The organism is Massilia sp. AB1 (genome assembly GCF_018119385.1).
Lineage (GTDB): Bacteria > Pseudomonadota > Gammaproteobacteria > Burkholderiales > Burkholderiaceae_D > Telluria.
In genome coordinates, this window is sequence record NZ_JAGKSG010000005.1 from 57672 (window position 1) to 169863 (window position 112192).

Below are 112192 nucleotides of genomic sequence, written 5' to 3' on the forward strand. Positions count from 1 at the left end.
AACTGGCGCGCGCCCCGACGCGCTGCACGCTGGCGTTCTGGCACCACCCGCTGTATTCATCCGGCGGGCACCGCGAGCCGGGAAGACTACAGGATGCGTGGCAGATTCTGTTCGACGCCGGGGCAGAGCTGGTCCTGTCCGGCCACGACCACGATTACGAACGCTTCGCGCCGCAGGATGCGCAGGGAGGGCTGGACCGGGCGCGCGGGATCCGGCAGTTCGTGGTCGGCACCGGGGGGGCGTATGCGACGCCCTTCCTGCGATTCCCGCCCAACAGCGAGGTGCGCGAGGCGAGTTTCGACGGGGTGCTGCAGCTGCGGCTGCTCGACGGGGCGTATGAGTGGACATTCCTGCCTGCGGCGCCGGAGAAGGTGCCGGCGGGGGCGGTGATGGATCATGGGCGAACCGAATGCCATTGATCTCTCACCACCAGCCCCAGCCCGTCGTTCCCGCGAAGGCGGGAACCCAAGTTCGTCGAGCCGCCGTCCGGGTTAAACTTGAACGTTACGCGCGCAAACTTGGATCCCCGCCTTCGCGGGGAGTCGGAGCCGCCAATGGCGGGTACGACGGTTTTACGGCCGCGTGCTTTGGAAATTCAGCCGTAGCGCCGCTTCCAAATCTACCAGCCGCCTCCTTTTGAATTATCATGGCGGCCCCGCGCCGCACGGAGATCCGCATGAGAGTGCTCGTCATCCTGGCCGCACTGCTGCTGGCCTCCCTATCCGCCCCCGCCATGTCCCAACCCCCTATTCCTCTGCCCGTGGTCGCCTACGATAAATACGTTCTCCCCAATGGCTTGCAGGTGATCCTGGTCGAAGACCGGCGCCTGCCCATCGTCGCCGTCAACCTGTGGTACCACGTGGGCCCGGCCAATGAAGTCCCGGGCCTGACCGGTTTCGCCCACCTGTTCGAGCACATGATGTTCGCCGCCACCCGCCACATCCCGCGCGGCCTGGCCGACCGCCTGCTCGAAGGCGCGGGCGCCACCGACAGCAACGGCAGCACGGACCTCGACCGCACCAACTACTACGACACCGTGCCCGCCAACCAGCTGGAGCTGGCGCTGTGGGTGCACGCCGACCGCATGGGCTACCTGCTCGACGTGCTCGACCAGAAGGCCTTGACCAACCAACAGGACGTGGTGCGCAACGAGCGCCGCGAGAGCGTCGAGAGCGAACCCTACGGCATCGTCGAGGAAGCCCTGTCGCACGCCCTCTTCCCCAAGGGCCACCCCTACTACGCCTCGGTCATCGGCTCGCACGCCGACATCCAGAACGCGCGCCTGGAAGACGTGCGCCAGTTCTTCGCGAGCTACTACGGCCCCAACAACGCCAGCCTGGTGATCGCCGGCGACATCGACAAGGCCAAGACGCGCGCGCTGGTCGAGCGCTACTTCGGCAGCTTCCGGCGCAGCCCGCCGGTGGCGCGCCCGAACGTGGCGACGCCGCCGATCACCAGCGAGCGGCGCGTGGTCGTGCCCGACCGCGTGGAGCTGCCGCGCGTGTTCATGGGCTGGCTCACGCCCCCGGCCTACCAGCCGGGCGACATCGAGCTGGCCGTGGCCGCCCACATCCTGGGCGGCGGCAAGTCGAGCCGGCTGTATAAATCGCTGGTCTACGAGCGCCAGATCGCGCAGGACGTCGACGCCACCCAGAATTCCTATGGCCTCACCTCGACCTTCGTGATCGACGTCACCGCGCGCGCCGGCCACACGGCGCGCGAACTGGAAGAAGCGATCGACGCCGAACTGGCCCAGCTGCGCGACACGGGTCCGTCCGAGCGCGAAGTCGAGCGCGCCCGCAACAGCATCGAGACCGCCCTGCTGTCTTCGATCGAAAAGCTCGGCGGCGACGGCCTGGCAGACCAGCTCAACCACTACAACCAGTACACCGGCGATCCGGGCTACCTGCCCAAGGACCTCGAACGCCTGCGCAGCGTGGACGCCGCCGCCGTGCGGCGCGCCGTGCAGGCCTGGCTCAAGCAGGACGCACGCGCGGTGGTCACCGGCATCCCGGGCACGCCCGTGATCGACGACCCGCGCGCACCCAAGAAGAAAGCCGCTCCCAAGCCGGCGGCCCAGCAGCACATCAACGCCGATGAACCCTGGCGCGCCAAGCCGCCCAAGGCCGGGCCCGCCCCCGCCTTCACGCTGCCGAAAGGCGAGTCCTTCAAGCTGGCCAACGGCCTGACCGTGATCCACCACCACAACCCGGCCCTGCCCCTGGTCTCGGCCCAGCTGGTGGTGCGCAGCGGCAGCGCGGCCAATCCGGTGCGCCTGCCCGGCCTGGCCGGCTTCACGGCCCAGATGCTGGAGGAAGGCACGGCCACCCGCAGCGCGCCCCAGATCGCCGACGAGCTGGCTCAGCTGGGCGCCTTCATGGACAGCGGCACCAGCGCCGACGCCTCCAGCGTCTCGCTGCTGGCGCTGCGCTCCACCTTCGCCCAGGCCCTCGAGATCATGGCCGACGTGGTGCAGCGACCGGCCTTCCCGAATGCCGAAGTCGAGCGCCAGCGCGCCGACCGGCTGGGTGAACTGATCCAGCAGCGCGACGAGCCGGACATGGTGGCCGCGGTCGCCGCCGCCGGCGCGCTGTACGGCGCGCGCCACGCCAAGGGCTACGGCCAGCTCGGCACCGAGCCGGCGATCCGCGCCACCACCCGCGACGATATCCATGCGTTCTGGCGCCGCCACTACGTGCCCTCGAACGCGGCCCTGGTAGTCACCGGCCACATCACCTTGGACGAGCTGCGCGCGCTGGCCGAGGCGCGCTTCGGCGCCTGGCAGGGCGAAGCCGCGCCGCCGGCCGCGGCGGGCGATGCCTCCACCACCCGCGCGCGCCTGGTGCTGGTCGACCAGCCCGGCGCCGGCCAGACGGCGCTGCGCGTCACCAGCATCGGCGCCGCGCGCGACACGCCGGACTACGCGGCCCTGCAAGTCATGAACGGCGCGCTGGGCGGCATGTTCTCCAGCAGGCTCAACAACAACCTGCGCGAGACCAAGGGCTATACCTACGGCGTCTATTCGGCCTTCCGCCTCGACCGCACGCCCGGCCCCTTCATCATCGCGGGCAACGTGGAGCGCGCCGCCACCGACGCCTCGGTGCGCGAGATCTTCCGCGAAGTGCGCGCCATGCGCGAGCAACCGCTGCCTCCTGACGAGCTGGCGGCGGCGCGCGACGCCCAGCTGCTGTCGCTGCCCGGCCAGTTCGAGACCAGCGGCGAAGTCGGCGCCAGCCTGGCCGAGCTGTTCGTGTACGGGCTGCCGCTGGACTGGTACGCCGGCCTGCCGCGCCGCTTCGCGCAGGTCGATGCGGCCCAGGTGCAGCAGGCCGCGCGCACCTGGCTCGCGCCGGAGAAGATGATCGTGGTCGCCGTCGGCGACCGCAAGAAAGTCATGCCGCAGCTGCAGCCGCTCGAACTGGGCGCGCCGGAAGTGCGCGACGACGACGGACAGCTCATCCTCAAGAAGGAGGGAAAATAGCAGACCGTTGCGCCGATGCCTAAGGCTTACAAAGGATTACAAATGCCCTCGCTTTCTGCTTGCAAGGCCGCGTCTTTGGCAGGATGATGAATTCACCGGCGCGCATTGACGCCGCCGGTGTCAGGGGGCACCTCATGCAAAGCTTCTTGTTCGCGACCGGGATCGAAGGCAGCTACCCGGTCGTCACCGGGCGCAACGGCGGCTCCTTGCGCATCGACGAAATGGAAAAGACCGGGCATTACCGGCACTGGAAGGAAGACCTTACCCTGGTCAGCACCCTGGGCATCGACGCCCTGCGCTACGGACCTCCCTACTACAAGGTGCACCAGGGCCCCGGGAGCTACGACTGGGATTTCACCGACGAGGTCTTCGCCGAAATCCGCCAGCGCGGCATCAAGCCCATCGTCGACCTCTGCCATTTCGGCTTGCCCGACTGGCTGGGCAACTTCCAGAATCCCGAGTTCCCCCAGTTCTTCACGGAGTACGCCGAGGCCTTCGCCAGACGCTATCCCTGGGTGGAGCTGTACACGCCGATCAACGAGATCTACATCACCGCCAAGTTCTCGGCCCACGAAGGCCTGTGGAACGAGCGCATGAAGACCGACCGCGCTTTCGTGAACGCGATCCGCAACCTGGCCAGGGCGAACATCCTGGCCACCGAGGCGATCATGCACGTCCAGCCCAACGCCAAGTTCATCCAGAGCGAATCGTCGGAGTACTTCCACCCCAGCGGCCCCGAAGCCATGGAAATGGCGCGCCACATGAACGAACTGCGCTTCCTGGCCCTGGACCTCACCTACGGCCACGACGTCTCCGGACGGATGTACGAATACCTGTTCGACAACGGCATGAAGCGCGAGGACTATCACTTCTTCCTCAACCGCAACGTCAAGCCCGTCTGCATCATGGGCAACGACTACTACGCCACCAATGAACACGTGATCCACCCGGACGGCAGCACCGGTTCCTGCGAACTGTTCGGCTACTACGTGATCACCCAGCAGTATTACCACCGCTACCGCATCCCCGTGATGCACACCGAGACCAACAACCGCGACGCGGGCACGGGCGAGAAGGATGCCTGCGCCTGGCTCGAGAAGCAGTGGTCGAACCTGGTGCGGCTCAAGACAGACGGCGTGCCCATCCTCGGATTCACCTGGTACAGCCTGGTCGACCAGGTGGACTGGGACAGCGCCCTCACCATCGACGCAGGGACCGTCAACCAGTACGGCCTGTGCGACCTGGAGCGGCGTGTGCGCCCGATCGGCGAGGCCTACCGCGACCTGATCCATACCTGGCGGCACCGGGTGCGCAACGATTTCATCTGCCTGCATTAAATTTGCTGAGCTCAGGCGGCGCTTGCAAGGAGGCCTGTTTGGCGGGATGATGAACGCCTGCCGGCAGGATCGGCATCGGAAGGAGGCGGACGATGCAGAGGTTCTTGTTTGCGACGGGAATCGAAGGCAGCTATCCGGTCATCGCGGGGCGCGACGGCGCCGACCAGCGCATCGACGAGATGGAAAAGACCGGCCACTACCTGCGCTGGAAGGACGACCTGTGCCTGGTGCGCGCGCTCGGGATCGACGCGCTGCGCTGCGGCCCGCCCTACTACAAGGTGCACCTGGGTCCGGGCCGCTACGACTGGGAATTCCCGGACGCCTTCTTCGCCGAAGTCCAGCGCCTGCGCATCAAGCCCATCGTCGACCTCTGCCATTTCGGCCTGCCCGACTGGCTCGGCAATTTCCAGAATCCCGAGTTCGCGCACTTCTTCGCCGAATACGCGGGCGCCTTCGCCCAGCGTTTTCCCTGGGTCGAGCTGTACACGCCGATCAACGAGATCTACGTCACCGCCAAGTTCTCGGCCCACGAAGGCCTGTGGAACGAGCGCCTGCGTTCCGACCGCGCCTTCGTCACCGCCATCAAACACCTGGCCAAGGCCAATATCCTGGCGACCGAAGCGATCCTGAAGGTCCAGCCCACGGCGAGGTTCATCCAGAGCGAATCCTCGGAATACTTCCACCCCTGCGGGCCGGATGCCGTAAACGTGGCGCGGCACATGAACGACATGCGCTTCCTGGCCCTGGACCTGACCTACGGCCACGATGTCTACGCCAGGATGTACGAGTTCCTGCTCGACAATGGCATGACCCGCGACGAATACCATTTCTTCCTCGACCGCAGCGTCAAGCCGGTCTGCATCATGGGCAACGACTACTACGCCACCAACGAGCACATCGTCTACCCGGACGGCAGCACCTTCGTGTGCGAGATGTTCGGCTATTACGTCATCACCCAGCAGTACTACGACCGCTACCGCATCCCCGTGATGCACACCGAGACCAACAACCGCGACGCGGGCAACGGCGAGAAGGACGCCCGCTCCTGGCTCGAAAAGCAGTGGTCGAACCTGCTGCGCCTGAAGTCCGACGGCGTGCCCATCCTCGGCTTCACCTGGTACAGCCTGGTCGACCAGGTCGACTGGGACAGCTCGCTCGCTGTCGATGCCGGCAACGTCAACCGCTACGGCCTGTGCGACCTGGAACGCCGCGTGCGACCGGTGGGCGAGGCCTACCGCGACCTGATCCACACCTGGAAGCACCGGATCAGCAACGATTTCATCTGCCTGCGCTAGCCATGGAGATGCCGGGCAAGGTCGTCATCGTCAGCGGCGCCACCTCTGGCATCGGCCGCGAGGTGGCCTTGCGCTTCGCCCGCGAAGGCGCGCGCGTCGTGATCCTCGGGCTGGACGACACCCGCGGCCAGGAGGTGCAGACCGCCCTGCAGCTGCAGGGCGCGGCGGACTGCTTCTACCGGCGCACCGACGTGAGCGACGGCGGTGCGGTCCAGGCCGCCGTGGCCGAAGCGGCCGCGCGCTGGGGCCGGGTGGATGTGCTGGTCAACAACGCCGCGATCATGTATACCGGCGCCCTGGCCGACATGAGCGAGGCCGACTGGGACAAGACGATGGCGGTCAACCTGAAGGGGCCCTTCCTGCTGGCGAAGCACGCGCTGCCGGCCATGCCGCCGGGCTCCAGCATCGTCAACATCTCCTCGGTGCATGCGATCGCCACCGATGCGCACAGCACCGCCTACTCGGCCAGCAAGGGTGGGCTCGAAGCCTTCACGCGTGCGTTCGCGCTCGAATGCCATGCGCGCAAGATACGGGTGAATGCGCTGCGTCTGGGCGCGGTCGATACGCCCATGCTGTGGAATAACCCGGATGTGCGCTCGGGCGAGGAGAAGCTCGACCCGAGCGAGGTGGCGTCATCCGGCGAGGTGGCGGAACTGGTGCTGTTCCTGGCGAGTGCGCGTTCGCAGCCGGTGACCGGCGCAGTGCTCACTGCCGACGGCGGGCGCCTGCCTATCCTCGGCAGCCACGCGCACTAGGCGCAGGTGCGGAAACCCACGAACATGTCGCTGCGCTGCGGCGAGTAGAAATTGCGGAAGGCGGTCGAACGCAGGCGTTCCGGCGTCGCGAAGGAGGCGCCGCGCAGCACCTGGTGGGTGCCGAAGTAAGGCGCCGAATACTCGCGGTAGGCATCCGGCGCGAATCCCGGGAAGGCGGTGAAGGGCGATGCCGTCCACTCCCACAGATCGCCCCAGCGCATGCCCGGATGGGCCGCCGCGCGCACCCATTCGGCCTCGCTGGGCAGGCGACGTCCGGCCCAGGCGCAATACGCTTGCGCCTCGTACAGGCTGACATGGCGCACCGGCTCGGACTCCAGGAGCGGACAAGGCCGGCCGAAGCGCAAGGCATACCAGGCGTCGCCCTCGCGCCGCCAGCCGCGCGGCGCGTCCGCTTGCTGCTGCGCCAGCCAGGTCCGGCCCGCTTCGCTCCAGAAGCGCGGCTCGCGATAGCCGCCGGCGGCAATGAAGCGGCTGTAGTCGGCATTGCTCACCAGCGTGGCATCGATGCGGAAGGGCGCCAGCTCGCAAGGCTGCGCCCACTTTTCATTGTCGAAGACGAAGCCGCTGCCGGGCCGGCTGCCCAGTTCGACCATGCCTCCGTCGAGGCGCAGCTCGGCCGCCGCGGCGGACGGCACGGCAGGCTCGCTGCCCGGCCAGGGCAGGCCCAGGGTCTGCAAGGTGTAGGCGAAGGCTTCGCCATGCATGTCTTCGTGCGCCAGGACCAGGCGGTAAAAATAGAGGGCGTCGTCGCTGTGCGCTTCGCTGTCCAATCTTGCCAGCACACCGTCGAGCACGGCGCGGCAATACGCCTTGATCTCGCTGGCCGGCGGCAGGTCCAGCGACCAGCGGGTGTCGTGCGCGACAGTGTTGGAATCGAACCAGGCGTCGCTCCCGGCCAGCAGCGAGGGCCGCAAGGCCGCTTCAGGCGCGCTCGAGCTTGCGCCGCGCAAGAGGTACCACTCGGCGAACCAGGCGATGTGCCCGAGTTCCCACAAAGGCGGGTTCACGATGGGCAGCAAGGGCACATTGAAAGGGTCGTCCATGCCGGCCCCGGCAAATTGCTCGAAGAAGGCCAGGCTGCGCACGCGGGCGTCTTGCAGCGCCAGGGCCAGCGCATCCGGTGCGGCGGTTCGAAACGAGGCGTTCATGGCAGGCTTTCAGGCGGGGTCGTGGCGCCCCAGGGACTCCCATTATCGGCCGGGGTCCGGCAAATTCCAAGCACGCCCTTGCCGCTTCTCACGGCTTGATCTAACATGTGAACAATTCTTCACATGTTGAATATGAACTCACTCCTCGAACCCGGCCATCCGGGCCTGGCGGAAGCGCCGTCGCCGGAAGCCGTCGACCAGCTGGCGGACCTGTTCCACCTGCTGGGCGACCCCACCCGCCTGCGCATCGTGCTGGCCTGCCTGGCCCAGCCGACCGCGGTGGGCGACATCGCCGGCCTGCTCGCCTTGTCCAGCTCCCTGGTCAGCCACCACCTGCGCCTGCTGCGCGCCGCCCGCATCGTCAAGGCCGAGCGCCAGGGCAAGCAGGTGTTTTACTCCGCCGCCGACGCTCACATCAGCGGCCTGCTCACCAACATGTTCGAGCACATCGCCGAACCCGCAAACGGAATCGATCCATGAAGCACCAGCATAGCCACGACCATGACCACGACCACGATCACGGTCATGAGCACCACGGCCACCATCACGGCCTCGGCCACCATCATCACCACATGCCCGATCCCAACAGCAATGGCCGCGCCTTCGCGCTGGCGATCGGCGTCAACACGCTGTTCGTGGCGATCGAATTCATCTACGGCTTCATCGCGCACTCGACGGCGCTGATGGCCGACGCTGGCCACAACCTGTCCGACGTGCTGGGCCTGCTGCTGGCCTGGGGCGCGGCGGTGCTCACCAGGAGCAAGCCGCACGGCCGCTACACCTACGGCCTGCGCGGCTCGACCATCCTGGCGGCGCTGGCCAATGCGGTGCTGCTGCTGGTAGCTTGCGGCGCCATCGCCTGGGAAGCGGTGCAGCGCTTCGCCGAACCGGCGCCGGTGGCCGGTTCGACGGTGTCGATCATCGCGGCCATCGGCGTGGCGATCAACGGCTTCTCGGCCTGGCTGTTCATGAAGGGCGCCAAGGACGACCTCAATGTGCGCGGCGCCTACCTGCACATGGCGGCCGATGCCGCGCTCTCGCTGGGCGTGGTGGTGTCGGGGCTGGTGATCATGTCGACCGGCTGGACCTGGATCGACCCGGCGGTGAGCCTGGTGATCGTGGTCGTGATCGTGGCCGGCACCTGGTCGCTGCTGCGCGAGTCGGTGCAGCTGTCGATGGCGGCGGTGCCGCCCTCGGTGGACGCGGTCAAGGTGAAGGGCTTCCTGGCCAAGTGGCCGGGGGTGAGCGAGGTGCACGACCTGCACATCTGGGCGATGAGCACCACCGAGACGGCGCTCACGGCGCACGTGGTGATGCCTGGGGGGTATCCGGGGGATGCGGTGCTCGACGATATCGTCGAGCATTTACGGGAAGATTTCGGGATTCACCACTGCACGCTGCAGGTGGAGGAAGGGACTACCCACCATCATTGTGCGTTGAGGGTGCATGCGCATTGAGCGCTAGCGGGACGCTACGGACTTGGATCCCCGCCTTCGCGGGGATGACGTTGGTGGAAGGTGCGTGAGAGTCGATATAACGGCTTCGGACTCGTACGTTAAAACGTCATCCCCGCGAAGGCGGGGACCCAAGTTTGCCAACAGACCTTCGGCCCTCAACCCGCCAGATTCGCATACAAAGCCGTACTCAAATACCTCTCCCCAAACGAAGGAATGATCGTCACGATCATCTTCCCCGCATTCTCCGGCCTGCGCGCCACCTGGATGGCCACCCACAGCGCCGCCCCCGACGAAATCCCCACCAGCAGCCCCTCTTCCCTGGCCGCCGCGCGCGCCGTCTCGAAGGCGTCGTCGTTCTTCACCGTGATGACTTCGTCATAGGCATGGGTATTCAGCACCTGCGGTACGAAACCCGCGCCGATGCCCTGGATCGGGTGCGGCCCCTTGGTTCCCTTGGACAGCATGGGCGAAGCCTCCGGCTCCACCGCGATCGCCTGGAAGCCCGGCTTGCGCCCCTTGATCACCTCGCTCACGCCGGTGATCGTCCCGCCCGTGCCCACGCCCGCGACCAAGATGTCGACCTTGCCGTCGGTATCGCGCCAGATCTCCTCGGCGGTGGTGCGGCGGTGCACCTCGGGGTTGGCGGGATTGTTGAACTGCTGGGGCATGAAGTTGCGCGGATCGGCCGCCACGAGTTCCTCGGCGCGCCGGATCGCGCCCAGCATGCCTTCGCTGCCGGGAGTGAGCACCAGCTCGGCCCCGTAGGCGCGCAGCAGCATGCGGCGCTCGTTGCTCATGGTCTCGGGCATCACCAGCTTGCAGCGGTAGCCGCGCGCGGCGCACACCATCGCGAGCGCGATGCCGGTGTTGCCGCTGGTGGGTTCGACGATGGTGGTGTCGGGGCCGATCAGCCCCGCCGCCTCGGCCGCCTCGATCATGGCCAGGCCGATGCGGTCCTTGACGCTGTGCGCGGGATTATGGAACTCGAGCTTGCCGAGGATCTCGGCGCCGCTGCCGGCGGCCAGCTTGCGAATACGTACCAACGGGGTGTTGCCAATCAGCTCAGTCACGTCGTTTGCAATTCTCATGCACGGCCTCCGGTTGTCGAGTCACATATGAGTTACTTCACATCCATCAGTTCCACGTCGAAGATCAGGTCCGCATCCGGCGGGATCACGCCGCCCGCGCCGCGCTTGCCGTAGGCCAGGGCGCTCGGGATGATCAGGGTGCGCTTGCCGCCCACCTTCATGCCGGCCACGCCCTGCTCCCAGCCCTTGATGACGCGGCCCGCGCCCAGCTGGAATTCGATCGGCGTACGGCCGGCGTCGAGCGAGGAATCGAACTTGCGGCCGCGCTGCTTGGGCGCCAGCGGCTTGTGCAGCCAGCCGGTGTAGTTGACGGCGACGTTGCTGCCGAGCGTGGCTTCCTTGCCCTTGCCGACCACGCGGTCGACGATCTCGACCTGGGGTGCGGGGGTTGCAGGGACGACGGGCTCGGTCGGCTGGACCGGCTGGGCCGGCTGCGCCTCGGTTGCCGTGGTGGCTGGCGTGGCCGGCGTTGCCGGCGGGGATGCCGGCTGCTGCTGCTCCGGCGGCGGCTGGGTGGCCGGCTTGCCGGCCTCCTGCTGCTGCTGAGCGCTCTGCTGAGCGTGGACGCTGGCGGCGGCGAGCAGCAGCGCGATGAAGGCGGATCGACGAATCATGGGCTCTTCCATCAAAAGGATTCAAACTGATCCTATGATAGCAAGGCCTCCTCGGGTTGCACAGTTTGCACTACAACAGCTTCCGCCTCCGTTTGCGGCCGCGCATTGGCGGCGTCGGCCAGCTTGCGCAGCAGGTGGCCGGCGGCCACCATGCCGAAGGTGGCCGTGACCACCATGCTGGAGCCGAAGCCCGCGCAGTTCAGCCCGGTGACGCTGTTGGGATCGATGGCGCAGGCGTCGCCCGCTTCCGGGTAGCGCAGCGGCTCCATCGAGAACACCGCGTCGATGTGGTACTTGTTCTTCTCGCCACGCGCGAAGCCGTATTGCGCGCGCAGGATCTTGCGCACTTTCTTGAGCAGCGGTTCCTGCTCGGTGCGCGCCAGGTCGCGGATCTCGACCTTGGTCGGATCGAGCTGGCCGCCGGCGCCGCCGATGACCACCAGCGGCATCTTGTTGGCGCTGCACCAGGCGATCAGGGCCGCCTTCGGCTTGACGCTGTCGATGGCGTCGACCACGTAATCAAAACCCTTGCCGGCGACCATGCTCTCGATATTCTCCGGATCGATGAAATCCTCGACCAGGGTCACCTTGCAGAACGGATTGATCTCGGCGATGCGGCGCTGCAGGGCCTCGATCTTGGGCAGGCCCACGGTCGAGGACAGCGCCTGGATCTGGCGGTTGATGTTCGACTCGGCGACGTTGTCGAGGTCGATCAGGGTCAGGTGGCCGATCGCGCTGCGCGCCAGCGCCTCGACGATCCAGGAGCCGACGCCGCCCACGCCGATCACGCAAACGTGCGCCGCGCGGAAACGTTCCAGTGCACGCTCGCCGTACAGGCGAGCTATGCCTCCGAAGCGGCGCGCAAAGTCGACTTCTTCTTCCAGTGCTGCCGCGAACTCATGGGGTTTGATCGTGTTCATCCTCCCATTTTAACGGACGGAACTTTCACAACTGCACTAAAATAACTCTCAGTCAATTAAATTCTTTTCGCGTGTCAACAAAAAGCCATATGACCACCCTCCTGCACGACACCGCTCCCGATTTCGACCAGCCGATCGCCGTGCTCAAGCATTGCCATGGCCGCATCCGCAAGCAGCTGGCGACCCTGGACAAGCTGCTGGCCCACCTGCCGGAACACGGCGCCGACGAGCAGGCGCGCCAGGCCGCGAGCGCGGTGCTGAAGTATTTCGACAAGGCCGCCCACCTGCACCACGAGGACGAGGAGCAGGACCTGATCCCGATGCTGCGCGCCGTGGCCCAGGGCGAAGACGCCGCCACCCTGCAGGCGCTGGCGCCGGTGATTCTGCAGGACCACAAGGACATGGACGCGCTGTGGCAGGACCTGCACGAGCAGCTCAACCTGGTCGCCGAAGGCGGCGCCGCCGCCCTGTCGGCCAGCGCCGTGCAGCGCTTCGTGCAGCGCTACACCGCGCACATGGAACGCGAGGAAAGCGTGATCGCGCCGATGGCCATGCGCCTGTTCTCGTCCGAGCAGATGGCGCGCCTGGGCGCCGCCATGCAGCGCCGCCGCGGCCTGGGCGGAGAAACGGACAAGCCTTCGGTCGGCCAGTCGGTGGCCGACCTGCGCAAGGATTACGGCCAGGCAAGCCTTACGGAAGAGGACGTGCTGGACGACCCGATGCTGCAATTCACCCAGTGGTTCGAGCAGGCGCTCAAGGCCGAAGTCAACGAGCCGAACGCGATGTCGGTGGCGACCGTATCAAGCGAAGGCCGCCCGAGTTCGCGTATCGTGCTGGTGAAGCAGTTCGACGAGCGCGGGTTCACCTGGTACACCAATTACGACAGCAAAAAAGCCCAGGATTTGCGCGATAATAAATTTGCAGCATTGTTATTCTTTTGGAGTGAACTGGAACGCCAGGTGCGCATCGAAGGACGAGTGGAGCGCACCTTGGACGAAGAAAGCGACCGGTATTTCCGCAGCCGTCCTCTCAAGAGCCGGCTGTCGGCCATCGCTTCGCACCAAAGCGCCCCGATCGCCAGCCGCGCCGCGCTCGAGGAGAACTACGAAACGGTGGCTCGGCAGGCAGGCGAGGATCCGCCACGCCCCGCGAACTGGGGCGGTTTCCGGCTGATCCCCGACCGCATCGAATTCTGGCAAGGCCGGCGCTCGCGCTTCCATGACCGCATCGTGTACGAGCGGCAGGCGGACGGCAGCTGGACGCGCCAGCGTTTGCAACCGTAGGCCGGCAGCAGTCGGGGCCGGCCGCCACTTCGGAGGTGACCGTGTTCGACCAGATCAAGCTTTCTGCCTGGAGCGCAGGCCTGCGCAACAAGCTCTCCGTTCCGCTGCGCGTGGAACTGTGGAATGGCGAGCACATCGAGCTGTCCTCCGAAGTCCCGCGCGTCACCATCCGCGTGCCGGACAAATCGGCGCTGCGCTACCTCACCTCCCCTTCCCTGTACAAGCTCGGACGCGCCTACGTGGAAGGCGCGATCGAGGTGAAGGGCCGGGCCGCCGACATCATCGACGTCGGCAATGCCCTGGCCGCCTCCGGCGCCATGCCCGACAAGCCGCGCAGCCGCCTGGGCGGCTTCAAGATCGGCTCCCAGCACACACGCGAGAAGGACGCCGAGGCGATCCGCTACCACTACGACGTCTCCAACGAGTTCTACGCCGCCTGGCTCGACCCGAACATGGTGTATTCCTGCGCCTATTTCGAAAACGGCGACGAGGACCTGGCCACGGCGCAGACCAAGAAAGTCGACCACATCCTGCGCAAGCTCGGCGTGCAGCCGGGCCAGACCCTGCTCGACATCGGCTGCGGCTGGGGCGCGCTGGCGCTGCGCGCGGCCGGGCAGTTCGGCGCGCGCTGCGTGGGCATCACCCTGTCCGAGAACCAGGCGCGGCTGGCGCGCGAGCGTGTCCGCCAGGCCGGCCTGCAGGACCGCATCGAGATCCGGCTGCAGGACTACCGCGACGTCGAGGGCACGTTTGACCGCATCACCAGCGTCGGCATGTTCGAGCACGTGGGGGTGCAGCACCTGCCGGAATATTTTGCGCGCGTGTGCCGGCTGCTGGCGCCGGGGGGCGTGATCATGAACCACGGCATCACCACCACCAATGTCGACAATGGCGCCACACCCTATGGCGGCGGCCAGTTCATCGACGAATACGTGTTCCCGCACGGCGAGCTGGCTCATTTGTCGACGGTGATCCGGGCCATGCAGGAAGGCGGACTGGAAGTGCGCGACGTGGAAAACCTGCGCCGCCACTACGCGCGCACCTGCGCCATCTGGACCGAGAACTTCGAAGGGAATGCGGAAGCGATCCGCAAGCTGACAGATCCCAGGCGCTTCCGCATCTGGCACGTCTACCTGGCCGGCTGCGCCTACGCCTTCGCGCACGACCGCATCAGTCTCTACCAGATCGTATGCGGGAAGGCGGGAGGGAAACCGGGGGATATTCCCTGGTCGCGGCGGTATATGTACGTGTAGGACTCCGCGGGGGGCAGCACCGAAGCCGCAGCGCTATTTTAGCCGCCGTCCCATACCAACGTCGTCCCGGCGAAGGCCGGGAGTCGTTACCGGCTAGCGCTCAGGCCTTCAGCCGCTCCGCAAACGTCTTGCGAAACTTCTGCACCTTGGGCGCCACCACAAACGCGCAATACCCCTGCAGCGGATGCTGGGCAAAATAATTCTGGTGGTACCCCTCGGCCTTGTACCAGGTCTCCTGCGGCACGATCTGGGTCACGATGGGCGCATCCCACACCGCGGCCATCTCGGCCATCACCTGGCGCGCGGTCGCCTCCTGCTCGGGCGAGGTGAAGAAGATCGCCGACCGGTACTGCGTGCCGACGTCATTCCCCTGCCGGTCCGGCGTGGTCGGATCGTGGATCGTGAAGAAGATTTCCAGGATGTCACGGTAGGAAATCACCGACGGGTCGAATTCCAGGCGCACCACTTCGGCATGGCCGGTCTGGCCGGTGCACACCTGCTCGTAGGTCGGATTTTGCACCTGGCCGCCCATGTAGCCCGATTCCACGCGGGTGACGCCGCGCACCTCGAGATAAACCGCTTCCAGGCACCAGAAGCAGCCGCCGCCCAGGATGGCGACCTCGGTTCCCGTTTGCTCGTTCATAGCTCACCTTTGCGCTTGACGTTATCGACAGCGCCTAATGTAACGCAAAGCCGCGGACCCTGCAGAGTGCCTCTCGCGCGCAACAGGCGGGGACTGCCGGCCTTACCCAAAACCATGGCTTGGGGCATTTTGTTGTCCCGAAACGGGCTTGCGCGGCAAGAGATGCCCCGGCAATGGCATAATGGCGCCAACATCCAAGGCTCCAATGAACACACGCTCTCCCCGCGCCACCGCGCGCGGCTTCGATTCGACGCATTTTCGTCACGCACTGTCGCAATTCGCAACCGGCGTCACCGTCATCACGACGCGCCTGGAAGACGGCAGTTTCCGTGGCCTGACCGCCAGCTCCTTCAATTCGGTCTCGCTGGAGCCGCCGCTCGTCCTGTGGAGCCTGGGCGCAGGCGCCAACAGCCTGCCCATCTTCAGCGGCAATTCCCACTACGTCATCAATGTGCTCTCGGCCGGCCAGGAAGAGCTGGCGATGCGTTTCTCGCGCCGCCGCGACAATCCCTTCGAAGGCGTCGAGTACGAGCTGTCGCGCACCGGCCAGCCTATCCTGAAGGGTGTGTCGGCCTGGTTCGAATGCCACAACCGCAGCCGCTATCCGGAAGGCGACCACGTCATCTTCGTGGGCGAGGTCGAGGAATGCCAGGTCCATCCCCAGCCTTCGCTAATCTTTCACGGCGGCAAATTCGGCGTCACGCCGCACCGCTGAGCCCTACCCGGCCGGGGTTGCCGGTCGGACAAATCTAAAAAATCCTGTCGCACTTTCAAAAGATGCGATCGCGCCGACTTCCCTATAATGGGCAGCTTAGGCGCGACTCATCCCGCATTCGACCAAGAAACCAGAGACAGGATTTTGCAATGAACCATTCCGATTCGCCCAAAAAAGCCAAGGCCCAATTTCACTGGGATGATCCGCTCCTCCTGAACAGCCAGCTGACCGACGACGAGCGCATGGTGCGCGACGCCGCCGCGGCCTACTGCCAGGACAAGCTGCAGCCGCGCGTCCTGGAAGCCTTCCGCCACGAGCAGATGGACACCTCGATCTTCCGCGAGATGGGCGAACTCGGCCTGCTCGGCCCGACGATTCCGGAACAGTACGGCGGCCCGGGCCTGAACTACGTGGCCTACGGCCTGATCGCGCGCGAAGTCGAGCGCGTCGACTCCGGCTACCGTTCGATGATGAGCGTGCAGTCCTCGCTGGTCATGGTGCCGATCTACGAGTTCGGCAACGAGGAAACCAAGCAGAAATACCTGCCCAAGCTGGCCACCGGCGAATGGATCGGCTGCTTCGGCCTGACCGAGCCGAACCACGGTTCCGACCCGGCCTCGATGGTCACCCGCGCCCGCAAGGTCGAGGGCGGCTACTCGCTGAGCGGCTCCAAGATGTGGATCACCAACTCGCCGGTCGCCGACGTGTTCGTGGTCTGGGCCAAGGACGACGAAGGCGCGATCCGCGGCTTCGTGCTGGAAAAGGGCTGGAAAGGCCTGTCGGCTCCGGCCATCCACGGCAAGTTCGGCCTGCGCGCCTCGATCACCGGCGAAATCGTCATGGACGAAGTGTTCTGCCCGGAAGAGAACGCCTTCCCGGAAGTGCGCGGCCTCAAGGGTCCGTTCACCTGCCTGAACTCGGCCCGCTACGGCATCGCCTGGGGCGCGCTGGGCGCGGCAGAAGCCTGCTGGCACACCGCGCGCCAATACACCATGGACCGCAAGCAGTTCGGCAAGCCGCTCGCGGCCAACCAGCTGGTGCAGAAGAAGCTGGCCGACATGCAGACCGAGATCACCCTCGGCCTGCAGGGCTGCCTGCGCCTGGGACGCATGAAGGACGAAGGCACTGCTGCCGTCGAGATCACCTCGATCATGAAGCGCAATTCCTGCGGCAAGTCGCTGGATATCGCCCGCGTCGCGCGCGACATGCTGGGCGGTAACGGTATCTCGGACGAGTTCGGCATCATCCGCCACATGGTCAACCTCGAGGTGGTCAACACCTACGAAGGCACGCACGACATCCACGCGCTGATCCTCGGACGCGCACAGACCGGCATCGCCGCGTTCTGATTTTCCCCCGGCGCAACCGGCTGCCGAGGCGGCCGGTTGTGACCGATCACCGTCTGCGGCGCCGGGCGCCGGATTGTTTTCACGATCCAGGTGCCACCATGATCCCGCACGACAAACAGCAAGAAATCCGCAGCCGCCTTCGCACGGCCGAGCAAGAGCACGAAGTCCGCGTCCTCCTGGCCGTCGAGTCGGGCAGCCGCGCCTGGGGCTTCGCTTCGCCCAACAGCGACTACGACGGGCGCTTCATCTATGTACACCGCCCGGACTGGTACCTGTCGGTCAGCCTGGAAGAACAGCGCGACGTCATCGAGTACCCGATCGTGGACGACATGGACGTCAATGGCTGGGACCTGCGCAAGGCCCTGCGCCTGTTCTGGAAATCCAATCCCGGCTTCGTCGAGTGGATCCAGTCGCCGCTGGTCTACGAGTCGGCCGGCAGCTTTCATGCGCGCGCACGCGAACTCCTGCCGCAGGTGTATTCCCTCGAGCGCGGCGTGCACCACTACCGCAGCATGGCCAAGACCAACTACCGGGGCTACCTCCAGGCGGACATGGTGCCGCTGAAGAAGTACTTCTACGTGTTGCGTCCCCTGCTGTCGGTACGCTGGCTGCTCGAGACACAGCGTCCGGCGCCGATCGAGTTCTCCCGGCTGCTGCCCACCATCGAGGGCGAACCGGGCCTGCGCGAGGCCATCGACGAGCTGCTCGAGCGCAAGCGCCGCTCGCCCGAGATGGGCCTGGCGCCCCAGGTCGCGCCCATCCAGCGCTTCATCGAAGTGGAGCTGGCGCGCCAGGAGTCGCTGCGGATCGACCGCGCGCACCGTGACGCCGTGGCGCCGCTGCTGTCGCAGCTGTTCCGCGACGTGCTGCGCGAAACCTGGGGCTGAGGGACCAGTCGGGGACGCGCCGGGAGACGCCTCAGATCTCCCACTGCAGCTGCACTGTAAGCGCCCTGGTGCTGCTGCGCTCCAGCGGCATCCGGTCATCGACATAGCCGGCCGAGATGGTCCGTCCGTGCTTCCAGCGGTAGCGGTACAGTACCGAACGGTGGACCTGGCGCTCGTTCCAGGCCGGCAGCCGGGTGATGCCGTCGTCGCGGCGTGCGGCCCAGGTGTTCTGGGCCAGCACGCGCAGGGAATCGCGCGGGCTGAAATGCAGCATCGCCAGCCAGCGCCAGGCGGTGTCCGTAAAGGCATCGTGGCCGAGCGTGCCCCGTACCCAGGCGCGGTTGACATGGTGGTCGAGTTCCAGCGCCCAACCCCGCCTGAGGGGAAAACGCAGGCCGACGTCGAGAATGACATTGCCGCCGCGCCCGACCCGGTCGGCATCCGCGTCGAGCTGGCGCCCGAGCGAGACTTCGGCGGCGAGCTTCGGCGCCCATGCCGCCGGCACCGTCTCGAGGCCGACGTGCAGCGCCGGCGTGCGGTGCAGCCGCCCACCCTGCCGGGCGCGCTGGCGGTCGAGCCCAAGCTGGGTCCAGAAGCGCGTCTGCCCCGGCGCCGACAGCCAGAAGCCGGGACGGATCTTGCGCTCGACCACTTCGTTGCCGGGCTGCCCGCTGGCGCGGTCGCGCAGGGTGCGGATCTCGTGCAGGCCCAGATGGGCCTCGAATTCATGGAGCGCCAGCGCTTCCTGCCGGCCGAGGATCCGGTTGATGTCCAGGTCGAGCTTGGCGATGCCCGCTTGCGGCAGGAAGCCGTTGTCGTTCACGAAGCCGGGGCCGATCGCCTCGACCTCCGCTTCGTTCCACCAGTCGCCCGAGCTGTGCACGAACTTGCCCCACAGGTAGCCGCCATCGCGGGACGGCGTGCGCACCGGCGCCAGCGCCTCGTCGAAGCCGGCGCTGGTCCGCGAATGCATGGCCAGCAGCGCGGCTTGCCGCTGCGCGCCGCCGGCACTGGCACCGCGCCACTGGGCATCGAGGCCGAGCACGTCATTCCTGCCGAAGGCATGGTAGTCGCGCTGCGACACGAAGGCCCCCAGCAGCAATCCCTCGCCATGCCAGCGCGCGCGCCACAGGTTCGCCGTGGAACGGTGGGCTTGCTCGTATTCCAGGGTAGCGTAGGGACGGCCGCGCAGCACCACCCCGCCGGGTTCGTCGCGCAGGCTCATCGCGGTGGCGTCCAGGTGCGCCGCACGCCAGGTGGCGCGCGCCCCCCACTTCGGATCGAACACGGTGCGCGAATAGAAGGCCGGCAGCGGCAGGCCGAGCACGTCGGAGCTTTCGAGGAAGAAGCCGCGCTTCTCCGGCAGGCTGAGGGCGATGTTGCTGGCGCCCGCGGACACCGGCTGGTCGACCTCGGTCTGCGAGTAATCGGGATGGAGGATGCCGTTGAATACCCAGTCGGCGCGCGGGCGGACGTTGACTTCCAGCCCGGCATCCAGGCGCAGGCCACGTTCGCGCCGGCCCTCCGTGCCGTCGCGCGCGGCGCGCAGCGTGAGTTCCGGACGGAGTTCGACGAAGCGGCGGTCGCGCACCGACTCCACCGTGCTGCCCATGCCCTCGATCTCGCGCAGCGAGACCAGGTAATTCAGCGCATCGGTCTTCAGGGGCGCGGTCAGCAGCAGCGTGCCGTCCGCATGCGGCACGCTGCGCTCGACCATCATCTGCCAGGTGCGGCCGCCGGCATACGGGAAGCGCAGGTTCGACAAGGGCCAGCGCACTTCCATGCTGTAGCCATCCGGCAGCAGCTTGACCGCCGCCTCGAGCGGGAAGTCCGGGCCCAGGTCGGATTCGTCATCGTCGGCCCGGTGTATGCCGTCGCTGACCACGCCCGCCGTGTTGATGCGCACGAACTGGGCGGCGCGTCCATGCCCGACCGGGTCGATCCAGAGGCCGATGAAATCCTGGTCCAGGTCGACCTTGTCGCGCCGCGCCAGCGAGCCGCGCAGCTTGGCGGCCGGCGTGTCCCAGGCGCGGACCGCGAACACCAGCGCGTGCTCGTCGATCAGGAGCTGCACCGTGGTGCGCAAGGCGGGTGGCAGCGGATGGCCGTCGCGCGGCTCGTGCTTGTGGAAGCTGTCGTAGACGGGAGCACGCTGCCAGGCCGGGTCATCCAGGACGCCATCGATGCGCGGCGCGTCGGCCTGGGCGATGCGTACTGCGCGCAGGCCGCCCTGCGTGGCCGGATCACCCTGCCCGTGCGCAGCGGGGGCAAGTACCGGCAGCGCGATGGCGAGCAACAGATGGGGGAGTAGTCGGGCTGAACAGGTATGCACGGATCAAGCGGGCCAAGACGAAGGAAAGAAGGCGGCTTCGGTCCAGGGGACCGCACAGTGCACCCTGATATTGCAATAGAAGCAATATTATAGCTTGAGCATTTGCTATCGCAATCAGGATGGCCCGCTTTCATGCACAGAGCATGGAGCTCCTGTTCAACGAACCCAACTGCTGCGCTCACCCGACATTTCTTAACAATTTTCAATCGCGTGCGTTGCATTGTCTGTCTTTTGAGCTACCATCGGTTATTCGTTCTCCATAACCCGGCTGTTTCAATTTTTCACTGTCCGCGACACATGATGAACGCTCTTTCGGCTCTGGATCAGACCGCTTCAGATAGTGCGCACTCACTGTCGCTCGAACTGCTGTTGAGTAATCTTCCCGGCGCCGCCTACCGTTGCCGCAACGACGGCGAGTGGACCATGGAGTTCATCAGCGACGGCATCGAGAAGCTCACCGGCTACACGGCCGCCGCCTTCATGGCCAAGCCCGGCCTGTCTTTCGCCAGCATCATCCATCCCGACGACCGCGCCGGGGTACAGCGCACCATCGCCGCCGCCCTCGCCGAGGACCGGCATTTCCAGCTGACCTACCGGATCCGCTGCGCCTGCGGCGCCGAAAAATGGATCTGCGAACAGGGTGCGCTCGGTCCGGACGGCGACGGCAGTTATCTGGAAGGCTTCATGACCGACTTCACGCGCATCAAGGAAGCGGACATGATGGTGATGGAACAGGCCTCCTTCCTGCAGCGGGCGCGCGATGCGATCATCGCCATCGACATGCATTCGCGCATCACCTACTGGAACCACGGCGCCGAGCGCCTGTACGGCTGGAGCGCGCACGAGGCGCGCGGCAAGCGCTTCTGCGAGCTGCTGTGCGACGACATGGCGGCCTACCAGAGCGCCTACGAACACACCCTGGGCGAGGGCGAATGGGCCGGCGAGCTGACCCACGTGCGCAGCGACGGCTCGCAGGTCGAAACCGACACCCGCTGGACCCTGCTGGCACCCGACGACGCCTTCGGCGCCAGCCAGAAGATCCTGGTGATTGGCACCGACATCAGCGAGCGCAAGCACAACGAAGCCAAGATCTTCCGCCTCGCCTTCTTCGACCCGCTGACCGACCTGCCGAACCGCGCCAACCTGCTCGACCACCTGCGCCGCGCCCTGCTCGGCAGCGCGCGTACGCGCAAGTGCGGGGCGCTGATGTTCTGCGACCTGGACAATTTCAAGTTCCTCAACGACACCCAGGGCCACGCGGCCGGCGACATGCTGCTGCAGGCGGTGGCGCGGCGCCTGGAGCACTGCGTGCGCGAAGCCGACATGGTGGCGCGCCTGGGTGGCGACGAATTCGTGATCCTGATCCAGCCGCTCGAAGACACGCGCGAAGCCGCGGCGGCCCAGGCCGAGACGGTGGCGGCCAAGGTGGTGGCGGCGATGGCCGCGCCCTTCCAGCTCGGCGAGCTGAACTACACGCTCTCGGTCAGCGTCGGCGTGGCCACCCTGTGCGGCACCACCGACACGGTGGAATCGACCCTGCGCCAGGCGGACGCGGCGATGTACCAGGCCAAGGCCTCGGGACGCAACACGTTCCGCTTCCACGATCCGGCCGTGCAGGCGGCCTGGTCGGCGCGGGCCCAGCTCGAGAACGGGCTGCGCCGGGCGCTGCGCAACAACGAATTCATGCTGCACTACCAGCCCCAGCTCGACCGGGCCGGCCACGTGATCGGGGCCGAAGCCCTGTTGCGCTGGCGCCTGCCGAACGGCAAGATCCTCTTCCCCGCCGAGTTCATCCGCGCCGCCGAGGAAAGCGGCCTGATCGTCGACATCGGCCGCTGGACCCTGCGCACCGCCTGCGCCGAGCTGGCGAGCTGGCAAAGCACGCCGGAGACAGCGGGGCTGACGATGTCGGTCAACGTCAGCGCGCGCCAGTTCACCGAGCCGGATTTCGTGCCGATGCTGCAGCGGATCTTCGAGCACACCGGGGTGCAGCCTTCGAGCCTGAAGCTGGAGCTGACCGAGAGCCTGGTGGTGAGCGACTTCACCCAGACCGCCCACACCATGGCCACGCTCAAGCGGCGCGGGCTGTCGTTCTCGCTGGACGATTTCGGCACCGGCTATTCCTCGCTGGCCTACCTGCGCAAGCTGCCGCTGGACCAGCTCAAGATCGACCACAGCTTCATGCGCGACGTGCTGACCGACCAGAACGACGCCTCGATCGTGCGCTCGATCATTGCGCTCGGGGACAGCCTGGGGCTGCAGGTGATTGCGGAAGGGGTGGAGACGCCGGGGCAGCGGCAGTTCCTGTCGGATGCGGGGTGCTATATCTACCAGGGGCACTTGTATCAGCAGGCGTTGAGTGCGGAGCAGTTTACGCAGTATGCGAGGAGTTTGCACTGAACGTGCTGTAACACTACGCATGCAAACTTGGGTTCCCGCCTTCGCGGGAATGACGGTCTCCAGGCCGGTGGCGATGTTACGAGCTACCACCACTTTTAGCACGTCATCCCCCCGAAGGCGGGAACCTAAGTTCGTCGATCAGCCCCGAAAATAAAAAAACCCGCCGAAGCGGGTTTTTCTTTAAGCACCTGCAGCGATCAGAACTTGTAACCCACCGCCAGCACCACCGACACCGGATCCAGCTTCATCGCCTGGGTCTGGCCCGTCGAGAAGCTGACATTGGTGCGCAGGCGCGCCTTGTTGACGGTGACGTCCGCGAACCAGCGTTCGTTGAAGTTCATCGCCACGCCAGCCTGCACGGTGTAGGTGAACTTGTTGTCGATGCTGAAGGTCGTCGGCGTGGTGCTGCCCGGGTTGGTGACCGCGGTCATCTTGAACGAGCCGCGCTCCTTCATGAAGTAAGCGTAGGTCGCGCCGACGCCCACGAAGGGACGGAAGGTCGCGCTCGGCTCGAAGAAGCGGTACTGCAGGAACAGGGTCGGCGGCAGCGCCTCGACCGTGCCCAGCTCGCCGGTGCCGGCGATCGCGCCCGCACCGAAGATCTTGTGCTTGTATGGGGTGCCCAGCGCCAGCTCGGTCGAGATGTTGTCGGTCAGGCCGTAGGCGAAGATCAGCACCGGCTGGGTGTCGCGGCCGACGTCGGCCTTGGTGCCCGGCAGGGCCGGCGCGCTGATGTCGCCGCTTTCGACCTTCGGGGTCAGCTGGTTGATGCCGAACTTGGCGGTCAGCTGGCCTTTCGACTGGGCCGACGCGGTCGAAGCGCATGCCAGCGCGGCAGCCACACCCAGCATCGTCACGACGCTCTTGAAACGTACTTTCATTTTTTCTCCTGGTTCTTGTGTGATGGCCCGCCCTCTTCCGGGACGGGCCTGCCGCAGCCTTACAGCCAGCCCTTCACGGCCATGTCTTTCAGGACGTAGCGTGCGATCAGGTTGTTCTCGAACGGGGTCGGGTGGACAGTGTCGGCAAACATGTAGTGGCTCACATCACCGCCCGAGGTATTGCTGGCGGTGCAGACCAGCGAGGTCGAGCCCAGCGCATTCGCGCCGCAGGCCGGAGTGCTGGTGTTGGTCAGGCCGTACGGGGCCGGGTTCTTCACCTGGTCGTTGCTGACCCAGTACAGGTCGACGTACAGGATGCGCGGATCGTCGGCGCCCAGGCCGTTCTTCAGCTGGGTGTTGAAGGCGTTGATCATCGCGGTCACCAGTTGCTGGATCTCGGCCGGGCGCGACTTGGCGGCCGGGGTGCTGGCGACGTCCGGCAGGTTGGCCACGACCACGTACTTCGCGCCCTTGCCGACCAGCTCGTTGCGCACCAGGGCGGCCATTTTCGCGCCTTCGACGCCGAGCTCGGTCACCATGCGGGTGGCGTTGGCGGTCGCGTAGTCGCCGGCGGCCTTGGTGCCGGCGGCGGTGCCGTCGGCCTGGGCCTTGACGACCATCGGACCGTACACGGCCTGCGAAGCGACAGCCGCATTGCCCGGCTGGATGGCGGCGGCCATGACGGCGGCCTGCACCACGCTGGCGTCGGTCTTGCCCGGGCGTGCGTTTTCGGTGGCGATCGCCGTGCCGATGGCCACGGCGGCGGTCTGCGGATTGGTGGCGCCTGCCGCCAGCTGCATGGTCAGCGAGGTGGCGAAAGCCTGCGCGCCGGCGGTGGTGCCCGCGGTCTGGATCGCGGCCATCTGCATCAGGACGTCGTTACCGCCGGACAAGACGGTCACCAGTTCGGTGCCGCTGAACTTGCCGCCGGTCTTGGCCAGGTGGTTGGCGATCTGGTTGGTCATCGGCAGGGTCATTTCGCCGATCGGCGAGCCAGTGGCCTTGTTGCCCGGGCCGACCGGGTTGCTCACGCGCGAGCCGCCCTGGGCGTAGTTGAAGCAATTCGCATGGTTGGTGATCGGCACGTTGAGACCCAGGCTCGCGTCGCCTTCGAGGCCGGTCTGGGCGGCGCAAGGCGCCGGCAGGCCCAGCTGGGCGGCCATGAAGTCGAGCCAGATCTTGCCGGTCAGCTCAGGATTGGTGCTGGTGCTGTCGCCGTTGATGGTGAACTTGCCGCCGCCTGCGGCCTTGACTGCGCCTACCGAGTACGTGCCCACGTCCGACAGGCTGTCGCCGAACGAGACTTGCTGGCTGAACGTGGTCTTCTGGGTTTGGTCGCCGCCGGCCGGGCTGCTACCGCCACAGGCCGCCAGCAACGCTGCCGACAACAAGGCAAGCGCGAGTTTGGTTTGACGCATTGTGTCTCCTAACGATGGTTATTATGAAACGAACGCCCGTGCTATTCGTATCACAACTAATATGCCAGTGTTCAGTTCGCTTGTATAGCGAAATTCTTGCAATTTCGTAATTTTTACAAGCCCGCACCACAGGCGTCGAAAGCGCAAAAAAGGGAGGGGATTATAGCGTTCTCGTCGGTAGCGAAAGAAGCTCTTTTTCGCACGCGTGTGCCGTCAAGACAAGGCGTATTGCGCCTTGTCTTTGAGGTGTTTGATATGGATCAGTTGGAGCTCAGGCGCCGGGCTGGCGGTTGAGCAGGCCGTGCACGATGCCGGTGGAGCCGTGGGCCGCGCGGCGCAGGCGGTCGTTCACGCCCAGCCACGAACCATTCGTCGGCGGGGCCTCGACCAGGATGACATCGGCGCCCTGCCCGTCCATGGCGCGCAGCGCCGCGTACAGTGCGTGGGCAAAGCCATCCGGCGTGGCCGGCAGGCGCAGCGCCGCGTGGGTCGCCGGCATGTCGGTGTAGTGGATCAGCGCCACCTTGCGGCCGGCCCGGGCCAGGTCCGCCAAGGTGATGCGCAAGGTCTCGCTGTCCTGCATCGCCACCGGAGTGTGCGGCGCGTAATGCGATTCCAGGGTGCCCGAGGCGCGCGGCGCGGCGGCGTCGGGCGCGGCCGGCAGCTGGTCGATCACGGCGGCGATCGCCTCGGCGCTGATGTGGCCGGGACGCAGCAGCACCGGGCCGTGGGTCTTCAAGCGCGACAGGTCGACGATGGTCGATTCGATGCCTACCTGGGAAGCGCCGCCGTCGAGCACCATGGCCACCGAGCCGTCGGCGCCGAATTCGTCGCGCACGTGCTGGGCCAGGGTCGGGCTGACATGGCCGAACTTGTTGGCCGACGGCGCCGCCACGCCGCCGCGGCCGCCCTTGAAGGCGCGCAGCAGCGCGATCGCCACCGGATGCGAAGGGCAACGCAGGCCGACCGTGTCCTGGCCGCCGCTGACGGCGTCCGGGATGTTGGCGGCGCGCTTGAGAATCATGGTCAGCGGGCCGGGCCAGAAGGCTTCAGCCAGGGCATGGGCTTCCTGCGGAATCTCGCTGGCCCAGTAGTGGAGCGGCGCGCCCGGCGCCAGGTGCACGATCACCGGGTGGTCTTGCGGGCGGCCCTTGGCGGCGTAGATGGCCGCCACGGCCGCCGGGTTCTCGGCATCCGCGCCGAGGCCGTACACGGTCTCGGTCGGGAAGGCGACCAGCGCGCCCTGCTCCAGGGCGCGCGCGGCCGCGTCGATCGCGCTGTGGTCGAGCTGCTGGTCCATCGTCACTCCGGAATGCCCAGGATGAGGCAAGCCTGGCGCAGGCTGTCCTGCGCCTGCGCCAGGGTCGGCGCGACGAAAGTCACGTGGCCCATCTTGCGGCCGCGGCGCGGATCGTCCTTGCCGTACAGGTGCAGGTTGGCGCCCGGCAGCGCCAGGACCTTGTCCCAGGCCGGCTCGCGCGCCTCGTCGCTGTTCTCTTCGAACCAGACGTCGCCCAGGATGTTGAGCATCACGCTTGGGGAATGCTGGCGCACGTCGCCCAGCGGCAGGCGCGCCATCGCACGGACCTGCTGCGCGAACTGGCTGGTGACGCAGGCGTCGATGGTGTAGTGGCCGCTGTTGTGCGGACGCGGGGCCATCTCGTTGACCACCAGGCTGCCGTCGGCAAGCACGAAGAACTCGATGCACAGCACGCCCACATAGCCCAGCTGGGCGACGATGGCGCGCGCCGCGTCCTGGGCCTGCTGCGCGCAAGCCTCGGACACGTTCGGTCCCGGCACGGTGGTGGTGAACAGGATGCCGTCGCGGTGCACGTTCTCGGCGATCGGGTAGACCACCGACACGCCATCCGCGCCGCGCGCGGTCAGGACCGAGACTTCATAAGCCAGCGGCAGCATCTTCTCCAGCAGGCAGGTCACGCCGCCCATCTGGTCGAACGCCGCGCGCACGTCCTCGCGCGAACGCACGCGGACCTGGCCCTTGCCGTCGTAGCCCATGCGCACCGTCTTGAGGATGCCCGGCAGCAGGTCGTCGCCGATGGCCTCGATGTCCGCGTGGGAAGCGATGGTCTTGTGCGGCGCCGGCATCACGCCGGAGGTCGGCGCGCACTCGACGAAGAAGCGTTTTTCCGCGATGCGGTCCTGGGCGATCGAAACGCAGGAGGCGGCGGGCGCCACGAAGCTGCGCTCGCCCAGCCAGGCCATGCTGTCGGCCGGGACGTTCTCGAACTCGGTGGTGATGGCGGCGCATTGCCGCGCCAGTTCGGCCAGGCCGGCGGCGTCGCTGTAGCCCGCGTTGATCAGGCGTTCGGCGACCTGCCCTGCCGGGCAGTCTTGCGCCGGCTCGAGCACGGCGACCTTGTAGCCCATCGCCTGCGCGGCGTGGGCGAACATGCGGCCAAGCTGGCCGCCGCCCATCACGCCGAGCCAGGCCGGCGGATTGGCGGATTGGAGAAACGGATCGTTCATACTCAAGCGGGGAGAGTCATGGCCTGGGCCGCCGCGGTCTGCTCGGCGCGGAAGGCCAGCAGGCGCTGGGCCAGTGCATCGTCGGTGGCGGCAAGGATCGCCACCGCGGTCAGGGCCGCGTTGGCGGCGCCGGCTTCGCCGATGGCGAAGGTCGACACCGGAACGCCTTTCGGCATCTGCACGATCGACAGCAGCGAATCTTCGCCGCGCAGGTACTTCGACGGCACCGGCACGCCGAGCACCGGCACGATGGTCTTGGCGGCCACCATGCCCGGCAGGTGGGCGGCGCCCCCTGCCCCGGCGATGATGGCGCGCAGGCCGCGTTCGCGCGCGGTCTCGGCATAGGTGAACATCTCGTCCGGCATGCGGTGCGCGGAGATCACCTGCGCCTCGAAAGGCACGCCGAACTGCTTCAGGACGTCCACGGCGTTCTTCATCACGTCCCAATCCGACGAGGAACCCATGATCACGCCGACCAGCGGCTTGTTCTGCTCACTCATCGTTCAGGCCTTCAGCTTCTCGCCGGTCAGGCGTTCGATGGCTTCGAAGTACTTGGCCTGGGTTTTCTCGATCACTTCCTGCGGCAGGGCCGGCGCCGGCGCGGTCTTCGGCCAGTCGGTCAGGGTTTCCAGGTAGTCGCGCACGAACTGCTTGTCGAAAGAAGGCGGCGACATGTCCGGGGCGTAGGAGTCCGCCGGCCAGAAGCGCGAGGAGTCGGCGGTCAGGACTTCGTCCATCAGGTGCAGGACGCCGTTCTCGTCCAGGCCGAATTCGAACTTGGTGTCGGCGATGATGATGCCGCGGGTGGCGGCGTACTCGGCGGCGGCGGTGTACAGCGCGATGCTGACGTCGCGCATTTTCGCGGCGAGTTCCTTGCCGATGCGGTTTTCCATCTCTTCGAAGGAGATGTTCTCGTCGTGCTCGCCGATGTCGGCCTTGGCGGCCGGGGTGAACAGCGGCTGGGGCAGCTTGTCGGCCTGGCGCAGGCCGGCGGGCAGCTGGATGCCGCAGATGGCGCCGCTTGCCTGATAGTCCTTCCAGCCGGAACCGATGATGTAGCCGCGCACGACGGCTTCCACCAGGATCGGCTTGAGGCGCTTGGCCACGACGGCGCGGCCGCGCACTTGTTCCACTTCGTTCGGGGCGACCACGGACTCCGGCGCCACGCCGGTCAGGTGGTTCGGCACGATGTGGCCGAGCTTCTCGAACCAGAAGTCGCTCATCTGGTTCAGCACCATGCCCTTGCCCGGGATCGGCTCGTTCATGACCACGTCGAAAGCCGACAGGCGGTCGGTGGTGACGATCAGGATCTTGTCGTCGCCGACGGCGTAGTTGTCGCGCACTTTGCCGCGGCCGAGCAGTGGCAGGGACTGGATAGTGGATTCGTAGAGGCTGTTCATAGAAGGGATATCAGGGAAACAGTGCCGGCGAATGGGGCGCCGGTTTGGGGGTGTTCAGGCCTGGAAGGCCTGCTGAATGCGTAATTTTACGTCAATTCGCCTCTCGCCGCCGCCGACCGAAGGCCAGGGCATATACCTACCACCGTCATCCCCGCGAAGGCGGGGATCCAAGTTTGCTTGCGTTGCGATCCTGCGTGAGCTTGCCGCTGTGCTGCGAACTTGGGTTCCCGCCTACGCGGGAACGACGTTTGAGGGTGCGGGACGAATCTTGCTGAGCGTGTCCGCAGCCACCGGAAAGCAACTGCAGGCACGCCTACATCATCTTACTGAACGATCTGCGCCAGTTCGCCAGCCTTGTAGCGCTCGGCCATCTTGTCCAGCGAGATCGGCTTGATCTTGCCTGCCTGGCCTTCGCAGCCGAAGGACAGGTAGCGCGCCTTGCACACTTCCATCGCCGCTTCGCGCGCCGGCTTCAGGTAGTCGCGCGGGTCGAACTTCGACGGGTTCTGGAACATGTACTTGCGGATCGCAGCCGTCATCGCCAGGCGGATGTCGGTGTCGATGTTGATCTTGCGGACGCCGTGCTTGATGCCTTCCTGGACCTCTTCGACCGGCACGCCATAGGTTTCCTTCATGTCGCCGCCGAATTCGCGGATGATGGCCAGCAGTTCCTGCGGCACCGACGACGAACCGTGCATCACCAGGTGGGTGTTCGGGATGCGGGCGTGGATTTCCTTGATGCGGTCGATCGCCAGGATGTCGCCGGTCGGCTTGCGGGTGAATTTATACGCGCCGTGCGAGGTGCCGATCGCGATCGCCAGCGCGTCACACTGGGTCTTGGCCACGAAGTCGGCGGCTTGCGCCACGTCGGTCAGCAGCTGTTCGCGGGTCATGGTGCCGTCCGCGCCGTGGCCGTCTTCCTTGTCGCCCTTCATGGTTTCCAGCGAGCCCAGCACGCCCAGCTCGGCTTCGACGGTCACGCCGATCGAGTGCGCGAACTTGACGACTTCCTTCGAGACTTCGACGTTGTATTCATACGAAGCCACCGACTTGCCGTCGGCTTCCAGCGAACCGTCCATCATCACCGAGGTGAAGCCCGAACGGATCGCGGCCATGCAGACCGCCGGCGACTGGCCGTGGTCCTGGTGCATGACGACCGGGATATGCGGGTAGGCTTCGACGGCGGCGTCGATCAGGTGGCGCAGGAAGGCTTCGCCCGCGTACTTGCGCGCGCCGGCCGAGGCCTGCATGATCACCGGCGCGTTGACCGCGTCGGCGGCAGCCATGATGGCCTGCACCTGTTCCAGGTTGTTGACGTTGAATGCCGGCAGGCCATAACCGTGTTCGGCGGCGTGGTCCAGCAGTTGACGCATTGATACGAGTGCCATGGGTTTACTCCCAAACAATTAAGAAACTAGTTCGTCCAGCTCGCCGACGCGCACGATCTTGAGCGCGTTGGTGCCGCCGGCCTGCCCCATCGGCGAGCCCCAGGTCACGACGATCAGGTCACCCTTGCGGACCATGCCTTCGTTGATCAGGACTTCTTCCGCGCGGCGCAGCACGGCGTGGCTGCCGCCTTCCTGCAGAAGATGGAATGCTCGCACGTTCCGGTACAGGGACGCCTTGCGCTGCGTCGCCTGCAGCGGGGTCAGTGCGAAGATGGGGGTGTCGATCGAGTGACGGCTCATCCACAGTGCGGTCGAGCCCGATTCGGTCAGCGCCACGATGGCCTTCACGCGCAGGTGGTGCGCGGTGAACAGGGTGCCGTAGGCGATCGACTGGTCGATGCGGGTGAACTGGACGTTGAGGAAATCGGCGTCACGCTTGTTGTATTCGGATTGTTCCGCCTCCAGGCAGATCGCGGCCATCATCTCGACCGTCTCCACCGGATACTTGCCCGATGCGGTCTCCGCCGAGGTCATGACGGCGTCGGTGCCGTCCAGCACGGCGTTGGCCACGTCCGAGACTTCGGCGCGGGTCGGCACGGCGTTGACGATCATCGACTCCATCATCTGGGTCGCGGTGATGGCCAGCTTGTTGGAGGCGCGCGCCATCTGGATCATGCGCTTCTGCAGCGCCGGCACGGCGGCGTTGCCGACTTCGACCGCCAGGTCGCCGCGGGCGACCATGATGCCGTCGGAGGCGTCCAGGATTTCCTGCAGCACCGGAATGGCTTCGGCGCGCTCGATCTTGGCGATCATCATCGGCTTGTGGCCGTAGGGTTCGCCGGCGATGTTGGCCAGCTGGCGCGCCATTTCCATGTCGGTGGCGTTCTTCGGGAAGGAGATCGCCAGGTAGTCGGCCTGGAAGCTCATCGCGGTCTTGATGTCTTCCATGTCCTTGGCGGTCAGGGCCGGTGCGGTCAGGCCGCCGCCCTGGCGGTTGATGCCCTTGTTGTTCGACAGCTCGCCGCCGACCTTGACGGTGGTGCAGATCTCGTGGCCGTTGACCTTGTCGACGACCAGCACGATCAGGCCATCGTTCAGCAGCAGCTTGTCGCCGGGCTTGACGTCGCGCGGCAGGGCCTTGTAGTCGAGGCCGACGCGTTCCTGGTTGCCCAGCTCGCCGTTCTCGCCCCATTTCGCGTCCAGGATGAACTTGTCGCCATTGTTCAGGAAGATCTTGCCTTCTTCAAACTTGCCGACGCGGATCTTCGGCCCCTGCATGTCGGCCATGATCGCCACCTCGGTGCCGCATTCGGCCGCGGCGCGGCGCACCAGCGCTGCGCGGTCGATGTGGTCCTGGGCCCGTCCGTGCGAGAAATTCAGGCGCACGACGTCGACGCCGGCGCGGATCATTTTCACGAGGATGTCGAAGTCGGTCGACGCCGGGCCGATGGTGGCAACGATCTTGGTGGCGTTGTACAGGGGGCGCGCAGCTTGCATGGGTTGGAATCCTTGATTCTGAAAGAGAAGCGCAGCCTTCTAGGCTGCGCTGGTACTTATTGGGCGTTACGCTGGAGCAGGATCTCGACTGCCGGCAAGGTCTTCCCTTCGAGGAACTCGAGGAAGGCGCCGCCGCCGGTCGAGATGTAGCCGATCTGGTCGCCGATGTCGTACTTGGCGATCGCGGCCAGGGTGTCGCCGCCGCCGGCGATCGAGAAGCCTTCCGACTTGGCGATGGCCATGGCCAGGGTCTTGGTGCCTTCGGCGAACTGGTCGAACTCGAACACGCCCACCGGGCCGTTCCAGACGATGGTGCCGGCCTTGGCGACCTGCTCCGCCAGCATGGCGGCGGTCTTCGGGCCGATGTCCAGGATCATGTCGTCGTCCGCCACGTCGGCCACGTCCTTGACGGTGGCGGCGGCGGTCGGCGCGAATTCCTTGGCGCACACGACGTCGACAGGGATAGGCACCTGGGCGCCGCGCTTGGCCATCATGTCGATGATCTGCTTCGCTTCGCCGACCAGGTCGTTCTCGACCAGCGACTTGCCGATGTTCAGGCCGACGGCCTTCATGAACGTGTTGGCGATGCCGCCGCCGACGATCAGGTTATCCACCTTCTCTGCCAGGCTCTGCAGGATCGACAGCTTGCTCGAGACCTTGGAACCGGCCACGATGGCCAGCAGCGGACGCTTCGGCTGGCCCAGGGCCTTGCCCAGGGCGTCCAGTTCGGCGGCCAGCAGCGGGCCGGCGGCGACCACGGGCGCGAATTTCGCGATGCCGTGGGTGGTGGCTTCGGCGCGGTGCGCAGTGCCGAAAGCGTCGTTGACATAGACGTCGCACAGCTTGGCCATCTTCTGGGCCAGCTCGTCGCTGTTCTTCTTCTCGCCCTTGTTGACGCGGCAGTTTTCCAGCAGGACCACCTGGCCCGGCGCGACCTCGACGCCGTCGACCCAGTTCTGCTTCAGCTCGACCGGCTGGCCCAGCAGCTCGGACAGGCGCTTGGCGACCGGCGCCAGGCTGTCTTCCGGCTTGAACTCGCCTTCGGTCGGACGGCCCAGGTGCGAGGTCACCATCACCGCGGCGCCGGCCTTGAGGGCGGCCTGGATCGCCGGCACCGAGGCGCGGATGCGGGTGTCTTCGGTGATATTGCCGGCATCATCTTGCGGCACGTTCAGGTCAGCACGGATGAAAACACGCTTGTTTTTCAGCGCGTCGCGGTCGATCAGGTCTTGCAGACGGGTGAAGCGGAGAACGGCGTCCATTGGTCAGCGGTGAGATAGTGAAAAAACGTCATTGTACATTAGGCGACGGGCCCGAAAATGTGTAACACACGCAACAGTGTAAAGACGGCCATGCCGAATATGATCGTCAACAGCATGTTCCGGCGCCACAGGTAGAAACCCAGGGCCGCGAGGCCGGCCAGCAGCTTGGGATTTGTCCATTCCAGCTCGGTCTGGCCTTGGGCGTCGATCAGGATGTCGGGTGCGATGATGGCCGCCAGCGCGCAGGCAGGGGCGTAGCGCAGCATTTCCTGGACCCGCGGCGGAATGGTGATGCGGTGCCCGATCAGCCAGAACGAGCTGCGGGTGGCGAAAGTGGCGACGCACAGCACGCCGATGACCACCCAGATTTCCCAGTCAGCCATGACGCGCCTTTCGCTTGGTGAAGGTTTCTTCGATAAACATGGCGGTCACCATGCCGACCACCACCGCCAGGAGCAGGCCCAGCTTGTAGGGCAGCCCGTAGGCGAGCACGGCCACCGCGCCGGCCACGACCACGCCGCACAGGGCGGCGTTATTGATAATCAGGGGTACCATGACGCACAGGATGGCCAGGGTGCCGGCAAAGCCCAGCCCCCACTCGCTCGGGACGGCGCTGCCGAGGAAGATGCCGATCACGGAACCGATCTGCCAGGCGAACCAGTTCGGGATCACCAGCGCCTTCAGGTAGGCCAGCTTGCCGGGCGCCGGCTCGGCGCTTGGATAGCGCTGCAGGAACATGGCCACGGTCAGGTCGCCGGATACATAGCCGAGCAGGAGGCGCTGCTTCCACGGCAGGTGCGCGAAATGCGGCCCCAGCAGCGCGGAAAAGATCACGAAGCGCAGGTTGACAACCAGGGCGGTGGCGAAGATGACCCAGATCGGGGCCTGGGCGGCGATCAGGGGCAGCGATGCGAGCTGGGCGGAACCGGCGAACACCAGCAGGGTCATACCGATGGACTGCGGCACGCTCAGGCCGCTCTTGACCATGGCGATGCCCACCACCAGGCCCCAGGCGGCGATGCCGAACAGGGTCGGCAGGCCGGTCTTGAAACCTTCATCCCAGGCCGCGCGGTCGGCGGCGTCCTGGCCGGCGGGAGACAGTCCCTGTGGGTCGCCGTCCTTCATGTGGTAATCCTGCAACGGGCCATGGCCCCCGCGGCGGACTTGAAACGCTTGGGTGTGAAACGCATTTTGGAGGGGGAGCCGGAGACGGCGCAGCTGCGCCCGGGCTCGAATGTGATCAGCCTGTTATTTTAGCGGCCATTCCGGCAACGAGTATGAATCCGTTAAAATCGTATCTTTGGGAACCTCGAAAAACCTACTGCGCGTTGCACTGCCGGTTTGCGATGCTCGCTGTACATTCGTACAGCTGCGCTTCTCAACCAGCATTGCTGCCGCTCGCTACGGTTTTTCGAGGTTCCCCTTTGCAAAAACTTCCCTAACGGAGAGAACCAGATGAACCAAAAGACGATGCCTGTGGTGGAACTCGAGGCCAAAGACCTGCCGGCATATTGCCCGAATCCGGCAATGCCGCTGTGGTCCTCGCACCCGCGCGTCTTCCTCGACTTCGACCACCACGGCGAAGCCAAGTGCCCCTACTGCGGCACCCAGTACCGCCTCGCGCCGGGCACCGTGCTGAAGCACCATTGACCCACCCTGCGGCGCCTGGCGCCGCTCACCCATGAACTATCGTGCCCCTTCCTGGCTGCCGGGCGGCCATTTGCAGACGATCTATCCGGCGACCTGCATCGCCAAGCCGGAGCTCGCCTACCGGCGCGAGCGCTGGCACAGCCATGACGGCGACTTCATCGACGTCGATTTCGTGGACGGCCAGCCCGGCAAGCCGCTGGTAGTGCTGTTCCACGGCCTGGAAGGCTCCTCGCACAGCCATTACGCCCGCAGCCTGATGGCCGCCCTGAAAGCGCGCGGCTGGTCGGGCGCCGTGCCGCATTTCCGCGGCTGCTCGGGCGAGCCGAACCTGACGCCCCGCTTCTACCACTCGGGCGATGCCCACGAAGTCGACTGGATCGTGCGCAAGCTGCGCGCGCACCACACCGGCATCCTGTACGCCGCCGGCGTTTCGCTGGGCGGCAACGCCCTGCTGCGCTGGCTGGGCGAATCGGGCCACGGCGCGGAAATCGTCGACGGCGCCTGCGCCATCTCGGCCCCGCTCGACCTGGCGCGCGGCGGCGAAGCGCTGTCGTCCGGCTTCAATATGGTCTACACGCGGATGTTCCTGCAGACGCTCAAGCCCAAGTGCCTGGCCAAGCTGGAGCAGTTCCCCGGCCTGTTCGACCGCGAGGCCCTGATGCGGGCGCGCGACCTGTACGCCTTCGACAACGTGGTGACCGCGCCGCTGCACGGCTACCGCGACACCGACGACTACTGGCACCGCGCCAGCGCCCGCCACGTGCTGGACGCCATCACGGTGCCGACCCTGGTGCTGAACGCGCGCAACGATCCCTTCCTGCCGGGCGCCCACCTGCCGCAGAGCGCATCGAAGGCGGTGACCCTGGAGTATCCGGAGCACGGCGGCCACGTCGGCTTCGCCGCAGGTCCCTTCCCGGGCCGCATCGACTGGCTGCCGCAAAAGATCCTCCACTTCTTCGACCAGCTTGCCGCCACCCGCGCGCCGGATGCCGCGCAGCTGTGCAATGCTGGCTGACACTATGGACGACATCGTTAAACAGGCAATGGCCAAGTGGCCGAACGTGCCGCACTGCTACGGCTGGCTGGCGCTGGATGCGCGCGGCGGCTGGCGCATGCGCGACGAAGCGGCCCAGCGCGCCAACGCGCCGGGCGACCGGCTGACCAATCCGGCCCTGGTGGGCTTCATCAACCGTAATTACCTGCACGACGAGCACGGCAACTGGTATTTCCAGAACGGGCCGCAGCGCGTCTACGTTAACCTGGAAGCGACGCCCTTCATCGCGCGCACCGATCCGCAACAGGGGCTGGTGCTGCAGACGGGGCAAGCGCTGGCGAAGGTCGAACGGGTGTTCCTGCTGGATTCCGGCGCGCTGCTGTTCCAGGCCGGCGAGGTGATCGCGCAGCTGGACGACCGCGACATGGCGCAGGTGCTGGGCATGCTGGAACTGGATGGCGAACCGGCCTCGGACGAAGCGGTGATGGCATGGCTGGACAAGGGCGCCGGCGAACTGGCGCTGCCGTGGAACGGCAGCCGGATCGCGCTCGAACGCCTTGGCGCGCAGGATGCGCCGCAGCGCTTCGGCTACCGGACGATCCCGAGCGCCTGAGCTCAGCGCTCCTTCTCTTCTTCCTTCTCCGCCTTCTGGCGCGCCTGCAGTTCGCGCTCGCGCGCATCGATCACGGCCTGGTCGTAGAACGACACATCGCTCGCCTTGCGCGCCAGATTGAGCTGCTCCACCGCTGCCGGCAGCGCGCCGGCCAGCACATAGGATTCGGCCAGCGACATGTGCTGCAGCGCGATCTTGCCCTGCTTGGCATAGGTCTTGGCCAGCAGGTCGTGCAGCTTGGGTTCCTCGCGGTACTGCTGCACCTGGTCGCGCAGGTAGCGGGCCGCCTCGTCCAGCTTGTCGGCCGCCACCAGCACGTCGGCATACTGGTGCGCGATCGCGCGCGACAGCGGGAAACGCTGGCGCGCCTGCTCCGCTTCCTGCACCGCCTGCTGCAAGACTTCCGGCGGCTGGCCTTGCGCCATCTTGATCTCGATCGACAGGCCGGCGAAGATGCTGGCCCCGTCGCCCACGTTCGACGCGGTCGTGAACACGCCTTCGCGCGGCTTGACGGTGGCGCGCGCCTTGTCGAGCCAGCTCTGGGCGCCGGCCAGGTCGCCCTGGCGCAGCGCCAAATAAGCCAGCCCGTACTGGGCGCCGGCCTGCTGCTGGCGGTGGGTTTCCTTGAGCTGGGTTTCAAAAGCCCTCTTCGCTTCGCGCCGTCCCTGCTCGCTCAGGTCCTGCAGCACCCGGGTACGCGCCCGCACCAGATGGAAGTCGAGGCTGTCGACGCGCTGCTTCTTGGGGATCTCGCGGATGCGCGCCTGCATGTCGCTGATGCGCTCCTGGGTCAGCGGGTGGCTGCTCAGGTTGCTCAAGCCGGCCGGCAGTTCGCCATACAGCTTGCTGGCGCTTTGCAGGCGGCGGAAAAAGGCCACGATGCCGGTGGTGTCGTAGCCGCCCTTCTCCATGATCTGGAAGCCGACCCGGTCGGCCTCGCGCTCGGCGTCGCGGCTGAAGTTCAGCTGGCGCTGGATCGCCAGGCCCTGTCCGCCCATCAGCACGCCCATCGCCGCGTCCGAGCTGGACTTGGCGGCCAGCGCCGCCAGGATCATCGCCGCCAGCGGCAGCAGCACGTCCTGCTTCTGCTGGCCCAGCATGCGCGCGATGTGGCGCTGCGATACGTGGCCGATCTCGTGCGACATGACGCCGGCCAGTTCGGATTCGGTCTGGGCGGCGATGATCAGGCCCGAGTGGGCGCCGATGAAACCGCCGGGCAGCGCGAAGGCGTTGAGGGCGGCATCGCGCACGGCGAAGAACTGGAAATCGGCATTGGTCTCGCCGCGCGCGCCGGGCACGACGGTGACGAGGGCGTTGCCGAAGTTGTTCAGGTATTCGAGGATGACTTCGTCGTCGAGGTAATCACGGTCGCGCCGGATGTCGCGCATGATTTCCTCGCCCAGCTTGCGCTCGACCACGGGCGACAGGTCGCCGCGCGCGGCGTCGCCGAGGGTGGGCAGGCGGGAGCTGTCGGGTTTCTGGAGCGGTTCCGCCGGCGCCGCAATGGCGAACGCGGCCGACGTGCAGAGGGCCAGGACAGTCAATGCGGGGCGCCATCGGCGCGCTTTGGCTGGTCGGGAGCGTAGTTTCACAATGCTATGATACCCCCATCCGCACGCAACTTGCTGCCCTGCGATACACTTTGTTACCCCAGATTATCGACCTTGCAATGACGACCGAGACCCCGACCGCAGATCAATTGACCCACTTCGACGCCACCGGCCAGGCCCATATGGTCGATGTCGGCGCCAAGCAGGACACCCACCGCATCGCCGTGGCGGCCGGCACCATCCGCATGAAGCCGGAGACCCTGGCCCTGGTGGTGTCGGGGACGGCCAAGAAGGGCGACGTGATCGGCATCGCGCGCATCGCCGCCATCATGGCCTCGAAGCGCACCAGCGACCTGGTGCCGCTGTGCCATCCGCTGCCGATCACCAAGGTGGCGGTGGATTTCGAGATCGACGAGGCGGCCAACAGCGTGCACTGCCGCGCGCAGGTCGAGACCATCGGCAAGACCGGGGTCGAGATGGAGGCGCTCACGGCTGTGCAGGTCGGGCTGCTGACCATTTACGACATGTGCAAGGCGGTCGACCGCGGGATGGTGATGACCAATGTGCGGGTGTTGGAGAAGCATGGCGGCAAGAGCGGGGACTGGACCGCGCAGGTATAACCTGACATCCATCCACTGAGCATCCGCCCGGAGAATCAGCTTGCCGATAGCGCGTGACGGGAATGTCTTACGCTGGTCCGATGCGCCCGGATTCCCGGCCGTCGGTATCGAGTCCGGCAATCTGGCGGAGTGCATCGCCGAGGTGGAACGCAGCGGCGTCAAACAGGTGTTCGGCTCGCCCGCCTTCGGTTTCGCGGAATCGAATCTCGACTTCCTTCAGCAACTCCCTTTCCTTGAAGCCGTCTGGTTCTGGGACGTGGCGCTGAACAACATCGACGGCCTCTACGCATTGTCGAATTTGCGCCGTTTCGGCATTCACCCGAAACGGCCGCCGATCCAGTTCGACAGGTTTCCTTCCATGGAACACGCCGTCATCGAGCTACGCCCGAAGGACAGCGGACTGGATCGCCTCGCTTCCCTGCGTTTCCTGTCTCTCTGGCGCTACAAGGGGGACTGCGCCTCGCTCTTGCTTCCGCCATCCCTGACCGAACTGCAGCTGCATTGGGCCAGCACGGAAAGCTTGGCCGATTTGCCCTCCCTGCCCCGGTTGCGCCGTCTGGAAATCCACCGCTGCAGAAACCTCCATTGCCTGGGCTCTCTCCGTGAGAAATTTCCCGAGCTGGAGCATCTCGTCGTCGATGCGTGCGGACGTGTGACCAAGGACGAGGGCGCACGTGCGATCAAGGGACTGACAAACCTGCGCCACGCATTCGTTCAGGCCGCGGTCCTGGTCTAGAGGCCTGCTGCTTGCTCCTCTTTTCCAATAATGCAATAATTCGTTTCCCTTCCTGACTGCTGCTGCACGAAGGCTCCGTTCCGGCACCCTGGTCGCCGGGGCGTTCTGACGCCTACATTGAAAGCAGCTATGTCGATTTTCCCCCGACTTGTCAAAGCCTTCCGCCGCGAAGGCATCGCCGTCGATTATTCGGACGGCATCTACCGTATCTCCAACGAGCACGCCAGCGCCCAGATCCTGCTGCCGGCCACGCTCCCCCTTGAGCAGAAAGCTGTGCGCCAGCTGCTCGACTTCGCCGCGGTGCGCTCGCCCGACAGCCACCATGGCGTCTGCCGCGCCTGCGCCACGCCGGATTTCCACCCGGGCTCCATCGCGCCGGTCGGCAGTGTCGTGGCCACCGATGCCGATTTCGTCATTCCCGCCGCGATCGGCACCGATATCAATTGCGGCATGCGGCTGGTGACCACTGGCCTGAAGAAGGCCGCCGTAGAGCCACTCAAGGATGCGCTGGTACGGCGCCTGACCCGCGTCCTGCTCGACAACGGCCGCAATATACCGGTACGCAGCGCCGCGTTCCGGGCCCTGTTCGATGACGGACCTGCCGAATTCATCGATTCCTTGCACGATGAGGGACTGTGGGCGGCCGTCGACCGCCAGCGTCTGGCGGATGAACTGGCGTCTTGCGTCAGCCTGGCGGATTTCGGCGGCCACTCGGCCTATGCACCGGACGCACTGGTAGGCAGCCGCGACACGATACGCGACCCCAACCTCGGCACGCCGGGCGCCGGCAACCACTTCGTGGAGCTGCAGGTAGTCGACGAGGTCTTCGACCGCCACGCAGCCTTTGCCGCGGGCCTGGCCGTGGGCGACGTGGTGGTGATGATCCATTCTGGCAGCCGCGACGTCGGTTTCTTTGTCGGCCAGCGCTGGATGGACCGGGCACGGGCCGAATGGCCTGCCGGCCTCAAGCATCCGCACAGCGGTCTGTATGGCTTGAGCGGCCCTCTTGCGCACGAGTACCTCAGGGCCATGGGCACGGCGGCGCGCTATGCGTGGGCCAACCGGGTGGTCCTGGCCGAACTGGTACGCAAGGAAGTCGCCGAGCTTGCTGGCGGGACTTCGCGCCTTGTCGTCGACGTTCCGCATAACGTGGTGCTGCCTGAACAGGGGATGAACATCCACCGCAAGGGGGCTACGCCGGCACGCAATGGCGAACTTGTGCTCATTCCCGGCTCGATGGGCGATGCCTCGTATGTGGCGCGCGGCCTCGGAAATCCCGAGTGGTTGTGGTCATGCAGCCATGGCGCCGGCCGCAGCGTGCGGCGCCAGGAGCTGCGGCGCATGTCTGGAGTCCCATCGGACGGCAGCTGGCAGTGCGTCACCTTGCGCGAGGAGCGCAGGATCGAGGAAGCGCCAGCCGCCTACAAGCCGATCGGTCCGGTGCTGGCCGCCCAGGAGCAGGCTGGCCTGATCGACGCCGTCGTGCGGCTGAAGCCGTGGGTCACGTTCAAAGCCTGAGGTGTCAGGCCCGTTGCCGGTCCGGCAGCGGCAAGCCTTCGGCAATCGCCAGCCTTTCCATCGCATCCTCGAGGATGACCCGCGCCTGCCCCGAGGCCCTGGCCAGCAGGGCGTGCAGGTCGGCATCCTCGGGATTGCGCGAAGCACACTGCACGCTGTATCGCTCGAAGCTGCCGATCATCATCAACAGATCCGAGAGATGGCGCGGGCATTCGCAGCTCAGGCGGTCGCTGGCCGTGGTGATCGTCACCAGCGCATCCTCGTCGAAGCGGCGCGGCGTGATCGCCGGCTCCGATTCGCTCAGCGGCAGGCGCTGGCCGCCCAGCGCCGAGCGGCACAGCAGCGCCAGCTCGCCCAGGTCGGCCGGGACGCGAACCACGAGACAGCCCTGGGCGCGCAAGGCGCGGATCGTGGCGCTGGGACAGAAGCGGTACAGCACGACCGCCGCTGCGACATTCACGCGCTGGCGCGCCGCCGCCACCAGCGGGAGGACGCTGTCGTCCAGTTCGGACATTTCGATGACCATCACATCCGCCTCGGCATCGGCCGGCAGTTCGTCCAGCCGCTCGAGGCTGGGGCACTGGGCGCGCACATCGAGGCCGGTCGCCTCGCGGCCCATGGCTGCCAGACGCCGCCCAAGCACCTTGCTGACCAGGACAACCCGGACCGGCGCTGACGGCTGTGCCTGCGCCTGCAGGTTGTGGCCGAGCATCGATTGCAGCTGCTCCCGGCTCAGCCCGGCCAGCACGCCAATCGAATGGCCCTGGTCCACCAGCTGTTTGAGCAGGCCGAGCCGCGCCACCTGCTCCGCAGAGTACAGCCGCTGTCCGCGCTCGGAACGCTGGGCTTCCGACAAGCCGTAGCGGCGCTCCCATACGCGTAGGGTCTCGACCGGCAGCCCGGCCAGGCGCGCGGCTGCGCCCGTGCGGTACATGATGCGCTCTTGTCCCGTCCTGATCGAAGAATCCATAGCAATGTCCCTAAATTGAACCACAATTACGGCGGATTATAGCGTCAAACCTTAGACAATCGTGTTCGCTTGGCCTACATTGAGTGCACGCAGCCGTTCGGCTGCACAACCAACCTTCAGGAGCATGCAATGAAAACCGTCCTTGCCGCACTTCCTCTGGCATTTGTCTTCACTAGCGCCCAGGCCGCCGACATCGTCGATACCGCAAAATCGGCAGGTTCGTTCAACACGCTCGTCACCGCTGTCCAGGCTGCCGGCCTGGTCGATACCCTGAAGGGGCCAGGTCCATTCACTGTGTTCGCCCCCACCGACGCGGCGTTTGCAAAGATCCCCAAAGCGAAGCTCGATGCGCTGCTCAAGGACAAGCAAGCGCTGGCCAAGGTCCTGACCTACCACGTCGTGCCGGGCACGGTGAAAGCAGCCGACGTCAAGCCTGGCGAAGTCAAGACCGTCGAAGGCAGCACCTTCAAGGTCGGCATGCGCGGCGACAAGGTCATGGTCGACAACGCCCATGTCACCAAGACCGACATCGTGGCCGACAACGGCGTCATCCATGTGATCGACGCCGTCATCATGCCCTAAGCAAACCCGCCCTCTTCCTCGTCCGCCGCCCGCCGCTGCCCCCGGCGCCGCGGCGGTTTTTTTATTGCTGAAGATTTTGCTCGATGAGCCAATTTCATGTCGCGTGGTAAATTGCTGGCCTGCGTGCGCGGCGCCCTGCCGGGCACGAACATGACCAAGAGGATGGAATGAGATTGCATTTGCTGACGATGGCGGCCGCCACCCTGGCCGCCGGCACCGCAATGGCCGCGCCGCGCGGCTTTACCGTCGAAGACCTGGTGAACATGGAGCGGGTCGGCAGCCCGGCCGTGTCGCCGGACGCCACGCGCGTCGTCTACACCGTGCGCAGCACGGACATGAAGAAGAACCGCGGCCACACCGAGCTGTGGCTGGTCGACCTGCGCGCCGACAAGCCCGTGCCCAAGCGCCTGGCGAGCCACAGCGCGAGCAGCACCGACCCGGAATGGTCGCCGTCGGGCGACGCCGTGTATTTCCTGTCGACCCGTTCCGGCTCGTCCCAGGTGTGGCGCCAGCCGGTCGGCGGCGGCAAGCCGGTCCAGGTGACCAGTTTCCCGCTCGACGTGGACAGCTTCCGCGTGGCGCCGACCGGCGACCGGCTGGCCTTCAGCATGGCGGTGTTCCGCGACTGCGCCGACTTGGCCTGCACCAAGGACCGCGTCGCGGCGAAGGAAAAGGACAAGGCCACCGGCAAGGTCTATGACCGCCTGTTCGTGCGCCACTGGGATACCTGGTCCGACCACCGCAATAACGTACTGTTCTCGGCGCCGCTGGACAAAGCGGGCAAGGCGGGCGCCACGCCGATCAGCCTGTCGGGCGCGCTCGATGGCGACGTGCCGTCCAAGCCCTTCGGCGACCGCGAGGAATTCCGCTTCAGCCCGGACGGCAAGACCGTGGTGTTCTCGGTGCGCGTCGCCGGCAAGACCGAAGCCTGGTCGACCAACTTCGACCTGTACACCGTCCCGGCCGCGGGCGGCGGCGCACCGCGCAACCTGACGGCGGACAATCCGGCCTGGGACACCAAGGGCGTGTTCTCGCCTGACGGCCGCACCCTGGCCTACCTGGCGATGGCGCGTCCCGGCTTCGAGGCCGACCGCTTCCAGATCATGCTGATGGACGTGGCCAGCGGCCAGAAGCGTCCGCTGGCGGCCGACTGGGACCGCTCGGCCGGCAACCTGCAGTGGAGCGCGGATGGAAAGGCCCTGATCGTCGACGCGGAAGACGTCGGCCAGCACCGCCTGTTCTCGATCGACGTCGCCAGCGGCAAGGTGGCGGCGCTGACCGGCAAGGGCGCGATCGGCGCCTTCGACACGCGCGGCGAGACGGTGGCCTACACGCTGGCGAACCTGGCCTCGGGCGCGCAGCTGTACACCATGAAGCTGGGCGGGCAGCCGAAGCAGCTGACGGAGGTGAACAGCGAGCGCCTGAAGGACGTGCGCTGGGGCGAGTACGAGCAGTTCTCGTTCACGGGCGCCAATGGCGACACCGTCTACGGCCACGTGATGAAACCGTGGAACGCGGAACCGGGCAAGAAGTATCCGGTGGCCTTCCTGGTGCACGGCGGCCCGCAGGGCAGTTTCGGCAACGGCTGGAGCTACCGCTGGAATCCGCAGGTGTATGCGGGCGCGGGCTATGCGACCGTGTTCATCGACTTCCACGGTTCGACCGGCTACGGCCAGAAGTTCACGGACTCGATCAGCAACGACTGGGGCGGCAAGCCGCTGGTGGATCTGCAGAAGGGCCTGGAGGCGGCGGTGCAGAAATTCCCGTGGCTGGACCGCGAACGCAGCTGCGCGCTGGGCGCGTCCTACGGCGGCTACATGATGAACTGGATCGCGGGGAACTGGGCAGACGGCTTCCGCTGCATCGTCAACCACGACGGCGTGTTCGATACGCGCGGCATGGCGTATTCGACCGAGGAGCAGTGGTTCACCGACTGGGAGAGCGGCGGCCCCTACTTCCAGGTGCCGGAGAACCACGAGCGCTTCAACCCGGTGCACCACGTGAACAAGTGGAAGACGCCGATGCTGGTGATCCAGGGCGACCTGGACTTCCGCATCCCGACGGCGCAGGCCTTGTCGACCTTCACGGCGCTGCAGCGCAAGGGCATCGAGAGCAAGCTGCTGGTGTTCCCGGACGAGAACCACTGGGTGCTGAAGCCGGCGAACTCGGTGCAATGGCATCACACCGTGATCGACTGGCTGGACAGCCATATCAAGCAGTGAGCGAACTTGGAAGCTCGCTGTAGAGCCTGCTAAACAAGAACAAACGGCTCGATCACTAATGTGATCGAGCCGTTTTGGCAACCGGTACTTCCTGGACCGCTCGCTTGAGCGGTCCGGTCGGTTCAGTTAGCTAATTAGACCTTCGGAACGAACTTCTCAGGAACGTCGGTCGACGCGTCGAGGGTCGTGGTGCACTGTGCGCCTTGGACGCAGGTGATCAGGTACACAACCGATTTGCCGTCCACGTCTTCGTTGTTGGTGCCTTGCATGACGACGCTGACGGTGCCGGTGGTGGCGCTGGTGCCAGCGGCGGTGACCGAAGTCACATACTTGCTGGTGATGGTGGCAGCATCAGGCAGGCCGAAGTCTGCTTGCGCGGTGCTATCCGACAGGTTGCCTTCGTTGAAGGCTTGTGCAACGGCCAGACGTGCAGGAGCCGAGACCGAGGCTGCTTCGCTGACTTTCGCCTTCATCGTGTAGTCGCTGTAGGCCGGGATTGCCACAGCAGCCAGGATGCCGATAATTGCAACGACGATCATCAGTTCGATCAGGGTGAAGCCGCCTTGGGCTTTCTTGGTTTGCATTTGCTTGAAGTTCATTTTCATCTCCGGTGTGTGGGGTCAGGAATCTTGTGCTGCGTTGTTGCCGCACTCATCTATATGCAATCCGTATGCCAGGCTGGAAATGGTCGATTTTATTAGTGCGAAGTTAATAAAACCCTGTGCCAGGACAAGAATTGTCGTGTTAGGTGACAAAAAATGTCAGTTCCTTGTGGCAATTTTTGTCTAGGGGACGGTTTTTGGTGTTGGGGCTGGCACGAATCGGACAAAACGTGCGCGAGGAGCGAAAAAAAACGGGGAGCTTGCGCTCCCCGTCCTTATGGTGCTTGCTTCGATCGCTGGATTACAGCATGGCCTTCAGCAGGCGCGCCATTTCCGACGGGTTCTTGGTGACCTTGATGCCGCAGGCTTCCATGATTTCCAGCTTGGCTTGCGCGGTGTCGGCGCCGCCCGAGATCAGCGCGCCGGCGTGGCCCATGCGCTTGCCCGGAGGCGCGGTGACGCCAGCGATGAAGCCGACGACCGGCTTCTTCATGTTGTCCTTGATCCAGTGAGCAGCGTTCGCCTCGTCCGGGCCGCCGATCTCGCCGATCATGATGACAGCGTCGGTATCCGGATCGTCGTTGAACATGCGCATCACGTCGATGTGCTTCAGACCGTTGATCGGGTCGCCGCCGATACCGACTGCCGACGACTGGCCCAGGCCCAGGGCGGTCAGCTGGCCGACTGCTTCATAGGTCAGGGTGCCCGAACGCGACACGACGCCGATACGGCCCTTCTTGTGGATGTGACCCGGCATGATGCCGATCTTGATCTCGTCCGGGGTGATCAGACCCGGGCAGTTCGGGCCCAGCAGCAGGGTCTTCGAACCGGCCTTGGCCATACGATCCTTGACTTCCATCATGTCGCGGACCGGGATGCCTTCGGTGATGCAGATCGCCAGGTCCAGCTCGGCTTCAACGGCTTCCCAGATGGCGGCGGCAGCGCCTGCCGGCGGAACATAGATGACCGACACGGTGGCGCCGGTTTCCGACTTGGCTTCCTTGACCGATGCGTAGATCGGGATGCCTTCGAAATCTTCGCCGGCTTTCTTCGGGTTCACGCCGGCCACGAAGGCTTCACGGCCGTTCGCGTAGTCGCGGCACATGCGGGTGTGGAACTGGCCGGTCTTGCCGGTGATACCTTGGGTGATGACTTTGGTGTCTTTGTTAATCAGAATCGACATTTTGTTTTCCTTCGCGAATTAGGCTTGACCGGCGGCAGCGGCAACGACCTGCTTCGCTGCATCTTCCATGGTGTCTGCGGAAATGATCGGCAGGCCCGAATCAGCCAGCATCTTCTTGCCCAGGTCTTCGTTGGTGCCCTTCATGCGGACGACCAGCGGCACTTGCAGCGACACAGCCTTCGATGCGGTGATCACGCCTTCGGCGATCACGTCGCAGCGCATGATGCCGCCGAAGATGTTGACCAGGATGGCCTTGAGGCCCGGGTTCTTCAGCATGATCTTGAATGCTTCGGTGACCTTCTCGGCGGTTGCACCGCCGCCGACGTCCAGGAAGTTGGCCGGCTCGCCGCCGAACAGCTTGATGGTGTCCATGGTGGCCATGGCCAGGCCGGCGCCGTTCACCAGGCAGCCGATGTTGCCGTCGAGCGAGATGTAAGCCAGGTCGAACTTCGATGCTTCGACTTCAGCCGGATCTTCTTCGTCCAGGTCGCGGTAGGCGACGATTTCCGGGTGACGGAACAGGGCGTTCGAGTCGAAGTTGAACTTGGCGTCCAAGGCGATGACCTTGCCCGAGCCGGTCAGGATCAGCGGGTTGATTTCGGCCAGCGAGGCATCGGTTTCCCAGTAGGCTTTGTACAGGCCTTGCAGGTTGGCGCGCGCGTCGGCGATCGAGCCTTCCGGCACGCCGATCTTGCGGGCGACGTCGTCAGCTTGCGCATCGGTCAGGCCGACCGACGGTTCGATCACGACGTTGTGGATCTTTTCCGGGTTGCTGTGGGCGACTTCTTCGATGTCCATGCCGCCTTCCGACGAGGCCATCAGGACGACCTTCTGGGTGACGCGGTCGGTGACCAGCGAGACGTACAGTTCTTTCTTGATGTCCGCGCCTTCTTCGATCAGCAGGCGGCGCACTTTCTGGCCTTCCGGGCTGGTCTGGTGGGTCACCAGTTGCATGCCCATGATCTGGTCGGCGTATTCCTTGACCTGTTCCAGCGACTTGGCGACTTTCACGCCGCCGCCCTTGCCGCGGCCGCCAGCGTGGATCTGGGCCTTGACGACCCATACCGGGCCGCCCAGCTCTTCAGCGGCCTTGACGGCCTCTTCCACGTTCATGCACGGAATGCCGCGCGGAACGGTCACTCCGAACTTTCGGAGGATTTCTTTGCCCTGATACTCATGGATTTTCATGCTGGCTTCCCTTCTTTTCTATTACTGATTGTGTAGAAATACGGTTGGACTACAAAAATAACGACTTGAATGCTAACCCGACACGGCTTTGATCGACCAGCGTGGATAGTACTTGGCCACGGCGGGGCCGTCGCTGCGCAGGGCATGGCAACGGTCGAGCTCGAAGGGCCGTTCAGCCGAGTTGTCGTCGGCGCCGCCGCGGGTCTCGAAGACGTCGTCGGCGTAGGCCTGCAGCGCTGCGGTAGGCAGCACCTGGGCCAATTCGGTCAGGTGGGTGCAGCCGAGCACGCCGGAGAGGCGGTCTTTCAGGTGCAGCCGGAAGTGTTTCATCAGCGACAAGCCGATCAGCTTCTTGTAGGCGGGAGCGATCGTATCGCAGAAACCAGGATACGGGACGGAATCGGACGCGGCTTCGGCGTCGACGATGGTCAGGTCGCGGTCGATGGTCACGCGCAGCTTCAGGTCGTGCACCGGAACGCCGCCCGGGCGGTCGCCTGAAGCGAGCGCGATGTCACGCGTCTTGACATCGCGGATGCTGGCGTCGAGATCCCACAAGCCATCGTCGCGCGCATAGGCTTCGACGGTGATGGCGCGCGTATGCCGGAGCGAGCGCGATACGGGAGGAGACAGGGGCATAAAAACCAATGCCGTCAGAGCGGCGGTTAGTGGTGCAGCCGGTGTGCTTCATGCACGTTGCCGCGGCTTCCACGGCAACAACCGCTCATGCGGCGCTGCTTAAACCACAAAAGTTTATCACAGCATCTTGCCAGTTGCACTGCAACAGAGGGGTTTTCCACCGATGAGCACGAGGTTTCTGCCACTGTATTGCAGGGTCGGCAATGTTGCTGTGCGGCGTGAAGGAGAGGGACTCACGGCATGGACGGCGCCCTTGATAAGGAATTGACAACAGTGATGGCAGCGATAAGCACTGTTTATATTGCTGAGCAAAGCTCGGATTGCGTCGCCGGACCTAATCGACGCAAGTCAGTGGACAGATGCGGCCCCAATTGAAAAAGGTGCTTGAACGCATCGGCGGCGCAGCCGCCAACCCTACCGTCCTGTCGCGGTCCGGGAGAATGAAAAAGCGCCAGCGTGCAGCGCCATCGCCCGTTGAGGAATATGCCGAGACATATCGGGGATGGCGCTCCACGCTGGCGCCTGGGTAATGCTGTGCTTGCTACGTTGTGCTTGCTACGCTGAGCTTGCTACGCCGTGTTTGCTACGGCGCTGCCTCTGCTTACAGCTCGTCGTCGTCCGGGCTGCCTTGCATGGCGGCGCGGGCGGCGCGCTGGGAAAAGCCGCGCTGGAGCAGGAAGCGCATCTGCTTGGCGCGCTCCGCTGCATCCGTGGCGACCCGGCCAAACTTGCGCTGCCAGACTTCACGGGCACGCGCGGTTTCGCTCTCGGCCAGCTCGGCCTTGATGTCGGACAGCGCATCGCCGTCGACACCATGACTTTTCAGCTCGGCCATGACGCGGCTGTTGCCGAAACGGCTGGCCTTCCTGTTGATCAGGGATTCGGCGAAACGTTCTTGCGACAGCCAGTTGTTCTTTTCAAGGAAGTCCAGAAGAGCTTCGATGTCGTCGCCCTCCTCGGCATAACGCGCCAGTTTGCGTCCCAGTTCAAGCCGGCTGTGCTCGCGCAGTGACAGGTAGCGCATTGCGCGCGCCTTCAGGCTCAGTTGGGGTGCTGGCATGGGATGGCGGCCGGGACAAGCCGGCGATGTGCTGCCGGCCTGCCCTGCCAATCAATTACTCACCAACAGCCTGGAGCTTCGGACGGCTGTCGTCATCGCTCGAGACCGGCGGCAGCTCGCGCACGCCCAGGGCGGCACGGACCTTGTTCTCGATCTCGCGGGCCAAGGCCGGACGCTCCTTCAGGAACAGGCGGGCATTGTCCTTGCCTTGACCAATGCGTTCACCGTTGTAGCTGTACCAGGAACCCGACTTCTCGACGATCTTGTTGTCGGCGCCCAGATCCAGGATTTCGCCTTCGCGCGAGGTGCCTTCTCCGTACAGGATGTCGAAGTGGGCTTCCTTGAACGGAGGAGCGATCTTGTTCTTGACGACCTTGACCTTGGTTTCGTTACCGATCACCTCGTCGCCCGACTTGATCGAACCGGTACGGCGGATGTCCATACGCACGGATGCGTAGAACTTCAGCGCGTTACCGCCGGTCGTGGTTTCCGGGCTGCCGAACATGACGCCGATCTTCATGCGGATCTGGTTAATAAAGATCACCAGGGTGTTGGTGCGGTTGATCGAGGCGGTCAGCTTGCGCAGCGCCTGCGACATCAGTCGCGCCTGCAGGCCCGGCAGCGAGTCGCCCATGTCGCCTTCGATCTCGGCGCGCGGGGTCAGTGCCGCCACCGAGTCGATGACCACGAGGTCGACCGAACCCGAACGCACCAGGGCGTCGGTGATTTCCAGGGCCTGTTCGCCGGTATCCGGCTGGGAGATCAGCAGTTCGCCCAGGTTGATGCCCAGCTTTTGCGCGTAACCCACGTCGAGCGCGTGCTCGGCGTCAATGAAGGCGCAGGTGCCACCCAGCTTTTGCATCTGGGCGATGGTTTGCAGGGTCAGGGTCGTCTTACCCGACGATTCCGGACCGTAGATTTCAACGATACGGCCGCGCGGCAGGCCACCGACGCCGAGCGCGATGTCCAGGCCCAGCGAGCCGGTGGAAACAGTCTGCACTTCCTCGACCGGCGCATTGGTGTCCATGCGCATGACCGAGCCCTTGCCGAACTGCTTTTCGATTTGCGCCAGGGCGGCTGCCAGCGCTTTGCCTTTTTCCGAGGCGTTTACTGCGAGTTTTTTGTCGTCCATGGTGTACTTTCAATCGTGGAGTAGGCAAGGTAGGGTCAAAGCGGCCCAAATCAAGAGTCACTACTGTATAAAAATCCAGTGGTTTTGGCAAGCACAAAATGCGATGAAAAGCGCCGCTGTTGTGCAGTCAAGACTCGCATTGTTGCGACAAATCAAACACAATACGAACTTGTTGAAGGTCTAACGGTTTCCCGAGGTGCCCCATGCGAATTCTGCTCGCCGAAGATGATAGCGTACTTGCCGATGGGCTGACGCGTTCCCTGCGCCAGTCCGGCTATGCCATCGATTGCGTCAAGAACGGCCAGGATGCCGACACCGCGCTCTCCACCCAGGAGTTCGACCTGCTCATCCTGGACCTCGGCCTGCCCAAGATGTCCGGACTGGAAGTGCTGCGCCGCCTGCGCTCGCGCGCCTCGCACCTGCCGGTGCTGATCCTCACCGCCGCCGATTCGGTCGAGCAGCGCGTCGAGGGCCTGGACCTGGGTGCGGACGACTACATGGCCAAGCCCTTCGCCCTGTCCGAGCTGGAAGCGCGGGTGCGCGCCCTCACCCGGCGCGGCGCCGGCGGCGGCCCGGCCGTGGTGCGCCATGGCCCGCTGGTCTACGACCAGGTCGGCCGCAGCGCCTATATCAACGACCAGATGCTCGACCTGTCGGCGCGCGAACTCGGCCTGCTGGAAGTGCTGCTGGCCCGTTCCGGCCGCCTGGTCTCGAAGGAGCAGCTGGTCGACCACCTGTGCGAATGGGGCGAGGAAGTCTCGAACAACGCGATCGAGGTCTACGTGCACCGCCTGCGCAAGAAGATCGAGGTCGGCGGCGTGCGCATCGCCACCGTGCGCGGGCTCGGCTACTGCCTCGAGAAATTCAGCGAGGCGCCACGGGCCGCCCCAGCTGCGCCGGGCGCTTCCGACAGCAAGTGAACGAGCGCGACGCCAGCTTCGACTCCCAGCCCGGGCATGGGCTGGCCGAGCCGCTGTACGTCCCGCCCAATCCCGAGCCCGACGAGAACATCCGCCATTCGCTGTTCGGCGAGATCCTCGACTGGATGCTGGCCCCGCTGCTGCTGCTGTGGCCGATGAGCATCGCGATCACCTACCTGGTGGCCAAGTCGATCGCCAACCAGCCTTTCGACGACGCGCTGGAAGACCGGGTGACGGTGCTCAGCCAGCAGGTGCGCAGCGTGGAAGGCAGCGTCACCGCCCAGCTGGCGCCCGGCGCGGTCGACATCCTGCGCGCCGACGACGTCGACAGCGTCTACTATTTGATCACCGGCCCGGCCGGCCAGCACCTCGACGGCGACCGCGACCTGCCCCGCCCCAAGGCCGGCGACGACGACGAGGCGCGCAGCGGCGCGGTGGCCTTCCGCAACGACAGCTTCCACGGCATTCCGGTGCGGGTCGCCTACTCCTATATCAACCTCGATCCGCTGCATGAGCGCGGGGGACCGGAAACCGAGCCCGAGCTGGCCCTGGTCCAGGTGGCCGAGACGCTCGACAAGCGCGCCCACCTGGCCAATGAGATCATCAAGGGCGTGATCCTGCCCCAGTTCATCATCCTGCCGGTGATCCTGGCCCTGGTCTGGTTCGCCCTGTCGCGCGGCCTGACGCCGCTGGCCGACCTGCAGGAACGCATCCGCGCACGGCCGCAGGACGACCTGTCGCCCATCGATCCGCGCCAGGTGCCGGAAGAGATTTCGCCGCTGGTCGGCTCCTTCAACGACATGCTCGAGCGCCTGGCCCAGACCATCGAGATGCAGAAGCGCTTCATCGCCGACGCCGCGCACCAGATGAAGACGCCGCTGGCAGGCATGCGCATGCAGTCCGAGCTGGCGCTGCGCCAGATCGATCCGGACGAGGTCCGGCGCTCGCTCGAACAGGTGGCCAAGAGCTCGGAATCGGCCACCCGCCTGGTCAACCAGCTGCTGGCCCTGGCCCGCGCCGAGAACCAGCCGCATGCCGGCCTGGCCTTCAGCGAGGTCGACCTGCCGCGCCTGGCGCGCGAGACGGTGCAGGACTGGGTGCAGGCCTCGTTCTCGCACCAGATCGACCTCGGCTTCGAGCCGCCCGATGAAGCGGTCACCATCGCCGGCAATCCGATGATGCTGCGCGAGCTGCTGTCGAACCTGATCGACAACGCGCTGCGCTACACTCCCGCGGGCGGCAGCGTCACCGTGCGCGTGCGCCGCGAGGAGGAGCGCGCCCTGCTCGAGGTCGAGGACACCGGCCCCGGCATCGCGCCGGCCGAGCGTGCGCGCGTGTTCGAGCGCTTCTACCGCATCCTGGGCAGCAATACCCAGGGCAGCGGCCTGGGGCTGGCCATCGTGCGCGAGATCGCCCAGCAGCACGGCGCCGAGATCGACATCTTCAACAACCCGCGCAGCCACGCCAACAAATTCCCGGGCAGCCTGTTCCGGCTGACCTTCCCGCCTCCCGCCCATGACGCCATCGACGCCGCCTGACCAACCCGACCAACAAGACGCCGCCCTGGCCGCGCGCCGGCGGCTGCTGGAGACGCGTGAGGCGCATTGGCGGCGCACGCGGCGCATGACGGCCGTCCTGCTGGCGCTGTGGCTGGTGGCCGGCTTCGGCACCGTGTTCTTCGCGCGCGAGCTGGCCGGCGTCAGCGTGTTCGGCTGGCCGCTGTCCTTCTACATGGCCGCGCAGGGCGTGTCGCTGCTGTCGCTGGCGACCATCGGCCTGTACGCCTGGCGCATGCGAAGCCTGGAACGCCGCTACCGCGCGGCACTGGAGGCTGTGTGAGCGCGAAGACCTCCTACTTCAACAAGCTGGCGCGCTACTACCTCTGGTACACCGGCTGCTTCGGCCTGTTCCTGGTGATGGTGGCGCTGCTCGAGCAGGAAGGCATGCCGCGCCTGTGGATCGGGCATTTGTTCATGTTCGCGACCATCCTGCTGTACGCGATCATCGGCGTGATCTGCCGCACTTCGAACGTCACCGAATACTACGTGGCCGGACGGCGGGTGCCGGCCATGTTCAACGGCATGGCCACCGCCGCCGACTGGATCTCGGCGGCCAGCTTCATCAGCCTGGCCGGCGGCCTGTACCTGCAGGGCTTCGACGGCCTGGCCTACATCATGGGCTGGACCGGCGGCTACTGCCTGGTGGCGCTGCTGATCGCGCCCTACCTGCGGCGCTTCGCCCAGTACACCATCCCCGACTTCCTGGCCGCGCGCTACGGCGGCGGCGCGGACGGACGCGGCGCGGCGGTGCGCGCGGTGGCGGTGGGCGCCACCATCGTCGTCTCGTTCACCTACGTGGTGGCGCAGATCTATGCGGTCGGCCTGATCGCCTCGCGCTTCACCGGCGTCGATTTCTCGGTCGGGATCTTCCTCGGCCTGGCCAGCATCCTGGTGTGTTCCTTCCTGGGCGGGATGCGCGCGATCACCTGGACCCAGGTGGCGCAGTACATCATCCTGCTGGTGGCCTTCCTGATCCCGACCATCTGGCTGTCGGCCAAGCATGCCGACAACCCGGTGCCGCAGCTCGCCTACGGTTCGCTGCTGCCCAAGCTGGCCGCGCGCGAGCACCAGCTGGAACGGGATCCGCGCGAGGAACAGGTGCGCGCCGAGTTCCACCGCCGCGCCCAGGAGTACAGCGCGCGCCTGGAGGCGCTGCCGGCGTCGTGGGAGGCGGGCAAGGTCGAGGCCCAGCGCCGGCTGGTGGAAGCGCGCACGCGCAACGCCTCGCTGAACGAGGTGCGCCAGGCCGAGCGCGAACTGAACACCTATCCGAACTCGCCGGACGAGGCGCGCGCGGTGTGGATCGAGCTGCGCGACGCTAATCTAGCGCGGGCCCGCCCGCCGGTGCCGCACGCCACGCCCTTCCCCGGCGCCACCAAGGAGGAATCGGACCGGCAGCGCAACAACTTCCTGGCCGTGGTGTTCTGCCTGATGTTCGGCACCGCCGCCATGCCGCATATCCTGATGCGCGCCTACACCACGCCCTCGGTCAACGACACCCGCAACGGCGTGTTCTGGACCCTGTTCTTCATCCTGCTGGTGTACCTGACCATTCCCGCGCTGGCGGTGCTGGCCAAGTACGACATCTATACCTCGCTGGTGGGCAGCGACTTTTCCACGCTGCCGACCTGGATCTCGTACTGGGCCAACGTGGACAAGGCCAATCCGCTGATCAGCGTCATCGACATCAACGGCGACGGCGTGGTGCAGCTGGCCGAGATCGCGATCGACGCCGACGTGCTGGTGCTGGCCACGCCGGAGATCGGCGGGCTGCCCTATGTGATTTCCGGCCTGGTCGCGGCGGGCGGGCTGGCGGCGGCGCTGTCGACGGCGGACGGGCTGCTGCTGGCGATTTCCAATGCGCTGTCGCACGATGTGTATTACAAGATCGTGGATCCGGGCGCGTCGACCCAGAAGCGGGTGACGATTTCCAAGCTGCTGCTGCTGGCGGTGGCTTTCATCGCGGCTTACGCGGCTTCGCAGAAGCCTGCCGACATCCTGTCGCTGGTGGGCGCGGCCTTCTCGCTGGCCGGCTCGACCTTGTTCCCGGTGCTGGTGCTGGGGGTGTTCTGGAAGCGGGCCAACCATACCGGGGCGATCGCGGGGATGGCGGCGGGGTTCGCGGTCTGTTTGTATTACATGTTCCGCGCCAGCCCGACATTGGGGGGCAGCGTGGATGCGGCCTGGCTGGGGGTCATGCCGATGGCGGCGGGGGTGTTCGGGGTGCCGGCGGGGCTGCTGACCATTGTGGTGGTGAGCTTGATGACGCCAGCGCCGAGCAGGAGTAGCGAGGGGATGGTGGACTACATTCGGACGCCGGAGTGATTGCGGGCGTTATTGGTGTGCGAAGACGCGAACAAAACAAAACGGGCGCCCTCAAGGCGCCCGTTTTTCATCAGCCGAAGAACAGCTTATTCGACGATCGTCTGCGCCTGGCCTTCAGCGCGCGCACGGATCTCGCCGATGCGGTACACGGTCTCGCCAGCCGCCTGCAGCTGCGCCATCGCCGCATCCGCGTTCTCTTTCGAGACGATCACGGTCATGCCGATACCGCAGTTGAACACGCGGTGCATCTCCGCATCCGCCACGCCGCCGTGCTGCTGCAGCCACTGGAACAGCGGCGGCAGGGTCCACGACTTGCCGTCCAGGACAGCGGTCAGGTGGTCGCCCAGCACGCGCGGGATGTTCTCGACCAGGCCGCCGCCGGTGATGTGCACCAGGCCCTTCACTTCCATCGAGGCCATCAGCGCCAGCAGCGGCTTGACGTAGATGCGGGTCGGGGCCATCAGCACGTCGGCCAGCTTGCGGCCGTGGAAGTCGGCTTCCAGGTCCGGCTTGGCGACTTCGATGATCTTGCGCACCAGCGAGTAGCCGTTCGAGTGCGCGCCCGACGAGGCCAGGCCCAGCACCACATCGCTAGGTGCGATCTTGCTGCCGTCGATGATCTGCGACTTCTCGACCGCGCCGACGGCGAAGCCGGCCAGGTCGTATTCGCCGTCCGGGTACATGCTCGGCATCTCGGCGGTCTCGCCGCCGATGAGGGCGCAGCCGGCCTGTTCGCAGCCCTGGGCGATGCCCTTCACCACATCGGTGGCGGTCGGCACGTCCAGCTTGCCGCAGGCGAAGTAGTCGAGGAAGAACAGCGGCTCGGCGCCCTGCACCAGGATGTCGTTCACGCTCATGGCGACCAGGTCGATGCCGACCGTGTCGTGGCGATTCAGCTCGAAGGCCAGCTTCAGCTTGGTGCCGACGCCGTCGGTGCCCGATACCAGGACCGGTTCCTTGTACTTCTTGCTGATCTCGAACAGCGCGCCGAAGCCGCCGATGCCGCCCAGTACGCCCTCGCGCATGGTGCGCTTGGCGAACGGCTTGATTGCTTCGACCAGGGCGTCGCCGGCGTCGATATCGACACCTGCGTCGCGGTAGGAGAGAGAAACATTAGATGGTTGGCTCATGGTATTTGGCAGCGGAGGCGGTAAAATAGAAGGCGCAGACCAGAATTGGTCAATCCGCTATTTTAACAAAACGGCCCCCATCCAACCCGTTTAACGAATAATCACAACACCGCATGCCCTTTTTCCTTACTCCAGAGCAGAAACAATCGGCATTCTGGTTGGCGCTCTGGCTGGCACTGGCGCTGTTGCTGTACACCCTGGGGCCGATCCTTTCGCCCTTCATCGCATCCGCCATCCTCGCCTACATGCTGGGCGGCGCCGTCGACCGCCTGAGCAGCGCCCGGATGGGCAAACGCGGCTTGAGCAAACCCCTGATGCCGCGCGTGGTCGCGGTCTCGATCGTGCTGACCGCCTTCGTGCTGGGCGTGCTGGCCCTGGTGCTGATCGTGGTGCCGGTGCTGCGCGCCGAGATTCCCCTGCTGCAGGCGAAGATCCCCGCCTTCTTCACCAAGCTCGACGCCATGTTCTCGCCCTGGCTGGCCCAGTACGGCATCCATGTAAAGCTCGACAGCGAAGGCCTGCGCGAACTCCTCACCCGCCAGGTGGCCGCCAGCGGCGACGACGTCTGGGCCACGGTGCTGGCCAAGGTGCGCGTGGGCGGCAGCGCCCTGCTGGGCTGGATCGCCACCCTCACCCTGGTGCCGGTGGTGGTGTTCTACCTGCTGCTCGACTGGCACCAGCTGCTGGCGCGCATCCAGGGCGCCATCCCGCGCCGCTTCCTGCCCAAGGTGACCGGCATGGCGCGCGAGAGCGACGAACTGCTGGCCCAGTACCTGCGCGGCCAGCTGCTGGTGATGATCGTGCTGGCCGTGTACTACTCGGCGGCCCTGGCTCTGATCGGGCTGGATGTGGCGCTGCCGGTGGGCGTACTGACCGGGGTGCTGGGCTTCGTGCCTTATCTCGGCTTCGGCCTGGGCATGCTGCTGGCCCTGGTGGCGGCCCTGCTGCAGTTCGCCGGCTGGAGCGCCGTGATCTGGGTGGCCATCATCTATACGGTCGGCCAGCTGCTCGAGAGTTTCATCCTGACCCCGCGCCTGGTGGGCGAGCGCATCGGCCTGCATCCGCTGGCCGTGATCTTCGCCCTGATGGCCTTCGGCGAGCTGTTCGGCTTCGCCGGCGTGCTGCTGGCGCTGCCGGCATCGGCCGTGCTGATGGTCGGTTTCCGCCACGTGCGCAGCCACTACCTGCGCAGCAGCTTCTATAATGCTTGACGACTATAACAGCGCAGATAGTGCGCATTCGATTGTGTTTGCAAACAACCAACACCATGAAACAGCTGGTGCTTGACCTGGGCGCCGAACCGGTGCACAGCCTGGACACCTTCCAGGTGGGAGAAAACGCGGAAATGGCGCACCTGATGCACCAGTTCGCGCAGCGCGCGTCGCGCGAGCATTTCGCCTACCTGTGGGCCGACACCGGCACGGGCAAGACCCACCTGCTGCAAGCCCTGGCCGCCAGCCCGGGCTCGCGCTACATCGCGGCCGACGCGCCGGAAGACCAGTTCGTCTTCACCCCGGAGATCAGCCTTTATCTGCTGGACGATTGCGACCAATTGAGCCCGCAGCGCCAGATCGACGCCTTCGCCCTGTTCAACCAGATCCGCGAGCACGGCGCCTACATGGTCTGCACCGGCCCGGTGCCGCCGGCCCTGCTGCAGGTGCGCGAAGACCTGCGCACGCGCATGGGCTGGGGCCTGGTCTACCAGATCCACGGCCTGTCGGACGACGAGAAGATCGCCGCCCTGACCCAGGCCGCGGAAGCGCGCGGTTTGACCTTGTCGGCCAGCGTGTTACCCTATTTGTTGTCGCATTTCAAGCGCGACATGCGCTCCTTGGCGACCATGCTGGACGCCCTCGACCAATATTCGCTCGAGACCCAGCGCCCGGTGACCGTGCCTTTGTTGCGCGATTTATTGCTGCAGGAAAACCAGCAGCCGGATACGAAAGAATGAAAAACCTTACCATCTTCGATCTCGACCACACCTTGTTGCCGATCGACTCGGACTACGAGTGGGGCGAGTTCCTGGTGCGCGTCGGCGCGGTCGACGAAGCCGCCTTCCGCCAGCGCAACGACGAGTTCTTCGCCCAATACCAGGCCGGCGTGCTCGACCCGGTCGAGTACCTGGAGTTCGCGCTCGGCACCCTGGCGAGCTTCCCGCGCGAGCGCCTCGACGCCCTGCGCGCCCAGTACATGCGCGAAGTGATCGAACCCGCCATCCTGCCGCAGGCCGTGAAGCTGGTGCGCGACCACATCGACGCCGGCGACCTGGTGGCCATCATCACCGCCACCAACCACTACATCACCGCCCCGATCGCGCGCGCCTTCGGCGTCGAGCACCACATCGCCGCCATGCCGGAAGTCGACGCGCAAGGGCGCCTGACGGGCAAGCTGGCCGGCACCCCGACCTCGGGCGCAGGCAAGATCCACCACATGCACGCCTGGCTGGAGCGCATGGGCCGCCCGTTCGAGAGCTTCGAGCGTAGCCATTTCTACAGCGATTCGCACAACGATCTTCCGCTGCTGTCGGTGGTGTCCCACCCGATCGCCACCAACCCGAGCAGCGCGCTCGCAAGCCATGCGCAGGCGCAGGGCTGGCCAACCATCCGCCTATTCAATGATTAAAAAATTCATCCGCAAAATCCTCGGCGTCAAAGACGAGCGCAATCCGACCGAACCGGTGATCCTGGGGCCGGAAGAGCACAAGATCGACCCGAAGAACGTCTCGGCGAATGCGGTCCGGGTGACCCAGACCCTGCAGGAAGCGGGCTTCAAGGCCTTCGTGGTGGGCGGCGCGGTGCGCGACCTGCTGCTGGGCGTGAAGCCCAAGGATTTCGACATCGCCACCGACGCCACGCCCGAGCAGGTCAAGCGCCTGTTCCGGCGCGCCTTCATCATCGGCCGCCGCTTCCAGATCGTGCACGTGATGTTCGGCCAGGACCTGCTGGAAGTGACCACCTTCCGCGGCAACGGCAGCGACAACGCGCCCAAGGACGAGCATGGCCGCGTCCTGCGCGACAATAACTTCGGTCCGCAGCACGAGGACGCGGCGCGCCGCGACTTCACCATCAACGCGATGTACTACGACCCGGCCACGCAGAGCGTGCTGGATTACCACGGCGGCATCGAGGACATCCGCGCCAAGCTGCTGCGCATCATCGGCATGCCGGAAGCGCGCTACCGCGAAGACCCGGTGCGCATGCTGCGCGTGGTCCGCTTCGCGGCCAAGCTGGGCTTCACCATCGAGCCGACCACCCGTGCCCCGATCCCCGTGATGGCCCCGCTGATCGACAACGTGCCGGCCGCGCGCGTGTTCGACGAGATGCTCAAGCTGCTGCTGTCGGGCCACGCGCTGGCCTGCCTGAAGGAGCTGCGTTCGGCCGGCCTGCACCATGGCCTGCTGCCGCTGCTGGACGTGGTGCTGGAGCAGCCGATCGGCATGAAGTTCGTCACCCTGGCGCTGGAATCGACCGACGGCCGCGTCAAGGCCGGCAAGGGCGTCTCACCGGGCTTCCTGTTCGCTTCCCTGCTGTGGCACCAGGTGCTGGAAAAGTGGAACGCCTACCGCGCCGCCGGCGAATCGCCGATCCCGGCCCTGCACCTGGCGGCCGACGACGTGCTGGAGACCCAGACCGAGAACCTGGCCCTGCAGCGCCGCATCGCCACCGACATGCGCGACATCTGGGCCATGCAGCCGCGCTTCGAGCGCCGCACCGGCCGCGCGCCGTACAAGCTGCTGGAACACCCGCGCTTCCGCGCCGGCTACGACTTCCTGCTGCTGCGCTGCGCCTCCGGCGAACTGCCGGCCGAGATCGGCGAATGGTGGACCGAGTTCTACGACGCCGAAGGCGGCGAGCGCGAACGCCTGGTGGCCGAGGCCAACAACCGCGACCGCGAAGGCGGCGCGCCCAAGAAGCGCCGTCCGCGCCGCGGCCCGCGCAAGAACAGTGGCGAAGGCGCGCCGGCAGCCGCGCAAAGTGCGGGCGGCGGCGAGGAATGATCGCTTTCATCGGGATCGGGGCCAACCTGGGCGATGCGCAGGCGAACGTCCTGGACGCGATCGCGCGCTTGAAAGCCCTGCCGGGCGCCACCCTGCTCGGCAGCTCCAGCCTGTACCGCACCGCGCCGATCGATTCGAGCGGCGACGACTACGTCAATGCGGTGGCCAGCATCGACACCACGCTGGCGCCGCAAGCCTTGCTGGAAGCCCTGCAGGAGATCGAGCTGGCGCACGGCCGCGAGCGGCCCTACCGCAACGCGCCGCGCACGCTCGACCTGGACCTGCTGCTGTACGGCGACGAGACCATCGCCACCGGGACCTTGAGCGTTCCTCATCCGCGCATGCACGAACGCGCCTTCGTGCTGGCGCCGCTGCTGGAAATCGCTCCTAGCGTGGCCATTCCCGGCCGCGGGCCAGCCGCCGGCTTCGTGCCGCAGGTGGCGGACCAGTTCATCACCCGGATAGCCTGAGCATGCGGCTTCGCGTCCGCGCCCTTCAACGGGCTCGCACGATGCGATTTACGCTAACGTCCAACAAACAAGAAGCCCACTGCCGCCATGATGCAGCCAAACGCTGCAAGATGTCGCCAATGGATGGGCTCACCTAGGACGGTAACCATGAACACGCCAAAGACCACAAGCGCGATAGCCTCCTGAACCACTTTGAGCTGTCCGGCACTCCATCCGCTTGCAAAGCCTATTCGGTTCGCCGGCACCGCAAGACAGTATTCGACAAACGCGATTCCCCAGCTTACAAGAATCACTGTGAACAGCGGCTTGTGCATCCCTCCCTTGAGATGCCAGTACCACGCGATGGTCATGAAAATATTGGAGGCGGCAAGGAGCAGGAAGGTTTGCATGAAAGTTGAATTAACAGCAACGGGTCGGTAAGAACCAACATTATTGCAGACGAGCGAAGCTCGCACGCGGCATATACCCTGGTGATCTTCACGTGAGATAGAAATGGCAAACAGGCAGCTCTCTTCAGACGAACTCGAACGTCTTTTTGCACCGCTGATTGCGGAGGTCCGGCAGAGCCTCGCTTCACGGAGTGGTGGCGATATTGACTTGCAATGGGCGCTGCGAAGAAAACTCTACAAGGAGCTTTCCTACGACGAGCGCGGCAAGCCTATGCATCGACGCAAGCTGAAAGAACTAAAAAGAAGCGAGCAAGAAAACACCTGCCCCTTGTGTATGACCACACTTCCCGATAAGTACGTTGTGCTTGATCGATTGGAAGCCATGGGCGGCTATACCCCAGCAAACACCCGGCTCCTCTGCTCGGCATGCGACACCAATGTGCAGAAATCGCGTGGGTACAAGTAGCGCTTCTTGTGGCGAGGCGAAGCCTTGACAGCCCTTTACCCCCGGCACCTATCGGCGTCATCTCCCATTCCTAGAACCCTCTTTCTAGAACCTTTCCTGCGCATTCGCGTCCGTGGTATTACACTACGCGGCCTGGACGTTTCGTTTTCAAAAGGATATCTATGAGCGCTTATCTCGGGGGTGGCAACGAGGCCCCGGTTACGCCGAAGCCTGTCGCCAAGGCCGTGACCGTTCCCTCCCTGCTCGCCATGCGCGCAGCCGGCAACAAGATCGCGATGCTGACCGCCTATGACGCCAGCTTCGCATCCCTGATGGACCGCTGCGGCGTCGAAGTCCTGCTCATCGGCGATTCGCTGGGCATGGTCTGCGCCGGCTTCGACTCCACCCTGCCGGTGACGGTGGCCGACGTGGCCTATCACACCGCCTCGGTCGCGCGCGGCAACAAGAACGCGCTGGTGCTGGCCGACATGCCCTTCGGCGCCTACGGCAACCCGCAGCAAGCCTACGACAGCGCCGTGCAACTGATGCGCGCCGGCGCCCAGATGGTCAAGATCGAAGGCGGCGCCTGGCTGGCAGACACCGTGCGCTTCCTGGTCGAGCGCGGTATTCCCGTGTGCGCCCACATCGGCCTGACCCCGCAGTTCGTACACGCTTTCGGCGGCTTCAAGGTGCAGGGCAAGACCGACGAGGCGGCGGAACGCCTGAAGGCCGACGCGCTCGCGCTGCAGGCGGCCGGCGCCATGATGGTGGTGCTGGAAGCCATTCCGGCGGCGCTGGGCAAGGAAGTCACCGACCTGCTGTTCATTCCGACCATCGGCATCGGTGCGGGTCCCGACTGCTCGGGCCAGGTGCTGGTGATGCACGACTTGCTGGGCGTGTTCCCGGGCCGCAAGGCGCGCTTCGTGCGCAACTTCATGGAAGGCCAGACCAGCATCGACGCGGCCGTGACTGCCTACGTGGCGGCCGTGAAGGACGGCAGCTTCCCCGGTCCGGAGCACTGCTTCTAAGGAGACGGCGATGAGCGGCCAGCAAGAGACAACCCGTCTGTTCCTGGCGCTCTGGCCGGATCCGGCCATTCGCCACCAGCTGCGCGAATGGCGCGATGCCTGGGGCTGGCCGCGCGGCGCCGCCCCGGTGCATACCGACAAGCTGCACCTGACCCTGCACTTCCTGGGCAACCTGCCCTCCGAGCGCTTGCCCGAGCTGCTCGACGCTTTTACCGTACCCTTCGAACCCTTCCGGCTGGAGCTGGGACGCGCCGTGATGTGGCCGCGCGGGCTGGCCGTGCTCGAACCGCACAGCGAGCCGCCGGAGCTGCTGGCGCTGCATGCGCGACTGAACGAAGCGATCGCGGCGCTGGGGCTGGTGCCGGAAGCGCGCAAGTACCGGCCGCATGTGACCATGGCCAGACGCGCTGTTGGAGCCGATGTGCCCACGTCCGGGCCGGCGATTGCATGGGAAGCGCAGGGCTATGCGCTGGTGGAATCGCGGCCGGGCGATGGGGGCGGATACATCGTCCTGCGCGAGTATGGGAATTGCATGGAGTAAGTCTGCCTTTTCACCGCCAGCTGCAACCGCACAACGAGTAATTGCCCCTAGGAAAATATCTCACTACACTATCCTATCTTTATCCAGGAAATTCAAGATGGGAAGTCAGAAAGTGCCTCGATACCAAGGAAGAATCACCTCTTGGAAAGACGATCAGGGATTCGGCTTTATCACCCCGAATGGAGGCGGCCCAGCAGTATTTGTGCATATCAGCGCGTTTAGCAGGCGCGGAGCCCGCCCGGTCAGCAATGACATCGTCACCTACCATTTGGGCGCCAACGAGAAGGGGCCGCGCGCAGAACAAGTCATTCTGGTCCGCGACGCCGTGTTACGGAAATCATCGCTTGATTCGCCAACTGGTTCATTGATCGCAGCTGCGGGCTTTCTCGGGTTTGTTACTCTTGGCGTTTTTGCCGGAAAGTTGCCGCTTGCTTTACTTGGTTTGTATTTTGTTATGAGCACCCTGGCATTCTGTACCTATGCTGCCGATAAATCTGCAGCTCGGAAGAATACGTGGAGGACCAGCGAAAGCACCTTGCATATGCTCGGGCTTATTGGCGGCTGGCCTGGCGCTCTTGTAGCCCAGCAGGCATTGCGGCACAAATCGAAGAAGGCATCGTTCCGCACAGTGTTCTGGGCGACAGTTCTCATCAATTGCGGAATACTCATCTGGTTCTTTACACCGCCAGGTGCCGAGGCACTGAGCGCTCTTCTTGGCACAGTATGATGACCGCGAACATCCGATCGCCCATCAGCACGAGAAAGCAATCGCTTCGGACCGACAGAAATCCGGAAGAAGTGAAAAGACCGAGTAGCGACAGGCGAAGGCAGGCGTTGCAAGATTGCCGAACACATCGTTTTGGATCGCCCAGCCCCTGTCGGTTCGCCTGCCGCTCCGGTATCATTCCGGGATGAACGCAATTTCCTCCCTTCCGTTTGTCATTGGTGTCGCTGGCGGAAGCGGCAGTGGCAAGTCAACCGTGACCCAGCAAGTGCTGGCGTCGTTCGGCGCCGAGATGGTCTCGGTCGTGATGCAGGACGATTACTACCGCGACCAGTCCGACCTCACTCCTGAAGTCCGCCGCAAGCAGAACTACGACCATCCGCAGGCCTTCGACTGGCCCCTGCTGGTAGAGCACGTCCGCGCCCTGCGCAACGGCGAAACGATCGCGATGCCGGTGTACGACTTCACGATCGATAACCGCTCCGACAAGACCATCCCCGTCAAACCTGCCCCGGTCATCGTGATCGAAGGCCTGTTTGCCTTGTATGACGCGGATTTGCGCAAGATGATGTCGCTGAAGATCTTCGTCGACACCGCCCCCGACGTGCGCTTCATCCGCCGCATGCAGAGGGATATCGCCGAACGCGGCCGCTCGATGGAGAGCATCGTCAACCAGTACCTGGAAACGGTGCGCCCGATGCACAAGCAGTTCATCGAACCGACCAAGCGCCACGCCGACGTCATCCTGCCCCACGGCGCCAATGGCCCGGCGGTCGATGTCATCACCACCAAGGTGGCGAGCGTCATCGGCCAGTTGAAGCGGTCCTGATCGTATCGCCCCGGACCTTTCAGGCGGCTCCCGGCAGCGGTGTGCTACTGGACGCGCTCGACGCGCGCGGTATTAGCATGGCCGTCGATCTGCAGCAGGTAGCTGCTGAACATGCCGCGCGAGATTTCGACCTGCGGGTTGTTCAGGCGTGGCAGGACTGCCTCGCCCTCGGTCACGCGCCATACCTGGCCGTTGGCCAGCGCGATACGGGTGCCGGGCGACCAGCCGTCCAGGGCTCCGGCCACGCTGCTGCGAATCTTCGAAGGGCTCTTTTCCTTGACGGGCTGCGGTGCGGCCTTCGCCAACCCGAATTTTGCCTCCGGCTGGACCGTCTCGGTGCGAACCGCCCCGGCGTTAGGCGCAGCGGCGGCCGGCGCCGCCGCCACCGCCACCGGCATCGCATCGTAGCAGGCGAGGCGGCTCGCTGCCTCTGAGAGCGCGCGGCATTTCAGGACGGCGGCGTCGTCGTCGGCCAGAGCGGCGCCAGAAACCAACAGCAGCAAGGACAGGGCTTTCTTCATATGCTTTCCAGAGGCGGGTTGGACAGGCCGGCAAGAGTGCGCGGCTGCGGAGAATTATAACGGCAGCCGCGTCTCAGCCGTGACGCTTCACCACCCCGGCGCTCACGGCGATCACCAATCCCGATAGCGACAGCATCCCCAGCGCCATCATGATGCTCGACTGGGTCGCGATCCAGCCCAGCACCGGCGGCGCCAGCAGCAATCCGCCGTAGCCGAGGGTCGCCACCGCCGCCACGCCAGCCCCGGCGCTCATGCCGGGGATGCGCGAGGCCGCGCCGAACAGCAGCGGCACCACGTTCGCCGCGCCCAGGCCGATCAGCGCGAAGCCGCAGGCCGACAGCAGGAAGTGGGTGCTCAGCACCGCGGTGGCCAAGCCAGCGAACATCGCCACTCCGCCCACCACCATCACCCGCAGCGCACCGAAGCGCACGATCATCCGGTCGCCCGCGAAACGGCAGGCCGCCATCGCAATCGAAAACGCCGAGAAGCCGACGGCCGCGGTGGCCGGCGGGGCGCCGGTACGCTCCTGCATCAAGAGGCCGCTCCAGTCCACCAGCGCGCCCTCGACCGCGAAGCACAGCATGGCCAGCAAGCCGAGACCGACGGCCGCGCCGCGCGGCAGGCTGAAATGGCTGCCATGACTATGCGTGGGGGCGAAAGCCACCACGCGCCGCGCGGCCAGGGCCAGCACCGCCGCGGTCAGCGCGCCCATCGCCATCGCGCCCTCGCCATGTCCCCATCCCTGGCCGATGATCAGGCCGCCCAGCGCCGCGCCGATCAGGCCGCCCAGGCTGAAGAAGCCGTGGAAGGACGACATGGTCGGCAGCCCGCGCGCGGCCTCGACTTCGCTGGCGTTGGCGTTCATCGCCACGTCCAGCGCGCCGTTGCTGATACCGAACAGGAAGGCGGTGCCGAACAGCAGGGGCAAGCCGTCCACCTTCATGATCAGTCCCAGCAGGAGCGCGAAGGCGAAGCCCGACAGCAGGGTCATGCGGCGGGTGCCGAAGCGCGAGGTCAGTCCGCCCATCAGCGGCATGGCCAGCAGCGCGCCGGCGGCGATGGTCAGGAGCACCATGCTGAGCGTCGAGGTGTCGATGCCCATGCGCTGCTGCACCACAGGCACGTGGGCGGCCCACAGGCCGATGCCGGCGCCGTTCAGCAGGAAGACGGTGGAGATGGCCCAGCGGCCCGCCTCGATGCCGGGCGCGTTGGAAGTCGAAACGGGATTCATGCCTTGCTCTTTCCGGTGAACTTGATGTCGAGAGCCGAACAGGCCGTGCGCAGCGTGTGGACGGCATCCGGCGGCGCATCGGCTTCCAGCACGAGGTGGTCGAGATCGGCGAGCGCGCCGAACACGAAGGGCGCGCCGCCTTCCAGGCGCTCGTTGAGCACGGCCACCGCGCGGCGCGCGCTGCCGGCCAGCATGGCGCCCTTGAGCGCCGCTTCTTCCGGATTGGCGGCGCCCAGGCCGCGCTCCAGGTCCAGGCCGCACACGCCCACCAGCGCCAGGTCGGCGCGCAGGCGCTGCACTTCGAGCATGGTCGCGGCGCCGACGGTGGCGCCGACGTCCGGGTGATAGGTCCCGCCCAGCAGCACGATGCGCGTGCGGCGGAAGTGGCCGAGCGCCAGCGCGATCTGCGGGCTGTTGGTGACGATGGCGGCGGCGCAGCCGTCTTCCAGCTGGCGCGCCAGCGCAAGGTGGGTCGAGCCGGCGTCGATCAGCACCGTGTCGCCCGGACGGATGCAGTCGCGCAGTCCCTGGGCGAGCTGGCCCTTGCGCGCCATGTCGGCTTCGGCCCGCTCGCTGAAGCTGGCTTCGCGGCGCAGGCGCACGGCGCCGCCGTGCACGCGGCGCAGCAGGCCGGCCGCATCCAGGTCGCGCAGGTCGCGCCGGATCGTGTCTTCCGAGGTGTCCAAGGTGCGCGCCAGCTCGACGGCCAGCACCCTTCCTTCGCGCTCGACGGCGTCGACAATCGCCTGGCGGCGCTCTTCCGCTAATTGCATGGGTTCTCCTGATGTGTCCGCTCACTGTACACAAACAGGCAAACTCATGCAAGTAAACGCACAAACATGCAAAAACAGGCAGGGTTAGCTGATCATCTGCGCAACACTGGACCTCCAGGCACGTAGGCGGCCCAACAATTAGTTGTTAAACTTCATCAACTTACGTTGCTATAAATATCATGGACAAGTCCTCTGCCATTCTCATCGTCGACGATTACCTCCTGATCCGCACCCATGTGCGCCAGGTGCTGGCCGAACTCGGCTTCCTGAACGTGTTCCAGGCCGACAATGGCAAGACGGCGCAGGACGTGATGCGCAAGCAGCAGATCGACATCGTGGTCGGCGACTGGGGCATGCCGGTCATGAGCGGCATCGACCTGCTCAAATGGATGCGCAGCGACCACCGCTACGCCCACACGCCTTTCATGATGCTGACCGCCGAAGCCAACCCGGCCTCGGTACGCACCGCGCTGCAGGCGGGCGTGAACGCCTACATGATCAAGCCCTTCACGGTGCACAGCTTCGCCAGCAAGTTCATGAGCATGCTGGGCGTAACGCTCGACAGCGCACCGGCCTCGCCGTTCGCACGCCCGGCCCCTGCCCGTCCTGCGGTTCCGAGCGCGCCGTCACCTGCGCCGGCTCCGGCTGCAGTCGCCCCTGCGGCGCCGGCCCTGCCGCCGTCGAACGTGATCGGCCTGGACCAGCCGATCGGCGAGCGGGTCAAGAAGTGCACGGTGCTGATCGTCGACGACATCCCGACCAACATCGAGGTGCTGGCCGGCGTGCTGAAGGACGAATACGCGATCAAGGTCGCGATCAGCGGCAAGAAGGCGCTGGAGATCGCGGAAGCCTTCCACGTCGACCTGATCCTGCTCGACATCATGATGCCGGTGATGGACGGCTTCGAGGTCTGCCGCCAGCTCAAGGCCAATCCGAAGACGGCGCACATCCCGATCATCTTCCTGTCCGCGCGCGACGGCACCGAGGACGTGGTGTCCGGCCTGCGCCTGGGCGCGGTGGACTACGTGGCCAAGCCGGCCGACCCGACCATCCTCAAGGCGCGCCTCTCGGCCCACCTGATGCTGGCCACGGCCATGCAGGACCTGAAGCGCCAGAACGAACTGCTGATCGAGAACGCGCGCCTGCGCGAGGATGTCGAGCGCATGACCCGCCACGACCTCAAGAGCCCGATCGCGGTGGCCCTGCACGGCAGCCAGTTCCTGCTGGGGAGCGCGCTGAACGAGGCGCAGGAACAGCAGGCGCGCATGATCGAAGAGGCGGCCGAGCACGCGCTCGAAATGATCAACCGCACCCTCGACGTCTACAAGATGGAGCAAGGGACCTACCAGCCGATCCTGCAGATGTTCGACCTCGGCACGCTGCTGGCCAAGGTGGCGCAGCAGGTGCAGTTGGCCTTCACCGAGAAGGACGTGGTGATCCGCTTCGACGCGCCGCAGGACGTGATGTGCCTGGGCGAGCCGATGCTGTGCTATTCGCTGTTCAACAACGCGCTGAAGAATGCGGTGGAGGCGTCGCCGGGCGGGGCGGCGGTGCGCATGGTTGTGGCGCCGGGGTATGGAAATCTGCACGTCATGATCGATAACCCGGGCGAGGTGCCGGTGGAGCTGCGGGAGCGCTTCTTTGACAAGTATGCGTCGAGCGAGAAGATCGGGGGGACCGGGCTGGGGACGTACTCGATCCGGCTGATGGCCGAGGTGCAGGGAGGCAGCGTCAGCATGGATACCGGTTCGGGTGTGACGAAGCTGACGATTACGCTGCCCTGCCCGTAATCTGCTGACAAGTTCCGCACCGAAGCTGCAAACGCCCGCATCACACCAGCAGCATCAAATGCTCCCTCTCCCAAGAGCTGATCACCCTGCTAAACGTCGCAAACTCCAGCTCCTTCACCTCGCAGTACGCCTGCACGAACAGCTCTCCCAGCATCGCCGCCAGCTGCGGACACTGGCGCAAGCGCAAAATCGCATCCTCCAGGTCCCGCGGCAGATCGTCGTGCACCTGCTCCGCGCTGTCCGGCGTCGGGTCCGACGGCGTGAGCCGCTCGGTCATCCCCAGCAGCCCGCAGCTGAGCGTGGCCGCCATCGCCAGGTAGGGATTCACATCCACCCCCGGCACCCGGTTCTCCACGCGCCTGGCCTCGGGCGAGGAATTCGGCACGCGGATGCCGCAAGTGCGGTTGTCGTAGCCCCAGCGCACATTGGTCGGCGCCGACTGGAAGCGCGATAAACGGCGGTAGGAATTCACATGCGGCGCGAACATCAGGAGCGCGTCCGGCACATAGCGCTCCAGCCCGGCGATATAGTGGAAGAACAGCTCACTCGGCCCGCCCCCCTCCTCCGTGAAGATATTGCGCCCCGTGGCGATGTCGACCACGCTCTGGTGCACATGCATGGCGCTGCCCGGCTCGGTCTCCATGGGCTTGGCCATGAAAGTGGCGAAGATGCCGTGCCGCAGGGCGGTCTCGCGTACCGCGCGCTTGAACAGGAACACGCGGTCGGCCAGCTCGAGCGCGTCGCCGTGCGCGAAGTTGATTTCCATCTGTCCCGCGCCAGCCTCGTGGATCAGGGTTTCCACGCCCAGGTCGTGGGCCTTGCAGAAGGCGGACAGCTCCAGGAAGAAGGGATCGAAATCGTTCACCGCGTCGATCGAGTAGGACTGGCGCCCCGTCTCGGCCATGCCGGTACGGCCCATCGGGGGCGTCAGGGGCTCGTGCGGATTGGTGTTGCGCGCCACCAGGTAGAACTCCATCTCCGGCGCCACCACCGGCCGCCAGCCGCGCTCTTCGTACAACCCCAGCACCCGGCGCAGCACCGCGCGCGGCGACAGCTCGACCAGCGAACCGTCGAAGTTGCGGCAATCGTGGATGACCACGGCAACCCGCTCGGAGGCCCAGGGCACGACCCGGATCGTGTCCGGATCCGGTACGCAGATCATGTCGGGGTCGGTCGTGCCCACGTAGGGCGCGTTGTTGGGCTGCTCGCCGTTGACGGTGTTGAGCAGCACGCTCTTCGGCAGGCGCATGTGGCCGCCGTCGAGAAACAGGTCTTTGGGAAGGATCTTGCCGCGCGCGATGCCCGTCATGTCCGTGATGACGCACTCGACTTCATGAATATTGTGTTCGCGCAGGAACTCGCGCATCTCAATGCCCATGGTGTTTCCGTCGTAGCTACGGGAGGCCCAATATAGCACCACGCCCGCCGGCCCCGCGCGCCGCTGACGCCTTCCCGCAATCCAGGTATCGAATCTGGCATTTCGCGTCATGACCGGCCCCGCCTGGCCCATTCTGCGCCATACTTCCGCCATGAAAACAATGTCAATCAAGCAGCCCGACCCTGGCCGCCGCCTCATGTGGCGGATCTATGTTGCCGTCTGGCTGGTATATGCGGTCTTCCTGTCGACCGCCGACCAGCTGGACAAGGTGGTGGCGGGACAATTCGATGCGGCGCGAGCCGCGTTGACGATCGCCAGCCTGCTCCCCTCCGCGCTGCTGCTGGCCCTCGCGTGGCCGCTGACCGGCTACCTGGAGCGCCGCAAGCTGAGCCGGACCACGGTGCTGGTGGTCCACGCCTTGATCGCGCCCGTGTTCGCGATCCTGTCGCAAGGGCCCTTCTGGGCCATGTTCCAGCCCAACAAGGCGATCAGCTGGTATGTCTGGCCCCTGCTGTACCACTGCATGACCTACCTGCTCGGGACCGGCATTTTCACGCTGGTCCGCGCCGGCGAGCGCGCCCACCGGCAGGCGCTGGCCATGGAAGAGGCGCAAAAGCTGCTGATCGCCTCGGAACTGAACGCCTTGCGCAGCAAGCTCAATCCCCACTTCCTGTTCAACACCCTGCACTCGATCATCGCGCTCACGCGCAAGGACCCCGGCGCGGCGGAGACCGCCCTGTTCCAGTTCTCCGACATGCTGCGCTACGTGCTGGACACCGAGAAAAGCGGCAGCGACCGCGTGACGCTCGATGCGGAACTCGATTTCGTGCGCGACTACCTGGAGCTGGAAGCGCTGCGCCTCGGCAGCCGCCTGAACGTGGAATGGCAGCTCGATCCGGATGCCGGCAGCGAACAGGTGCCGGCGCTGTCCCTGCAGCCGCTGGTCGAGAACAGCATCAAGCATGCGTTCAACCCGCACAGCCGCCCCGGCACCCTGCGCATCGAGACCCAGCGCGACGAAGCCGGAGGGCGCCTGCGCTTTGCCGTGCGCGACGACGGTCCGGGCGTCGATGCGGATGCGATCGGACGCAGCGCGGGCCTCGGCCTGCGCACGGTGGAAAAGCGCCTGGTGCTCGACTACGGCGCAGAGTCCGCGCTGCGCATCGACACCGCCCCGGGCGCCGGCTTCGCCGTCGCATTTTCCATTCCGCTCGAACCGACAGGGAGACTCGCGTGAACATGAAGACCGTATTCTTCGCGGAAGACGAACCGCTCGCCCGCGACGTGCTGCGCGATGCGATCTGCGCCCACGAGGGCCTGCGCCTGGTGGGCGAAGCGGCCGACGGGGCAGCAGCGCTGGCCAGCATCAACCGGCTGCGGCCGGAGGTGGTGTTCATGGACATCCAGATGCCCGAGATGACCGGGCTGGAGGTGCTGCGCCGCCTGGATTACCTGCCGCAGATCGTGTTCACCACGGCCTACGACCAGTACGCGGTCACGGCTTTCGAACTCAATGCCGTCGACTACCTGCTCAAGCCCTTCACGCGTGCGCGCTTCGACGCCGCCGTGGCGCGCCTGCTGGATGCGCCGCAGCGTTCGCCGGGCGAGCTGGCCGATACCTTGCTGCAGGCGGGCCAGCGTGAGGTGCGGCGCGTCGAGCGCATCCTGGTGCGCGACCGCGGCCGCATCTTCCCGCTCGCGGTGGGCGATATCGAGTACATGAAATCGGATTCCAAGTACACGGTGATCGTCGCGCGCGGCCAGAACTTCCTGGTGCGGCTCGGCATAGCGGAGCTGGAAGCCCAGCTCGACCCGGCGCGCTTCATCCGCATCCACCGCTCGGTGCTGGTCAACCTCGATTTCGTCGAGTCGATGACGCCGGACGACCAGTCCCAGCTGCAGATCGAGATGCGCGACGGCACCCGCCTGGGCGCCAACCGCGAGGCGTCCAGGGCGCTGCGCGATATGTCCATCTAAAAGTTGGTTTCATGCAATAAGAAATATCTGTCGGAATCTTTTACACCTCCTCGCAGACCTTCTCGGGCGTTCCTTCAAAATCAAGGAGTTGCAAACTTGGCATGCAAATTGCTATCCATAAATTTGTATTTCAATTTTAACTATATTCCTGAAAGAGAATAAAAAATGAACCGTTCGCTCGTACAGTTGTTCAGCATTGCAGGCATGAGCCTGGCCCTCATACTTCCAGCCTCTGCTGCCGTCGTCACGACCGCAACTGCGGTCACCGGCACGGGTCCGCTTTCCCAGCAGTGGACCGCCACCTGGAGCGGCAGCGACGCCTATGGCATGGGCTCCGACCTGACCGTGGGCGGCAACAAGCTGTCCTACGATTTCAAGCATCCGGGCCACGCCTACATGGGCGTGCCGCAGCAGACCTATGTGTTCTCCACGACGGCACAGAAAACCGGCAAGCTCTCGATCGACGTGGACCTGTCCTCGTTCGCAGCTTGGTATCAGTCGTACACCGATATGTCGATTTGGCAAGGCTCGACCAGCAACGCCACGCTGCTGACGCAGAACACCTGGGGTGGCGTGGTCAAGAAGTCGCTCGACCTGGACCTGACCGCAGGCCAGGCCTGGGGCTTCATCGCCAAGGGCGGCAACTACGACGGCACCGGCATCCTGGCCGGCTCGTTCACCGTGACCCAGGCCGACGTCCCCGAGCCTGCCTCGCTGGCACTCCTCGGCCTGGGCGCCCTGGGCATGCTGGCACGTCGCCGCAAGAAGGCCTGAAACACGGCGCACCTACCGCCTGGATGATCCGGGCGGCATAAGAAAAATGCCAGTCAGCGATTGACTGGCATTTTTTTCGAGCGGAGACTTTGCGAGGACTTCCTGCTACAGTTGCCGGTAGTTCGACGAGGAGACCACCATGTTCACATTTGCACCTACCAAACACACGCTGGCCGCGCTCATGGCGACAGGCCTGCTGGCAGGCTGCGCCCAGATGGGGACGCAGAACACCGCCATGACCGACGCGATGAAGAACCATGCCGGGATGGATTGCTGCAAGGAGAAGATGGGGGCGGATGGCAAGCCGATGCCTTGCAAGTGCTGTGGCCAGAAGGCGATGGCGGGCGCTGCGGCGATTACCGGTGCCGCGCCGCAGATGTGCATGGGCCAGATGAGCAAGAAAGCCGGCTCCTAAAAGTTCTCAGTTAGCCACAAGACAGTCGCCCCGGCGAAGGCCGGGGCCCAAGTTTGCTTGAGCTATCGAGACGCTTAACTTGGGTTCCGGCCTCCGCCGGAACGACGTGCATGCGTTAACGGTTCAAACCTGAATCCAGGTCGTCTTCAGCTCCGTATATTTATCGAACGCGTGCAGCGACTTGTCGCGCCCGTTCCCTGACTGCTTGTAACCGCCGAACGGCACCGTGATGTCGTCGTTGTCGTACTGGTTCACGTGCACCGTACCAGCCCGCAGCGCGCGGGACGCGCGGATCGCCTTGCTCATGTCGCGCGTCCACACCGCCGCCGCCAGGCCATAAGGCGTGCTGTTGGCCTGCTTGATGGCCTCGTCCAGGTCCGTGAACGACAGCACCGACAGCACCGGCCCGAAGATCTCTTCGCGCGCAATGCGCATCGACCCATCCACGCCGTCGAACAGGGTCGGCTCGATATACAAACCGCCGCTCTCCTGGCGCGCCGCGGCGCCGCCGGCCAGCAGCCGCGCGCCGGCCGACTTGCCCTCTTCGATGTAGCCGAGCACGGTCTTCATCTGGGTCTGGTCGACGATCGCCCCCATCACCGTCTCCTCGTCGAGCGGATCGCCGGGAGCGTGGCGCGGGATCAGCTTGAGCGCCTTGTCCAGGAAAGCCTCGCGAATCGATTCCTCGACGAACAGGCGCGAGGGCGCATTGCAGCTCTCGCCCTGGTTGAAATAGATCGAGCCGATCGCGCTTTCGACGGCGGCATCCAGGTCCGGGCAGTCGGCGCAGACGATGTTGGCCGACTTGCCGCCCAACTCGGTCCAGGCGCGCTTCAGGTTCGACTGGCCCGCCATCTGCAGGATCTGCTTGCCCACGCGGGTGGAGCCGGTGAAGCCGATGCAATCGACATCCATGTGCAGCGCCAGCGCCTTGCCGGCTTCGTCGCCGTAGCCGGGCAATACGTTGAACACGCCCGCCGGCACCCCCGCCTCCAGCGCCAGCTCGGACAGCCGCAGCGACGACAGCGGCGCCTTCTCGGACGGCTTGAGCACCACGCTGTTGCCGGCCGCCAGGGCCGGGCCGATCTTCCAGGCCGCCATCAGCATCGGGTAGTTCCAGGGGATCACGGCCGCCACCACGCCCACCGGCTCGCGCTGAATCAGTGCCAGGCTGTCCTCGGAGGTAGGCGCCACCTGGTCGTAGATCTTGTCGGTCGCCTCGCCGTACCAGCGGATGCAGTTCTGGGCCAGCTGCACGTCGACGCTGCGGCTGTAGCGGATCGGCTTGCCCATGTCCATGGTTTCCAGCAGGGCCAGTTCGTCGCGGTGCGCCAGCATCAGGTCGGCGAAGCGGATCAGGATGCGCTTGCGCTCGGCCGGGGGCTTGCCGGCCCAGCGCCGGTCCTCGAAGGCGCGGCGCGCCGCCGTCACGGCCAGGTCGACGTCGAGCACGTCGCAGCGGGCCACCTCGGCCAGCTTGCGGCCATCCACCGGCGACAGGGAATCGAAGCACAGGCCGGAGCGCGCATCCACGCGCCAGCCGTCGATGAAAGCGCGGCCGTCGGCGTTCAGCGCCGCGGCTCGTTCATGCCAGGTTGTTGTTGTCATTTCACTCATCCTTCCAGTAAACGCAACTGCGGAGCAACATCCATGGACAAATCCGGGGATAGTTGATCCAATCGCCAGGTTCTGCCTTTATAATCGCGGATTTTCCGCCCGATAATATTTTGTCCCTCGGAGCACACACCGCATGAACACCACTTTGATCACATTTGTCGTGCTCTACCTCTTGGGTACCTTGGCGCTCGGGATGTGGGCGGGTACACGGATCAAGAATACCAGCGACTTCGCCGTCGCGGGCCGCAGCCTGCCGCTGGTGATGGTCATTACCACCACTTTCGCCACCTGGTTCGGCGCCGAGACCGTGATGGGCGTGCCGGCCAAGTTCGTCCAGGGCGGCCTGAACGCCGTGATCGAAGACCCCTTCGGCGCCGGCACCTGCCTGATCCTGGTCGGCCTGTTCTTCGCCACCAAGCTGTACAAACTCAATCTGCTGACCATCGGCGACTACTACCGCCAGCGCTACGGCAAGGGCATCGAGATCTTCTGCTCGCTGGCCATCATCCTCAGCTACCTGGGCTGGGTGGCGGCGCAGATCACCGCGCTGGGCCTGGTATTCTCGGTGCTGACCAATGGCGCCATGGCGCCGGCCACCGGCATGCTGATCGGTACCCTGGCGGTGCTGGTGTATGTGGTTGTGGGCGGCTTCCTGGCGGTGGCGATCACCGACTTCATCCAGATGATCGTGCTGATCGTCGGCATGAGCATCATCGCCTTCTTCGCGGCCGACCTGGCCGGCGGTTCGGACAAGGTGCTGGCGATGGCGCAGCAGGCCGACCTGTGGCGCGTGCTGCCGGAGCCGAGCTTCACCGACGTCGTGTTCTTCATCGGCGCGGCCATCACCATGATGTTCGGCTCGATCCCGCAGCAGGACGTGTTCCAGCGCGTGATGTCGGCCAAGGACGCCCCGACCGCGCGCACCGGCGCCGTGATCGGCGGCGCCAGCTACATCCTGTTCGCCTTCGTGCCGATGTTCATCGTGGCAGCGGCCGTGGTGGTGATGGGCGGCTCGGCGATGGACATCGCCAAGAACGACTACCAGCGCCTGCTGCCGACCTTCATCATGACCAAAATGCCGCTGGTGATGCAGATCCTGTTCTTCGGCGCGCTGCTGTCGGCGATCAAGAGCACTTCGTCCGCCACCCTGCTGGCGCCGTCGACCAGCTTCGTGGAGAACATCCTCAAGCACCTGCGTCCGGGCATGAGCGACAAGCAGCTGCTGCTGGCGATGCGCATCAGCGTGGTGGTGTTCGCCGCGGTGGTGCTGACCTATGCGATCGCGATGGAAGGCACCTCGATCTATGAGCTGGTGTCGAGCGCTTACCAGGTGACGCTCGTGGGCGCCTTCGTGCCGCTGGTGATGGGGCTGTACTGGAAGCGGGCGACGACCCAGGGGGCGATCCTGTCGATCGGCGCGGGCATTATCGTGTGGGTGCTGTTCTTCCCGCAGCTCACCACCTGGGGCGAGCATTTCCCGGGGCAGCTGGCGGGGCTGATTGCGGCTTTTATCGGCATGTTCGTGGGCTCGCTGGCGCCGCAGGTGTTCAAGAATCATTGTGAGCCGAAGCTTGTGGCGGTTTGAAATCGGGTTCGCTACGCTCTAGGGCGTGACGGGTCTTTTACTAACTTGGGTTCCCGCCTTCGCGGGAACCCAAGTTTCTTTGAGCAGCGAGAAACGCTACTCGATCCACCCATTCTTCCTCACCTCATCGTAGGTCAGATCCAGGCAATACCTGATCTTCTCCACCATCTCATCGATCTCCGCGACGGTGATCGACAAGGGCGGCGCCACGATCATCCGATCCCCCACCGCGCGCATGATGACGCCATTGTCGAACATGAACCCGCGGCACAGCATCCCCACCGCGCTCAATGGCGGAAACGCCTCGCACTCATGCACCGTGTCGCCCTTGCGCTTGACGAGATTGAGCCCCGCCGCCAGCCCGCAGGTCTCCGCGTTTCCCACCAGCGGATGAGAGGTCAGGGAAGCAAACCGCGCCTTGAGATGAGGCCCCGTCTCCAGCGCCACCTTCTCCACCAGTTTCTCTTCGATCAGGATGCGCAGGTTCTCCAGCGCCGCCGCGCAGGCCACCGGATGGCCCGAATAGGTGAAGCCGTGGTTGAAGTCCCCGCCCTTTTCGATCAGGGTATGCGCCACCCGGCTGCCGACCAGCACCCCGCCTAAAGGCACATAGCCCGAGGTGACGCCCTTGGCGAAGGCGATCAGGTCCGGCTTGGCCTGCATCAGCTCGCAGCCGAACCAGGTGCCCAGCCGGCCGAAGCCGCAAATCACCTCGTCCGACACCAGCAAGATGTCGTACTTCTCGCAGATGCGCTGGATCTCCGGCCAGTAGGTCGCCGGCGGAATGATCACGCCGCCCGCGCCCTGCACCGGCTCGCCGATGAAGGCGGCCACCTTGTCCGCCCCCAGCTCGAGGATCTTGTCCTCCAGCCAGCTGGCCGCCACGAGGCCGAAACCCGCTTCGCTCATGCCTTGTCCGTGCGCGGCGTAGCTGGGCTGCTCGATGTGGACGATGCCCGGAATCGGCAGTCCGCCCTGCGCATGCATGGCCGCCATGCCGCCCAGCGAGGCGCCGGCCATGGTGCTGCCGTGGTAGGCGTTGCGGCGGCTGATGATGACCTGGCGCTCGGGCTGGTTCATCAGCTGCCAGTAGCGTCGCACCATGCGCACGATGGTGTCGTTGGCTTCCGAACCGGAGGTCGTGAAGAAGGCGTGCTGGAAGCCCGGCGGCGCCAGGCTGGCCAGCAGCGCGGCCAGCTTCACGGCGGGCACGTTGGTGGTGTTGAAGAAGCTGTTGTAGAAAGGCAGGGCCAGCATCTGCGCATGCACCGCCTCGGCGATGCTCGCGCGGCCGTAGCCGGCGTTCACGCACCACAGGCCGGCCATGCCGTCGATGATTTTCTTGCCTTCCGAATCCCAGAGGTAGACCCCTTCGCCGCGCACGATCACGCGCGCGCCCCGCTCACGCAGGGCGGCGTGGTCGGTGAAGGGATGCAGGAAATGCGCCGCGTCGAGCTGCTGCAGCGCGGCCGTATCGAAGCTGTCCGTGTAGGTGTCCGCTGCGCTCGTGCGCACCGGGGATGCTGCCGTAAGCTTGGCTGTCATGATCGACTCCCATCATCGTGAAGGTTTCCGTATCAGACATGCAGCAGCAGGTGCTCGCGCTCCCACGGGCTGATGACGCGCATGAATTCCTGGTGCTCCAGGTCCTTCACCGCCGAATAGACGTCGATGAAGCGCTCGCCCAGGATCTCGCGCAATCGCTCCTCGCGGCGCAGCAGGGTGATCGCTTCGGACAGGCCCTGGGGCAGCTCGACCGCCATGTCGTAGGCGCTGCCTTCGACCATCGGCAAAGGATCGAGCTGCTCGGTCATGCCCAGGTAGCCGCAGGCCAGGGTCACGGCCAGCGCCAGGTAGGGATTGGCGTCGGCGCCGATCACGCGGTTCTCCACGCGGCGGTCCTGGGCGCCCGACACCGGAACGCGGAAGCCCACGGTGCGGTTGTCCATGCCCCATTGCAGGTTGATCGGCGCGGCCGTGTGGCGCACGATGCGGCGGTAGGAATTCACGTAAGGGGCGACGATCGCCATCGCCGACGGCATATAGCGCTGCAGGCCGCCGATGTACTGCTGGAACAGCTTCGAGGCCGTGCCGTCCTCGTTGCTGAAGATGTTGCGTCCGGTTTTCGCATCCACCACGCTCTGGTGCACGTGCATGGCCGAACCGGGTTCGCCTTCCATCGGCTTGGCCATGAAGGTGGCGTACATGTCGTGCTTGAGCGCGGCCTCGCGCAGGGTGCGCTTGAAGTAGAATACCTTGTCCGCCAGGCCGAGCGGGTCGCCGTGCAGGAAGTTGATTTCCATCTGGCCGGCGCCGATCTCGTGGATCAGGGTGTCGACGTCGAGGTTCATCATCTCGCAGTAGTCGTAGATGTCCTCGAACAGCGGATCGAACTCGTTGACGGCGTCGATGCTGTAGACCTGGCGGCTGGTCTCGGCGCGGCCGCTGCGGCCGACCGGCGCGGCCAGCGGCAGGTCCGGGTCGATGTTCTTGGCGGTCAGGTAGAACTCGAGTTCCGGTGCGACCATCGGCTTCCAGCCGCGCTCCGCGTAGAGCTTGAGCACGCGGCGCAGCACGCTGCGCGGAGCGAAGTCGACCAGGCTGCCGTCGGCGAAGTAGCAGTCGTGGATCACCTGCGCGGTCGGGTCCACCGCCCACGGCACCGTGGTGATGGTGGTGGGGTCGGCCTTGAGGATCATGTCGCGGTCGGTGGCGGCGATGGCGCGGTTGTAGGCGTCGTCGCGCTCCGGGGTGTTGCCGGTGACGGTCATGCCCAGCACCACTTCAGGGATGCGCATGCCGCGGTCTTCGGTGAACTTCACGCGCGGCAGGATCTTGCCGCGCGCAACGCCGGTCAGGTCGGGGACCAGGCATTCGATTTCGGTGACTCGCTTCGCATTGAGCCACTCTTCCATGTCGGTATAGCTGAAATTTTCGCGGATTGCCATGTTTGCCTCACTGTCTTTTCCAATGCGGGCACGCAGGCGAAGGTGCGAGCACATACGCCGCGCGCAGGGATACGGCAGGCAGGGAAGCTAGGGAACTGCGGTCGCCCACTTGCGGGCGGCAGCCCTTGGTTCGTGAAACCTCATCCGCGGCTCCGTTGCTGTTCCAGGCGCTGTTCACGATACATGCGGCAGGCTTCGCCGAACGCGCCGAACATCTTCATCGAATACGGGTTGTGCTGGATGCGCCACTCGGGGTGCCACTGGACCGCCAGGGTAAAGCCCGGCGAATCCGCCACCGTGAAGGCTTCGACCAGGCCGTCCTCGGCCACCGCCTCCACCGTCAGGCAGGGCGCGATCGAATTCACGCCCTGGCCGTGCAGCGAGTTCACGGGAATCTCGTCCACGCCCAGGATCTCGCGCAGCATGCCGCCTTCGCACAGCTTGACGTTGTGGGCGTCGCCGTACTGTTCGTCCATGCCCAGCTCCGGGTTTTCGCGGTGGTCGAACTTGCCGGGCACCGCCTGCACCGCCTGGTGCAGGCTGCCGCCGAGGGCCACGTTCATCTCCTGGAAGCCGCGGCAGATCGCGATGATCGGCACGCCGCGCTTCACCGCTTCGCGGATCAGCGGCAAGGTGGTCTGGTCGCGCGCCGGGTCTTGCGGCAGCGAGGGATCGAGCACCTCTTCCGAGTAATAGCTGGGATGAACATTGGAGGCCGAACCGGTCAGCATGATGCCGTCGATCAGCGAAAACATGGTCTCCAGATCCAGCGACGCGCCAAGCGACGGCAGGATCATGGGGGCGCAATCGGCGCCGAGAACGACGGCGTCGACATACTTGTGCTGGGCGGCGTGGTACGGATGTTCGCCGAAATCACGCGTGCACGCTGGAACGATGACGAGGGGGCGCATGGTCTCTACCTTGTGGTGAAGCGCACGAGTCCATCATACGAGCATTTGGGCCCGAACGCGAGGTGCTGTTGAGCCAGATCAACAAACCGCGGAATGGGTGCTTCTCTGCCGATCTGCCGTGGAACTTCGTTCCAATAACAAAAGCTTAACGGTAACTCGACCGGGGTGCCAACACGGTTAGGCAGGGCAATGCGTGGAATAGTCGTAGGGTGGACGGGTCCCCCGTCCACGCGGTGATAGTTGGAAGCAAGATCATCCGGCACGAATCCGGAGCCTGCGTCTATCACCGCGTGGACGGCGGAGCCGTCCACCCTACAGTGTCCTGGCGGTATTATTTCCGCAGTTTCGCCAGCGCCGCTTCCAGCACGGTATCGCGGCCGCGGCGCAGGTCGGCCAGGGTCTGCTTCACCGCCACGGTGGGCTGGATGCCCTTGCCCACCCAGCGCGTGCCGTCCGGATAGGTGTCGGCCTTGGTGCAGATGCGCGCCGTGCCGCCACCCGGCAGGGAGACGAACAGCGGCTGGCCCGTGCTGCCGCCGGTCGCTTCGCCGACGATCGTGCCGCGCTTCATCGCGTCGAAGGCCACTGCGAAATCCTCGGCCGCCGAATAGGTGGCGCCGGAAGTCAGCACCACCACCGGGCCGGTGAAATGGCGCTTGCCGTCCGGCTCCCAGTTGTTGGCCGGCTTCTCGAAGTCCGGCATCGGCTTCTTCCAGGCGCGGTAGCTGGGCAGGTACTGGCGGGTCGACCAGGCGCTGGTGGCGAAGGGCTTGTCCACCAGGGTGGCGAGCACGCGGTAGCCGACGGACGAATTGCCGCCGCCGTTGTTGCGCACATCGATCACCAGCGCCGAGGCCTTGGCGATGCGCTCGAAGGCCGCCATGTAAGCATCCGCGGCGCGGTCGTCGCCGAAGCTGTTCAGCGCCACATAGGCCACGTTCCCCGGCAGCATGCGCAGCTCGAAAGGCTCGCGTCCATACGCCGCCTTGATGAAAGTCTCGATCTCCACGCGCGGCGTCTCCAGGTCGAAACTCTTGCCGGCGGCGGTGCGGAAGCTCACGCGCGGGACGTCCTTCAAGGCTCCCGCCAGGAAGTTGAAGCCGTAGGCGCGGCGTTCCATGTCTTGCGGGGTGGAGGCGCTGATGACGGGGACCAGTTCGCGCTGCGCATAGGCCAGCGAGGGCTCGCCGTTCACCGCGACCACTTCGACGCCGGGCCGGACACCCTTGGCTGCCAGGGCCGGATCGAAGACCTCGCGCACCAGTACCTTGCCTTCGATGAGGTAGGTCGTGAACATCGGGCGCGCCATCGTCAGCTTGCGCAGTTCCGGCCCCGGGTAGACATTGGTGTGACCGTCCTGCAGCCTGGCGCACAGCTCGGACAACACGCGATAGTACTCAAGCGTCGAGGTGGTGGCGCGCACCTTGGGAATGGTCTCGAGGTAGAGGCGGTCCCAGTCCAGTTCCTTGAGCTTGTCGACATAAACGAAGTTGTACTTCACCTCGGACCAGAACTTGGCCAGGCCGGCCAGTTTCTCGTCCTCGCTCAGGTTCTCGCGGTAAGGCGTGGCCAGGGCGGGGGAATCGAACAGCCTGGCATCGAGTTCCTCCCGGGGCGTGGCGCCCTGGGCGAAAGCGCTGCCGCCCAGGGCAGCGAGGATAGTGACCAGGATGATGCGGGATCTCATGCGGTGCTCCATGCTTGTTGGTGTGATCGTTATTCTACGAACGGCGAATGCGGCGCGCGCGCGGCATGCGACAGGCGGTCAATTTTGCGGAACAGGCTGCATGTTTTGCACTACCATGGGATGACCCGACGGCAACCCATCCCTTCCCACCACTGTCCCCGCCCATGAAAAAGACCCTGTTGACCACCCTGCTCTGCGCCTCGATCTTCACGTCCGCTTCCGCATCCGAGCTCGCCAAGGCCATCTCCGGCGACTACGACAAGCACCTTGGCGCGCTGTTCGACCATTTTCACCGCAATCCGGAACTCTCATTCCTGGAAGTGAAGACCGCCGCGCGCCTGGCTCAGGAATTGCGCGCGGCCGGTTTCGAGGTCACCGAGAAAGTCGGCGGGACCGGCGTGGTGGCGATCCTGAAGAACGGCCGCGGCCCGCTGGTGATGATGCGCGCCGACATGGACGGCTTGCCGATGCAGGAGAAGTCCGGCCTGCCGAACGCCTCCACCGCCAGGCAGAAGGACATGGAGGGGAACGTGGTGCCGGTCGCGCACTCCTGCGGGCACGACGTGCACATGACCAGCCTGGTGGGCACGGCGCGCCGCATGGCGGCCGAAAAGGACAAGTGGTCCGGCACCCTGATGCTGATCGGCCAGCCGGCCGAGGAGCGCATCGGCGGTGCGCTGGCGATGATGCAGGACGGCCTGTACAAGCGCTTCGGCAAGCCCGACTACGCGCTCGGCTTCCACGTCAAGGCCGACATGGCGAGCGGCAAGGTGCTCGCCTCGGAAGTCTCGCCCTATTCCGGCGCCGACACGGTCGAGATCCTGATCAAGGGCGTGGGCGCGCACGGCGCCAGCCCGCACCGCGGCAAGGACCCGATCGTGCTCGGCTCGATGATCGTGGTCGGCCTGCAGACCATCGTCAGCCGCGAACTGAGCCCGCGCGAACCCGGCCTGATCACGGTCGGTTCCTTCCACGGCGGCACCAAGGCCAACATCATCGGCGACAACGCCAGGCTCCAGCTGACCGTGCGCAGCGAAAGCGCGGCCACGCGCAAGCTGCTGCTCGACGCGATCAAGCGCATGGCCGAGAACACGGCGCGCGCCGCCGGCATGGCGGAGAACGAGCTGCCGGAAGTGAAGCTGGTCGACCATCCGACCCCGCCGGTGCTCAACAACGCCGACCTGGTGCGCCGACTGAGCGCGGCCTGGAAGCGCGACATCGGTCCGGACGCCATCGGCGACGAGGAATTCCGCGAGGGGATGGGGTCGGAAGACTTCCCCCAGTTCGTCACCGATCCGTACATCCCGAGCGTCTACTTCACGGTCGGCGGCACCGCGCCGGAAGACATCGCCGCGGCCAAGGCGGGCAAGCTGAAGCTGCCGAGCCACCACAGCCCGCTGTTCAAGGTCTTGCCGGGCCCCAGCGTGAAGACGGGCGTCGAGGCCACCGTGGTGGCGCTGCAGGACCTGATGCGCAAGTAGCACGCAGGGGCCTCGCGGCGCGTGTTGTCGAAAAGGTCTACCATGATGGATTCCTGACGAAGCCACACGCACGAGGAACTCCATGCTGAACCTGAAAGATCCTTCCCTGCTGCGCCAGCAGGCCTATATCGATGGCGCCTGGGTCGGCGCCGACAATGGCGCCACCTTCCCGGTCGTGAACCCCGCCACCGGCGAGCAGCTCGGCACCGTGCCGCACATGGGCGCGGGCGAGACCCGCCGCGCCATCGAGGCCGCCAATGCCGCCTGGCCGGCGTGGCGCAAGAAGACCGCCAAGGAACGCGCTGCCATCCTGCGCGCCTGGTCCGACCTGATGCTGGCCAATGCCGACGACCTGGCGCTCCTGATGACGGCCGAACAGGGCAAGCCGCTGGCGGAGGCCAAGGGCGAAGTCACCTACGCCGCTTCCTTCTTCGAGTGGTTCGGCGAAGAGGCCAAGCGCATCGCCGGCGAGACCCTTGCTTCGCCCTGGCCGGACCGCCGCATCGTCGTGACCAAGGAGCCGATCGGCGTATGCGCCGCGATCACGCCCTGGAACTTCCCGGCCGCGATGATCACCCGCAAGGTCGGCCCGGCGCTGGCGGCCGGCTGCCCCATCGTGCTGAAGCCCGCCGAACTGACGCCCTATTCCGCGCTGGCCCTGGCCGTGCTGGCCGAGCGCGCCGGCGTGCCGAAAGGCGTGTTCAGCGTCGTGATCGGCGAAGCAAAGGCCATCGGCGGCGAGATGACGGCCAACCCGCTGGTGCGCAAACTGAGTTTCACCGGCTCGACCGCCGTCGGCCGCCTGCTGATGGAGCAGTGCGCGCCGACGATCAAGAAGCTTTCGCTGGAACTGGGCGGCAACGCCTCCTTCATCGTCTTCGACGACGCCGACATCGACGCGGCGGTCGAAGGCGCGATCGCCTCCAAGTACCGCAACGCCGGCCAGACCTGCGTGTGCGCCAACCGCATCTACGTGCAGGACGGCGTGTACGACGAATTCGCGCGCAAGCTGGTGGCGGCCGTGGGCAAGCTCAAGGTCGGCAACGGCGTCGAGGAGGGCGTCAACCAGGGCCCGCTGATCGAGGAAAAGGCGGTGCGCAAGGTCGAGCAGCACATCGAGGATGCGCTCGGCAAAGGGGCGAAGCTGCTGGCGGGCGGCAAGCGCCACGCGCTGGGGCACAGCTTCTTCCAGCCGACCGTGCTGACCGAGGTCACCTCGGACATGCTGGTCGCCAGCGAGGAAACCTTCGGGCCGGTGGCGCCGCTGTTCCGCTTCAAGACGGAAGAAGATGTGATCGCGCTGGCCAATGCCACCGAGTTCGGGCTGGCGTCCTACTTCTACGCGCGCGACATCGGGCGCGTGTGGCGCGTGGCCGAGGCGATCGAAACGGGGATGGTGGGGGTGAATACCGGGCTGATCTCGACCGAGGTGGCGCCGTTTGGCGGGGTCAAGCAGTCGGGGCTGGGGCGGGAAGGGTCGACCTATGGGATGGACGATTACCTGATCGTGAAGTATATCTGCATGGGTGGCGTATAACCCTTAGCCAGCACCCTCAACCCGCCGTTCCGGCGAAGGCCGGAACCCAAGTTTGCTCGTGCTGCCGCTAGCGTTAAATGTAAGTGGTACGCAACGAGCTTAGGTTCCGGCCTGCGCCGGAACGACGGTCTTGAGGGTGCGGGTAAAACACACGCGCGCTCTGCTTACGTTTACTTCTTGTACTCGTAATACTTCCTCGCATCCCCCCTCACCTGCTCGGCGGGATACTTCTCGCGATTCAGCACCATCTTTTCCTGCACCGCCGCGAACAGGTCGACATCGAGCTTGTCGGCGATGCGCACCAGGTAGACCAGCACATCGGCCATCTCGTGCTTCACCTCGGCCAGTTTCTCCTGCCCCAGCTCCTCAAGACGCCCATGCTGGAGCCACTGGAAATGCTCCAGCAGCTCGGCCGCCTCCACCGTCAGGGCGGAAGCCAGGTTCTTGGGCGTATGGAACTGGTCCCAGTCGCGCTCGTCCACGAACTCGCGCACGAGAGCGCGCAACTGATGCAGCTCGCTCACGCCGCGTCCTTCTCCACGTAGCCGTTCAGCACGCGCTCGAGCTTCGGCGCGATTTCTTCCTGGCTGCTGATGGTGATGCCCAGGTCGCGCAGCAGGCCGTCATGCACGCCGTAGACCCAGCTGTGGATGGTCAGCGGCTGGCCGCGGTCCCAGGCGTCGCGCACGATCGTGGTCTGGGCCACGTTGATCACCTGCTCGGCCACGTTCAGCTCCACCAGGCGGTTGGTCGCGGCGCGGCCGGTGACGGCGCCCAGGTACTTGCCGTGCTTCTCGCGCACGTCGCGCACATGGCCCAGCCAGTTGTCGGCCAGGCCCACGCGGCCGCCGGTCAGCGCGGCATGCACGCCCGAGCAGCCGTAGTGGCCGCAGATGATGACGTGCTTCACCTTCAGCACGTCGATCGCGAACTGCAGCACGCTCAAGCAGTTCAGGTCCGAGTGCACCACCACGTTGGCGATGTTGCGGTGGACGAAGAGCTCGCCCGGCGCCATGCCCAGCAGTTCATTGGCCGGCACGCGGCTGTCGGAACAGCCGATCCACAGGTATTCCGGGGCCTGCTGCTCGGACAGCGCCTTGAAGAAGTTCGGGTCCTCGGCCACCATCGAGGCAGCCCAGGCGCGGTTGCGCGCGAACAGGTCTTCGGCGGTCACGCCCTTGCTCTTGTTTTCCATCTTCGCTCCTTGTCGTGTGTTGCCGTCCCGTAGGGACGCGGCCGGGCCGTGGCTCGCCACGCCGGCTCTAGAATAATTCTTCGGAAAATACACGAAGTGTAACAGTGTTGAACTGTTGCCATCCATAGGGCCGAAAAAAACGCCGAGGGCTCGCGCCGCTCAGCGTTTTCCAGTGCAGGACCTGCTTACTCAAAGAAGTCCTTGACCTTGTCCATCCAGCCCTTGCTCTGCGGGCTATGCTTCGCGCCGCCCTCGTTGGTGAGGCGGTCGAATTCGCGCAGCAGGTCCTTCTGTTTGTCGGTCAGCTTGACCGGGGTCTCGACCACCACGTGGCAGAACAGGTCGCCCGTGTAGCCCGAACGCACGCCCTTGATGCCCTTGCCTTTCAGGCGGAAGGTCTTGCCGGTCTGGGTGCCTTCGGGCACCGTGAACGAGACCTTGCCGGTCAGGGTCGGCACCTCGATCTCGCCGCCCAGGGCGGCCTTCGAGAACGAGATCGGCATCTCGCAGTGCAGGTCGTCGCCTTCGCGCTGGAACACCTGGTGCGGCTTGATGTGGATCTCCACGTACAGGTCGCCCGGCGGCCCGCCGTTGGTGCCCGGTTCGCCGTTGCCCGAGGAGCGGATGCGCATGCCGTTGTCGATACCGGCCGGGATCTTCACTTCCAGGGTCTTGTTGCGCTTGATGCGTCCGGCGCCGGCGCAGGCCGCGCAGGGTTCCGGGATGATCTTGCCGCTGCCGTGGCACTTCGGGCAGGTCTGCTGGATGCTGAAGAAGCCCTGCTGCATGCGCACCTGGCCGTGGCCGGCGCAGGTCGAGCAGGTGACGGGCTGGGTGCCCGGCTTGGCGCCGCTGCCGTGGCAGGTGTCGCACTTGTCCCAGCTCGGCACGCGGATGGTGGTGTCGAAGCCGTGCGCCGCCTGTTCCAGCGTGATCTCGAGGTTGTAGCGCAAATCGGCGCCGCGGTAGACCTGCGGACCCGCGCTGCGGCCGCGGCCGCCACCGAAGATGTCGCCGAAGATGTCGCCGAACGCGTCGCCGAAGCCGCCCGCGCCGAAACCTCCGCCCATGCCGCTGTTCGGATCCACGCCGGCATGACCGAAGCGGTCGTAAGCCTCGCGTTTCTCCGCGTTGGTCAGCATCTCATAGGCTTCCTTCACCTCCTTGAACTTCTCCTCCGCTTCCTTGTTGTCAGGATTGCGGTCGGGGTGGTACTTCATCGCCAGCTTGCGATAAGCCTTCTTGATGTCGTCTTCCGACGCAGTCTTGGCGACCCCGAGGATCTCGTAAAAATCACGCTTTGCCATTGTCGGCACCTTGCTGTTTATCTAAAACGGAACGATCTATGCAAAAAAACCGAGCCGGGAACCATGTGGTCATCGGCTCGGTCCCGTACGGAACGGGGCGAGAGCCCCGTCCGCTGGTCTTACTTGGCGTCCTTCACTTCCTTGAAGTCGGCATCGACCACGTCGTCGTCCTGCTTGGCCGACGATTCGCCGCCAGGCTGCTGGCCGCCGGCCGCGCCCTGGGCGCCTGCCTGCTGCGCCTGCATGTCGGCGTACATCTTCTCGCCGAGCTTCTGGGCCGCGGTCGACAGGGCTGCGGTCTTGGCGTCGATGTCCGCCTTGTCGCCGCTCTTGATCGCGCCTTCCAGGTCGGCGATCGCCGCTTCGATCTTTTCCTTCTCGCCGGCTTCCAGCTTGTCGCCGTATTCGGTCAGGGACTTCTTGGTCGAGTGGACCAGCGCGTCGCCCTGGTTGCGGGCTTCGGCCATTTCCTTGACCTTCTTGTCCTCTTCCGCGTTCAGTTCGGCGTCCTTCACCATCTTCTGGATTTCTTCTTCCGACAGGCCCGAGTTGGCCTTGATGGTGATCTTGTTTTCCTTGCCGGTGGCCTTGTCCTTCGCGCCCACGTGCAGGATGCCGTTGGCGTCGATGTCGAAGGTCACTTCGATCTGCGGGGTGCCGCGCGGCGCCGGCGGGATGCCTTCGAGGTTGAATTCGCCCAGGCCCTTGTTGCCCGCTGCGATTTCACGCTCGCCCTGGTAGACCTTGATGGTCACGGCCGGCTGGTTGTCGTCGGCGGTCGAGAACACCTGCGAGAACTTGGTCGGGATCGTGGTGTTCTTGTGGATCATCTTGGTCATCACGCCGCCCAGGGTTTCGATGCCCAGCGACAGCGGGGTCACGTCCAGCAGCAGCAGGTCCTTGCGCTCGCCCGACAGGACCGAGCCCTGGATCGCGGCGCCGACAGCGACGGCTTCGTCCGGGTTGACGTCCTTGCGCGGGTCCTTGCCGAAGAACTCCTTGACCTTCTCCTGCACCTTCGGCATGCGGGTCATGCCGCCGACCAGGATGATGTCGTCGATGTCCGAGACCTTGACGCCCGCATCCTTGATCGCGATGCGGCACGGCTCGATGGTCTTGGCGATCAGTTCCTCGACCAGGGCTTCCAGCTTGGCGCGGGTGATCTTCAGGTTCAGGTGGACCGGCGCGCCGTTCGCCATGGCGATGTACGGCTCGTTGATCTCGGTCTGCTGCGAGGACGACAGCTCGATCTTGGCGCGCTCGGCCGAGGCCTTGATGCGCTGCAGGGCGATCGGGTCCTTGGACAGGTCGAGGCCGTTGATCTTCTTGAACTCGTCGATGATGTAGTCGATGATGCGCTGGTCGAAGTCTTCGCCGCCCAGGAAGGTGTCGCCGTTGGTCGACAGCACTTCGAACTGCTTCTCGCCTTCGACGTCGGCGATCTCGATGATCGACACGTCGAAGGTGCCGCCGCCGAGGTCATACACGGCGATCTTGCGGTCGCCCTTGTCGGTCTTGTCCAGGCCGAAAGCCAGCGCGGCCGCGGTCGGCTCGTTGATGATGCGCTTGACGTCCAGGCCCGCGATGCGGCCGGCGTCCTTGGTCGCCTGGCGCTGCGAGTCGTTGAAGTAAGCCGGCACGGTGATCACGGCTTCGGTGACTTCTTCGCCCAGGTAGTCCTCGGCGGTCTTCTTCATCTTGCGCAGCACTTCCGCCGAGATCTGCGGCGGCGCCAGCTTCTTGTCGCGCACGCCGACCCATGCGTCGCCGTTATCGGCTTGCATGATCTGGTAAGGCATCAGCGCGATGTCTTTCTGGACTTCCTTTTCCTGGAACTTGCGGCCGATCAGGCGCTTCACCGCGAACAGGGTGTTCTTCGGGTTGGTGACAGCCTGGCGTTTCGCCGGCGCGCCCACGAGGATTTCACCATCTTCCTGATAGGCGATGATCGAAGGAGTAGTGCGCGCGCCTTCGGCGTTCTCAATCACCTTCGGCTGGCCGTTTTCCATGATCGCGACGCAGGAGTTGGTGGTTCCCAGGTCGATACCAATGATTCTGCCCATGATGTATTCCTTTTATATTTGGATGATTTCGGATGAATTCAATATTGGGAAAAAGCGCGTGCTTTCAAGTGGTTAACTCGCTGCACGCTGCGTTTTTTCCTTATTTCGCGCTTATTTCGGTGCTGCTGCGGTGACGATGGCGGGACGCAGCAGGCGGTCGGCGATCATGTAGCCTTTCTGCAGCACTGCAACCACGGTATTCGCTTCCTGCTCCGACGGCACCACGGCCACGGCCTGGTGCTTGTTCGGGTCGAGCTTTTCGCCCGGCTGCGGCATGACTTCGATCAGGCGGTTCTTCTCGAAGGCCGCGGTGAGCTGCTTGAGGGTCATCTCGACGCCTTCGCGGATCGCTTCCACGGTCTGGGTCTCGACCTTCAGCGCCATTTCCAGGCTGTCGCGCACCGGCACCATGGCCTCGGCGAAGCTTTCGATGGCAAATTTATGCGCTTTGCTCACATCTTCCTGGGCGCGGCGGCGGATGTTTTCCGCGTCGGCCTTGGCGCGCATGAAGGCGTCGTGCATCTCGGCCAGCTTGGCTTCGGTCGCGCTCAGCTGTTCTTCGAGGCCCGGCTCGCCCGGTGCGGCAGCAGCGGCCTGGGGAGCGGCAGCCTCGGCTGCAGGCGCCTCGGCTTCCGGCTGGTTCGTCACCTCTTTGTTTTCTTGGTCTTGCATCGAAAAAACTCCTAGAATCAAGGACTTGGCTGAGACAGGAAAGCTTCCTGCTTGAATGTACAGGCCCCCAGATGGGGCGATCTCCTACAATTTCAAGGGGAATTGAGGAAATGTCATGGTCCGGCAGGCCCGCTCCAGACGATCAGTCCACTTCAGATAACAATTGTTACAGTATTTACTATTTCCGTGATTCATTTCCCAACGAGAAGTTATAAGCTTCTCGACAAGCTTGCCACTGTCGAGGCAAGCGATCCGGGAGCAGACATCATGCGATTACACCTGATCAGCAGCGCCGTCGTGCTGTACACCCTGGCGGTGATGGCCTGGCTGTGCTACGTCGGCATCGGCGCGACGCCCTGACAAACCGGCCATTTTAGCAGAACGGCTACCCTGTCCGCCTAAGCGCCGAGCTGGGCCGCGTGCTGGGCGCCGACCTGGGCGTCGCGCCGCTGGCTGGCGCTCTGGGCCGGGGTGAGGATGGTCGGCCAGCCGATCAGGTGCTGTTCGGCGATCTCGGCCAGGCCCTTGATCCAGGCCGGCGAGGTGTTGAGGCAGGGGATGTAGTGGTAATCCTTGCCGCCCGCGGCCTCGAAATCGTGGCGCACTTCCATGTTGATTTCTTCCAGCGTCTCCAGGCAGTCGCTGGTGAAGCCCGGGCAGATCACGTCGATGCGTTCGACGCCTTCGCGCGCCAGCTGCTGCACGGTGGGGGCGGTATAGGGCTGCAGCCATTCGGCCTTGCCGAAGCGCGACTGGAACGTCACCAGATAGTCTTCCGGCCCGATGCCCAGGGCCTCGGCCAGCAGGCGCGCGGTCTTCTGGCATTCGCAGAAATACGGGTCGCCCAGCAGCAGGGTGCGCTTGGGCACGCCATGGAAACTCATCACCAGCTTCTGGCCGCGGCCGTGGTTGTCCCAGTGGCCCTGCACGCTCTCGGCCAGGGCGTTGATATAGCCTTCGTGGTCGTGGTAGTGCTTCACCAGGCGCAGCTCGGGCACGTTGCGCACGCGCGCATAGTGCTGGTAGACGGCGTCCCAGATCGAGGCCGTGGTGGTGCCGGAATACTGGGGGTAGGCGGGCAGGACCACGATGCGGTCGCAGCCCTCTTCCTTGAGGCGATCGAGCACCTCATTGACCGACGGCGAGCCATAGCGCATCGCCATCGCCACCTTCACGCCCTCGTGGCCGCGTTCCTTCAGCATGTCCTGCAGCAGCGCCGCCTGCTTCGCGGTGTGGACCTTCAGGGGCGAACCCTCGCGGGTCCAGATGGTGCGGTACTTGGCGGCCGATTTGCCGGAGCGGATAGGCAGGATGAACAGGTGCAGGATGAACCACCAGACGCGGCTCGGGATCTCCACCACGCGCGGGTCGGACAGGAACTGCTTCAGGTAGCGGCGCACGGCCTTGCGAGTGGGCTCGTCGGGTGTGCCGAGGTTGACCAGGACGACGGCATGCTGCGGCACGGTGCCGTGGGCGTGAGGCGGTTCTTTGCGAAATGGCATGTATGAAGGGTGGGTGACGGGACGCCCTCTATTATAAGTGGGGGTCCCGTGCGGCGGACAGCGCGTGCGCGCGGCTTGTCGTCAGGTGGATACGTGCAGGCGAACGTCGATGTTGTTGCGGGTGGCGTTCGAGTAGGGGCAGACGATGTGGGCCTTGTCGACCAGCTCTTTCAGCTGGGCCTGGTCCATGCCCGGGGCCTTGATGGTAAGGTCGACTTCGATGCCGAAGCCGGTGGGGATCTGGCCGATGCCGACGTCGCCGGTGACGGTCAGGTCTTGCGGCAGGCTGACCTTCTGCTGGCCGGCCACGAATTTCAGGGCGCCGAGGAAGCAGGCCGAGTAGCCGGCGGCGAACAGCTGTTCGGGATTGGTGCCGGGACCGCCGCCGCCGCCCAGTTCCTTCGGGGTGGACAGCTGCAGGTTCAGCACGCCGTCGGAACTCTTCGAGTTGCCTTCGCGGCCGCCTTGGGAGGTGGCTTGGGCGCGGTACAGGACTTTTTCGATGCTCATTCGACTTCCCTCCTTTGTGGTTGTGGGTGCGGATCAGATAGCACTTTGCCACAGAATGGTGAAGGGGGGGATGACGGTTGGCCGGATGGGAGAGGCGCTTTGGCCCGCTGCATGTAAACGTCGTTACGGCGAAGGCCGGAACGACGGTCTTGAGGCTAACGGGCCTGGCGGCGTTACGACGCCAGCAACTCCCTCGCATGCTTGCGCGTCGTCTCGGTAATCTCGATCCCGCCCAGCATGCGCGCCACCTCTTCCACCCTGGCCCGGCTGTCCAGCACATCGATGCGCGAGACGGTCCTGCCCGCATCGGTCGTGCCCTTGGCCACCTGGAAGTGCTGGTTCGCCTGGCTCGCCACCTGCGGCAAGTGGGTCACGCACAGCACCTGGCGCTGCTGCCCCAGGCGCTTGAGCAGGCGGCCCACCACTTCGGCTACGCCGCCGCCGATGCCGGTATCGACCTCGTCGAAGATCAGGGTCGGCACCGTGGTCGCATTCGAGGTGATCACCGAAATCGCCAGCGAAATACGCGCCAGTTCGCCACCCGAAGCCACCTTGGCCAGCGGACGCGGCGCCACGCCCGTGTGGCCGGCCACCAGGAATTCCACCTGCTCCAGCCCGTGCGCGCCCGGCTCGGCGGCGTTCAGCGCCACCGCGAAGCTGCCGCCGCTCATGCTCAGTTCCTGCATCGCGCTGGTCACCTGCGTGCCCAGCTCGCGCGCCGCCTTTTCGCGGCGCTGCGACAGGCGCCTGGCCACTTCCATGTAGGCGGCCCTGGCCTTGTCCTCCTGCTTGCGCAGGCCTTCGATGTCGGTCGCATCCGCCAGCTGGCGCAGCTTGGCCGCCAGCGCGGCGTGCTCGTCGTGCAGCTCCTCGGGCGTCACGCGGTACTTGCGCGCGGCGCTGTGCAGCGCCTCCATGCGCGCGTCGACCTCGCGCAGGCGGTCCGGGTCGAGCTCCACCTTGTCGATGTAGTTGTTCAGCGCGTACACCGCTTCCTGCAGCTGGATGCGGGCCGGCTCCATGCAGTCGAGCACCGCCTGCAGCTGCACGTCGACGTCCACCAGCTTGCCCAGCTTGGCGTTCAGCGAGGACAGCTGCGACAGGATAGGGTGATCGTCCGATTCCGACAGCGCGTTCAGCGCTTCCTGCGCGCCCTCCAGCAGGCTGGCGGCATGCGACAGGCGGCTGTGCTCGTTGCTGATCTCGGCCCACTCGCCGGCCTTTGGCGCCAGCTTGTCCAGCTCGCTCACCTGCCACTCCAGGCGCTCGCGCTCGATCAGCACGTTCTTGGCATTGGTCTCGTATTCCTCGCGCTGGCGCACCAGGGCGCGCCAGGCGCGGTACAGGCTGGCCACTTCCACCACCTCGGCGCGCGCCTCGGGGTCGCGCACCGCGATCTGGTTATCGAGCAGGTCGCGCTGGGCGTCGGGTTTCAGCAAAGTCTGGTGGGCGTGCTGGCCGTGGATGTCGACCAGCATTTCGCCCAGCTCGCGCAGCTGCGATGCGGTGGCCGAGATGCCGTTGATGTAGGCCTTCGAGCGGCCGGCGTTGTCGATCACGCGGCGCAGCAGCGCGCCGCCCTCTTCGCTGGCGAATTCGTTCGCCTCCAGCCATGCCGTCGCCGCCGCGGTGAGGGCGAAATCGGCCGTGATGTCGGCCTTGGCCGCTCCTTCGCGCACCATGCTGGCGTCGCCCCGGCCACCCAGCGCCAGTTGCAGCGCATCGATCAGGATCGACTTGCCGGCGCCGGTCTCGCCGGTGAATACCGTGAAGCCGTTCGAGAACTCGAGCTCGATGGCGTCGACAATGACGAAGTCACGGATGGTAAGTGTGCGCAGCATGAAAAATCGGGTCTCCGTTGGTGGATATGGGTATGGCGATTTACTTGAGCTTGCCGTCGTTGGTCGGGTATTCGTTCCAGTGCAGTTTTTCGCGCAGCGTATGGTAGTAGCTCCAGTCGTGCGGGTGCAGGAAGGTGACGGTGTTGGGCGAGCGCGAGATGACGATGCGGTCGCCCAGCTGCAGGCTGGTGAAGGTCTGCATGTCGAAGTTGACGCTGATGTCGCGCCCGCTCACCAGTTCGACCACGATCTCGCTGGTGTCCGGCACCACGATCGGCCGGTTCGACAGCGCATGCGGCGCGATCGGCACCAGCACGATGCCTTGCAGGCTCGGGTGCAGCAGCGGGCCGCCGGCAGACAGCGAATAGGCGGTGGAACCGGTCGGCGTCGAGACGATCAGGCCGTCCGAGCGCTGGTTGTACATGAACTCGCCGTCCACGATCAGCTTGAGTTCGACCATGCCGGCGCCGGTGCCGCGCGCCACCACCACGTCGTTGACCGCCACGCTGCAGTAGATCTGCTCGCCGTCGCGCATCACGCGCGCTTCCAGCAGCGTGCGCTTCTCCAGGCGCGACCTGCCCTCCAGGATCTCGCCCAGCGCGGGCAGCATGTTCTGGATCGGGATGTCGGTGATGAAGCCCAGGCGTCCCTGGTTGATGCCGATCAAAGGGGTATCGTATTTGGCGAGCTGGCGCGCGATGCCGAGCATGGTGCCGTCGCCGCCGACCACGACGGCCGCCTTGGCTTGTTCGCCGATGGCGGCCACGCTCATGGATTCGATGCCCGTCAGCCCCAAGTGGGCCGCGGTGTCTTCCTCGAACACCACGCGGTAGCCGGCGCCGCGCAGGAAATCCACGATGCGGCCGACCGGCTCCTCGACTCCGGCCGTGTTTTGCCGGACCACGAGCGCGATGATGGGTTGTGGTGCAGGCGTGACAGCGGACATATCGATCTCGGCGGTGATGGGTAACGACACGCTGGAGATTAACCGATAATCCCTGCGGCTGCCAGTTGACGGGCCGCCCGGGACTCGTCAAACACTGTACAAAAGAACAGTATAAGGGCGAGCCCCGCCAGGTGGCAAGATTACTGTAGGAAGGCCTGGCTCACGGCAGCAACAACGGCCATGCTCAGGCTAATGGTGTGCAACATCATCAACACCAGCCAGCGCACCGCGGTCATGGTGCGGGTGCCGCCGTACACGCGCCGCATCGCGGTCGGCAGGTAGAAGGTCAGCCAGAGCAGCAGCACGAGCGTGACGATGTCCCAGCCCTTCGGCACCAGGATGAGCAGGCTGAGCATGAAGAAGGCGAAGGCATTCGAGTGCAGCGCGAACAGGAAGTGTTCGCCGTAGGTGCGGCCCTTGCCCAGATAGAGGATTTTCAGGAACAGGGCGAACACCGGCATCAGCGCGAAGACCGCATAGGGCGCGTTGGAGAAGAAGGCCCGCTTCAGCGCGTCGCTGCGTTCCTTCTCGGGCATGTCCAGCAGGCCCTCGGTGCCGCGGCCCAGCGCGGGATTGATCCTGCCGGCGATTTCCACGAGGTCCTTCTCGCTTTCCTTGACCTGGGCCAGCTCTTCCGGCGTGGCGGGACGCGCCACCTTGTCCTTTGCAACTTGTTCGACCGCGGCGCGCTGCAGCTCGTCCCGGTCGGTGCTCATGACATTGAAGTCCAGGCCGCCGATCTTGAACAGTGCGAAGAAGATGATGCTGAAGGTCAGGTAGACGCGCAGCGGCTCGAGGTAGCGCGCGCGCCGGCCTTCGATGTACTCGCGGGTCAAGAAGCCCGGCTTGAACAGCAGCAGCTTGAGCGACTTCCACAGCTTGCCTTCCAGCGCCACATAATGGCCAACGAACTCGTGCAGGAACTCGAAGGCGGTCGGCACGTGCAGGTGGGTGGCCTGGCCGCACTGGTGGCAGAAATTGCCGGAGGTCGCAGCGCCGCAATTCTTGCAAATGGAGGTGTCGGGATGAGGAAGGGCTTCGGTTTTCACGGCGCGGTTCCAGGCAATGACGGTCAAGCCGACATGGTAAGGCTTTAGTTGCAAAATTGCATCATCCAATTGCGCGACCGCATCCTCTTCACCCAGTTAGGATTGAACCAACAGAAATGCAGAAGGAGGACATCATGGTCACCGAAACCAAGGACCGCTTCGTCAACACCAAGGCCCCGATCGAGAACGACGGCGTCAAGCGCCAGCCGCACGAGCGCGACGAGACCCCGGATGCGCAGGACCAGGAACCGCGCGGCGTCATCAAGCAGGCGGCCGAGGACCTGGCCCAGGGCCTGGTCAATACCGATTGCTACGGCACCAACGGCCAGGGCATCGAGCAGGCCGTCGAGCCGGCTGCGGATGCGACCGGCCAGGCCAACCCGCAACCGGACCGCCACCGCTCGATGCGCCGCCACGAGGGCGCCGATCTCGGACCAGGCAACGACGACAAGGGGGCGCCATGACGATCAAGCGTAACGGCAGCGCCGTCTGGAGCGGCGGGCTGAAGGATGGCAAGGGCGCGGTGTCGACCGGCAGCGGCGCGCTCAAGGACGCGCAGTACGGCTTCAACACGCGCTTCGAGGACGGTCCCGGCACCAATCCCGAGGAGCTGATCGGCGCCGCGCACGCGGGCTGCTTCACCATGGCGCTCTCGGGCCAGCTCGGGCAGGCCGGATTGACGGCGCAGGAGCTGCGCACCACGGCCACCGTGTCGATGGAAAAGGTCGAGGGCGGCTTCTCGATCACGGCGGTGCACCTGGACCTGGTGGCGAAGATTCCCGGCGCCAGCCAGGAAGCCTTCGACAAGGCGGCCAATACGGCCAAGGAAAACTGCCCGGTGTCGAAGCTGCTGAACGCGGACATCACGCTCAGCGCGAAGCTGGAGAACTGAGCGCGCGCAGGCGCCGGCAAGGAACATGGCGAGCGCATAAAATGGCGGTTTTCTGAATCAACAAGAGGACACTACCCATGCGCATTCTGCACACCATGTTACGCGTCGGCGACCTGCAACGCTCGATCGACTTCTACACCAAGGTGCTGGGCATGAAGCTGCTGCGCACCAGCGACAATCCCGAGTACAAGTACACCCTCGCCTTCCTCGGCTACGGCAGCAACCCGGAGCACGCGGAGCTCGAGCTGACCTACAACTACGGCGTCGACAGCTACGACATGGGCACGGCCTACGGCCATATCGCCATCTCGGCCGAGGACATCTACAAGACCTGCGAACAGGTGCGCGCGGCCGGCGGCAACATCACCCGCGAGCCGGGCCCGGTCAAGGGCGGCAGCACCGTGATCGCCTTCATCACCGACCCGGACGGCTACAAGGTCGAACTGATCGAGCGTGCCGACCACGCCGGCGGCGCCGGTCTCGGCAGCTGATCGGGCAGCTCTTCAGCAAGCCCGGCGCGGCGCGGCAATCAATACGTCTTCGGGGCGGTCCTGGGCGGCCCCGTGCAATCCCCCACCCCACGGTGTCGGCGGCCGATGTGGTGATTGCTGAACTCATTCAGTGGCGCAGGGGGCGGGCTATTTAAACGTTGCGGTGCTGCTGGGGAACTTGGGTTCCCGCCTTCGCGGGAACGGCGGGTTTCGGTAGCGAGCCACAAATTTTGTCGTAGTCCGCTACTTCATCACGTCGTCCCCGCGCAGGCGGGGACCCAAGTTCGCAGCATAGAGACGAACAAAACAAAAACCCGGGCAGCCAGCAAACCGGCTCCCGGGTTTTCTTATTCAAGCACGCCGCCAGGCGTGCCTGGACGATTACTTATCCAGCAGATTATTCACCGGCACCAGATCCGCCTCGCGCAGCGATCCCGACGCCGCCTTCAGGCGCAGGCCGTTGAGGATGGTGTCGTAACGCGCACGCGACAGGTCGGTGCGGGTCTGGTACAGCTGGCGCTGCGCGTTCAGCACGTCGATATTGATGCGCACGCCCACCTGGTAACCCAGCTTGTTCGAATCCAGCGCCGATTGGCTCGACACTTCCGCCGCTTCCAGCGCCTTGACCTGGGCCAGGCCGCTGTTCACGCCGAGGAAGGACTGGCGCGCCGTCAGGGCTGCGTTGCGGCGGGTCGTTTCCAGGTCGTTGCGGGCCTTGTCTTCCAGCGCGATCGATTCGCGCACGCGGCTGGTGACGCTGAAACCGCTGAAGATCGGTACGCTCAGCTGCACGCCGATGGCGTTGTTCTTGTTGACGCCCGAGGTGTTGTTCACCTGGCCGTTGACGTCGCGGCGGGTCGAGGTGGCCAGCAGGTCCAGGGTCGGCAGGTGGCCGGCGCGTTGGCGGGAGATCTCGCGCTTGGCGATTTCCACCTGCAGTTCCTGCACGGTCACGCCGTAGTTCTGCGTTTCCGCCGACGACACCCACTGGTCGACCGTGGCCGGCTGCGGCGGGGCCAGGGTGATGCCGGTCTTCAGCGGCGCCAGCGTGCCCGGCTCGGTGCCGATGATGGCCTGCAGCGCGTTGCGCTTGTTGTCCAGGTCGTTCACCGCGGCGAATTCCTGCGCCACCACCAGGTCGTTGGCGGCTTGCGCTTCATGGGTGTCGGTGATGGTCTGGGTGCCGACTTCGAAGTTGCGCTTGGCCGATGCCAGCTGCTCGCTCACCGCATCCTTCTGGGCGCGGATCGAGGCCAGCTTGTCCTGGGCCGCCAGCACCTCGAAGTAGGCAGAGGCCACGCGGGTGATCAGGTCCTGCTGCGCCTGCGCGAACTGGGCTTCGGCGATCGACTGCTGCAGCTTGCTCTGCTGGTAGGACTGCCAGCGGTCCCAGCGGAACAGCGGCTGCTGCAGCGACAGCGTGTATTCCTTGGTGGTCAGGTTGGAGCCGCCGGCGGTGACGATGCCCTGGGTGCCGTCGGCGCGGGTGACCGTCGCACCTTCGTTCCACGGCGAGAAATCGCTGTCGTTCCTGGTGATGGCGCCGGTGAGACCCACCGTGGGAAGCAGGCCGGCTTGCCCCTGCGTGATCCGCTCGCGGCCCGCGTTCAACGCCGCGCGTGCACTGGCGTAGGTCGCATCGTTGGCCAGCGCCTGCTGGTAAACCTGGATCAGGTCCGCCGCGCTTGCATTCAGCGAGAAGAACGCGCCGGCCAGCAGGACGGCGATAAGGGGTTTCTGCATTGCTTTCTCCACAGGAGTCATCAAAAGTTAGGAATCAGGTCAGTACTTCGGCATCGAAGGGTCGACCTGCACGGCCCAGGCGTGTACTCCGCCCGTCAAATTCGTTACGTTGGCAAATCCGTTCCGTTCGAGGAAGGCAGCAACCTGCATGCTGCGCGCCCCGTGGTGACAGATGCACACGATCTCGCGGTCGTCGTCGATCTCGCCGACCCGGATCGGAATCAGGTGCATCGGGATCTGGGTCGAGCCCGCGATATGGCAGGTCTCGAATTCCCAGTTCTCGCGCACGTCCAGCAGCAGCGGCTGCTCGCGCGCCGGGTCGGCCAGCCAGGCGGCCAACTCGGGGGCGGTCATCTGTCGCATCGCGGTCCCTTAGAACGTGAAGCGCGACGGCGCGACGGCGCCGGTCAGCGGCTTGACGTTGGTCTCGAACACCTTGACCGAGTCGTAGCCGGTTTCCGAAGTGCGGGTGATGATGTTGCAGCTCATCGCCGGCGCTTCGCCCAGGATCACCGCCAGGCGGCCACCCACTTTCACTTGCTTGACCAGCGCTTCCGGCAGCACCGGCAGCGCGCCCGACACGACGATCACGTCGTAAGGCGCGCCCTGCGGCCAGCCTTCGGCGCCATTGCCCAGCTCGACGGTCACGTTGGTGATGCCGGCCTTGGCGAGGTTCTGTTCGGCCAGCGCCTTGGTTTCCGGCAGGATCTCAACGGTGGTCACGTGGCGCGCCTTGTGCGCCAGCAGTGCCGCCATGTAGCCCGAACCGGCGCCGATTTCGAGGACGTTCTCATGCTTCTTCACCGCGATTTCCTGCACGATGCGCGCTTCGACCTTCGGGTTGAACATCGCTTCGCCACCCGGCAGCGGAATCTCGACGTCCGCGAACGCCAGGTTCTGGTAGGCCTGCGGCACGAACTGTTCGCGCTTGACCACGTGCAGCAGGTCGAGCACGTCCTGGTCCAGCACGTTCCACGGACGGATCTGCTGTTCGATCATGTTGAAGCGGGCTTGTTCGATATTCATCTGAGTTCTCGGTGGAAAAATAAATAATCCGATATTTTATCGTTGAACGGCCTCAGGACGCACATCTTAACGATGGGCAGGCCTGAGCGCGGGAAATTGCGACAGTCTGCAGTTTAGAAGGGATGAACGCCAAATTTCAGGACATTTGGCGTACTGACAACTTACTGCGCGGCCGTGGGCGGAGCAGGCAGCAACCCGTGCAGGGTAATGTCGAGGAAGGCGTCCAGGAAGGCCTGCGGCTGCAGCTCGCAGCGCTCGCAGGGGCCGATCGAATGCTGCCAGGTGGACAGCATCAGGGTTGGCGCGATCAGCACCTGGGTGACCTGGGCGATGTCGATGGCGCGGAATTCGCCGCGGCTCACGCCGCGCTCGAGCATGCTGGAGATCATGCGCGCGGCGCGCATCATGACTTCTTCCTGGTAGAAGCGCGCCAGTTCCGGGAAATTGTCCGCTTCCGCCATGATCAGCTTGCTGATGCCCGAGACCTTGGTGCTGCCCAGGCGGCGCCACCAGGTCAGGATGACGTCGCGCAGCAGGTCGCCGCTGTGGCCGTCGAAGCCGGCCACCGAGACTTCGGCGTCGCCGATCACCGGCACGATGCTTTCGCGCACCACGGCCTTGAACAAGTCTTCCTTGTTGGCGTAGTACAGATAGAGCGTGCCCTTGGACACGCCGGCGCGGCGCGCCACGTCTTCCAGACGGGTGGCCGCGAATCCACGCTCGACGAACAAATCGATCGCGGCAGCCAGCAGCTCCTGCGGGCGCGCGTCCTTGCGGCGCTCCCAGCGCGGCTTGCTGTCGAGTTGGCAATGCATTGTTTCCGCCTAGAAACTTATTTAAAGGATGATTAACTATAGAGTGCGGCGAATGGCAGAGTCAAGCTGGCGTTGTGTATAGGGAACTAAACGGCTTAAACGCCTCCCGGACCGTAAATACGGCCATCGGCGCGCGAAGCGTAAAGACTGCCGTCGGGATTGCGCGGCGGGCAGTCCTGCTGCTGGCGCGGCACCTGGAACACCGCCAGCCGGTCCGACACGCCGGGCAGCAGGCGGTCCATCATCACGTCGATGTCGGCCATCATGCCGACCCGCACGGTACGCATCGGCACCACCGCCGCGTGCAGGATGGCGGCCGCGACCTGGTGCGGATCGACCTGGGGCGAAGGCAGCTTGGGTTCGCGGTCCATGTAGTTGCGCGCGTGCTGGGGCAAGGGCGTGTCGACGGCGGTCGGTTCGATCAGGGTGACCGAGACCGGCGCCTCGTCGAGCTGTTCCACCTCGATGCGCAGCGCGTCGGTGAAGCCCTTCACCGCGTGCTTGCTGGCCGAATACATGCCTTGCATGGGAATCGCGACCTCCGAAGCTTCGCTGCCGAGGTTGATCAAGGCCCCGCCCTGGCGCTTCAGGTGGGGCAGCGCCACCAGGGAACCGTGCACCATGCCCCAGAAGTTGATGTCGAACAGGCGCCGGGCGTCGGCCTCGGAGACTTCGTCGACCCTGCCGTAGATGGTGCTGCCCGCATTGTTGACCCAGGTGTCGATGCGCCCGAAACGGGCGATTGCGGCCTCGGCGATACGCTCGACCTGGGCGCGCTCGGAGACGTCGGCGACCACCCCGACCGCTTCCTGGCCGAGGGCGTTGAAGCGGGCCACGACGGCGTCGAGTACGTCGGCGCCGCGCGCGGCCAGCACCAGCTGGGCGCCCTGCTTCGCGGCTTCCTGCGCGGTGGCCAGGCCGATGCCGCTGGTGGCGCCGGTAATGACGATGACTTGACGGTTCAAAGGCTTAAGCGGACTCGACATCGATACCTCCTGCGTTCATGGGAAACAACGTAGCAGGAATTCCGCCGGGGAAGCGCCCGCTTTACCCGTTCGCGCAGGTATACTTGGCGGTCCCGCTTCCCGCACGATCATGAACACTTCCTTCGACTGCAGGCCGCACTGCGGCGCCTGCTGCACTGCCCCTTCCATCACCAGCCCCATTCCCGGCATGCCGAACGGGAAGCCGGCGGGCGTGCGCTGCGTGCAGCTGGGCGAGGACGACCGCTGCCTGATTTTCGGCAAGCCGGAGCGCCCGGCCTTTTGTGGGGGATTGCAGCCTTCCGCGGAGATGTGCGGAACGAATCGCGAACAGGCGATGCTGTGGCTGGGGGAACTGGAACGCGCGACGGCGCCGGGTTAATCCGGCCGGCTGCCGGGCTCCTCGTCCTTGACCAGCAGCCCGAGCCGCTTCTTCTTTTTCTTGACGACCTGGGTCTGCTCCTGCGCCGGCTTGGTGGCGGGAGGCGGCGCGACAGGCAAGGGAAAGCCCAGGAAGGCCATCACGAAGAAAATCGGCAGCAGCACATAGAACAGCGGCCGTCTCCAGTTGAGCTTTTCTTTCATCATTGCCACACGTGGTGCTGCGTGCAGGCAATTCAAGAGCGGTGGTCACCCAGCAAGGGTAACCTGCATTCAGCAGGGTCGGCCGCTCACGCTGCGGCGCGCTGGCCTTGCAGCGCCTGGATGTCGCCGAACAGGGCGCCCAGGGTCAGCCTCTCGTGCCAGATGTCCGGCAGCATCACGCCATAGCGGCTGCGCAGGGCTTGCGCCAGGGTTTCGATTTCTCCGGCATCGGTGGGACGGCGGTGCGGATGCGCGGCGCGGAAGATGCCGAGCAATTCGTCGTCGGGACGGAAGCGCAGGCGGTCGGTATCGGTGAAGGAAAAGGTCGAGACCACCAGCGAGAGGAACTCGCGGATGTCCTTGCGGGACGCCGAAGGGAAGGCGCGACGCCAGAGGCGGCTCTGGCAGCTGCGGTAGCGCAGGGAGTTGTGAAGCTGTCCACCCTGGAGGGCCGCGATGGCGGCCACGACAAGCACAAGAACGATGAGAACACTCATGTGCTTGAGTCTAGCACGCTGTCCGGCCCGATGCGCAAGCCTGGAAAACGAATTTTAGCTTGCGCGCGATACGTAACAGAACAGCAATTGCGGCCCTGTAAAATGTTGTATCCCGTCATAGCAGACTCAACGGGCAAGGCCCTGCCCGTGGTAAGCTCTTACCCCGCGCAGTTTTCTCACAGCACGCATTAAATCAATCACATACGTTTCATGGACATCGTTCTCGCCATCAAGGCGATCATCATGGGCCTGGTCGAGGGCTTCACGGAATTTCTGCCAATCTCTTCCACCGGTCACCTGATCCTGGCGGGCAGCCTGCTGAATTTCACCGGCGAAAAGGTCAAGGTCTTCGAGATCGCCATCCAGGCCGGCGCCATGCTGGCCGTGATCTGGGAATACCGCGAACGCATCCGCAACGTGCTGGCGGGCCTGGGCTCGGACCCGCGCCAGCAGAAGTTCGCGCTCAATGTCCTGATCGCCTTCCTGCCGGCCGCCGTGCTGGGCTTCCTGTTCAACAAGGCGATCACGGAGCGCCTGTTCTCGCCGGTGCCGGTGGCGACCGCCTTCATCGTCGGCGGCCTGATCATCCTGTATGTGGAACGCCGCAACCATGGCCATGAACGGCCGGCGCGCGTCGACACGGTCGACGAGATGAGCACGGCCGACGCCCTCAAGGTGGGCCTGGCCCAGTCCTTCGCCCTGATTCCGGGCACCAGCCGCTCCGGCGCGACCATCATCGGCGGCATGCTGTTCGGCCTGTCGCGCAAGGCGGCTACCGAATTCTCCTTCTTCCTGGCAATCCCCACCCTGCTGGGCGCCACCGTGTATTCCGTGCTCAAGCAGCGCGAACTGTTGTCGCTGAGCGACCTGCCGATGTTCGGCCTGGGCGGCCTGGCCGCTTTCGCCTCGGCCTTCTTGTGCGTGCGCTGGCTCCTGCGCTATATCAGCACGCACGACTTCACGATCTTCGCCTGGTACCGTATCGTATTCGGTATTCTGGTCCTCGTGACCGCCCACTTCGACCTGGTGGCTTGGGTACATTAACCCGACTCATTGATTAGCGACACAGCGAGCATGAACCCCGACATCGGCGCCGACATCGGCGCGCGCGCGCTTCACATCCTGCAGACGGTCTTCGGCTACCCCGCATTCCGTGGGCAGCAGGGCGACATCGTCGAGCACGTGGCCGCAGGCGGCGACGCGCTGGTGCTCATGCCTACCGGCGGCGGCAAGTCGCTGTGCTACCAGATCCCGGCCCTGCTGCGCGACGGCGTGGGCGTGGTGGTCTCGCCGCTGATCGCACTGATGCAGGACCAGGTCGACGCGCTGGCCGAGGTCGGCGTGCGCGCCGCCTTCCTGAACTCGACCCAGACCTTCGAGGAAACCCTGCGCATCGAGCGCCTGGTGCGCACCGGCGAGATCGACCTGGTCTACGTGGCGCCCGAACGCCTGATGACGCCGCGCTGCCTGGAGCTGTTCGAGTCCTCGCACATCTCGCTGTTCGCCATCGACGAGGCGCACTGCGTGTCGCAATGGGGCCACGATTTCCGGCCGGAATACATCCGCCTGTCGATCCTGCACGAGCGCTTCCCCAACGTGCCGCGCATCGCGCTCACCGCGACCGCCGACCAGCAGACCCGCGCCGAGATCGCGCACCGCCTGCAGCTGGAAGAAGCGCGCCAGTTCGTCTCGTCCTTCGACCGCCCCAACATCCGCTACTCCATCGTCGAGAAGACCAACGGCCGCAAGCAGCTGATCGATTTCATCAGCGCCGAGCACGCGCAGGATTCCGGCATCGTGTATTGCCTGTCGCGCAAGAAGGTCGAGGAAACCGCCGACTTCCTCAACGAAAACGGCATCCGCGCCCTCGCCTACCACGCAGGAATGGAGCACGCCACGCGCGCGGCCAACCAGGCGCGCTTCCTGCGAGAAGACAACATCGTGATGGTGGCGACCATCGCCTTCGGTATGGGCATCGACAAGCCGGACGTGCGCTTCGTCTGCCACCTCGACCTGCCCAAGAGCATCGAGGGCTATTACCAGGAGACCGGCCGCGCCGGCCGCGACGGCGCCTCCGCCAGCGCCTGGATGGCCTATGGCCTGCAGGACGTGGTGCTGCAGCGCCGGATGATCGACGAGTCCGAGGCCGACGACGGCTTCAAGCGCGTGTTGTCGATGAAACTCGACGCCATGCTCGGCCTGTGCGAAACCCTCTCGTGCCGCCGCATGCGCCTGCTCGACTACTTCGGCGAGCGCTCCGGCCCCTGCGGCAACTGCGACACCTGCCTGATTCCGCCGGTGCAGGTCGACGGCACGGTGCCGATGCAAAAGCTCCTGTCGGCCGTCTACCGGGTCGACCAGCGCTTCGCCGCCGGCCATGTGATCGACGTGCTGCGCGGCGCCCAGACCGAGCGCATCAGCCAGTGGCACCACGACAAGCTCACCGTGTACGGCGTCGGCGCCGACCGCAGCGAGCAGGAATGGCGCGCCATCCTGCGCCAGGGGATCGCGCTCGGCTTCCTGACGGTCGACCACGACGCCTTCAGCTCGCTCAAGCTGACCGACCTGGCGCGCCCGGTGCTCAAGGGCGAGCAGAAGGTGCAGCTGCGCCAGTACCAGAAGCCGGTCAAGCCCAAGCGCCAGTCGTCCTCGCGCGCGAGCTATGAGGAAGTGGAACTGTCGCGCTCCGAGCAGCAGATCTTCGACCGCCTGCGCTCCTGGCGCATGGGCGCGGCGCGCGAGCACGGCGTGCCGGCCTATGTGGTGTTCCAGGACGCCACCTTGCGCGAGATCGCCAAGGTCAAGCCGGCCTCGCTCGAGCAACTGCGCGGCGTGAGCGGTGTTGGCGAGAAGAAACTAGTCTCCTACGGCGACGAAATTGTCGCCATTATCAGCGAGATGATGTAGTGTCGTGGGTTGATTCAATTCAACCCCGTCACTCCCATGGCCATCCCGACTCCCACCAGCACCACTGCCGCGCCGAAGCTCGATAGCGCTCCCACTCCGCTGCCGGGCAACACCGCCAGCCTCCAGACTTTCGTGTTCGCCCTGTTCTTCGTATTCGGCGGCATCACGAGCCTGAACGACGTCATCATCCCCAAGCTCAAGGACTTGTTCACCCTGAGCTACGCCCAGGCGATGCTGGTGCAGTCGGCCTTCTTCGCCGCCTATTTCTTCGTCTCGATTCCGGCGGCGGCCATCGTGCAGCGCGTGGGCTACATGCGCACCGCCGTGGTCGGCCTGGTCACCATGGCGGCCGGCTGCCTGCTGTTCATCCCGGCCTCCTCCTCGGGCGTGTTCGCGACCTTCCTGCTGGCGCTGTTCGTACTGGCCTCGGGCATCACCATCGTGCAGGTGGTGGCCAATCCCCTGATCTCGATGCTGGGCAAGCCGAGCACGGCCTCCAGCCGCCTGACCTTCGCCCAGGCCTTCAATTCGCTGGGCACCACCCTCTTCCCCTATGTGGGCGCGATCCTGATCCTGGGCTCGCTGGCCACGGTCGACCCGACTACCTTGAGCGGCGCGGCCCTGGACGCCTTCCGCGAAGAAGAAACCCGCGTGGTGGTGCACACCTACATCGCCCTGGCGATCGCGCTGGCGGTGCTGGCCTTCGCCGTGTGGCTGAACCGCAGCAAGCTGGCCGAGAAGCCGGCGCCGGAAGAAAGCATCCTGCGCGCCTTCGACCTGCTCAAGCAGCCGCGCTTCGCCTTCGGCACCCTGTGCATCTTCCTGTACGTGGGTGCGGAAGTGGCGATCGGCTCGATCATCGTCAACTACCTGATGGAAGCCAACGTGCTCGGCATGGGCGCCGAGGAGGCCGGCAAGCACGTGCCGCTGTACTGGGGCGGCGCGATGGTGGGCCGCTTCATCGGCGCCGGCCTGCTGCGCCTGTTCTCGCCGGGCAAGGTGCTGGCCTTCGCCGCCGCCATGACCATCGTCCTGCTGGTGGTCTCGGGCACCAGCACCGGCGCGCTTTCGGGCTGGTCGCTGCTGGCCATCGGCCTGTTCAACTCGATCATGTTCCCGACCATTTTCACCCTGGCCTGCGAAGGCCTGGGCCACCGCACGGCCGAAGGCTCGGGCCTGCTGTGCGTGGCCATCGTCGGCGGCGCGATCGTGCCGCTCCTGACCGGCTATGCGGCCGACGTGGTGGGCCTGAAGATGTCGCTGGCGGTGCCGGCCGTGTGCTATGCGGCGATCCTGCTGTTCGGCGTGTATGCGCGCCGTGCATATCACTCCCCCCAGCACGCCTGAAAGCCTGCGTTCAGTCGCGGAACAGGTGCGTGAAGCTGCGGCTGACCGGGAGCTTTTCCTCGCTCCCGCGCAGCAGCACCTGCATCCGTTCCGCGTCGATCCTCTCCGCCGCCGCGATGGCGTTCACGTTCACCAGCGTGCCGCGATGAATCTGCCAGAAGCGCTCGCTGTCCAGCCCAGTCAACAAGTCCTTCAGCGGAATGCGCACCAGCGCTTCCGACCCTTCCAGCACCACCCGCGTGTACTTGCTGTCGGCCTGGAAGAACAGCACCTCGTCGACGTCGATCAGGCGGATCTGCTTGCCCACGCTGGCCTTCAGCCACTTGAGCTTTTCCGGCCGTGGTTCCGGCGCCTGCGCCTTCAGCTGGCGCAGCACGTCGCCCAGGTCGGCCGGGCGGCTGTCCAGCTTCTCGCGCAGGCGTCCCACCGCGCGGTCCAGGCGTCCCGGCTGCACCGGCTTGAGCAGGTAGTCGATGGCGCCGGCGTCGAAGGCGTCCACCGCATACTGGTCGTAGGCGGTGACGAACACCACGTGGGCCAGCTTGCCGATCCGGTCCGCCACTTCCAGCCCGGACATGCCCGGCATGCGGATGTCGAGGAAGACCACCTGCGGCTCGTGCTCCAGGAAGGCGTCCCAGGCGTCGTTGCCGTTCTCGGCGACCGCCACTACCTCGGCATCCGGCCAGGCCACCGGCAGCATGCCGAGCAGTCGCTCGCGCATCAGCGGTTCGTCTTCGGCCACCAGCACCTTGATACTCATTGCATCGCTCCCGACTGTACTCCCTGAGGTGGAATGGCGAGTTCGGCCTCGAAGCCGGGATCGGCGTCGTACAGCGCCAGCCCGGCGGACTCGCCGTAGGCCAGGCGCAGGCGGTGGCGGATGTTTTCCAGGCCCAGGCCATGACCCGGCGTGGCGCTCATGCCGACGCCGCTGTCCCGGACCCGGATGCGGATGCCCGAACCGGTATCCTCGGCGCCCACCCAGACCGTGCCGCCGCGCAGCGAAGGCTCGATGCCGTGCTTGATCGCGTTCTCGGCCAGGGTCAGCACCAGCATGCTGGGAATCTGCACGCCCGCCAGGGCCTCGGGCAGCGTCAGGTTGAAGCGCAGGCGGTGGCCCAGCCTGGCCTGCATCACGCGCAGGTAGGAATCGACCAGGCGGAATTCCGACTGCAGGCTCGCCTGCCCGGTGCGCATATCGCCCAGGCTGGCGCGCAGGAAGTCGATCAGGTTGGCGGTCAGCTCGGCCGCCTTCGGCGCCCCTTGCTCGGCCAGTTGCTGGACCGCGCCCAGGGTATTGAACAGGAAGTGCGGCTCGATCTGGGCGCGCAGCAGGCGCAGCTGGGATTCGCTCAGCTCGCGCGCCAGGCGTTCGCGCTCGGCGTCGGCCAGCAGTTGCGCGGCTAGGAGTTCATGGCGCCGGTTGCGCCAGGCGGCAATGGCGATCAGGGGCAAGGCATACAGCAGCGTGGAAAACACGAAGCCGATCGCCAGGATGCGCGGCAGCTTTTCCACGATCGCATCGAGCGACTGGTGTCCCTGAAGCAGGACGAATACCAGTCCGATCAGCGCGCCGCCCACGTCCAGGCCGAGCAGGAATATGAAGGCCTTGAACTTGGCCCGTGCAATCTTGCGATAGTGCAGCCACACGGCCGTCAGCGCCAAGGTCATGCAAAAGCCGACCAGGTTGGCAAGGACCAGGGCGAGACCCCAGTTCATCTGGGGAAGGAAGGCGAACCTGAGCAGCAGGCCGGCAACGCTGAACACGGCGCACAGCTTGAGCAAGGCCAGGTAGAGCCTGTTGCCGCGGTAGCGTGCGGAAAAATCGTGCAGTTCCTGGCGTTCGAGCGGCGACAATGCGGCCAGGCGCTCGGCCACGAAGCGGCGATAGCCGGGCGCGGCGCGCTCGGCGAGGGCCGGCTCCTTCAGCACGGCCAGCTGCTCCTCTTCCCACTCCCGGTACCACTTGGCAACGCTCGCGAACATGACAACCTCCTGAACTCATTAATGTAAAGCAATGCAATGAGATCAGTCTAGGCGTGGCAGGCGGGAGCGGACAGCGGAGGGCGACGAACGACGAAGGCGGACGCCCGAAGGACGATCCGCCTTGGGGGGAGCAATTACTTGCGGGTGAACACCAGGTCCCAGACGCCGTGGCCGAGCTTCAGGCCGCGGTTCTCGAACTTGGTCAGCGGGCGGTAGGCCGGCTGCGGCGCATAGCCCTCGGCGGTGTTCTGCAGCTGCGGTTCGGCGCTGAGCACTTCCAGCATCTGCACCGCGTAGTCTTCCCAGTCGGTGGCCAGGTGGATGTAGCCGCCCGGCGCCAGCTTCTGGCACAGCAGCTTGACGAACGCCGGCTGGATCAGGCGGCGCTTGTTGTGGCGCGCCTTGTGCCAGGGATCCGGGAAGAACACGTGCACGCCGTCCAGCGAACCGTCGGCGATCATGAAGTTCAGGACCTCGACCACGTCGTGCTGGACCAGGCGCAGGTTCTTGATGTCCTGCTCGCCGATCTGCTTGAGCAGGCTGCCCACGCCCGGCGTGTGCACCTCGACGCCCAGGAAATCCTTTTCCGGCATCAGGCGCGCGATGTGCGCGGTGGTATCGCCCATGCCGAAGCCGATTTCCAGCACCACCGGCGCCTTGCGGCCGAAGGCCCGGACCAGGTCGAGCGGCTCTTTCTTGTACTCGATCAGGAATTGGGGGCCGAGTTCCTCCAGCGCCCGCGCCTGGCCGGTCGACAGCCTGCCGGCACGCGTCACGAAGCTGCGGATGCGGTGTTCGGTGGGATCGTAAAGCATGGGCCGCGCCGGGCCGTCGGTTGGCGTATCAGAGGACATGGGGATGAGAATGAGGAAAAAACGGCTGTCATTATAGCCTAGCTGCCGCGCCCTTCCGCCACGGGCGTGCGGAGGCGATGCGGCGATTGCGCCATAATCGCGGCATCGCCACACCGCTTGCCGGAGCCTGCCCATGCACATGACGAAACACCCGATCGCCACCGACGACAACGTCACCACCGCCCATCTCACCTCTTACCACTATGGCGCACCCGGCTCCGGCAAGAAGGTCTATATCCAGGCCTCGCTGCACGCGGACGAAGTGCCGGCCATGCTGGTCGCCCACTTCCTGCGCCAGGAACTGGAGCGCCTCGATGCCGAAGGCCGCGTCAAGGGCGAAGTGACCCTGGTGCCGGTGGCCAATCCGCTCGGCCTGTCGCAGGTGGTGCACGGCACGCTGTTCGGCCGCTACGACCTGAACACCGGGGTCAACTTCAACCGCGCCTACCACCACGTGGCGGACGGGCTCAAGGAGTCGCTGGCCGGCAAGCTGGGCCCTGACGCGCAGGCCAACGTGGCGCTCATCCGCGAACACGCGCGGCGCTCGGTGGCCGAGTGGAAGGTCAAGGACGCTACCGGCGTACTGAAGAAAACCCTGCTGGGCATGGCGATCGACGCCGACTTCATGCTCGACCTGCACTGCGACAACGAAGCGGTGCTGCACATGTACGCCGGCACCCCGTTGGCCGAGGCCGTGCAGCCGCTGTCGGCCCTGATGGGCGCGCGCGTGGTGCTGCTGGCCACGCAATCCGGCGGCGAGCCCTTCGACGAAGCCTGCGGCCGCCTGTGGTGGGACCTGGCGGCGCACTTCCAGGAGGCCGCCATCCCGCCGGCCTGCGTCGCCATCACCGTCGAACTGCGTGGCGAGATGGACGTGCGCTACGCCTATGCGCGCCAGGATGCCCACGCCCTCTTGCAATACCTGGCCCATGCCGGCGTGCTCGATATTCCCGTGCAGCCGCTGCCGAAGGCCTTGTGCAAGCCGACGCCGCTGGACGCGGTCGAGCCGCTGGAGGCGCCGCATGCCGGCGTGCTGGTGTTCCACAAGCGGCTGGGCGACACGGTGGCGGCGGGCGAACCGATCGCGGACATCGTCAACCCGGTCAGCGGCAAGGTAAGCACGGTGGCCGCCACGCGGCCGGGACTGCTGTTCGCCAGCACCGCGCACCGGCACCTGCTGCGCGGGATGCACATCTGCAAGGTGGCCGGATCGGAATCCTTCAGGTCCGGTAATCTGCTGTCGAGCTGACCCGGCCGCGCCCGAGCAGCGCGATGCCCGCCGCCAGGCCGGCGGCAAGCGGCGGCAGCCAGGCCAGCGGCAGGCCCAGTTCCATCTGCGTGGCGCCGCTGAGCGCGCACCACGCCACGGGAATCAGCCATAGCGGCCAGCGCGCACGCACCAGCAGCAGGATGCCCAAGGTGGCCATCGCGG

108 protein-coding genes (2 of these 108 only partly in view) are annotated in these 112192 nt (G+C 65.4%); 51 read left to right on the top strand and 57 right to left on the bottom strand.

Annotation, left to right across the window (positions count from 1 at the left end; translation table 11 throughout):
* The 5 genes from J8847_RS04660 to J8847_RS04680 form a co-directional block, all read left to right on the top strand.
* Window positions 1-419 carry the final stretch of a metallophosphoesterase gene (locus tag J8847_RS04660; protein WP_211523515.1) on the top strand. It extends 478 nt beyond the left edge of the window, so 419 of the gene's 897 nt are visible here — the last part of the coding sequence; its start codon lies off the left edge, out of view; its stop codon occupies window positions 417-419.
* A gap of 257 nt (window positions 420-676) precedes the next feature.
* A complete protein-coding gene (locus J8847_RS04665; protein WP_211523516.1) occupies window positions 677-3481 on the top strand; it encodes a pitrilysin family protein in 2805 nt (934 codons plus the stop codon).
* A 134-nt stretch (window positions 3482-3615) separates the two neighbouring features.
* Window positions 3616-4818 (top strand): family 1 glycosylhydrolase, encoded by a 1203-nt coding sequence (locus tag J8847_RS04670; RefSeq protein WP_211523517.1) that lies wholly within the window; start codon window positions 3616-3618, stop codon window positions 4816-4818.
* 104 nt (window positions 4819-4922) lie between these two features.
* A complete protein-coding gene (locus tag J8847_RS04675; RefSeq protein ID WP_229512499.1) occupies window positions 4923-6113 on the top strand; it encodes a family 1 glycosylhydrolase in 1191 nt (396 codons plus the stop codon).
* Between the two features lie 2 nt (window positions 6114-6115).
* Entirely contained in the window at window positions 6116-6868 is a 753-nt protein-coding gene (locus J8847_RS04680; protein ID WP_211523519.1) for an SDR family NAD(P)-dependent oxidoreductase, read from the top strand.
* Here the strand turns inward: J8847_RS04680 and senA are convergent.
* The gene (senA, locus tag J8847_RS04685) at window positions 6865-8037 is read right to left on the bottom strand and encodes a selenoneine synthase SenA (protein WP_211523520.1); all 1173 of its coding nucleotides are present in this window, start codon (window positions 8035-8037) and stop codon (window positions 6865-6867) included. The genes J8847_RS04680 and senA overlap by 4 nt on opposite strands.
* A 132-nt stretch (window positions 8038-8169) precedes the next feature.
* Here senA and J8847_RS04690 point away from each other — a divergent pair, with 132 nt between their 5' ends.
* Complete coding sequence (locus J8847_RS04690; RefSeq protein WP_211523521.1) at window positions 8170-8517, top strand: helix-turn-helix transcriptional regulator; 348 nt, start codon at window positions 8170-8172, stop codon at window positions 8515-8517.
* Entirely contained in the window at window positions 8514-9494 is a 981-nt protein-coding gene (locus J8847_RS04695; protein ID WP_211523522.1) for a cation diffusion facilitator family transporter, read from the top strand. The genes J8847_RS04690 and J8847_RS04695 overlap by 4 nt, the downstream gene beginning before the upstream one ends.
* A gap of 155 nt (window positions 9495-9649) precedes the next feature.
* Here J8847_RS04695 and cysK read toward each other — a convergent pair whose 3' ends face one another.
* The 3 genes from cysK to tcdA are packed head-to-tail and all read right to left on the bottom strand — an operon-like array spanning window position 9650 to window position 12116.
* The gene (cysK, locus tag J8847_RS04700; protein WP_211523523.1) at window positions 9650-10582 is read right to left on the bottom strand and encodes a cysteine synthase A; all 933 of its coding nucleotides are present in this window, start codon (window positions 10580-10582) and stop codon (window positions 9650-9652) included.
* 32 nt (window positions 10583-10614) lie between these two features.
* Window positions 10615-11196, bottom strand: coding sequence for an FKBP-type peptidyl-prolyl cis-trans isomerase (locus tag J8847_RS04705; RefSeq protein ID WP_211523524.1), 582 nt, complete (start codon window positions 11194-11196; stop codon window positions 10615-10617).
* Between the two features lie 32 nt (window positions 11197-11228).
* On the bottom strand, window positions 11229-12116 hold the full coding sequence (gene tcdA / locus J8847_RS04710; RefSeq protein ID WP_211523525.1) for a tRNA cyclic N6-threonylcarbamoyladenosine(37) synthase TcdA: 888 nt from the start codon (window positions 12114-12116) through the stop codon (window positions 11229-11231).
* 89 nt (window positions 12117-12205) lie between these two features.
* Between tcdA and pdxH the strand changes: the two genes are divergently transcribed.
* Both pdxH and J8847_RS04720 read left to right on the top strand, forming a co-directional pair.
* Window positions 12206-13399 (top strand): pyridoxamine 5'-phosphate oxidase, encoded by a 1194-nt coding sequence (gene pdxH, locus J8847_RS04715; protein ID WP_211523526.1) that lies wholly within the window; start codon window positions 12206-12208, stop codon window positions 13397-13399.
* A gap of 41 nt (window positions 13400-13440) precedes the next feature.
* Complete coding sequence (locus J8847_RS04720) at window positions 13441-14652, top strand: cyclopropane-fatty-acyl-phospholipid synthase family protein (RefSeq protein WP_211523527.1); 1212 nt, start codon at window positions 13441-13443, stop codon at window positions 14650-14652.
* A 100-nt stretch (window positions 14653-14752) separates the two neighbouring features.
* On the opposite strand, the gene msrA is transcribed toward J8847_RS04720, so the two are convergent.
* Window positions 14753-15295 carry a peptide-methionine (S)-S-oxide reductase MsrA gene (msrA, locus tag J8847_RS04725; protein WP_211523528.1) on the bottom strand — a complete coding sequence of 181 codons (543 nt, stop codon included), beginning with the start codon at window positions 15293-15295 and terminating at the stop codon, window positions 14753-14755.
* Between the two features lie 205 nt (window positions 15296-15500).
* Between msrA and J8847_RS04730 the strand changes: the two genes are divergently transcribed.
* The 3 genes from J8847_RS04730 to J8847_RS04740 all read left to right on the top strand — a co-directional run bounded on the left by J8847_RS04730 (window position 15501) and on the right by J8847_RS04740 (window position 18246).
* On the top strand, window positions 15501-16010 hold the full coding sequence (locus J8847_RS04730; protein WP_211523529.1) for a flavin reductase family protein: 510 nt from the start codon (window positions 15501-15503) through the stop codon (window positions 16008-16010).
* Between the two features lie 149 nt (window positions 16011-16159).
* Window positions 16160-17359 (top strand): acyl-CoA dehydrogenase, encoded by a 1200-nt coding sequence (locus J8847_RS04735; protein WP_211523530.1) that lies wholly within the window; start codon window positions 16160-16162, stop codon window positions 17357-17359.
* Between the two features lie 98 nt (window positions 17360-17457).
* Window positions 17458-18246, top strand: coding sequence for a nucleotidyltransferase domain-containing protein (locus tag J8847_RS04740; RefSeq protein WP_211523531.1), 789 nt, complete (start codon window positions 17458-17460; stop codon window positions 18244-18246).
* 31 nt (window positions 18247-18277) lie between these two features.
* On the opposite strand, the gene J8847_RS04745 is transcribed toward J8847_RS04740, so the two are convergent.
* Window positions 18278-20542, bottom strand: a complete 2265-nt coding sequence (locus J8847_RS04745) for a hypothetical protein (RefSeq protein ID WP_211523532.1) — start codon at window positions 20540-20542, stop codon at window positions 18278-18280.
* Window positions 20543-20947: 405 nt separating this feature from the next.
* On the opposite strand from J8847_RS04745, the gene J8847_RS24400 reads away from it, so the two are divergent.
* Window positions 20948-22978 (top strand): bifunctional diguanylate cyclase/phosphodiesterase, encoded by a 2031-nt coding sequence (locus J8847_RS24400; protein WP_307727496.1) that lies wholly within the window; start codon window positions 20948-20950, stop codon window positions 22976-22978.
* A 197-nt stretch (window positions 22979-23175) separates the two neighbouring features.
* Here J8847_RS24400 and J8847_RS04755 read toward each other — a convergent pair whose 3' ends face one another.
* The 11 genes from J8847_RS04755 to J8847_RS04805 all read right to left on the bottom strand — a co-directional run bounded on the left by J8847_RS04755 (window position 23176) and on the right by J8847_RS04805 (window position 34436).
* Window positions 23176-23859, bottom strand: coding sequence for an OmpW family protein (locus J8847_RS04755; RefSeq protein ID WP_211523533.1), 684 nt, complete (start codon window positions 23857-23859; stop codon window positions 23176-23178).
* 59 nt (window positions 23860-23918) lie between these two features.
* Window positions 23919-25277 carry an SGNH/GDSL hydrolase family protein gene (locus J8847_RS04760; protein WP_211523534.1) on the bottom strand — a complete coding sequence of 453 codons (1359 nt, stop codon included), beginning with the start codon at window positions 25275-25277 and terminating at the stop codon, window positions 23919-23921.
* A gap of 271 nt (window positions 25278-25548) precedes the next feature.
* Entirely contained in the window at window positions 25549-26577 is a 1029-nt protein-coding gene (locus tag J8847_RS04765; protein WP_211523535.1) for an L-threonylcarbamoyladenylate synthase, read from the bottom strand.
* A gap of 2 nt (window positions 26578-26579) precedes the next feature.
* Window positions 26580-27764, bottom strand: coding sequence for a 5-(carboxyamino)imidazole ribonucleotide synthase (locus J8847_RS04770; RefSeq protein WP_211523536.1), 1185 nt, complete (start codon window positions 27762-27764; stop codon window positions 26580-26582).
* Between the two features lie 2 nt (window positions 27765-27766).
* Window positions 27767-28264 (bottom strand): 5-(carboxyamino)imidazole ribonucleotide mutase, encoded by a 498-nt coding sequence (gene purE, locus J8847_RS04775; protein ID WP_211523537.1) that lies wholly within the window; start codon window positions 28262-28264, stop codon window positions 27767-27769.
* A 3-nt stretch (window positions 28265-28267) separates the two neighbouring features.
* Window positions 28268-29164: a phosphoribosylaminoimidazolesuccinocarboxamide synthase gene (locus J8847_RS04780; RefSeq protein ID WP_211523538.1), complete on the bottom strand. Its 897-nt coding sequence runs from the start codon at window positions 29162-29164 to the stop codon at window positions 28268-28270.
* Between the two features lie 323 nt (window positions 29165-29487).
* Window positions 29488-30552, bottom strand: a complete 1065-nt coding sequence (gene fba / locus J8847_RS04785; RefSeq protein WP_211523539.1) for a class II fructose-bisphosphate aldolase — start codon at window positions 30550-30552, stop codon at window positions 29488-29490.
* Window positions 30553-30570: 18 nt separating this feature from the next.
* Window positions 30571-32031 (bottom strand): pyruvate kinase, encoded by a 1461-nt coding sequence (gene pyk / locus J8847_RS04790; RefSeq protein WP_211523621.1) that lies wholly within the window; start codon window positions 32029-32031, stop codon window positions 30571-30573.
* Between the two features lie 74 nt (window positions 32032-32105).
* Complete coding sequence (locus J8847_RS04795; protein ID WP_229512501.1) at window positions 32106-33311, bottom strand: phosphoglycerate kinase; 1206 nt, start codon at window positions 33309-33311, stop codon at window positions 32106-32108.
* 38 nt (window positions 33312-33349) lie between these two features.
* Window positions 33350-33694, bottom strand: a complete 345-nt coding sequence (locus J8847_RS04800) for an AzlD domain-containing protein (RefSeq protein ID WP_211523540.1) — start codon at window positions 33692-33694, stop codon at window positions 33350-33352.
* The gene (locus J8847_RS04805; protein WP_211523541.1) at window positions 33687-34436 is read right to left on the bottom strand and encodes an AzlC family ABC transporter permease; all 750 of its coding nucleotides are present in this window, start codon (window positions 34434-34436) and stop codon (window positions 33687-33689) included. Before J8847_RS04805 ends, J8847_RS04800 begins: the two co-directional genes overlap by 8 nt.
* A 330-nt stretch (window positions 34437-34766) precedes the next feature.
* Between J8847_RS04805 and J8847_RS04810 the strand changes: the two genes are divergently transcribed.
* Genes J8847_RS04810 through J8847_RS04820 form a run of 3 tightly spaced genes read left to right on the top strand, consistent with a single transcriptional unit; the run spans window position 34767 to window position 36568 of the window.
* Window positions 34767-34961, top strand: a complete 195-nt coding sequence (locus J8847_RS04810) for a zinc-finger domain-containing protein (RefSeq protein ID WP_020651840.1) — start codon at window positions 34767-34769, stop codon at window positions 34959-34961.
* A gap of 31 nt (window positions 34962-34992) precedes the next feature.
* Window positions 34993-35976 carry a YheT family hydrolase gene (locus J8847_RS04815; protein WP_211523542.1) on the top strand — a complete coding sequence of 328 codons (984 nt, stop codon included), beginning with the start codon at window positions 34993-34995 and terminating at the stop codon, window positions 35974-35976.
* Window positions 35977-35980: 4 nt separating this feature from the next.
* On the top strand, window positions 35981-36568 hold the full coding sequence (locus J8847_RS04820) for a DUF2946 family protein (protein WP_211523623.1): 588 nt from the start codon (window positions 35981-35983) through the stop codon (window positions 36566-36568).
* A 2-nt stretch (window positions 36569-36570) separates the two neighbouring features.
* On the opposite strand, the gene J8847_RS04825 is transcribed toward J8847_RS04820, so the two are convergent.
* Complete coding sequence (locus J8847_RS04825; RefSeq protein ID WP_211523543.1) at window positions 36571-38112, bottom strand: M48 family metalloprotease; 1542 nt, start codon at window positions 38110-38112, stop codon at window positions 36571-36573.
* Window positions 38113-38237: 125 nt separating this feature from the next.
* Between J8847_RS04825 and moaC the strand changes: the two genes are divergently transcribed.
* From moaC to J8847_RS04840, 3 genes are all read left to right on the top strand, one after another.
* On the top strand, window positions 38238-38738 hold the full coding sequence (moaC, locus tag J8847_RS04830) for a cyclic pyranopterin monophosphate synthase MoaC (protein WP_211523544.1): 501 nt from the start codon (window positions 38238-38240) through the stop codon (window positions 38736-38738).
* Between the two features lie 40 nt (window positions 38739-38778).
* Window positions 38779-39474 carry a hypothetical protein gene (locus J8847_RS04835; RefSeq protein WP_211523545.1) on the top strand — a complete coding sequence of 232 codons (696 nt, stop codon included), beginning with the start codon at window positions 38779-38781 and terminating at the stop codon, window positions 39472-39474.
* A gap of 129 nt (window positions 39475-39603) precedes the next feature.
* Window positions 39604-40992, top strand: coding sequence for an RtcB family protein (locus tag J8847_RS04840; RefSeq protein WP_211523624.1), 1389 nt, complete (start codon window positions 39604-39606; stop codon window positions 40990-40992).
* A 4-nt stretch (window positions 40993-40996) separates the two neighbouring features.
* Here the strand turns inward: J8847_RS04840 and J8847_RS04845 are convergent, their stop codons facing one another.
* On the bottom strand, window positions 40997-41962 hold the full coding sequence (locus J8847_RS04845) for a MerR family transcriptional regulator (protein ID WP_229512503.1): 966 nt from the start codon (window positions 41960-41962) through the stop codon (window positions 40997-40999).
* 129 nt (window positions 41963-42091) lie between these two features.
* Between J8847_RS04845 and J8847_RS04850 the strand changes: the two genes are divergently transcribed.
* Window positions 42092-42544 (top strand): fasciclin domain-containing protein, encoded by a 453-nt coding sequence (locus J8847_RS04850; protein ID WP_211523546.1) that lies wholly within the window; start codon window positions 42092-42094, stop codon window positions 42542-42544.
* Window positions 42545-42711: 167 nt separating this feature from the next.
* Window positions 42712-44766, top strand: coding sequence for a S9 family peptidase (locus J8847_RS04855; protein WP_211523547.1), 2055 nt, complete (start codon window positions 42712-42714; stop codon window positions 44764-44766).
* 134 nt (window positions 44767-44900) lie between these two features.
* Here J8847_RS04855 and J8847_RS24070 read toward each other — a convergent pair whose 3' ends face one another.
* The 6 genes from J8847_RS24070 to recA form a co-directional block, all read right to left on the bottom strand.
* Window positions 44901-45350 (bottom strand): pilin, encoded by a 450-nt coding sequence (locus J8847_RS24070; RefSeq protein WP_211523626.1) that lies wholly within the window; start codon window positions 45348-45350, stop codon window positions 44901-44903.
* Window positions 45351-45669: 319 nt separating this feature from the next.
* The gene (gene sucD / locus J8847_RS04865; RefSeq protein ID WP_209587196.1) at window positions 45670-46551 is read right to left on the bottom strand and encodes a succinate--CoA ligase subunit alpha; all 882 of its coding nucleotides are present in this window, start codon (window positions 46549-46551) and stop codon (window positions 45670-45672) included.
* Window positions 46552-46569: 18 nt separating this feature from the next.
* Window positions 46570-47739, bottom strand: a complete 1170-nt coding sequence (gene sucC / locus J8847_RS04870) for an ADP-forming succinate--CoA ligase subunit beta (protein ID WP_211523548.1) — start codon at window positions 47737-47739, stop codon at window positions 46570-46572.
* 72 nt (window positions 47740-47811) lie between these two features.
* Window positions 47812-48375, bottom strand: a complete 564-nt coding sequence (locus J8847_RS04875) for a DUF2889 domain-containing protein (RefSeq protein WP_211523549.1) — start codon at window positions 48373-48375, stop codon at window positions 47812-47814.
* A gap of 601 nt (window positions 48376-48976) precedes the next feature.
* Window positions 48977-49435, bottom strand: coding sequence for a recombination regulator RecX (gene recX / locus J8847_RS04880; protein ID WP_211523550.1), 459 nt, complete (start codon window positions 49433-49435; stop codon window positions 48977-48979).
* Between the two features lie 55 nt (window positions 49436-49490).
* A complete protein-coding gene (recA, locus tag J8847_RS04885; RefSeq protein ID WP_211523551.1) occupies window positions 49491-50567 on the bottom strand; it encodes a recombinase RecA in 1077 nt (358 codons plus the stop codon).
* A gap of 203 nt (window positions 50568-50770) precedes the next feature.
* Between recA and J8847_RS04890 the strand changes: the two genes are divergently transcribed.
* Genes J8847_RS04890 through J8847_RS04905 form a run of 4 tightly spaced genes read left to right on the top strand, consistent with a single transcriptional unit; the run spans window position 50771 to window position 55371 of the window.
* Window positions 50771-51487, top strand: a complete 717-nt coding sequence (locus tag J8847_RS04890) for a response regulator transcription factor (protein ID WP_211523552.1) — start codon at window positions 50771-50773, stop codon at window positions 51485-51487.
* On the top strand, window positions 51484-53025 hold the full coding sequence (locus J8847_RS04895; RefSeq protein WP_373888732.1) for a sensor histidine kinase: 1542 nt from the start codon (window positions 51484-51486) through the stop codon (window positions 53023-53025). Before J8847_RS04890 ends, J8847_RS04895 begins: the two co-directional genes overlap by 4 nt.
* On the top strand, window positions 53003-53326 hold the full coding sequence (locus J8847_RS04900) for a DUF4212 domain-containing protein (protein WP_211523553.1): 324 nt from the start codon (window positions 53003-53005) through the stop codon (window positions 53324-53326). The genes J8847_RS04895 and J8847_RS04900 overlap by 23 nt, the downstream gene beginning before the upstream one ends.
* Window positions 53323-55371 carry a VC_2705 family sodium/solute symporter gene (locus J8847_RS04905; protein ID WP_211523554.1) on the top strand — a complete coding sequence of 683 codons (2049 nt, stop codon included), beginning with the start codon at window positions 53323-53325 and terminating at the stop codon, window positions 55369-55371. Before J8847_RS04900 ends, J8847_RS04905 begins: the two co-directional genes overlap by 4 nt.
* A gap of 86 nt (window positions 55372-55457) precedes the next feature.
* Here J8847_RS04905 and purM read toward each other — a convergent pair whose 3' ends face one another.
* The gene (gene purM, locus J8847_RS04910) at window positions 55458-56501 is read right to left on the bottom strand and encodes a phosphoribosylformylglycinamidine cyclo-ligase (RefSeq protein ID WP_211523555.1); all 1044 of its coding nucleotides are present in this window, start codon (window positions 56499-56501) and stop codon (window positions 55458-55460) included.
* A gap of 113 nt (window positions 56502-56614) precedes the next feature.
* Here purM and J8847_RS04915 point away from each other — a divergent pair, with 113 nt between their 5' ends.
* The 5 genes from J8847_RS04915 to folK are packed head-to-tail and all read left to right on the top strand — an operon-like array spanning window position 56615 to window position 60968.
* Window positions 56615-57712 (top strand): AI-2E family transporter, encoded by a 1098-nt coding sequence (locus tag J8847_RS04915; RefSeq protein WP_211523556.1) that lies wholly within the window; start codon window positions 56615-56617, stop codon window positions 57710-57712.
* A 56-nt stretch (window positions 57713-57768) separates the two neighbouring features.
* Window positions 57769-58452 carry a DnaA regulatory inactivator Hda gene (hda, locus tag J8847_RS04920; protein ID WP_211523557.1) on the top strand — a complete coding sequence of 228 codons (684 nt, stop codon included), beginning with the start codon at window positions 57769-57771 and terminating at the stop codon, window positions 58450-58452.
* Window positions 58449-59123: an HAD family phosphatase gene (locus tag J8847_RS04925; RefSeq protein WP_211523558.1), complete on the top strand. Its 675-nt coding sequence runs from the start codon at window positions 58449-58451 to the stop codon at window positions 59121-59123. Before hda ends, J8847_RS04925 begins: the two co-directional genes overlap by 4 nt.
* Window positions 59116-60498 carry a polynucleotide adenylyltransferase PcnB gene (gene pcnB, locus J8847_RS04930; protein ID WP_211523559.1) on the top strand — a complete coding sequence of 461 codons (1383 nt, stop codon included), beginning with the start codon at window positions 59116-59118 and terminating at the stop codon, window positions 60496-60498. The genes J8847_RS04925 and pcnB overlap by 8 nt, the downstream gene beginning before the upstream one ends.
* Complete coding sequence (gene folK / locus J8847_RS04935; RefSeq protein ID WP_211523560.1) at window positions 60495-60968, top strand: 2-amino-4-hydroxy-6-hydroxymethyldihydropteridine diphosphokinase; 474 nt, start codon at window positions 60495-60497, stop codon at window positions 60966-60968. Before pcnB ends, folK begins: the two co-directional genes overlap by 4 nt.
* A gap of 53 nt (window positions 60969-61021) precedes the next feature.
* Here folK and J8847_RS04940 read toward each other — a convergent pair whose 3' ends face one another.
* Window positions 61022-61357: a DMT family protein gene (locus tag J8847_RS04940; RefSeq protein ID WP_211523561.1), complete on the bottom strand. Its 336-nt coding sequence runs from the start codon at window positions 61355-61357 to the stop codon at window positions 61022-61024.
* Window positions 61358-61460: 103 nt separating this feature from the next.
* On the opposite strand from J8847_RS04940, the gene J8847_RS04945 reads away from it, so the two are divergent.
* The 5 genes from J8847_RS04945 (at window position 61461) to udk (ending at window position 64924) form a co-directional block, all read left to right on the top strand.
* Window positions 61461-61823, top strand: a complete 363-nt coding sequence (locus J8847_RS04945; RefSeq protein ID WP_211523562.1) for a hypothetical protein — start codon at window positions 61461-61463, stop codon at window positions 61821-61823.
* 161 nt (window positions 61824-61984) lie between these two features.
* Window positions 61985-62830, top strand: a complete 846-nt coding sequence (gene panB, locus J8847_RS04950) for a 3-methyl-2-oxobutanoate hydroxymethyltransferase (protein WP_211523563.1) — start codon at window positions 61985-61987, stop codon at window positions 62828-62830.
* Window positions 62831-62840: 10 nt separating this feature from the next.
* A complete protein-coding gene (thpR, locus tag J8847_RS04955; protein WP_211523564.1) occupies window positions 62841-63371 on the top strand; it encodes an RNA 2',3'-cyclic phosphodiesterase in 531 nt (176 codons plus the stop codon).
* Between the two features lie 97 nt (window positions 63372-63468).
* On the top strand, window positions 63469-64098 hold the full coding sequence (locus tag J8847_RS04960) for a cold shock and DUF1294 domain-containing protein (RefSeq protein WP_211523565.1): 630 nt from the start codon (window positions 63469-63471) through the stop codon (window positions 64096-64098).
* Window positions 64099-64282: 184 nt separating this feature from the next.
* Window positions 64283-64924: a uridine kinase gene (gene udk, locus J8847_RS04965; protein WP_211523566.1), complete on the top strand. Its 642-nt coding sequence runs from the start codon at window positions 64283-64285 to the stop codon at window positions 64922-64924.
* 44 nt (window positions 64925-64968) lie between these two features.
* Here udk and J8847_RS04970 read toward each other — a convergent pair whose 3' ends face one another.
* From J8847_RS04970 to J8847_RS04980, 3 genes are all read right to left on the bottom strand, one after another.
* Complete coding sequence (locus J8847_RS04970; protein ID WP_211523567.1) at window positions 64969-65445, bottom strand: hypothetical protein; 477 nt, start codon at window positions 65443-65445, stop codon at window positions 64969-64971.
* A 73-nt stretch (window positions 65446-65518) separates the two neighbouring features.
* Window positions 65519-66676 carry an MFS transporter gene (locus J8847_RS04975; protein WP_211523568.1) on the bottom strand — a complete coding sequence of 386 codons (1158 nt, stop codon included), beginning with the start codon at window positions 66674-66676 and terminating at the stop codon, window positions 65519-65521.
* Complete coding sequence (locus J8847_RS04980; protein ID WP_211523569.1) at window positions 66673-67449, bottom strand: DeoR/GlpR family DNA-binding transcription regulator; 777 nt, start codon at window positions 67447-67449, stop codon at window positions 66673-66675. Before J8847_RS04980 ends, J8847_RS04975 begins: the two co-directional genes overlap by 4 nt.
* Before the next feature lie 179 nt (window positions 67450-67628).
* On the opposite strand from J8847_RS04980, the gene J8847_RS04985 reads away from it, so the two are divergent.
* Entirely contained in the window at window positions 67629-69239 is a 1611-nt protein-coding gene (locus tag J8847_RS04985) for a response regulator (RefSeq protein WP_211523570.1), read from the top strand.
* Window positions 69240-69279: 40 nt separating this feature from the next.
* Here the strand turns inward: J8847_RS04985 and J8847_RS04990 are convergent, their stop codons facing one another.
* Complete coding sequence (locus J8847_RS04990) at window positions 69280-70617, bottom strand: glutamine synthetase family protein (protein WP_211523571.1); 1338 nt, start codon at window positions 70615-70617, stop codon at window positions 69280-69282.
* Window positions 70618-70777: 160 nt separating this feature from the next.
* Here J8847_RS04990 and J8847_RS04995 point away from each other — a divergent pair, with 160 nt between their 5' ends.
* The 4 genes from J8847_RS04995 (at window position 70778) to J8847_RS05010 (ending at window position 73783) form a co-directional block, all read left to right on the top strand.
* The gene (locus tag J8847_RS04995; protein ID WP_229512505.1) at window positions 70778-71854 is read left to right on the top strand and encodes a sensor histidine kinase; all 1077 of its coding nucleotides are present in this window, start codon (window positions 70778-70780) and stop codon (window positions 71852-71854) included.
* Window positions 71855-71856: 2 nt separating this feature from the next.
* On the top strand, window positions 71857-72594 hold the full coding sequence (locus J8847_RS05000) for a LytTR family DNA-binding domain-containing protein (RefSeq protein ID WP_229512513.1): 738 nt from the start codon (window positions 71857-71859) through the stop codon (window positions 72592-72594).
* A 165-nt stretch (window positions 72595-72759) separates the two neighbouring features.
* Window positions 72760-73368 carry a PEP-CTERM sorting domain-containing protein gene (locus J8847_RS05005; protein WP_211523573.1) on the top strand — a complete coding sequence of 203 codons (609 nt, stop codon included), beginning with the start codon at window positions 72760-72762 and terminating at the stop codon, window positions 73366-73368.
* Between the two features lie 139 nt (window positions 73369-73507).
* Complete coding sequence (locus J8847_RS05010) at window positions 73508-73783, top strand: hypothetical protein (protein ID WP_211523574.1); 276 nt, start codon at window positions 73508-73510, stop codon at window positions 73781-73783.
* A 123-nt stretch (window positions 73784-73906) separates the two neighbouring features.
* Here the strand turns inward: J8847_RS05010 and J8847_RS05015 are convergent, their stop codons facing one another.
* On the bottom strand, window positions 73907-75391 hold the full coding sequence (locus J8847_RS05015; RefSeq protein WP_211523575.1) for an aldehyde dehydrogenase: 1485 nt from the start codon (window positions 75389-75391) through the stop codon (window positions 73907-73909).
* Between the two features lie 142 nt (window positions 75392-75533).
* On the opposite strand from J8847_RS05015, the gene J8847_RS05020 reads away from it, so the two are divergent.
* The gene (locus J8847_RS05020) at window positions 75534-76985 is read left to right on the top strand and encodes a sodium:solute symporter family protein (protein ID WP_211523576.1); all 1452 of its coding nucleotides are present in this window, start codon (window positions 75534-75536) and stop codon (window positions 76983-76985) included.
* A 96-nt stretch (window positions 76986-77081) separates the two neighbouring features.
* Here the strand turns inward: J8847_RS05020 and J8847_RS05025 are convergent, their stop codons facing one another.
* The 4 genes from J8847_RS05025 to J8847_RS05040 form a co-directional block, all read right to left on the bottom strand.
* Complete coding sequence (locus J8847_RS05025; protein ID WP_211523577.1) at window positions 77082-78530, bottom strand: aspartate aminotransferase family protein; 1449 nt, start codon at window positions 78528-78530, stop codon at window positions 77082-77084.
* A gap of 32 nt (window positions 78531-78562) precedes the next feature.
* Window positions 78563-79933: a glutamine synthetase family protein gene (locus tag J8847_RS05030; protein WP_211523578.1), complete on the bottom strand. Its 1371-nt coding sequence runs from the start codon at window positions 79931-79933 to the stop codon at window positions 78563-78565.
* A 140-nt stretch (window positions 79934-80073) separates the two neighbouring features.
* Complete coding sequence (locus J8847_RS05035; protein ID WP_211523579.1) at window positions 80074-80844, bottom strand: gamma-glutamyl-gamma-aminobutyrate hydrolase family protein; 771 nt, start codon at window positions 80842-80844, stop codon at window positions 80074-80076.
* Between the two features lie 331 nt (window positions 80845-81175).
* Complete coding sequence (locus J8847_RS05040) at window positions 81176-82531, bottom strand: S41 family peptidase (protein WP_211523580.1); 1356 nt, start codon at window positions 82529-82531, stop codon at window positions 81176-81178.
* 164 nt (window positions 82532-82695) lie between these two features.
* On the opposite strand from J8847_RS05040, the gene J8847_RS05045 reads away from it, so the two are divergent.
* Window positions 82696-84012, top strand: a complete 1317-nt coding sequence (locus J8847_RS05045; protein WP_211523581.1) for an amidohydrolase — start codon at window positions 82696-82698, stop codon at window positions 84010-84012.
* A gap of 82 nt (window positions 84013-84094) precedes the next feature.
* Window positions 84095-85549, top strand: coding sequence for an NADP-dependent succinate-semialdehyde dehydrogenase (gene gabD / locus J8847_RS05050; protein WP_211523582.1), 1455 nt, complete (start codon window positions 84095-84097; stop codon window positions 85547-85549).
* Between the two features lie 170 nt (window positions 85550-85719).
* Here the strand turns inward: gabD and J8847_RS05055 are convergent, their stop codons facing one another.
* The 10 genes from J8847_RS05055 to J8847_RS05100 all read right to left on the bottom strand — a co-directional run bounded on the left by J8847_RS05055 (window position 85720) and on the right by J8847_RS05100 (window position 96634).
* Complete coding sequence (locus J8847_RS05055) at window positions 85720-86073, bottom strand: nucleotide pyrophosphohydrolase (protein WP_211523583.1); 354 nt, start codon at window positions 86071-86073, stop codon at window positions 85720-85722.
* Complete coding sequence (gene can / locus J8847_RS05060) at window positions 86070-86744, bottom strand: carbonate dehydratase (protein WP_211523584.1); 675 nt, start codon at window positions 86742-86744, stop codon at window positions 86070-86072. The genes J8847_RS05055 and can overlap by 4 nt, the downstream gene beginning before the upstream one ends.
* 185 nt (window positions 86745-86929) lie before the next feature.
* Window positions 86930-88051: a molecular chaperone DnaJ gene (gene dnaJ / locus J8847_RS05065; protein ID WP_211523585.1), complete on the bottom strand. Its 1122-nt coding sequence runs from the start codon at window positions 88049-88051 to the stop codon at window positions 86930-86932.
* A 119-nt stretch (window positions 88052-88170) separates the two neighbouring features.
* Complete coding sequence (gene dnaK / locus J8847_RS05070; RefSeq protein WP_211523586.1) at window positions 88171-90114, bottom strand: molecular chaperone DnaK; 1944 nt, start codon at window positions 90112-90114, stop codon at window positions 88171-88173.
* A 111-nt stretch (window positions 90115-90225) separates the two neighbouring features.
* Window positions 90226-90786, bottom strand: a complete 561-nt coding sequence (grpE, locus tag J8847_RS05075) for a nucleotide exchange factor GrpE (protein ID WP_211523587.1) — start codon at window positions 90784-90786, stop codon at window positions 90226-90228.
* A 398-nt stretch (window positions 90787-91184) separates the two neighbouring features.
* Window positions 91185-92288 carry a ferrochelatase gene (gene hemH / locus J8847_RS05080; RefSeq protein ID WP_211523588.1) on the bottom strand — a complete coding sequence of 368 codons (1104 nt, stop codon included), beginning with the start codon at window positions 92286-92288 and terminating at the stop codon, window positions 91185-91187.
* Window positions 92289-92369: 81 nt separating this feature from the next.
* On the bottom strand, window positions 92370-92798 hold the full coding sequence (locus tag J8847_RS05085; RefSeq protein WP_211523592.1) for an organic hydroperoxide resistance protein: 429 nt from the start codon (window positions 92796-92798) through the stop codon (window positions 92370-92372).
* A 173-nt stretch (window positions 92799-92971) separates the two neighbouring features.
* Window positions 92972-94639 (bottom strand): DNA repair protein RecN, encoded by a 1668-nt coding sequence (gene recN / locus J8847_RS05090; protein WP_211523593.1) that lies wholly within the window; start codon window positions 94637-94639, stop codon window positions 92972-92974.
* Window positions 94640-94679: 40 nt separating this feature from the next.
* A complete protein-coding gene (locus J8847_RS05095; RefSeq protein ID WP_211523594.1) occupies window positions 94680-95585 on the bottom strand; it encodes an NAD kinase in 906 nt (301 codons plus the stop codon).
* Between the two features lie 140 nt (window positions 95586-95725).
* Window positions 95726-96634: a DUF3667 domain-containing protein gene (locus J8847_RS05100; RefSeq protein ID WP_211523595.1), complete on the bottom strand. Its 909-nt coding sequence runs from the start codon at window positions 96632-96634 to the stop codon at window positions 95726-95728.
* 134 nt (window positions 96635-96768) lie between these two features.
* On the opposite strand from J8847_RS05100, the gene J8847_RS05105 reads away from it, so the two are divergent.
* The 3 genes from J8847_RS05105 to gloA all read left to right on the top strand — a co-directional run bounded on the left by J8847_RS05105 (window position 96769) and on the right by gloA (window position 98017).
* Entirely contained in the window at window positions 96769-97098 is a 330-nt protein-coding gene (locus J8847_RS05105; protein WP_211523596.1) for a hypothetical protein, read from the top strand.
* A complete protein-coding gene (locus tag J8847_RS05110; RefSeq protein ID WP_211523597.1) occupies window positions 97095-97526 on the top strand; it encodes an OsmC family protein in 432 nt (143 codons plus the stop codon). The genes J8847_RS05105 and J8847_RS05110 overlap by 4 nt, the downstream gene beginning before the upstream one ends.
* A gap of 77 nt (window positions 97527-97603) precedes the next feature.
* Window positions 97604-98017, top strand: coding sequence for a lactoylglutathione lyase (gene gloA / locus J8847_RS05115; protein ID WP_211523598.1), 414 nt, complete (start codon window positions 97604-97606; stop codon window positions 98015-98017).
* A 381-nt stretch (window positions 98018-98398) separates the two neighbouring features.
* On the opposite strand, the gene J8847_RS05120 is transcribed toward gloA, so the two are convergent.
* From J8847_RS05120 to J8847_RS05140, 5 genes are all read right to left on the bottom strand, one after another.
* Window positions 98399-99760, bottom strand: a complete 1362-nt coding sequence (locus tag J8847_RS05120) for a TolC family outer membrane protein (protein ID WP_211523599.1) — start codon at window positions 99758-99760, stop codon at window positions 98399-98401.
* Between the two features lie 39 nt (window positions 99761-99799).
* The gene (locus tag J8847_RS05125) at window positions 99800-100123 is read right to left on the bottom strand and encodes a rhodanese-like domain-containing protein (RefSeq protein WP_211523600.1); all 324 of its coding nucleotides are present in this window, start codon (window positions 100121-100123) and stop codon (window positions 99800-99802) included.
* Window positions 100124-100132: 9 nt separating this feature from the next.
* Complete coding sequence (locus tag J8847_RS05130; protein WP_211523601.1) at window positions 100133-100786, bottom strand: protein-L-isoaspartate O-methyltransferase; 654 nt, start codon at window positions 100784-100786, stop codon at window positions 100133-100135.
* Between the two features lie 161 nt (window positions 100787-100947).
* Complete coding sequence (locus tag J8847_RS05135) at window positions 100948-101601, bottom strand: TetR/AcrR family transcriptional regulator (protein ID WP_211523602.1); 654 nt, start codon at window positions 101599-101601, stop codon at window positions 100948-100950.
* 95 nt (window positions 101602-101696) lie between these two features.
* On the bottom strand, window positions 101697-102587 hold the full coding sequence (locus J8847_RS05140; protein ID WP_211523603.1) for an SDR family oxidoreductase: 891 nt from the start codon (window positions 102585-102587) through the stop codon (window positions 101697-101699).
* Between the two features lie 109 nt (window positions 102588-102696).
* On the opposite strand from J8847_RS05140, the gene J8847_RS05145 reads away from it, so the two are divergent.
* Complete coding sequence (locus J8847_RS05145; protein WP_211523604.1) at window positions 102697-102966, top strand: YkgJ family cysteine cluster protein; 270 nt, start codon at window positions 102697-102699, stop codon at window positions 102964-102966.
* On the opposite strand, the gene J8847_RS05150 is transcribed toward J8847_RS05145, so the two are convergent.
* Window positions 102963-103172, bottom strand: a complete 210-nt coding sequence (locus tag J8847_RS05150; RefSeq protein ID WP_211523605.1) for a hypothetical protein — start codon at window positions 103170-103172, stop codon at window positions 102963-102965. The genes J8847_RS05145 and J8847_RS05150 overlap by 4 nt on opposite strands.
* A gap of 83 nt (window positions 103173-103255) precedes the next feature.
* Window positions 103256-103666 (bottom strand): hypothetical protein, encoded by a 411-nt coding sequence (locus J8847_RS05155; RefSeq protein ID WP_211523606.1) that lies wholly within the window; start codon window positions 103664-103666, stop codon window positions 103256-103258.
* 210 nt (window positions 103667-103876) lie between these two features.
* On the opposite strand from J8847_RS05155, the gene J8847_RS05160 reads away from it, so the two are divergent.
* From J8847_RS05160 to J8847_RS05170, 3 genes are read left to right on the top strand one after another with little or no spacing between them, the layout of a single operon-like run.
* Window positions 103877-104710: an undecaprenyl-diphosphate phosphatase gene (locus J8847_RS05160; protein ID WP_211523607.1), complete on the top strand. Its 834-nt coding sequence runs from the start codon at window positions 103877-103879 to the stop codon at window positions 104708-104710.
* A 30-nt stretch (window positions 104711-104740) separates the two neighbouring features.
* On the top strand, window positions 104741-106573 hold the full coding sequence (gene recQ, locus J8847_RS05165; RefSeq protein ID WP_211523608.1) for a DNA helicase RecQ: 1833 nt from the start codon (window positions 104741-104743) through the stop codon (window positions 106571-106573).
* A 36-nt stretch (window positions 106574-106609) separates the two neighbouring features.
* Window positions 106610-107920: a sugar MFS transporter gene (locus tag J8847_RS05170; RefSeq protein WP_211523609.1), complete on the top strand. Its 1311-nt coding sequence runs from the start codon at window positions 106610-106612 to the stop codon at window positions 107918-107920.
* A gap of 10 nt (window positions 107921-107930) precedes the next feature.
* Here J8847_RS05170 and J8847_RS05175 read toward each other — a convergent pair whose 3' ends face one another.
* From J8847_RS05175 to trmB, 3 genes are all read right to left on the bottom strand, one after another.
* Window positions 107931-108680, bottom strand: a complete 750-nt coding sequence (locus J8847_RS05175; RefSeq protein ID WP_211523610.1) for a LytTR family DNA-binding domain-containing protein — start codon at window positions 108678-108680, stop codon at window positions 107931-107933.
* Window positions 108677-109906 (bottom strand): sensor histidine kinase, encoded by a 1230-nt coding sequence (locus J8847_RS05180; RefSeq protein WP_211523611.1) that lies wholly within the window; start codon window positions 109904-109906, stop codon window positions 108677-108679. The genes J8847_RS05175 and J8847_RS05180 overlap by 4 nt, the downstream gene beginning before the upstream one ends.
* A gap of 134 nt (window positions 109907-110040) precedes the next feature.
* The gene (gene trmB, locus J8847_RS05185; RefSeq protein WP_211523612.1) at window positions 110041-110721 is read right to left on the bottom strand and encodes a tRNA (guanosine(46)-N7)-methyltransferase TrmB; all 681 of its coding nucleotides are present in this window, start codon (window positions 110719-110721) and stop codon (window positions 110041-110043) included.
* A gap of 172 nt (window positions 110722-110893) precedes the next feature.
* Here trmB and J8847_RS05190 point away from each other — a divergent pair, with 172 nt between their 5' ends.
* Complete coding sequence (locus tag J8847_RS05190; protein WP_211523613.1) at window positions 110894-112009, top strand: succinylglutamate desuccinylase/aspartoacylase family protein; 1116 nt, start codon at window positions 110894-110896, stop codon at window positions 112007-112009.
* Here J8847_RS05190 and J8847_RS05195 read toward each other — a convergent pair.
* A protein-coding gene (locus J8847_RS05195; protein ID WP_211523614.1) for a DUF6064 family protein crosses the window boundary here: on the bottom strand, window positions 111981-112192 show its 3' end. 487 nt of this gene lie beyond the right edge of the window; 212 of the gene's 699 nt are visible here — the last part of the coding sequence; its start codon lies off the right edge, out of view — the gene reads right to left on this strand; it ends in the stop codon at window positions 111981-111983. The genes J8847_RS05190 and J8847_RS05195 overlap by 29 nt on opposite strands.

Bases quoted from the DNA above. Each gene is read 5' to 3' on its own strand.
- fba (WP_211523539.1), bottom strand. From the start codon at position 30,552: ATGGCACTCGTATCAATGCGTCAACTGCTGGACCACGCCGCCGAACAC.
- J8847_RS04765 (WP_211523535.1), bottom strand. From the start codon at position 26,577: ATGGACCAGCAGCTCGACCACAGCGCGATCGACGCGGCCGCGCGCGCC.
- moaC (WP_211523544.1), top strand. From the start codon at position 38,238: ATGACGACCGAGACCCCGACCGCAGATCAATTGACCCACTTCGACGCC.
- purM (WP_211523555.1), bottom strand. From the start codon at position 56,501: ATGAGCCAACCATCTAATGTTTCTCTCTCCTACCGCGACGCAGGTGTC.
- J8847_RS05020 (WP_211523576.1), top strand. From the start codon at position 75,534: ATGAACACCACTTTGATCACATTTGTCGTGCTCTACCTCTTGGGTACC.
- J8847_RS04945 (WP_211523562.1), top strand. From the start codon at position 61,461: ATGGCAAACAGGCAGCTCTCTTCAGACGAACTCGAACGTCTTTTTGCA.
- J8847_RS05155 (WP_211523606.1), bottom strand. From the start codon at position 103,666: ATGAGTGTTCTCATCGTTCTTGTGCTTGTCGTGGCCGCCATCGCGGCC.
- J8847_RS05015 (WP_211523575.1), bottom strand. From the start codon at position 75,391: ATGACAACAACAACCTGGCATGAACGAGCCGCGGCGCTGAACGCCGAC.
- J8847_RS04915 (WP_211523556.1), top strand. From the start codon at position 56,615: ATGCCCTTTTTCCTTACTCCAGAGCAGAAACAATCGGCATTCTGGTTG.
- J8847_RS04995 (WP_229512505.1), top strand. From the start codon at position 70,778: ATGTCAATCAAGCAGCCCGACCCTGGCCGCCGCCTCATGTGGCGGATC.
- J8847_RS04815 (WP_211523542.1), top strand. From the start codon at position 34,993: ATGAACTATCGTGCCCCTTCCTGGCTGCCGGGCGGCCATTTGCAGACG.
- J8847_RS04740 (WP_211523531.1), top strand. From the start codon at position 17,458: ATGATCCCGCACGACAAACAGCAAGAAATCCGCAGCCGCCTTCGCACG.
- cysK (WP_211523523.1), bottom strand. From the start codon at position 10,582: ATGAGAATTGCAAACGACGTGACTGAGCTGATTGGCAACACCCCGTTG.
- J8847_RS04960 (WP_211523565.1), top strand. From the start codon at position 63,469: ATGGGAAGTCAGAAAGTGCCTCGATACCAAGGAAGAATCACCTCTTGG.
- J8847_RS04900 (WP_211523553.1), top strand. From the start codon at position 53,003: ATGACGCCATCGACGCCGCCTGACCAACCCGACCAACAAGACGCCGCC.
- J8847_RS04665 (WP_211523516.1), top strand. From the start codon at position 677: ATGAGAGTGCTCGTCATCCTGGCCGCACTGCTGCTGGCCTCCCTATCC.
- J8847_RS05125 (WP_211523600.1), bottom strand. From the start codon at position 100,123: ATGCGACAGATGACCGCCCCCGAGTTGGCCGCCTGGCTGGCCGACCCG.
- J8847_RS05135 (WP_211523602.1), bottom strand. From the start codon at position 101,601: ATGCATTGCCAACTCGACAGCAAGCCGCGCTGGGAGCGCCGCAAGGAC.
- J8847_RS04805 (WP_211523541.1), bottom strand. From the start codon at position 34,436: ATGAAGGACGGCGACCCACAGGGACTGTCTCCCGCCGGCCAGGACGCC.
- J8847_RS04925 (WP_211523558.1), top strand. From the start codon at position 58,449: ATGAAAAACCTTACCATCTTCGATCTCGACCACACCTTGTTGCCGATC.
- J8847_RS05180 (WP_211523611.1), bottom strand. From the start codon at position 109,906: ATGTTCGCGAGCGTTGCCAAGTGGTACCGGGAGTGGGAAGAGGAGCAG.
- J8847_RS04975 (WP_211523568.1), bottom strand. From the start codon at position 66,676: ATGAATCCCGTTTCGACTTCCAACGCGCCCGGCATCGAGGCGGGCCGC.
- thpR (WP_211523564.1), top strand. From the start codon at position 62,841: ATGAGCGGCCAGCAAGAGACAACCCGTCTGTTCCTGGCGCTCTGGCCG.
- J8847_RS04760 (WP_211523534.1), bottom strand. From the start codon at position 25,277: ATGCGTCAAACCAAACTCGCGCTTGCCTTGTTGTCGGCAGCGTTGCTG.
- J8847_RS04980 (WP_211523569.1), bottom strand. From the start codon at position 67,449: ATGCAATTAGCGGAAGAGCGCCGCCAGGCGATTGTCGACGCCGTCGAG.
- J8847_RS05130 (WP_211523601.1), bottom strand. From the start codon at position 100,786: ATGAATATCGAACAAGCCCGCTTCAACATGATCGAACAGCAGATCCGT.
- hemH (WP_211523588.1), bottom strand. From the start codon at position 92,288: ATGCCATTTCGCAAAGAACCGCCTCACGCCCACGGCACCGTGCCGCAG.
- J8847_RS05040 (WP_211523580.1), bottom strand. From the start codon at position 82,531: ATGAGATCCCGCATCATCCTGGTCACTATCCTCGCTGCCCTGGGCGGC.
- pcnB (WP_211523559.1), top strand. From the start codon at position 59,116: ATGATTAAAAAATTCATCCGCAAAATCCTCGGCGTCAAAGACGAGCGC.
- gloA (WP_211523598.1), top strand. From the start codon at position 97,604: ATGCGCATTCTGCACACCATGTTACGCGTCGGCGACCTGCAACGCTCG.
- J8847_RS04855 (WP_211523547.1), top strand. From the start codon at position 42,712: ATGAGATTGCATTTGCTGACGATGGCGGCCGCCACCCTGGCCGCCGGC.
- tcdA (WP_211523525.1), bottom strand. From the start codon at position 12,116: ATGAACACGATCAAACCCCATGAGTTCGCGGCAGCACTGGAAGAAGAA.
- J8847_RS24070 (WP_211523626.1), bottom strand. From the start codon at position 45,350: ATGCAAACCAAGAAAGCCCAAGGCGGCTTCACCCTGATCGAACTGATG.
- J8847_RS05145 (WP_211523604.1), top strand. From the start codon at position 102,697: ATGAACACTTCCTTCGACTGCAGGCCGCACTGCGGCGCCTGCTGCACT.
- J8847_RS04735 (WP_211523530.1), top strand. From the start codon at position 16,160: ATGAACCATTCCGATTCGCCCAAAAAAGCCAAGGCCCAATTTCACTGG.
- J8847_RS04680 (WP_211523519.1), top strand. From the start codon at position 6,116: ATGGAGATGCCGGGCAAGGTCGTCATCGTCAGCGGCGCCACCTCTGGC.
- pdxH (WP_211523526.1), top strand. From the start codon at position 12,206: ATGACCACCCTCCTGCACGACACCGCTCCCGATTTCGACCAGCCGATC.
- J8847_RS04820 (WP_211523623.1), top strand. From the start codon at position 35,981: ATGGACGACATCGTTAAACAGGCAATGGCCAAGTGGCCGAACGTGCCG.
- recX (WP_211523550.1), bottom strand. From the start codon at position 49,435: ATGCCAGCACCCCAACTGAGCCTGAAGGCGCGCGCAATGCGCTACCTG.
- J8847_RS04780 (WP_211523538.1), bottom strand. From the start codon at position 29,164: ATGAACAGCCTCTACGAATCCACTATCCAGTCCCTGCCACTGCTCGGC.
- J8847_RS05120 (WP_211523599.1), bottom strand. From the start codon at position 99,760: ATGCAGAAACCCCTTATCGCCGTCCTGCTGGCCGGCGCGTTCTTCTCG.
- recA (WP_211523551.1), bottom strand. From the start codon at position 50,567: ATGGACGACAAAAAACTCGCAGTAAACGCCTCGGAAAAAGGCAAAGCG.
- J8847_RS04875 (WP_211523549.1), bottom strand. From the start codon at position 48,375: ATGCCCCTGTCTCCTCCCGTATCGCGCTCGCTCCGGCATACGCGCGCC.
- recN (WP_211523593.1), bottom strand. From the start codon at position 94,639: ATGCTGCGCACACTTACCATCCGTGACTTCGTCATTGTCGACGCCATC.
- J8847_RS04810 (WP_020651840.1), top strand. From the start codon at position 34,767: ATGAACCAAAAGACGATGCCTGTGGTGGAACTCGAGGCCAAAGACCTG.
- J8847_RS04690 (WP_211523521.1), top strand. From the start codon at position 8,170: ATGAACTCACTCCTCGAACCCGGCCATCCGGGCCTGGCGGAAGCGCCG.
- folK (WP_211523560.1), top strand. From the start codon at position 60,495: ATGATCGCTTTCATCGGGATCGGGGCCAACCTGGGCGATGCGCAGGCG.
- J8847_RS04800 (WP_211523540.1), bottom strand. From the start codon at position 33,694: ATGGCTGACTGGGAAATCTGGGTGGTCATCGGCGTGCTGTGCGTCGCC.
- J8847_RS05160 (WP_211523607.1), top strand. From the start codon at position 103,877: ATGGACATCGTTCTCGCCATCAAGGCGATCATCATGGGCCTGGTCGAG.
- can (WP_211523584.1), bottom strand. From the start codon at position 86,744: ATGGAAAACAAGAGCAAGGGCGTGACCGCCGAAGACCTGTTCGCGCGC.
- senA (WP_211523520.1), bottom strand. From the start codon at position 8,037: ATGAACGCCTCGTTTCGAACCGCCGCACCGGATGCGCTGGCCCTGGCG.
- J8847_RS04670 (WP_211523517.1), top strand. From the start codon at position 3,616: ATGCAAAGCTTCTTGTTCGCGACCGGGATCGAAGGCAGCTACCCGGTC.
- J8847_RS04940 (WP_211523561.1), bottom strand. From the start codon at position 61,357: ATGCAAACCTTCCTGCTCCTTGCCGCCTCCAATATTTTCATGACCATC.
- J8847_RS05140 (WP_211523603.1), bottom strand. From the start codon at position 102,587: ATGTCGAGTCCGCTTAAGCCTTTGAACCGTCAAGTCATCGTCATTACC.
- J8847_RS05025 (WP_211523577.1), bottom strand. From the start codon at position 78,530: ATGACAGCCAAGCTTACGGCAGCATCCCCGGTGCGCACGAGCGCAGCG.
- J8847_RS04985 (WP_211523570.1), top strand. From the start codon at position 67,629: ATGGACAAGTCCTCTGCCATTCTCATCGTCGACGATTACCTCCTGATC.
- J8847_RS05035 (WP_211523579.1), bottom strand. From the start codon at position 80,844: ATGCGCCCCCTCGTCATCGTTCCAGCGTGCACGCGTGATTTCGGCGAA.
- grpE (WP_211523587.1), bottom strand. From the start codon at position 90,786: ATGCAAGACCAAGAAAACAAAGAGGTGACGAACCAGCCGGAAGCCGAG.
- J8847_RS04840 (WP_211523624.1), top strand. From the start codon at position 39,604: ATGTCGATTTTCCCCCGACTTGTCAAAGCCTTCCGCCGCGAAGGCATC.
- J8847_RS05190 (WP_211523613.1), top strand. From the start codon at position 110,894: ATGCACATGACGAAACACCCGATCGCCACCGACGACAACGTCACCACC.
- J8847_RS05030 (WP_211523578.1), bottom strand. From the start codon at position 79,933: ATGGCAATCCGCGAAAATTTCAGCTATACCGACATGGAAGAGTGGCTC.
- J8847_RS05010 (WP_211523574.1), top strand. From the start codon at position 73,508: ATGTTCACATTTGCACCTACCAAACACACGCTGGCCGCGCTCATGGCG.
- J8847_RS04990 (WP_211523571.1), bottom strand. From the start codon at position 70,617: ATGGGCATTGAGATGCGCGAGTTCCTGCGCGAACACAATATTCATGAA.
- dnaK (WP_211523586.1), bottom strand. From the start codon at position 90,114: ATGGGCAGAATCATTGGTATCGACCTGGGAACCACCAACTCCTGCGTC.
- J8847_RS04970 (WP_211523567.1), bottom strand. From the start codon at position 65,445: ATGAAGAAAGCCCTGTCCTTGCTGCTGTTGGTTTCTGGCGCCGCTCTG.
- sucC (WP_211523548.1), bottom strand. From the start codon at position 47,739: ATGAAAATCCATGAGTATCAGGGCAAAGAAATCCTCCGAAAGTTCGGA.
- sucD (WP_209587196.1), bottom strand. From the start codon at position 46,551: ATGTCGATTCTGATTAACAAAGACACCAAAGTCATCACCCAAGGTATC.
- J8847_RS05045 (WP_211523581.1), top strand. From the start codon at position 82,696: ATGAAAAAGACCCTGTTGACCACCCTGCTCTGCGCCTCGATCTTCACG.
- trmB (WP_211523612.1), bottom strand. From the start codon at position 110,721: ATGCTTTACGATCCCACCGAACACCGCATCCGCAGCTTCGTGACGCGT.
- J8847_RS04770 (WP_211523536.1), bottom strand. From the start codon at position 27,764: ATGAACGATCCGTTTCTCCAATCCGCCAATCCGCCGGCCTGGCTCGGC.
- J8847_RS05170 (WP_211523609.1), top strand. From the start codon at position 106,610: ATGGCCATCCCGACTCCCACCAGCACCACTGCCGCGCCGAAGCTCGAT.
- J8847_RS04695 (WP_211523522.1), top strand. From the start codon at position 8,514: ATGAAGCACCAGCATAGCCACGACCATGACCACGACCACGATCACGGT.
- J8847_RS05005 (WP_211523573.1), top strand. From the start codon at position 72,760: ATGAACCGTTCGCTCGTACAGTTGTTCAGCATTGCAGGCATGAGCCTG.
- J8847_RS05105 (WP_211523596.1), top strand. From the start codon at position 96,769: ATGGTCACCGAAACCAAGGACCGCTTCGTCAACACCAAGGCCCCGATC.
- J8847_RS05000 (WP_229512513.1), top strand. From the start codon at position 71,857: ATGAAGACCGTATTCTTCGCGGAAGACGAACCGCTCGCCCGCGACGTG.
- gabD (WP_211523582.1), top strand. From the start codon at position 84,095: ATGCTGAACCTGAAAGATCCTTCCCTGCTGCGCCAGCAGGCCTATATC.
- J8847_RS04755 (WP_211523533.1), bottom strand. From the start codon at position 23,859: ATGAAAGTACGTTTCAAGAGCGTCGTGACGATGCTGGGTGTGGCTGCC.
- J8847_RS04850 (WP_211523546.1), top strand. From the start codon at position 42,092: ATGAAAACCGTCCTTGCCGCACTTCCTCTGGCATTTGTCTTCACTAGC.
- panB (WP_211523563.1), top strand. From the start codon at position 61,985: ATGAGCGCTTATCTCGGGGGTGGCAACGAGGCCCCGGTTACGCCGAAG.
- J8847_RS04795 (WP_229512501.1), bottom strand. From the start codon at position 33,311: ATGGACGCCGTTCTCCGCTTCACCCGTCTGCAAGACCTGATCGACCGC.
- J8847_RS04890 (WP_211523552.1), top strand. From the start codon at position 50,771: ATGCGAATTCTGCTCGCCGAAGATGATAGCGTACTTGCCGATGGGCTG.
- msrA (WP_211523528.1), bottom strand. From the start codon at position 15,295: ATGAACGAGCAAACGGGAACCGAGGTCGCCATCCTGGGCGGCGGCTGC.
- recQ (WP_211523608.1), top strand. From the start codon at position 104,741: ATGAACCCCGACATCGGCGCCGACATCGGCGCGCGCGCGCTTCACATC.
- J8847_RS04705 (WP_211523524.1), bottom strand. From the start codon at position 11,196: ATGATTCGTCGATCCGCCTTCATCGCGCTGCTGCTCGCCGCCGCCAGC.
- udk (WP_211523566.1), top strand. From the start codon at position 64,283: ATGAACGCAATTTCCTCCCTTCCGTTTGTCATTGGTGTCGCTGGCGGA.
- J8847_RS05110 (WP_211523597.1), top strand. From the start codon at position 97,095: ATGACGATCAAGCGTAACGGCAGCGCCGTCTGGAGCGGCGGGCTGAAG.
- purE (WP_211523537.1), bottom strand. From the start codon at position 28,264: ATGAGTGAGCAGAACAAGCCGCTGGTCGGCGTGATCATGGGTTCCTCG.
- J8847_RS05175 (WP_211523610.1), bottom strand. From the start codon at position 108,680: ATGAGTATCAAGGTGCTGGTGGCCGAAGACGAACCGCTGATGCGCGAG.
- J8847_RS05085 (WP_211523592.1), bottom strand. From the start codon at position 92,798: ATGAGCATCGAAAAAGTCCTGTACCGCGCCCAAGCCACCTCCCAAGGC.
- dnaJ (WP_211523585.1), bottom strand. From the start codon at position 88,051: ATGGCAAAGCGTGATTTTTACGAGATCCTCGGGGTCGCCAAGACTGCG.
- J8847_RS05095 (WP_211523594.1), bottom strand. From the start codon at position 95,585: ATGTCCGCTGTCACGCCTGCACCACAACCCATCATCGCGCTCGTGGTC.
- hda (WP_211523557.1), top strand. From the start codon at position 57,769: ATGAAACAGCTGGTGCTTGACCTGGGCGCCGAACCGGTGCACAGCCTG.
- J8847_RS04845 (WP_229512503.1), bottom strand. From the start codon at position 41,962: ATGGATTCTTCGATCAGGACGGGACAAGAGCGCATCATGTACCGCACG.
- J8847_RS04730 (WP_211523529.1), top strand. From the start codon at position 15,501: ATGAACACACGCTCTCCCCGCGCCACCGCGCGCGGCTTCGATTCGACG.
- J8847_RS05150 (WP_211523605.1), bottom strand. From the start codon at position 103,172: ATGATGAAAGAAAAGCTCAACTGGAGACGGCCGCTGTTCTATGTGCTG.